Raw genomic sequence first — 115,343 nt, 5'->3', positions numbered from 1 at the left:
ATGGCTCTTTGATGCTCTCCTATTTGATCGAGTACAATGGCCCTGTTGAAGAAATTATTTGCAAGCTTAGGGTTGATTTGTGCTACTTGGTTATAATCTTCCAAAGCTCCTCGTTTATCCCCTAAGTCTGACTTTAAGTTTCCCCGGTTCAAGTAAGAATTGGTAAATTGGGGATCTATCTCGATAGCCCGTGTATAGTCTTCCATGGCTTCCTGGGGCTTCCCCAAGTTTGATTTTGCCAAGCCCCTGTTGTAATAGGCAGTTTGGCTATTGGGGTTTAAAGTTATGTACCGGTTATAGTCTTCCAGCGCTCCTTTATGGTCACCGGAGTCAAGTCTGTTCAGTCCCCTTTGGAAAAGGGTATTCAGATCTTCAGGGTTGTGCTCAAGAATCAAAGAGTAATCTTTCAACGCTCCCTGGGTGTCATTGAGAGAAGCTTTGATTTTTGCCCGGTGGAGATGGGCTTTTTGATGTTCCGGTTGGGCTTGAATGACCTGATTAAAATCTTCCAAAGCTCCTTGTTGGTCTTTCAGTTTTTGTTTTATCAGCCCCCGCTCGAAATATGCATCAATATTGTTGGGTTGGTGTTGGAGCACATAATTCAAATCCTGTAGAGCCTGAGAAAGTTGTCCGTTTTTTTTGTTGGCCATGCCTCTTTTGTAGTAGGTGTCTATATGGGATGGGTTTATGGATAACGCCCGGTTCAAATCCTGCAAGGCCTGGTGATCATAGCCTTGTTCAAGTAGAAATGTTGCCTTCCGGTAAAAGAATTCAAAATCTATCAATCCCAGACGATCTACCTGGTTAAAATCTTTGAACGCAAAATGAAACTTCTTGAGCTCGGCCCATATGAAGCCTCTTTGCATATATACCCAGGGATTGTTTGTTTTTAACCTAATTGCCTCGGACAAATCCTGTAGGGTATCAGATTGCCCTTCTGACATCTTTTTCACGATGCCGCGGTTACCATAAGCATTGGCATCTTCCGGGTTGAGTTGTATGGTGTGGCTGAAATCATTCAATGCACCGTTTCTGTCTCCTAAGGCAGCCTTTACATTTCCTCTGTTATAATACATTTTCCCTTCTTTGGGCTTGAGCCTAAGTGCTTTTGCAAACTCTTCCAGGGATTCTGTTTTATCACCTAAAGCAAAAAGGATAAGCCCCATGTTCAAATGTGCCTGGGATGTTCCGGAATATTGGGCGAATAATAGCTTATAATCCTGTAGGGCTCCTTCCACATCACCGGATAAAAACTTGGCCAAACCCCGGTTATGCAATGCGCTTTGGGTGGTTTGACGGGCTATAATTCTAGAAAAACAGTCTATTGCCAAAGTGTATTCTTTTTTTAAAAGCTGTTCAAGCCCTTGTAAATTTTCTTCTTTGTGGAGTGAAATGTCAAAATCAATGGCATAGGAAAAATTGTTGAGTTGCTTTGCCTGTTCCTTTAAAGGCGTTTCCAACAGACACGTATGGTAAAAAGGGAAATGACCATCCGGGTCAAGTTGGCGGCTATGGGTAAAGTCTTTTAAGGCAAGAGCAAAATCTCCTAAGGCATAGGCGGATTTCCCTCTGTGATAAAAAGCCGCTGCACAGTTGGACTTCCTCTCGATGACCAGGTGATAGTCTTCCATGGCCCATTCGTAATAGCCCAGTGCATTTTTTACTTTTCCCCTTTCCAGATAGGCGTATAAGTGTTTGGGATTGCTCCGTAGGCAATTGGAAAAAGAAGAAAAGGCTTTTTTCAATTGATTTTCATTTGCTTCAGCGAGTCCTTTGAGCAAATGAAAGGTTTCGGTTTTTAGTGTGTGTTTTTTGCTTTGATTGTACTCCTGTAAGGCTCTATTGTTGTCCCCGGTCAGCATATACAAGTGCCCCAGACAGACCGTTTGTGGCTCGGAAGAAAGTCTCCGGATGGTCTCCGTCAAGGATAGAATTTCATGTTGAGCCAGGTTCACTACTTGAGTAAAATTGTCCCAGCCTTGGAATTGACCGGCCGAGCAACTTACCTCGATACCTTTCAGTATATGATGTAAGGCTTGTTCTGTTTGATTCTCCCGGGCCAGGAGTAAAGCCAGGCGGAAATGCGTCTTCCAATGATCCGGATGTTCATCCAGCGCTTTTTCATAACAGGAGACTGCATACGAAATATCCTTTTCGTTTTCCAGTCCTTGTTGATAATGTTTATGAGCACTCTCCTGTCTGTGCTCTGAAGAGGATCGTTTGGTTTTAGCCGGGTTGATTTTCATTTCTTTGATACTGGATTAATATTTTATGCTAATGGTAAAAATAGCATCCGGCAAACCTTGCAGGCCTCCGGTTCATTTTCAAAAATACGTTCCGTTCTCCCATGAATGGAAACGTGAAATATTTCCTTTGTTGGGAAATAGAGGTTGCTTCCCAAATTTATTCAGGGGCTGTATTATTTCACAAGTTCGTTGCTTTGCTTACAAATATGTTGATTTTTTTAGTTTTCCTCTATGATTCAATTACGAAATCAATGCTTTATAGTTTGCTCTAATTTTAAGGAAATGCTTGTAATCTACTAGTGAGCCCCTCTTTATGAATACCTTAACGCCGGGTACCGGAAAACTTTGAGATGACAGAGGACACCAGGTTCTTATTCTATGACGAGTTTGCTTAGCGATATCTTGGCTGATCAGTCATATGTAAAGCTCCGGTTTTTCCATACGGGATTTGGTATGACGACTTGGTGGTTACAGCGGCTTCGATAAGTGCCAATTCTGTGCAGGTGAGTCCGTTCGAGTGACGCAATGGCTGTGGTAGCAGATGAAATTAAAAACAGAGTATGAAGGCAAGGGTATTTTGCTTTCTTTTAAATGAGTTGAGAAGCAGATTTTTTTCCAAAACTCATCTTAGTAATGTGGTTATTAATAAGGACTCGTATTTAGGAGTATACGGACAAATTTTCCCGCAAGAAGTTCAGTGCTTTGGTGAGGTGGTTTTTGACGGTTTTTTCGGATATCAATAAAGCGGATGAAATTTCCCGGGTGTTCATGCCCTTTTCCCTGCTGAGTTTATACACCTTTTTGCATTGGCAGGGAAGCCTATCCACCAATTCATTCACTTGGCGGGAAGCATCGTTGTAATAGACTTCGTTCTCGATGCACAATTGATGATCGCAAAGCTCTGTTAAGTTGTGTCCCAACAATTCTTCTTTTTGGCTCTTTTGACGATAAAAATCGATCACTTTTAATTTTGCCGCCCTCACCAAATAGTGTTCAATAGGTCCGGAGATTTCTAAAGAATTCCTACGTTCCCATAAGGAGCAAAAAATGTCTTGTACCATTTCCTGGGCGGCTTCCGTGTTTTTTGTATGTGCATAACAAACCCCATAGACTTTCTTCCAATAAAGTGTATAGACTTTTTCAAAGGTTTTTAAATCCTGTAGGTGTAATGGAGCGCTTTGCATACCCTCTATTTCGAATCGTATTTTTTAGAATGGTTTTAAAGAGGGGCAAACATACTGAGGAATCTATATTTGGGCAAGTTTATTTAGAATGATTTTAAATAAAGCAAAGCGAATCCTTGGCTCTTGTGAGGAAAAACCCTTCTTCTCTTTATTTTTATTAAAAGTATCCCATCCTTTCTTCCGAAGATTCCATTAATCCGGCTTCTTGGTCAACTGATAACAATTTTTAGCCTCTCTTAAAATTTCCTTATTTATCTACCAAAATATTATTAGTTTATTGAGCAGTTTTAACTTTTCATTCGGCCTATAATGACCAATAAATAAACTATACTATGAGAGTTTTATCATTTATATGCTTTTTAAGCTGTTTCATTCTTTTGGAAATTCCTGAGGTCAAGGCCCAGGTAAATGCTCGGATGTTACGGCATCCGGATGTGTCGCAAACGCAGATTTGTTTTGTATATGCCGGGGATATTTGGGTAGTTCCCAAAGAGGGAGGAACGGCCGTAAAATTGAGTTCTCCCAAAGGAGAGGAGTCTTTCCCCCGTTTTTCTCCCGATGGCTCTCAGATTGCCTTCAGTGGGAATTACAATGGCAATACCGATGTTTTTGTCGTCTCTTCTACCGGTGGACTGGCTAAGCGGGTAACTTATCATGGAAGTACTGACCGGATGGTTGACTGGCATCCGGAGGGTGAACGGATCCTGTTTGCTTCCACCCGGAGAAGTGGACGCCAACGTTTTAGTCAGTTCTACCTGATCAGTCCGGCCGGAGGAATGGCCGAGCGCCTCCCTATAGCATATGCTGAGTTCGGCAGTTTTTCTCCTGATGGCAAGCAAATTGCCTTTACCGATCGTTCCCGGGTGTTCCGGACCTGGAAGCGATACCGGGGTGGTTGGGCCGCAGATATTCTTCTCTTTAATTTGGAAGATTATTCATCCAGTAAAATTACATCCAAAGCGAGTAATGACGAACTCCCCATGTGGCATGGAAACAAGGTGTACTTTTTGTCCGACCAAGGCCCGGCACAACGCTATAATATTTGGGTACATGACCTCCATACCCAACAAACGAGTCAACTCACCCGGTTTAAAGATTTTGACGTTCATTTCCCTTCGATAGGGCCGGAAGAATTGGTATTTGAAGCCGGAGGCAATTTGTATTTGATGAATCTGGCTTCACAGGAATACAAAGAAGTGAAAATCAATGTAGTGACTGATCAACAGTTCTTAGTGCCCCGGACCGAATCGGTAGAAAAATATGTTCAAAATATGAATATTTCCCCGGACGGAAAGCGGGCATTGGTAGAAGCCCGGGGCGAAATATTTTCCCTGCCTGCTGAAGAGGGATATGTAAAAAACCTGACCCATTCCAGTGGTACAGCCGAGCGTTTTCCCGCCTGGTCGCCTGACGGAAAATTCATTGCTTATTGGAGCGATGCTTCCGGAGAATATGAGTTGACAATCATGGATGTACAAAAGAATGAGTCCGTCAGCAAGGTGACATCTTTGGGACCGGGCTTTCGCTATCATCTGTTTTGGTCGCCTGATAGTAAGAAGCTGGCTTTTGTGGATCAAACCAGCCGTATCAAAATTTTTGACCGGGAAAAGAACCGCATTCAGGAAGTAGACCAAGGCTTGTGGATGATGTATGGCGGGCAGTATGACTTTTCTGCCAGTTGGTCGGCAGACAGTCGTTGGCTTGCGTATGCACGAGGTTTGGATAACCAACACAATGGCATTTTTCTTTACGATGTACAAAACCAAAGCCGGCATCAGGTAACTTCCGGGTTTTACAATGCGAATAACCCTGTTTTTGATCCCGAAGGCAACTACCTGTATGTGACTACCGATAATCATCTGAATCCAATATATGGTAATTTTGATTATTCGTTTGTCTATCCGAATTCGACTCATTTGGCGGCTATTTGCCTTCGCAAAGAGGTGCTTTCTCCCTTGGCACCTAAAAATGATGAAGTAAGGGTGGAAAAAGAAGAGGAAAATGACAAGGAGGAAAAGAAAGAAGTCACGATTGATTTGGAGGGTTTGGAAGAACGTATGGTAATCTTGCCTCCCCAACCGGGCAATTACAGTAGGTTGAGAGCTGCTAAAGGAAAATTAACCTACCTTCATTTTCCTAATACCGGAGCAAGCGAAGAGAAATCTGCTCTGAAGTACTTCGATTTGGAAAAGCGAAAAGAGCAAACGGTAATTCAAGGTGTGGATGCTTATGAGTTGTCGGCCGATGGCAAAAAAGTATTGGTCTTCAAACAAGAGGACAACTCGGGAATCGTATCCTTGGAGGCAGGGCAGAAGCTGGAAAAACCATTGCCTTTACAGGAAATGAAAATGGTGGTAGACCCCAAAGCGGAGTGGAAGCAGATATTTACGGAGGGATGGCGTTTGGAAAGAGATTATTTTTATGATAAAAATATGCACGGGGTCGATTGGTCTGCCATGCGGGAACGTTATGGCAAGTTATTGGAGGATGCCGTTACCCGTTGGGATGTGAACTTTGTGTTGGGAGAGTTGATCGGAGAACTGAATGCCTCCCATACTTACCGGGGCGGAGGAGATACCGAACAAGCTTCAAAACAAAATGTAGGCTACCTGGGCATTGATTGGGATATTAGCGGTGAACATTACCGGATTGGGAAAATTATCAAAGGTGCGGCTTGGGATGCCGAAGTACGCTCGCCTTTGGCGATGCCGGGTGTAGATGTGAAGGAAGGAGATTATATCTTGGCTGTCAATGGCGTACCGCTTTCCATAGAGTTTGAACCTTATCATGCCTTTCAGGGATTAGGGGAAAAAGTAGTGGAATTATTGGTCAACGAGAAACCAGAGCTGGCTACGGCAAGGAAAGTAATTGTAAAAACTCTTAACTCCGAAACCCGCTTACGACACCTGGCTTGGATAGAAGCAAAACGACAAAAAGTAGAGGAGGCCAGTGGTGGAAAAATCGGATATATTTATGTAAGAAGTACCGGAATTGACGGGCAGAACGAATTGGTAAGGCAGTTTGCCGGACAACGGCATAAGGAAGGCCTGGTGATTGACGAGCGGTTTAATAACGGAGGGCAAATTCCCGACCGGTTTATTGAGTTGCTCAATCGCAAACCTTTGGCTTATTGGGCCGTACGGGATGGAAAGGATTGGGTTTGGCCTCCAACGGCTAATTTTGGCCCCAAAGCCATGTTGATCAATGGATGGAGCGGTTCCGGGGGCGATGCCTTCCCGGATTACTTCCGGAAAGCCGGATTAGGGCCATTGATCGGTAGTCGTACCTGGGGTGGTTTGATCGGGATATCCGGAGCCCCTTCATTGATTGACGGAGGAAGTGTTACGGTGCCCACTTTCCGTATGTACAATCCGGATGGTACTTGGTTTAAAGAAGGCCATGGAGTGGAACCGGATATCGAGGTGCCGGAAGATCCTACCCAATTGGCTCTAGGAAACGATCTTCAGTTGGAAAAAGCGATTGATTATATAATGGAAAAGCTGAATGGAAATGAATATAAATCGCCCAAGCACTCTTCTTATGAAGCAAGGTAGGTTGAGCAGTTGATTTATTCAGCCGGCATACAAAAGTGCGTGTTGTTTTCATTTGGATAACAACACGCACTTTATAATATATCAAGATTATAAATAAGCCAAATCTACCGGACCGTTAGCACATTATAGTCAATAGCGTTATTTATGATTGAGTGAACTAGTGAGTAGAGTACTTGACTTTGCTAATGTTTTGTACTCATTTGTAAGTGATGAAATTTTTTCGGGGGAATGAATATACGCTTAATCATATGCAAGTCGAGCCGCCAAACCATTTTTGCTTTGCTCCAAAATGTCCGTTTGGGGGGGACGATGTCCATCCGTTTTTTTTCGGGGTAGTGCACCATTACATTGATAGGTCCCAAGCCTTCACAATTCTCGCATCGTTGTTCGGGAATCATGCCTTTTACTTCGCCTAAGATCTGGTAAAAACCATCTGTTATCAACAAGTATTCTTTGTGGGGAATGGAGTTTTTTAACAAGCGATGAGCGAGGATCACGTCTTCTCCGGAAATTTTTGTGAAGTGGCGGATTTTGTTAAAAACAGCCCTTCCATGATGCATGATGATTTTTAACTTTAGCTGACCTACTTTGGCACAGGCTTCACAAGAACATACTCTGCAATCACTGATCAATTCCCCTTCTTTTTTGCGAAAGCCTTCAAAAAATTGCTGGGCTTGCCGGTAGATATCTTGCGCCATGGCTTGGCTACCGTCCGATTCGGCATAAAATACCACCGCGTCACCTTCCAATTCATGTAAAACCAAAGGCGTTGAGGATTCTTTGATCACGCTTTCCAATAGTTCGCTGATGATTTCTTCGGCATGGAGCAGGCTGATTTTATGTAACTTGATGAATTCGGTGTAGCCACTAATATCAGCTAAGACCAAAAAGATTTTTTTCATTTCCATAAGGCATATCCCGTACACCGGTGGTTTGTTGAATAATCTATACAATTTACTAAAAATTTGAAGAAGGTGTTGTATAGATGGGGAGGTTTCACAAGTAATATTCCCGGGCTAAGAAGAAGTTTGTATCCCTCTAAATGATGTTATGTCCCCAGAAAACAAGCATTTTGGTAAGCTGAAAAATATTTTCTTTATTCGTGAGCAAAACCACTTACTATACACCCAAATGAATCCAGCAAATCTGTTAACTATTGAGAGTCTTCCGGCCAAATGGATGGACAAAGACGAAGTGATGTTGCACGCTTGTTTTCAATTATTGGTAGACTGTATTGAAAAAGAGGAAATTCATAAATACACCGATTGGAGCCACACCGAACTTCATAGAAATGTCAAAGAGGAAATGGATGTTTTATACAAATGGTGGAAAGAGCGCAGCAAAATGGAGCATATAGAAGTAGACGAAAAACAACAGGAAGCCGACAACGAAAAGTTGATCCGCTTGATAAAAATCAGAAAGTACCTGTGGACTTAGGACAGCAAATGGCATTGAAGAGAGGGGAATTGAAAGACTGATTTCGCCTTCGGAGAAACCAGTGCTCTTGTGTTAATTGAATTGGTCAAAAAAGTTGTCAAAATCATCGATGCCCAACATGAGTTGATCTGTTTCATCCTTGACCGTCCGGATCTTTTCTTGATAAGAAGAATGAATTTTTTCTTCTACTCCGGAGGGGGCTTGTTTGGGTAAATGATTTTCAGGAACGATGCTTTCTTCGTTTTCCAAATCAGGCATTTTCTGTGAAATCAGCTTATTGGTTTTTTGCAATTTTTCTTCCAACAAAGACACCTTTTTCAAGCGGGCAAGCTTTTCCAAACGACTGAGTGTCTCGTGAATAATGGAGGTCATTTCCTCGATGAGCCGGTCGGTTTGATGGTCGATGACCTGATAGTTATGTTCCAGAATCTGCAAGTCTTTGCGCATGGCTTGCAGTTTGTTTTTATACATTAGGTTGGCATCCTGTAAGATGTTACGCGCATGCTCACGGGCCTGATGGATTTTGGCTTCGGCATGCATCCGGCCTCTCTTTACTTCCAGTTCGGCTTGCTTTTGGGCCTTTTCGATGATTTCTTTTTTGTGTTCTTGTGCCTCTTGTAAGGCAAATAACAGGCTTTTTTCCATCGCCCTTAACTCTGAAACCTCATTCTTCAATGAACTGACCTCTGTGTGCAGCTCCTCGTTGTTACTTTCTAAGGTTTGGATACGGGTTTGATATTTATCAATATGTTCTGTTACCTGTTTCTTGTTGTAGCCAAATAATGATTTGTTGAAGGTTTTGTTTGTAGAAGCTTTGTCTAGTGCCATGTTTGTGTTCAGTTGTAGGTCTGGGCTCAAAATTAGTTGGAAAATACATATTTATAAAAATAAATAAAACCTCAGAGCCAATTTTTTCAGAATTGTTAAAGAAGCCCGGAGAGTTTCTCAGGTAGAAATAAAAAAAAGAGAATACAAGTTGTATTCCCTTTTTCACCTTAAATATGAAAATGAAGTTTTTTTTATTTGCTGATTTCAAATGTTTCTGTGAATGTTTTATCTCCTAAGTTCACTACATAAGAATAAGCACCATTCTTTAATTTCGTCAAATTGTACACTTTCAAAATTTTATCTTCGTCTTGTATTTCTTCGAAGTACACCAGGTTGTTGTTGATATCGTACAATTGTACTCCTAAGTCGTGACGGTTGTTATTTTTAATGAATACTTTCAACTTGTTGTTTTGAAAGTATACATGTCCCGAATAGTTTTCTCCATCGTTTTGTCCGGAAGCTGAGATGGCAAGACGACCATCATTTACATCCAGTAATTTTTCAATTTGCTTGCCTGCAACAAATACTTCCACTTTATAGGTTCCTTTTTCCAGGCTTCCCAAATCGTACAATACATTGTACTGTTCTTTATTTTTGAAAAACTTCGCATAAAGCGTGTTTCCTTCGAGGTCTTTGATTTTTACGGCTACTTTTTTACCTTCCAGGTTGTCTAAGCTAAGTTTGGCTTTGCTTTTACCGATACCTGTAAGTTCAATGTTTGCTGAGTTGTTGTCTGATTCACCGTCAGCAAATGCTACGGTGCTTAGGAATGAGGCTACTACTACTAAAAAAGTAAATCTTACACTGAAAGTTTTTACAATACTCATAGCTGAAATAATTCTAGGTGAAATAGTTGATTTCAGTGCAAACATAGAATTCAGCGAAGCTTGTATTGTGAAGGAATTATGAACTTAAGATGAATTAAAAATTACTCACAATACTTTGATATTAATTTAAAGTTAAATTTACTACCTTGTAACTTTCCCGTAATCAGTATAATATTTTGCTTTTTTTTAATATTTCAGAATATTATACTGAATGTTTGAAAAGTGTATAGGGATGTTTGTCATTTGTGGAAAAGACTAAAGTTTAAGGAGTCTTTACAAATACCGAAATATTAACAAAATTTGCTTATGCGCATATATAAAATGTAAAATCGCAGCAGCGAATAAGTTATACTGTAGGCGAATATTCGCTTACTTTGAATAGCCAAAAATATGTTGAGGTGTGCCAATTTTGATCTTGTGAGAATGTCGTACAAAAAACTTGAAGCCTTTTGGCAAAGTAAAGAGTTAAATAAAGTAGCGATGTGGAAATTTTATTCAATTGCTACAAGCAGAGGAGATTGAATGATATATTTGTAGCGTAAACCCTGTCAGTCCTTATGGAAACATTGTTAATACCCGAAATTCACGAACACCTGCCAAAACCTATCAGAGATCAAGTGCGCCTGCTTCCCAAAGAAGTACAACTGGAAGTTTTTCGCAGGTTTAATAGCCGGAAGAAGACTCTTGGCTGGGCGTATTTGACCCACTTTCTTATGGGAAGTTCTTATGCCTATCAGGAGAAGTGGATCAAACAGGTACTTTTTTGGCTGACAGGTTTGGGGTTCGGTATCGGTTGGGTGATTAATTTGGTTCGCATGCCTTCCATGATCAAAGGGGTCAATAAGAAAATAGCCAGGAAGATTTTGGAAGAAGTATGTGAAAGTTTTGTCTATGTGAAAAGGTATCCTCAACTTACTGCTATCCGGAAGAGTTTGTACAACCAAAGCCATGATTTTCAGCCGGCAAATAAGTTGCAGCCCCGGCCTGTACAAAGAGAAATTGAAGATCCTTTGAATGTTTCTCTGGAACATTTGAGCACCGGATTTATCCTGGATTACCAAACTCAAACTTGGTCGGTGGTTCATGAGAGTCAATTCGATTTGAACCAAGGCTTGACAGAGCGAATGTTTAAACTGACCTCCAGTTTGGAATCAGTGTTTATCCTGATCAGGCAAGATACCGGTCAACAACAAATTATAGATTTCAGCTTGACCAATATTCACGCGTTGGATCCTGATTTACAAGTTGAAATTATCAAAGTGGGGCAGCCAAGGAATGTATTGCACTACCAAGAAGGTATTTATTATAAAGAGCATTATCGCAAAGGGCATTCTTATGATATTACGGATAAGTTGCCCGGCAAATGGACGGAAGTTTGGGAGTATTTGAACGGTGAACGCTCACAGATTATCCGGATTGAGAAATATGCCAATCAACAGTTTAAAACCTATATTGGAAAACCGGTTTCTTCTTTAGCCTTTTCGGAAATTTTACCAAGTATGAAATAGCTTGTTTCATTTACTTCTACAACCCTTCAATCCTTCAGCTCTTCAACTCTTCAATCCTTCTCCCTTTCTTAGGAAGGAGGGCTGTATTTTCTGCGGATCTCAACTTTTTGCAATTGCCGTTGGATGATTAAGTTCGCCAAGTTTTCAGCGATATTTCCGGCCTGTAATCCCGACAAAATTTCCTTTACTTTTTCTTCCTTCAAGTCGATTATATAACAAATTGACATCAGGCGTTCAAAGTCATGATCGAGCAAATAGCCAATCTTTTGACTCAGTAGTTTGTGCAAATGCCGGAAGGCATCCTCGGGGTTGTCAGGCAATCGGATTTCATCCATTTCAAAATCCTTACTTAGCAATAGAGAAGAAGCACGTAAATCAGTAATCTCAAGCATACGTAGATTAATTAAAGTAAAAACCGAAATGCTATTTTAATTTGCCGGTTTAAGCATGGTTAGTTTAAGGGAAAGTGTTTACAGTCAGGGAGTGGGGGTATGCATTTTCAACCATAGAATTCCGATCAGGGTTTTGGCATCCTGGATTTCACCTTGCAAATAAGCTTGCCAAACTTCCTCCATAGACCATTCGATGAGTTGAATGTCTTCGTTTTCGGTATCCAAGCCACCGCCGTTATATGTGTTTTCTTCTTCCGTTACCTCTATATAGAACAAAAACATGCGCTCTGAGCTTCCTCCGGGAGAGGAATAAAATTGATGAAGCAACCGGGCTTGCCGGGCTTTGTAGCCTAATTCTTCCTCTACTTCCCGTAAGATACAGGCTTGAGGGTCTTCTCCGCTTTCCATAGAGCCCGCTACTAATTCCACCAACCAGCCTGGCCCTTTTTCAAACGTAGGATAACGGAATTGTTTGGTGAATAGAAGCTTCTGCCGGGTTTTGTGCCATACAATTGCGGTTACTGAATCTCCCCGCTCGCCCTTTAAAAAACGCACTTCCGGGCTCATACTGCCATCAAACCGTTCAAATTGAAGTTTTCCTTCCTTGATTTTCAGAAAATCATCAAACAATATGTTCTCTTCTTTAATAGTTACTTTCATGCTTTTTATTCAACAATGATTGGAAAATATCATCCAAATCGCCCGGCAACAAATTAGCTTATGGCATTTACAAGGCTTGAGATACAAAGTAAATTATAAATTTTAAAACCGAAGAAGTTTTACTTCCTCCTGAGCCGTGTTTTCCATTATAAATAGGATAAAAAATTCCATTCTGTTAATCACTTACCCTGGGAGTTAGTAATTCTGAGAGTTCTCATTATATCAGTCGTTGAAAACCGCTAAAATTTGCTGTCGGATATGGATTGGGTGCCCAAAACCTGCGCTTTTTGCTGAAAGTTAAGCACTTACTTTACCCCTCAAAATCATTACTCTTTCGAAAGGCAAAATAAGAAACAGGAAGCAAGAAGTAAAAGACTCTGTATGAAGAATCTGTGAAATCTTCCTTCTTGGCAGGGAGCTGCGCTTATTAGTAAAAAATAACTACCTTTGCAAATTCTATGGTCTTCAAGTGGGAGGGATAAAGCAGAGATGAGGGCTGTAAGAAGTGTTGGCCTTCCTTTGGCTCGAACAGAGGGGGAAGAATTTTCAGATGTAAAGCAGAATTATCATACAGAGATAACTTTGTATAGTTCAGTATCATAAATGTATCTACAGAAAAATGAAGTTTAAAGAGTACAAACAGTTAGACTTGACGAAAGTTGGAGAGGAAGTACTGGATTATTGGAAAACCAATAAAGTATTCGAAAAATCCATCTCAACCCGGGAAGGAAAACCGACTTTTACTTTTTATGAAGGGCCGCCATCAGCAAACGGTGCACCTGGGATTCACCACGTGATGGCACGGACTATTAAAGATATTTTTTGTAGATATAAAACGCTTAAGGGGTTTCAGGTAAAACGCAAGGGCGGATGGGATACTCATGGCCTTCCCGTAGAACTGAAGGTAGAGAAAGACTTGGGCATCACCAAGGATGATATCGGAAAGACAATCAGTGTAGAAGAGTACAATCAAAAGTGCCGGGAGGCGGTGATGAAGTTCAAATCCCAATGGGACGAACTGACCGAAAAAGTAGGCTATTGGGTAGACTTGGATAATCCTTATATCACTTTTGAAAAGGCATATATTGAGTCTCTTTGGGCTTTGTTGAAAGAGTTATACAACAAAGACCTCTTGTACAAGGGGTATACCGTACAACCTTATTCTCCGGCAGCAGGTACCGGTTTGAGTTCGCACGAATTGAATATGCCCGGTTGCTATAGAAGTGTGAAAGATACTTCGGTGGTTGGACAATTCAAGGTAGTGAAAAATGAGGCTTCGGAGAGGTTGTTTGACGAAGAGGAAGAGGAAGTATTTTTCCTGGCTTGGACCACTACTCCTTGGACCTTACCGTCCAACTGTGCGTTGGCCGTAGGAGAAAAAATCACCTATCTGAAAGTAAAAACCTATAACCCGTACACTTTTAAACCGATCAGTGTCATTTTGGCGAAAGATATTTTCGGAAGGTTCTTTTCCGAGAAAGATAAAGAGCTGAAATTGGAAAGCTATCAGGGAAAAGAGAAAGAAAAAATTCCTTATAAGGTAGTAGGGGAACACAAAGGGATAGACCTGGTGGGGATGGCCTATGAGCAACTAATGCCTTATGTACAACCGGAAGGAAAGGCTTTTGTCGTGATTCCCGGTGACTTTGTGAATACGGAAGAAGGTACCGGAATCGTACATACGGCTTCCGTCTTTGGTGCGGATGACTTCCGGGTTTGTCAACAAAACGGTATTTCTTCCGTCTTGGTAGAAGATGAGAATGGAAAGCCCTCTCCGTTGGTAGACAAACAAGGACGTTTCGTTAAAGAGGTGACTGACTTTGCCGGAAAGTATGTAAAACCGGAGTACGAAGATGCCGGTGTACAGGCAGACCCGAAGTTTAAACCTACGGATGTTCTGATCGCCATTAAACTGAAGGAAGAGAACCGGGCCTTTAGGGTTGAAAAATACGAACACAACTATCCGCATTGCTGGCGTACTGACAAGCCAGTATTGTACTATCCCTTGGATAGCTGGTTTATCCGTACAACTGCCGTGAAAGACCGAATGGTAGAGTTGAACAATACCATTAACTGGAAGCCTCAAGCTACCGGAACCGGTCGGTTTGGCAACTGGTTGGAAAACCTGGTGGATTGGAATTTGTCCCGTTCAAGATATTGGGGGACGCCTTTACCGATCTGGAGAACGGAAGATGGCAATGAGGAAAAATGCATAGGTTCTATTGCCGAATTGCAGGCAGAAGTGGAAAAGGCGGTGGAAGCAGGAGTAATGCCTGCCGATTCCAAATATACAAAAGGGGGAGTCTTGGTAGAAGAGTTTGACTTGCACCGCCCGTATGTAGATGAAATCATCTTGGTGAGTGCCAATGGAGAAGCGATGAAGCGGGAGGAGGACTTGATTGATGTATGGTTTGACAGCGGGGCCATGCCATATGCGCAATGGCATTACCCGTTTGAAAATGAGGAGATCTTCGAGCAAAGTTTTCCCGCTGATTTCATTTCGGAAGGGGTGGACCAAACCCGTGGCTGGTTCTTTACCTTGCACGCTTTGGGAGTCATGCTGAAAGACAGTGTGGCATTTAAGAATGTGGTTTCTACAGGGTTGTTGCTGGATAAAACAGGTAACAAAATGTCCAAACGTCTGGGCAATGTCATCGACCCGTTTGAAACCATCGGGAAGTACAGTGCTGATGTAGTGAGATGGTACATAGTGGAAAATGCTCCGCCTTGGGATAACTTAAAATTCAGCATCAACGGTGTGCAAGAAACACAAAGGAAGTTTTTTGGTACTTTATATAATACCTATTCTTTCTTTGCACTTTATGCTAATTTGGATGCATTTACGTATGCAGAGGAAGAGGTACCATTGGCTGAGCGTACGGAAAGCGATCGCTGGATTATCTCCAGGCTGAATTCTTTGATAAAAGAGGTGGATACTGCTTTGAATGAGTACGAACCGACTAAAGCTGCCCGGGCGATTCAAGGATTTACCATCGATGACTTGAGTAACTGGTATGTGCGCTTGAATAGAAAACGCTTTTGGAAAGGTGAATATAACCAAGACAAACGCGCTGCTTATCAAACGTTATACACCTGTCTCCGTACGATTGCCAAATTGATGAGTCCGGTGGCACCATTCTATGCAGAACGATTGTATCAGGATTTGAATGCTACGACTCAGCAAGACCATGAGGAGTCAGTACACTTGTGTTCTTTCCCGGCTTGTGATGAAGCTGCAATCAACATCGATTTGGAAGAGAAAATGAGCTTGGCTCAACGGATTTCTTCTCTCGTACATTCATTGCGTAGAAAGGACAAAATCAAGGTGCGTCAGCCTTTGTCCAAAATCATGATCCCGGATATCAATGCCAAGGTTACTACCCAGATCAAAGCCGTGGAAGAGATCATAAAGTCAGAGGTAAATATCAAGGAAGTGGAGTTTATCGATGACTCATCGGGAGTATTGGTGAAGAAAATTAAGCCTAATTTCAGAAAGTTAGGTCAACAGTATGGAAAGTTGATGAAAGGTATTTCCGCTGCGATTAACCAGTTTACCAAAGAAGATATCAGTCAACTGGAACGCGAAAATAGTTTTGCTTTACAGATAGGAGATGAAGCAATCAACCTGACACTGGAAGATGTGGAAATCTCTTCGGAGGATATTCCGGGGTGGTCTGTGGCCAGCGACAACGGTGTGACTGTCGCTTTGGACATCACCATCACCGATGCATTACGGGAAGAAGGGATCGCAAGGGAAATAGTGAACCGGGTACAAAATATCCGGAAAGATATGGGACTTGAGGTACAAGATAAAATCAAAATCAAAGTGAAAGACGAAGAAGCCTTGGTGACGGCAGCACTGAATGCTCACAAAGAGTATGTGTGTTTGGAAACACAAGCTTTGGCACTGGACTTTGTAAATGATTTGACCTCTCCAAGAGAGTTGGATCTGGATGATGTAAAAGTCGTATTGGAAGTAATTGTATAAATTATTGAAAGCGAAAGAATGAGGTTCTCTGATTCTTTCGCTTTAGAGCATGTTCGAAATTCGTAGTGGGAGATGCTCCTTCGGGAGACCGCCCCACGGCGGTAAAATAGGGTTCTCAAAATACTGTACTGAGGCTTCTGAAATGGGTGTTTTAACCCGAAGGGTGAAATTAAAACATGCTCTTATCTATTTTATAAAAAGAAAAGTCCGGTGAGTACTCACCGGACTTTTTTGATGCTATGGCTAAGCTCTTTAAGTGTATTTTATGAACTAGGCTAGTTGTCTTTTTGGGCGAGTTGACCTTGTTTCTTTCCTTTTTCTTCTGTTTTCACCAGGTCTCCGTTTTTTAAGAGTTTGGAAACCTGTAAATAAGGGCCACTCACCACTTCTTCTCCGTCTTCAACTCCTTCCAGAATTTCGATGTTTTCAAAATCACTAATGCCGGTTTTTACTTCGCGTAATTTTACAGTACCGTCTTTGGAATTATGAACAAACACCACTTCTACGATATCATCGTCTTTAGACGTTGCACTTGCATGGCTCGCGTTGGGTTTGTTTTGGGTGCTGTCTTTTTGCAAAAGGTCTTTGCGTGAACGGGTCGTGACAGCAGAAAGAGGTACTGAAAGAATATTGCTTTTTCTTTCGGTAATGATATCCACACTGGCCGTCATGCCCGGGCGGAAAGGCGATGCCTGAGGCTTTTTGTCTAACAAATGTTTGTAAGAGGTTTTTAACAATTGGATTTTGACCTCAAACTCCGTGACCGCTTCTGCGCTGATTCCCTGAGTCTGATTGGCGGAGTTGGCAATTGCCGTGACCAAGCCTTTAAACTTTTCACCGGTATACGAATAAGAGTCTACATCTATAATTGCCGTATCATACATACTGATCCGGATAATATCATTTTCATTGACATCCACACGTACTTCCATCTCATCTAAGTTGGCAATACTGAGCATTTCCGTTCCGGCCATTTGTTTGGTTCCGACCACACGCTCTCCTTTTTCTACATCCAGCCGGGTCACAATCCCGGCCATGGGTGCATAAATGCTGGTAAGGGCCAAGTTTTCACGCGCCTCCGTTACCGATGCTTCGGAGCTTATTACCGTATATTCCGAAGCTTTCACCCCTTGTTCTGCGGCTTCTAGATTGGCTTTGGCCACCAAGTAGCTGGCTTTACTGGTTTCAAAATCCTTTGCAGAAATTACTTTTTGCTCAAAGAGGTCTTTGTTCCGTGTATAATCGAGTTCTGTTTTGACAAACTCCGCTTTGACTTGGGCCAGTTGTGCTTTGGTTCGTGCCAGGTTTGCCTTTTGTGTATTCAAATTGGCTACTGTTTGGTCCAAGATGGATTTCAAATTATCGGGGCGAATTTTTAAAAGTAACTGGTTTGCATGTACCGAATCACCCTCTTCAATAAAAATTTCCCGGATCTCTCCGGATACTTCAGGGCTGATTTTCACTTCTTCCACAGGTTGGATTTTACCAGAGGCACTTACTTGCTCCACAATGGTAGCAGGTTTGGCCTTTGCCAGCTCTACCGTTTGGGCGGCTTGTTTACCAATCCAGCCTTGCTGTTTGCCAATTATCCCCACAATTACGATTACCCCAATGATAAGCATAAGGAAGATAAATAAGGGTTTATTGCTTTTCTTTTTTCGAGCCATAAATATTGCTTTGATTTGCCTGTGAATGAGTTTTTTTGAAAATATACGTGGAATTTGGGCAGAACAGAAAACGATCTTATATCAGTGGATAAAAACTTATTTATATGGAGGGTAGAGGAGGGCAACGAGGAAAAGCAGATGTATACAAAAAGATTGGTGCAAAAATTACTTCACTCCAGCAGAAAGGAGTGAAGTAATTTCAACCAGCCAATCGAAGCCAGTTAAACCTTTTCGATCACTAAGGCTGAGGCTCCGCCACCTCCGTTACAAATAGCGGCCAATCCTTTACTACCGGATTTGGCTTGGAGTACATTACTCAAAGTAGTGACAATACGGGCTCCGGATGCGCCTAAAGGATGACCTAAGGAGACGGCTCCCCCTAACACATTCATTTTTGCCGGGTCGATTTCCAATACTTTTCCAAAGGCCAAAGCTACTACCGCAAAAGCTTCATTGACTTCAAAGTAATCGATATCGTCCAACTTCAAACCTGCGCGTTGTACGGCTTTGGGTGCGGCCATTGTGGGAGCTACGGTAAACCATTCCGGTTCGCGGGCGGCATCGGCAAAGGCTAAAATTTTGGCGATGGGCTTGAGGTTAAGTTCTTTGACTTTTTCCGCACTAGCCAAAATGAGGGCAGAAGCTCCGTCATTAATGGTACTGGCATTGGCTGCGGTGACGGTTCCGTCTTTCGAAAAAACGGGTTTTAGTTGAGGGATCTTTTCAAATTTTACTTTTTTAAATTCTTCATCCTCTTCAATGACCAATGGGTCGCCTTTTCGTTGAGGCACCTCCACAGAGACAATTTCTTGTTTGAAAAGGCCTTTTTGGGTACTTTCAGCCGAGCGTTTATAGGAGTTAATGGCATATTCGTCCTGTTCCTCCCGGGTAATAGCATATTCTTTCGCGGTTTTGTCGGCACAAGTTCCCATGGCTGCATGGCTGTAGGCATCGGAAAGCCCGTCTTTTGCCAGTCCATCCACTAATTCTCCGTTTCCATAGCCGTATCCAAAGCGGGCTTTAGGCAGGTAAAAGGGAATGTTTGACATACTTTCCATGCCGCCGGCCACGACAAGGTCGTTGATACCCAACATGATGGACTGAGCTCCGAACATGATAGATTTCATTCCGGAAGCACAAACTTTATTCACCGTAGTACAAGGGACTTCATAGCCAATACCTGCGTGAATTGCCGCTTGCCGGGCAGGTGCTTGCCCCAAATTGGCAGACACTACATTTCCCATAAAGACTTCATTGATCCAGTTAGGGTCTACTTGCGCTTTGGTCAATGCGCCCTTGATCGCTATGGCTCCCAATTGGGTTGCCGGTAAGTTGGCAAATTGGCCCCCAAAACTTCCAATAGGCGTTCGCACTGCTGATACAATAAATACCTCTTTCATTTTATGTGTTGCTTTCAAATTGGTGAGAATAATAATGTATGAACCTGAGCTTTTGAAAAGCCTCAAAAAGTTCAAGTGAAAATTTATCAAGTATAATCAGAATAATCAAATGAATGAGGAAGTTATTATATATTGACTATTGGGTGGTAATCCTTGAAAAGAGGAGACTTTTTCACTGTTTTTGATAAGAAACCCTCCCTACTACGGCCAAAAGCCAAAAATTTTTTCGAATAGATTTTTTTTCACTGTATTTCAATTTAAGTTTAACCTTTCAAACAAAACTTTTTGACCTAGTACACTATGGATGCATTTATTGACATTTTAAAAATCACCTTACCTGCGGTGATTGTTCTTTATGCTGTTTACTTGATAGTAAAATCTTTCCTACAAAAACAATTTGAAATTACGCTGAATAATCTGAAAAGAGATTCTAATAAAGAAGTGCTCCCTTTGCGTTTACAGGCGTATGAGAGGATGGCAATTTTTTTGGAGCGTATTACTCCCAATAACTTAATTACCCGTCTGAATGATGGTTCGTATAATGTAAGTCAGTTTCAAAATATTCTTACCCATGAAATTCGCCAAGAGTATAACCATAACTTATCTCAACAGATTTATATGAGTGACGAAGCCTGGGAGCTGATCCGGAAAGCGAAAGAAGATATGATTTCCATTGTAAATAACTCGGCCCGAGAATGTAAACCCGAAGGACCTTCTGTGGAGTTGGCCAAAAAAATCTTTGAACTGGTATTGGAGCAAGAAAGGGATTCTCCAAGCGAGGCGTTAAATTATATCAAGAAAGAGATACGAGATATATTTTAGTTGTTGATACTCTTTAAGAGCATTACAGGGTTTAGCATACAGGGATGCCGATATGTTAAACCCTGTTTTTTTGATGATGACCTAATAGGGAAGACGGCAAACTGTTGGGCTGGTTGGAAGGTAGAAAAAAATCCCTGTTCAATGAAACAGGGATTGAAATAGCTATGAAGACTCGCTTGGAACGGATTAAAACCCTCTTTCCAAAATAATGTCTGCTTTATAAGTGCTGCTGACATTGCCAGCTTTGTCTTTAAAACGCACGTAAATGGACTTATATCCATCTTCCTCTCCATCGAGTCGCCAGTTGGGGATGCGTTCCTGGTAAAGTCGCCAGCGTCCTCCTTTAAAGCTTGAGTGATTGCTGATAATCATTTGTTGGGCATCACTGGCAAGTAATTTCAGTTCAACCATTTTGTCGAGGTGATGGGTTTTAGGAGCTCCATTGTCAATAACAACCATACAGTTGGAAGGAGGAGTCGTGTCTAAAACAATTTCGTCTGAAGCGGTTTCAGACTCATTTCCTACTTTATCTTTAAATTTTACATAGATAATTTGGGGCCCTTGGTCACCTGTTAACGTCCATGCCTTTTGCGTTTGGTAGATTTCCCAGGTAGCTTCTCCGAATTGTTTCTCTTGGCTTACCATCATTGAATCGGCATTTCTGGCCGAAATACTCAATTCCACCATTCTGTTTTGTTGAATGGTAAATTCCGCACCCTGGTCTATAACAACCTTTCCCATGACAGGCGCTTCGGTGTCGATGAGAATTTGGTCGGAAATGACATCTGTTTCATTTCCTGCCACATCTCTGAATTTGACATATACACCATGGTAGCCATCGTTCCCTTTTTCCAACTGCCAACCTTGTATGGCTTCCTGGTACAACCTCCATTTTTTGCCGATAAAAGTATTTTGGTTGCTGATCATAAAATACTTGGCATCAGTGGCTTGTAAAGATACATCTACAACATGAGAGGGATCGTTAGTGGCTTTTCCGGGCACTTCGATACTTACCAAGGGGTTTTGAGGAGGGGTTAAATCCAATAGGATGTTATCCGACACAACTTTTGATTCCTGGTAGTTTTCATCTCTGAATTTTATATAAACGGCTCTGTCTCCGTCCACCGCATCCAGGGCCCAGTTGAGTATTTTCTTTTGATAAGCCACCCATTTTGCACCGCTAAAATCTTGTTGGTTGCTAATGAGCATTTGGTAAGCATGGTCGCAATGGATGCTTAAATCCACACTTGTAGAGTTTGTATACTTATTTCCATCTGCGACAATAATTTCTGGGTTTTTGCACATAGATTGTGCATGTATCCAACCAGGAAACATTAAAAATAGAAGGCAAACAGGTAAAAATTGCTTCATTTGTGGTTCGAATCAGGTTCGTTATATCTTTTATACAGTTTATATCTATTAGTAAGAAAGTGAGTACAATCATATTATTGTCTGAAGAAAGACTACTGTTTCAGGGAATGTTAACAACAGCTAAAAGACCGAAGGAATAGATTGTACTATCTAAAAAATTAGGCGTTAGTAAGTTACGGTTTTCTCTTACTGGTAGAATCGTAATCGGAGCGGAATTTGTTAAGAGTACATTTAGGAGTGTCCAACAAGCAGTCAATTTTTTTATGATGAAAAGAATTATTTCCGTAGTAATATTTTTTCTAATCTCATTTTATGCGGCAGGCCAACAACCTGAAATCAACTCTACTTATACACTGGATATGTTGTCTCAGGAGCCTGTATCGCTCATTAGCCGCCCAGCACCCAGTGCCCCCAAAGAAGCAGGAGATACCACCTTTACCATATATGAAGGCAGTAGTGTAGCCTTGAAAACTTATTTTGTAAATGGGGAACAATACGATAATATTTTTAATCCGAATCCTACAGGTATTTATATCAATAACCAACATTACTCTTTTTACTGTAGTATGGAGCAAACTATCCGGCAAAATTTCAGTAATATTTTAGAGGTAAAGGAATTTTCCTATCTGGGGAAAACCTATCTTATGTTGATTAATTACCGGGAAGATTGTTTGGGAGAAGGTTGCCGGTATCGTTGTTATAATATTTTTGATATAAGTGATGCTAAACATATTTATCAAGTATCCTTTTCAAGTTTATTTGAGGGAGTTGCTTCTTTTGGTGAATTTAACATGGATGGCGTCTTGGATTTTGTAAGAGTGGTTCCCAAAGCTTCACCGACTCAGGAAGAGGGAAAAGAACATTACCTGCTCACTGTTTATACCATAAAAAAAGGCAATGTCCGGCAGTTGAAAAACGCTGAAGGCATGCCTTATTATCTATATGTTGAGGCTGATAAAAATGTAAAAAGTTTTAAGGTTTTACAGGCGGACTGGTTCTTCTCTATCAAAGATACCACGGGAAATGCAGCCGAAGCCACTCCTTATTTTGCTCCTTATATTTCGTTTGATCCAATGTATCGGTATTTATATAGCCCGGATGGGATTCGAATTGAAAAAAACAGATGGTCCGTACATGTAAAAGACCTGAAAGATTTGGAAGCTGCTCAAACTTATTGCCGAAGAATGCAGAAAAAAGGCTTTGAGGATGTGTATATCATGATCGACCAATACGGGGGGGAGATTACCTATCAGATTTTCATGGGAAATTTTATTAGTAAAGACATGGCCGTACACCATCAGGTAAAGTTGAGAAGTGTGGCCATTGAAGGTAAGTTAGCCGACTTACGGAATATGTATTAATAGGTGTTTAGAAGGAAGATGAAGATTTTTTAGTAAAAAAGCCTATTTTTCGATAGTGAAGAGTTCACAATCAAAATAGGCTTTTTTCGTTATCGTTTTGATCCAATTTTTTTAGGAACCTATTCTACTTTTTAAGTTATAACTTTTTGTATACCTGTTTTATCAAATAATCCATTTAAAATGAGACGATATCAATATCTCTTATGCCTAGCCATTTGCCTTACTTTTACACTACCGGTATTTGCTCAACAGGGAGAAGCTGAGTTGATGAATAGTGTAGAGTTTTTAATGCAAAATAACAGGTATGAAGAGGCAAGCGATAATTTAGATAAGGTAATTGCCAAAAATCCAAAAAACTTTAAGGCCCACTTCAAAAAGGCATCTTGTATGATTGGGCTGGGTAAATTTAAATCAGCCATTAAAGCACTGGAAAAATCAGTTGAAGCCAAACCGGATTTTTATCAAGCTTATGAGATGTTAGGAAATTTATACTCTCAATTTAGAAATGCCGAAAGGTCTGTAGTTAACTTTGAGAAGGCTTATGAGTTTGATGAAAACATTGAAAACCGTCTGTTATATAAGTTGGAAATCATAAACATCTTGTACTTAGTAAATCGCCATCGTTTTGCTTTTAAACATATTCAAGATGCCAAATCCATCATAGGGGAAGACAACTTTGATTTGAACTTCTTAGAGGCAGTGTATTACAATCAAGTTGATCAATATGAAAAAACCTTGGAGATCATGGAAAAATTGATCAAAGAGGTACCCACTACTCGCGGTAATGAAAAATACTTTTTTGAGTTAGGGTATGCATATCACAATTTGGGTAAATATGATAAGGCAAAAGAAGTATTGAAAAATGCTGACGGTGGCGAATATAAAACCAAACTTTTCCAGTTTACTCCTGAGTATTATTATAGCCTGGCGAATGCATATTTCCGGGTTTATGAGTTTGGAGAAAGCGAAAAAAATCTATTGGTTACGCTAAAACTGGATCCTTCGTTTTCCAAAGCCTATGATTTGCAAAAGAAACTGGCTGCTATAAAAGTGAAAAAGTCCAGTGTGATTGAAACCCAAAAGAAAGCTGTCGAGTCAGAGAAAAATGAAGAGGCCCTATATGGAAAATTGATAGAGCTGGCCAACTTACAATATCAAAACGGTGATTATGAAGAGGGGATAGCAACTTTAGACCGCTACTTGGAATTGGTGCCTAAGGATGTATCTATGATCTTCTTGAAAGCCGCATGCGAATATAAATTGCAACAACTAGGTGAGGCCACTGAGGACATCTCTAAACTCGTTCACAACCCCAAATTAGCTGCGGACCTGAAAGTACAATGTTTCTTTTTGTTAGGCTTGAGTTATAAAAATGCCGATCAATTGGATAAAGCTCAGGAAATGTTAAAAAATGCGTACAAAGGGCAGTTTAAATTTGCTTCGGTTTACGAATACAATTTGGTAGAGAAAATTAGAAATGCCCGCGAAGAACTGGAAAAGTAATAGGTTAATTGGAGATATAAACAGTCATTCATAAAAAAGCTCTGCATAAAGAAATGCAGAGCTTTTTTATGAATGTATTTTGCTCTGCTAATGGTCTTTATATACCCGGAACACTCTTTCCAGAATCCACATTTTTAATAAAGTAGGCAAAATTCTACCTAACTTTACACAGCCTTTATTGACCGCGCCGGGAATAATAATCGTTTTTCCTCTGAACATTTTCCGGATGGCGTATTCTGCTACATAATCGGGCATCTTGACGATGATTTTAGCTTTGGCCCCTTGTGAATTTATCCGTTTTAGCCCCTCCTCATTCGTAACCACTGGCCCCGGACAAAGTACACTTACTTGAATGTTATGGGATTTTAATTCCTCTCGTAAGGCCAAAGAAAAGCTGTAAATGAAATTCTTTGTACCTGCATAGACACTTTTGTAAGGAAGGGGCAAGGCCGCTTCTAAACTACTGGTATTTAAAATAAAGGCTTTAGAATGTTTTTTGAGCTCAGGAATAAAGTGATAGGTCATGCCTACCAGCGCTTGATTGTTGAGCTTAATCATTTTGTTGTAAAATGTTAAATCAAGGTTCTCAAATATCCCGCCGGTTCCAATTCCTGCATTATTGATGAGTATATTTATGGAAAGGCTTTCTTGTTTGCACCACTCGTATGTACTTTTCGGAGCATTTTCATCCGTTAAATCCACACCAAAATACCGTACATCCACGGAATATTTTTCCTGTAGTTCCTTACTCTGCTCTTTTAATTCAGGACCTGGCAACGCTACCAGGATAAGATTATGCTTTTTTTCGGCAAATACCCTGGCCATTTCTTTACCGATACCATGACTGGCACCGGTAATCAATGTGTATTTTTTAGTTTCGATGATCGTAGATGTTTTATTTGACTCGAATAAAAAACCGGGCAAATTTATTGACAAAAAACTTTCCCCCAAACTGCCCGGTTCACATTCTTGTAGAAAAGCAAGAAGATCATGTTAAAGCAATAGACTCTGTCTGTACTTACCGACCTAAAACTTTTTTCAGATCTGCAGGAGAGTAATTGATAGATTTTAAGGTTTTGTTGTCGGACTTACGGTAAACAAGGTAATGTCCGTCCGTTTGGGTGTAATAACAGTCCGTGTCTTTCTTTTCCTTGTAATATTGGACTGTTGCTTCCGCTTCTTCCTGCGTTTGACAGCTTTTACTCATATTGGACCGTTGTACTTCGTCAAATAATTCTTTGAATTTTTCACCTAGTCCAAATTCCAATACCGCTCCCGAAAGGACGTATTGAATATCACACAAAGCATCTGCAACTTCTGTAAGATCTTTTTGCCGAATGGCTTCTTGTAATTCTTTTAACTCTTCGGCAATTAAGGAGACCCTCAGTTCACAGCGCTCGGGCGAAGGGATGATGGGTTGTTCTTCTATAGGATGTTTGAAGGTTTTATGAAATTCTGCCACTTGGTTTAAGGCATCAATGGGTTCCATTATTATGATAACTGTTAAGGTTAAACTAAAATTAAGGCTGTGAAATTAGGACAAATTCCACTGATTAGAAAAATTCCTTTTTCAATAGAAGCTTCAACTCGGCATACCTCTCAAGAATGAGGCCTTAAGGAATGGGAAATTTATGAGTTCTTTTCGCATAACTCCATCAATACGCCTTGAGTCGACTTGGGATGTAAAAAGGCAATATCCAATCCCTCAGCACCTTTACGGGGAGTTCTATCAATAAGTTGCACTCCCCTTGATTCTACTTTTTTAAGTTTATCTTCAATATCCGATACGGCAAATGCGATATGATGAATGCCTTCTCCTTTTTTTGAAATAAATTTTGAGATGGGGCCCTCCGGGTCTGTAGATTCCAAAAGTTCAATTTTGGTTTGGCCCACTTGAAAAAAGGCTGTTCTTACTTTTTGCTCTTTTACTTCCTCTATGGCATAACAGGTAAGGCCAAAGACTTGCTCGTAAAATCGAATACTTTCTTCTAAATTGTTGACGGCAATGCCAAGGTGTTCTATATAATTTGGGATCATCACAATATTGTTTAAAAATGAATTTAAAAAATCGGTCTCGGCTCTAAATTTAAACAATAAAGAAGGAAGTAAACACTTGAGCTTCATTTCACTAAAATTGTCAATTTTATTTAGAAATATTTAATGAAAATTCTATTTTGCGACTTTGTTAAAAAATTGTGACTACACTTAAACACAGCTTATGCAGGAACTTAACGAAATTTTAAAAACCATTGATAGCTTAATCGGTGGATCACAATGGTTTGTGCTTCTCCTTTTAGGTACTGGATTGTTTTTTACTTTTTACCTTAAATTCCCCCAGATTCGTTACTTCCGCCATGCCTTACGAGTTGTCAGGGGAAAATACGATAAAGATGAGGATGTAGGGGATACCTCTCATTTTCAAGCTTTGGCCACTGCCCTTTCCGGAACAGTTGGTACCGGTAACATTGCCGGAGTGGCATTGGCCGTACATTTAGGTGGGCCCGCAGCCTTGTTTTGGATGATCATGACAGCTTTCTTAGGGATGACCACCAAATTTGTAGAGGTAACTCTTTCACATAAGTACCGGGAGCAGGCCAAAGATGGAAGTATTGCCGGAGGGCCCATGTACTATATGAAAAATGCTTTGAACCTGAAATGGTTGGCGGCCATCTTTGCCGTAGCTACCATCATCTCTTCCTTTGGTACGGGAAATATGCCTCAGATTAATAGTATCGCGAACTCTCTGGAAAGTACATTTGGCTTTGATAAAATGTTTACCGGAGCGGTATTGGCGATTATTCTGGGCTTTGTCATCATTGGGGGAATTAAACGGATTGCAAAGGTTACGGAAAAGTTAGTGCCTTTTATGGCGGTTGTTTACTTCATCGGAGCACTGGCAGTCATTTTATACAATATCGAAAACATCGTTCCTTCCATTATTTCAATCTTTGCGGATGTATTTTCAGGGACAGCCGCTACCGGAGGCTTTTTGGGGGCTTCTCTGGCTTTTGCGTTTAATCGAGGGGTAAACCGGGGCTTGTTCTCCAACGAGGCCGGTCAAGGTTCGGCCCCAATTGCCCACGCTGCGGCTCGTGCACATGAGCCCGTTTCCGAAGGTTTGGTAGCAATTCTCGAACCTTTTATCGATACCATTTTGATTTGTACGCTTACCGGGCTGGTACTATTGTCCTCGGGAGTTTGGCAAGAAAAAATTGAAAATAAATTCCAGGAAGCCGACATTGTTTTATTGGACGGGGCATATGATGATGCCAATCCGGAAGATAAAGTGAAGCTGGGAGATCATTTAAATCAAGAATCGCAATTACCTCTGTTCAATGGGGACCTTACCGTAACCGAGGGGCGTATTCAAGACGCTGTTACGGTTATTCATGCCCGGTCTGTGGCGGAAGATGTACATGTGCAAATCTCCAAGCAACCTTACACTGGTAAAGTGCATGTTGAAGACGGAATGTTGAAAACGGGTGATAAGGAAATCGTACTCTATGGCAAATCGCTTATGCACAGTGCGCCTTTGACTGCCGAAGCCTTCAAACGCAGCTTTTTAGGGGACTACGGACAGTATATTATTTCCATCGGTTTGTTACTTTTTGCCTTTTCCACAGCTATTTCCTGGTCGTATTATGGAGGAAGGGCAGTGACGTACCTCTTTGGCAGCGATGCCGTAAAATATTACCGGGTGGTTTATGTATTAGGATTTTTCTTGGCTGCTTTTACGGATACAACTATTATATGGACACTTTCCGGAGTAGCCATTGCCTTGATGACCATTCCTAACTTGGTGGGTATCCTGATGTTGAGTAAAGAAATGAAACAAACCAATCAAGAATATTGGGAGCAGTTCCGTTCGGAATGGCCGGATGAAAAAACTCCTGAGCCTGGTGCTAAGTTAAAAAGCAATGCATAATTCTTTCTCTTAAGCACTCTTTTGACTTTTATGACAGCCTGGTGGGGTATTTTCCATCAGGCTGCCATAAAATATAAGCAGTGAGAATAAGCCTGCTCATTCATCAGGGGTTTATCCGCGCTCCTTTCTATTTTTGCCTACCTTTCCTAAACAACCTCCTGTTTGCAGATGCAATTTTATTGCTTTCGAATGAATGTAAGCTGCATTCAATCTGTGATTTCTTTGTACTTTTGTTTGAGTCCTACTTTAATAAATGATTTACATGAGCAAAAACATCTATTTAACTCCCGGCCCGAGTGAACTGTATTTTACGGTTCAGGATCATCTGAAAACTGCTATACAAGAAGACGTGTGCTCGATTTCCCATCGCAGCCAGGCTTTTATGGATATTTACCAGAATACAGCAGCCCGTGTGAAAGAATTGTTAGGAGTGCCGGAAGAGTATTATCTGGTGTTTACCAATACGGCAACGGAAGTTTGGGAGCGGTTGATTCAAAATTGTGCCGAAAAGCAGACCTACCATTTGGTAAACGGTTCTTTTTCAAAACGCTTTTACGAGTTTTCCGGTCTTTTAGGACGAAAAGCGACAAAGTTAGATGTGCCTTTCGGAGAGGGGTTTGATATCGATCAAGTAGTAGTGCCGGAAGAAGCCGAAATGATTTGTGTCACACAAAATGAAACCAGTTCGGGGGCAGCCCTTCCCGTTGACGCTATTTATCAATTGAGAGAGAAGTATCCAGATCAGCTCATTGCGGTGGATGCAGTATCTTCGGTGCCATACCTGAATATCGATTATCGTAAAATTGATTCGCTCTTTTTTTCCGTACAAAAGGGAATGGGATTACCTGCCGGATTGGGGGTTTGGATTTTCAATCAACGCTGTGTAGAAAAAGCAAACAGCCTGGAGGCAAAAGGGCTGTCTATCGGAACCTACCATTCGATACCTTCCTTGTTGGAGAAAGCCGTGAAGCATCAAACTCCGGCAACCCCTAATGTTTTGGGAATTTACTTACTGGGCAAAGTATGTGAAGATATGTTGAGAAGAGGGGTGGAGCAAATCCGCCAGGAGGTGGAACACAAAGCGGCATTGACATATAACTTTTTTGAGGCCCATCCGAATTTTGAGTGTTTTGTTCAGAAAAAGGAGCACCAATCCCAAACCGTATTGGTTGCCAATCTGGTTAATTGTACTTTTCAACAAGTGAGCGAGTACCTTAAGCCTCACCTCTTACAAGTAGGGAGCGGTTATGGCAAGTGGAAAACCTCGCAAATCAGAATTGCGAACTTCCCGACACACTCCAAAGAAACCTTTTTTAAACTTTTGGATCTGTTGCAAGAATTCAAAGCGTAAATCCATAGAGAAAAACCAACGCCTTTCAAAGTTATACCTGACCGTTAACCTTTGGAAGGCGCTTCATCAAAATAGAGGTCAATGCCTAAGTGGCAAAAAAATTGTGTCAATCTATTAAAAAAATGTGAAATGCTGGTGAAAGAAGCAAGGCGTACAGAAGTTTTGGCGCTTGATGAAGGAAATCCTCTTTTCCCTTTTGGCCGCATTTAGCAGAAATTGAACAGGGGTTTCAGACGATTGCTTGGGGAATCTCCGGGCCTGTTTGTTGAAAATAACCATCGAAAGCACTGATACAATAGGGTCATTGCGAATTTGGTGAAAGATTTTTTTGAAGTTTACGAGACTTCTTTTAGTAGAATAGAGACAGGCTTCGTATGTTGCATACTTTTACAGCCGGTTTTTATATTGATAAAAAACTAAACTTGATAAATGAATAGAATGCACCGCCTCTTCCTAGTCCTTTTATTAATAGGTTTTGCTCATGCAAAAAGCTGGGGGCAAAATACCTTGACCGAAGTTCATGAGGACCTGCATTACCGCAATGGCCTGGAATTTTTTGAAAAGAAAAAATATGCGGCATCCCAGCATAGTTTTGAAAGGTACCTTGCCTTAGGATATACCGATGACCGGGCGATTCAAGCGGAATATTATGTGGGTTTATGTGCTTTGAAATTACGCAACCCTAACTTCGAGTCGTTGATTCTGGCCTTTGTGGAAAAGCACCCTACCCATCACCTGACGAGGGAAGCGTACATTGACTTGGGTAGCTATTATTTTGATAAAGGACAGTTTTTGCCGGCACAAGAGTATCTTGAGAAAGCCCGTATAGAAAACCTGGTAACGGAAAGGGACATTGAGGCGAGCTATAAATTGGCATATGCCTATTTTGAATTGGGCAAGAACCGGGAAGCCAAAAAAATCTTTAAAGTGATCAAAGGGGGGAGCCATCCTTATGCAGCCCACTCCAGCTATTACTACGGGTATTTATCCTACCTGGATGGAGAATACGAAGAGGCAATCCAAAATCTTGAAAGGGCTAGCCAGCATCCTGATCTTCGCAAAGATTCCTATGTTTTACTCCCTAGCATTTATTACAAACAGCGTAAGTTCGATAAAGTGTTGGCGTATGCCCAGGAAATCGAAGCAAGAGGGGAAGAAGTGCCCTTGGAGTTACAACTATTAGTTGGAGACGTCTATTACGAACAAGAAGATTATACACAGGCAGCAAAATATTTAGAGGAATATATGCAATCCAACCAGGCGGAAGTGGACCGGGGAGAGTATTACCGGGTAGGGTATGCTAATTTTAAAACCGGGAATAAACATGCCGCGGCAAAATACCTAAGCAATGCGGCAGACGGACAAGATACGTTGGCGCAAGTAGCCGCTTACCATCTGGGAATTTGCTATTTGAGTTTGGATGAAAAAGAAATGGCGGTAGCCGCTTTTGATAAGGTGCGCCGATTGGAACACGATGAACAAATCCAAGAATTGGGAGCCTATTATTTTGCCAAAGCAAGTTTTGATGTGGCAGACTTCCGGACGGCTGTGGAAGCAGGAAAATTTTATATCGATAATTTTCCTGACGGCACGCATACACAAGAAGTTTTTTCCATTGCCAGTGAGGCCTTCCTGCACTCGGGAGATTATGAAGAGGCCTTACGATATATTGCCAATGTGAAAAGTGACGACCCGCGCTTTCAGGCCGCCTATCAACAAATTGCCTTTAATAAAGCTGTTCAGGATTACAATGACGAAAATTACGGAGAAGCAGTGCGGACTTTGAAAATGTCTTTGCGGTATCCGATGAACCAAGAGGTAACTCATGCGACTAATTATTGGCTAGGGGAAATCTATTCTTTCGGAAATAAATACGACACGGCCCTGGTCTATTTTCAGCGGGTACCTACAAGCTCCTCATACAACCAAAAGGCACAGTACGGAAGAGGATATGCCCTTTACAACACCAAAAAATATGAGCAGGCATTGTACCAGTTTAGCAATTATATCCAGCATTCTTCGGATGCCGACAAGAATAAAAAGGTGGACGCTTTGATGCGGCTGGGAGATTGCTACTATGTCACCAAAAATTATGAAAATGCACTAAGAGTTTACCAAGTAGCGCTGGACAACGGAAGTGTGGATATGGATTATATCCATTTTCAAATGGGCATGACCTATAAACAATACGGAAGGTTTAACGATGCCAACCGTAGTTTTGACAAAGTCATCTATGAGCATAACCAATCCAAATACCGGGAAGAAGCTTATTACCAAAAAGCGATGGTGTTTTTTGAAAATGCCCGTAGAGCGGAAGCCGTCAGTTGGTTCTCCAAAATTCTGGCGGAATACCCCAACAGTGTCTTGGTACCCTATGTATATTCCAAAAGAGCATTGTCCTATAAGTTGCAGAATAATTTAGCGCAAGCGGCTAATGATTATAAAAAAATTATTGACCTGTATCCGCGGCATAAAGTAGCGGAAAGTGCTATCCAATCATTACAGGAAATCAACTCACAAGGATATGCCGTACAGGATTTGGCTTTGTATATTCAAAAGTTTACCCGGGCAAACCCGGAAAGCGATGTAACTCTGTTGGCAGCTTACGAAGCCGCAAAACGCCCGTTTGACAATGGCAATTACCGGGAAGCGGTGGTGTCATTAGGAAACTTTATCAAATCAACACAGCGGTCCAGATACACGGGAGATGCATATTATTATTTGGGATACAGTTATAACTTGTTGGATAATCAGAACCTGGCGTTGAAAAGTTATAAAGAAGTAGAGGGCTCTTTGAGAGTGAGGGCCGTCAGGGAAATCGCGGAATTGGAATTTCAAAATGAAAATTATTCCGAAGCCTTGCAATACTATCTGGAGTTGCAAAAACTGGCAGACAAAAAACGCTATACGGAGCAAGCACTGTCAGGCTTGGTTCGCTGTTATTTTGAGTTGAATGATTTTGAGGCGACCAATATTTATGCAAAACAAATTTTGGATGAAAAAATCAGTCGCTACCAAACCTTGGCCCTGTTGTATTTGGGAAAAGTGCAATTGGCACAAGGGGCTTATATTCAGGCAGTCAAGCAATTTCAGTTGACCACTACTTCGGCCGAAGACAAATATGCTGCGGAGGCACAATACTTGATCGGCATGGCCTTGCGCAAACAAGGAAATCTGGAAGAAAGTACCCAAGCGTTGATCGATGTGCGGAACAAATTTGATTCCTATCCGGAGTGGATTTATGAAGCATATTTGCTGATTGCCGAGAATTATATAGACTTAGGGAACAAGTTTCAAGCAAAAGCTACTTTAAATTCCATTGTAGAAAACAGTAAAGATCCAGTGTACCAAGAACGGGCAAAAAACCGTTTGGCCGAACTGGAAATCTAACAGGTCATACAAGAACCGGAAGCGGGGGAAGAAAGCCTGGAGTTCCTTTTAAATACATTACAAACTAACACATAACACAGAATGAAATTCCATCGAATTCTCTATAAATGCTTGGCCCTTTCAGTAGTGGCATTGTTGCCATTCGGAGCATTGGCACAACAAGATAAATTTGTGAAGGAAAGTACGGATCTGAAAGATGCCGAATTCCGGGTGGAGAAAGAATCCGTGTTAGAGTTGCCTGTTGCCGGACGGATATATTCGAAAATGGATAAAATCGAGCAATTAAAACCGGATACCCGGCAAACCTATGAATTGCAATTGGTGGATTACGAGTTGCCATTGTTGGAACCGCAAATTCATGCGGCCAAAATGGAGCGCCCCTATCCGGAAATCTTAACCGGTAATTATGTAAAAGGAGGGGTAGGTTCATACATTACCCCGTATTTTGAAGGAGTGCATAGTTCTTTGCGCAGTGAAAAAATAAATTACTCGGTGCATGCCAAGCATTTATCTTCCGTATGGGGTCCGGTGGATAAAGAATTCAGCGGTACCAGTCATAACCTTTTGGAAGGGAATGCGAAGTTTTTTACCCCTACGGGCGATGTCAGTACGTACCTGGGCTATGACCGGAGAATGGTTCATTTTTACGGGTACGATACCTTGGCCGATAACCTGGAAGCCAAAGACCTTAAACAACTGTATCATACAGTGAAAGGTGGGCTGGAGTTTGTTCAAAATACACAAAGTTATACACCGTTTCAATTCCGTTCCGGATTGGACTTTCATCATTTACAGGACCGTTTGGGGGCAAGAGAGAACAACCTCCAATTGCATTTCCGGTCCAAATACGAACTGAATGACGAAGCATTTATCAAGGCTGATTTGGAATTATTGTTTTCAAACCGGAAAGACGAAGGGGTAAACAATACCCGGAACTTGTTCTACTTGAGCCCTTCTTACAATATGGAGGTGGACAAATTAAAAGTACAGGCCGGAGTCCGGATTGTCTATAATTCGGATTCAACCATGGACGCGAAGTCTTTGTATTTCTACCCGGACATTCAGGCCACGTATCAGGTGGTGGAAGATGTATTGGAAGCATATGGTAAAATCACCGGTAATTTGCACCAACGCACACTACTGGATTTTGCCCGTGAAAATCCCTACTTGAACAGTCGTGTTCCTTTGGCTCATGCCAATGAAAAATTGAGGTTTGAGGCGGGAGTGAATGCCTCTCCTACCCGGAAGTTAGGTTTGAGAGCCGGGTTTTCCTTCAATGCCGTGGAAAATTTACACTTTTATGTGAATGACACATTGAACAGAGCCAAATTCAATATCCTGTACGATGAAGGCAATACGAATGTATTGAATTTCTTTGCAGAACTTTCAGCTGATTTCAACCCACTAAAAGGAGTGTTGAAGTATCAGTTTTACAATTATAATACAAAAGACCTGGCAGAGGCCTGGCATCGCCCTTCTTCCGAGTTTGATTTGATGATGCAGTATAACCATCAGGATTTCTTGACTATCAAGGCAAGCGCTTATGCTTTGAGTGGGATCAAGGCGATGGAAATAAATGCGGAACGAAGTACCACTACTTTGGATCCGATATTTGATTTGAACTTACAAGGAGAATACAAGGTATTTGAGAACCTGTCGGCATTTTTGGCGATTAATAATATCTTTTCCCAAAAATATCAGAGATATTTGTATTATAATTCCAAAGGAATCCATGCCCTTATCGGAGCCATGTATACATTCTAATCAGGGGAACAATATGGCCCCGGAGTAGATTCTTTTCGTATCTGAGAATTAGCACCAGTGAAACCATGATTGAAGAATATTTCAAAAGAGCGCTTGCGCAATATGAAAAAGTATTGATACCCGGCTTGGGGACTTTTACCAGTTATCCTACCGGAGCTAAATTTGACGAAGAAGATAAGATCATATCCCCTCCGGATGTGGCTATCGACTTTAGTCCGGATACCTTGGCCCTGGGGGCTAAATCATTAACCGATTTTATTGCGGAGTCTTCCGAAGATGCCGACTATACCAATATCGAATCCCATATTGCAGATTTTGTTTTTCAAGTAAAAGAAGCCTTGGATGCCGAAGGATATTATGAAGTGGAAGGCTTGGGTTTGTTGAAGAAAACCGTGGAAGGGGATATTCGCTTTGACAAAGATGAAGATGTGAACCTGAATGTGGAAAGCTATGGTTTACCCAAATTGACCGCAGAGCCGGTGTATGAAACACAGATAACGGCCAATACTTCCCAGGTGAAAAAAGCTCCTTCCGATTTGGTGCTTTTGCTGATCCTTATTCCTTTGTTGGTTATCACCGTCTTTGCCATTTATTTTATCATTAATCCGAGTGCTTATGATAAACTGGTGGATGTCTTTACGAAAGAAGAAGCGATAGAGTTGGCTTCCAATTCTACAAAAGGGGAAGCCGATAATAATCCTGGTAAAACGACTCCTGTAGGGCAGAAAGAGTCAGAGAGTAAACCAGTGAGCCCCACTTCGGAGAAAGAGAAAGGTGTCTCGCCTGCCGGGCAAGACACAAAGAACCCTCAAAAAAATACAAAACCTTCAACGCCTTCACCTTCGGGAAGTATTATTACTTCCAAAACGGGCCGGTATTATGTAATCATCGGAAGCTATAGCACGGTAAAGAATGCACAAGTTGCAGTGAAAGGAGCCAATGAGAAAGGATATTCCAACGCTAAAATTTTACAGTCGGGTACCAGTTATCGGGTTTCTATAGACGACCGGGCCGGCAAAGGCGATGGAAGTAAAGCGGCACAAGATGCAAAAAAAGATTACTCAGGAGCCTGGTTATTACACTATTAACCTTTAACTTTCTCTGCAATCCGGGCCGAATAACATAAAAGAGGGCGCAGTACAAAGCTGTGTAAACGGCAACATCAAAGAACAAGAAGTATTCTTTTTAGTTAAGATATTTTTTTGCAAGACACAGGGAGCGATTGAACAGATCAAGTACTGTTTTTGCTGTTTAGTTTATTTTTTATAATTATACCAACTGAAACATTTAAACCTAAACAAATATGACGTTACTGCTTTTCCAGGAGGTTTTGGACACTTTGAACGTAACAGAAGGACTCACTAGCCCCGAATTGGTCGAAGAAATTAGACTTTGGGAATTGATCCAAAAAGGAGGACTGACTATGCTTGTCTTATTTCTTCTGTTTTCATTTTCGGTATATGTATTCGTAGAGCGGATTAATATTCTTAGAAAAGCGAAACAAGAGCCAGGTACTCTTTTGAATAAAGTGAAAGAGGCGGTACTGGCCGGAGACGTCAACCGGGCTAAAGTAGCCTGTGACCAACATCAGACTCCGATGGCTAAAATGTTGATTTCCGGACTGAGCCATATCGGTTCTTCCTTGAAGAATATCGAGGCTGCCATTGAGAATGTAGGCAGGCTGGAAATCTACAAACTGGAAAAAAACATTTCCGTATTAGGGACAATTTCCGGAGCAGCACCGATGATCGGCTTTTTCGGAACGGTGATCGGAATGATCAAAGCGTTTATTGCAATTTCTCAAAACGAAGGATCGGTCAGCCCTAAATTACTTTCTTCGGGGATTTACGAGGCCATGATTACCACAGCCGGAGGACTCTTTGTCGGAATCCTCGCTTATGTGGCATACAATTACCTGGTACGGCAAGTTTCGGATGTGGTTCACAACATGGAGGTGACCACGATTGAATTTATCGACTTATTACAACGCCCTAACTAAATCAAGACAGCCTGTTGCTGGCAGGCACACGGTCTTTGCGGATAAGTTACTTGTCATAAAATTGTGAATTGCCCGTATTACGCACCGGCATATATTCCTTGTTAATTGATAACTGCACATTGAAATATGGCTTTAAGCTCAAAAAATAAAGTAGACCCCAGTTTCAACATGTCTTCGATGACAGATATGATCTTTTTGTTATTGGTCTTTTTTATGCTTACTTCCAACTTTGTGACCCCTTCGGGGTTACCTATCAAAGTGCCTACCAGTAAGGCTTCATCCAAAGTGATGCCTAAGGTAAATGTGGGCATTACCAAAGATCTTAAGTATTATGTGAATGAGGTGGAGGTACCGTATAATTTTCTGGAAGACGAACTGAAGTCCATTTTACCTGTGAAGGAAGAAGGGGTGGTTGTATTGCAGGTGGATAAAGATGTACCGGTTCAATACTTGGTGAATGTAGCGGGGATTGCTGCAAAATTAAAAGCAAAAGTATCCATTGCTACCCGGCCTGAGTAATACAAACGCATTACTCACTCCACACAAACCTCTTTTACACATTCTTTAAGTTAGAGCATTTATGGAGGAAGAAAATAAGAAAAAACGGCAGCGTACGGCTTTACTCATTACCTTATTGGTGGATGCGGCAGTCATTGCCGTACTTATATTTGTAGTTGCCTGGAGAGCGCCTGACCCTCCAATTCCGCAATATGGAATTGAAGTAAACTTCGGAACCATGGACTTTGGCTCCGGTGATATTCAAAACCAAACGACTCCCAATAATAATGAGAGCATGGATAAAGCCAAGCCGGATGTGGAAACTCCCCCTACGGAAGAGCCCACTGAAGATCCGGTGCAAGAGCCTCAACCCTCTCCGGATCCTGTAACAGAGGATCCGACTCCGGAAGAAACTCCTACGGAAGTGCCTCCGGTGGCAGACGAAAGTGAAGAGTCGGTAGAAACGGTAGAAGAAATGCCTGAACCCGATCCGGTGCCGGATAAACCGAAGGAAGAAAAACCGAAAGTAAATCAGGAAACCGTGTTGAAGCCGGTTCCCGGTTCGAAAGACAACAATACGGGTACGGCAAATGAAAACCAGGCAAATAACAATGGCAACCAAAATAAAACGGGCGATCAAGGAAAGAAAGAGGGAAACCTGAATGCGGATGCCTTGTTAGGTTCCACCGGAAGTGGGGGCGCAGCCTTGGACATGCCCGGTTGGAATTGGGACGAAATGCCAAACGTAGTGGACAACTCCAGAGAAACGGGGTATGTAGAGTTTGAAATTAAAATTGATGACGAAGGAGAAGTTATTTCGGTGAAAACACTGAAGCGATCGGTGACCTCGACCGTAGCCAATGTATATAAAAAAGAAGTGGAAAACCTTACTTTTTCACCGGTTACCGGAGATAATCCTCCTGCCTTTACGGTGGGAAGAATCCGCTTTACCATTACTTCCAGATAGTATATTGAGTCAAAACCAAAAGCAGGGAGATTTTCCTAGCGGACTGCTTAATAAAGAACCTGAATTGAACGGACGATTGCCATACCGCAATCGTCCGTTCCTTTTTAGCTAAAAGGGAAAATTAACCTGTACAAAGGCATACTTTCTATCAGCATTCCTTTGTAATATTGCCTTTCAAACCTTATAGCTATAGGGTTTGGTTGCTAGATACTTTATAAATAAAACGTAATACCTTGAACTTCCAGGAAACACTCAATTATATGTATGAGCGCCTGCCCATGTATCAACGGGTAGGAAATACGGCATTTAAAAAAGACTTGGGGAATATACAAATTCTTTGTGAACGTTTAGGCAATCCTCAAGAAGCTTTTCAGTCGGTCCATATTGCAGGCACCAATGGCAAAGGAAGTTCTTCGCATATGCTTGCAGCCATACTGCAATCGGCTGGGTATACCACCGGGCTGTATACTTCCCCTCACTTGCGGAGCTTTACGGAAAGAGTAAAGGTAGACGGGCAAGAGATAGAAGAGGAGTTTGTGATTCACTTCATTGAAGAACTTCGGGACATTATTGAGGAAATACAACCTTCGTTTTTTGAAATTACGGTGGCTTTGGCCTTTGCCTATTTTCAATCGAAAAAGGTTGAGGTGGCAGTGATCGAAGTAGGACTGGGAGGAAGGTTTGACTCTACCAACATCATTCAACCCCTGGCCTGTTTGATTACCAATATCAGTTTTGACCATGTGGACATGCTAGGCGATACCCTGGAGAAAATCGCTTTTGAAAAGGCCGGTATTATCAAACCGGGAGTTCCGGTAGTCGTGAGCCAAAGGCAAGCCGGGGTGGATCAGGTATTTCAACAAAAAAGTGAGGAGGTAAATGCCGCTTTGAGTTTTGCCTCGGATGCATTGCAGGTCGTTCCATCGGAAAAGGGTAAAATCACCGTTGTGCACAAAGAGCAACCCAATAGGGAATTTATGCCATCTCTTTTGGGAAAACATCAACACCTTAATATTTGCGGGGTCTTACAAATGATAGAGGTACTCAATACTCAAGGGCGGTTAAAGATCCCCGAAGGCGCTGTTAAAACAGGCATCGAATCCTCCCAACAGCTAACCGGGATCAAAGGCAGGTGGCAACAGTTAGGTGAAGCACCGTATATCTTTTGTGATATCGGCCACAATGAGGAGGGCCTGGCGACTGTGGTGGAGCAAATTTCCCGCTATCCCTATGATCAATTGCATATAGTATTGGGGATGGTCAAAGACAAAGAGGTAGGTAAACTGTTACAGCTCTTGCCCCAAAAAGCCCGTTATTATTTTTGTAAGCCACAAGTTCCCAGAGGCTTGGATGCGGGAATTTTGTATGAAAAAGCTTTGCACATAGGACTCCGAGGCGAACTGGCCAAAAGTGTTGCGGAAGCCATCAACAAGGCCAAAGCAGCGGCTAGTCCCCGTGATTTTATCTTTATCGGAGGAAGTACCTTCGTAGTCGCTGAGGTTGAAGGTTTATAGATTAGTTTTGAATACATTAAAACCCCTTCGATTTTGGAAGTGAGACGCTTCTCTTTGAAGGGGTTTCTCTTTCGGAAATAGAAAGAATTACTTTTTAAATAATGCTTTATAAATTGCATTCCGCGGCAGCTCTTTTACCTCACCCGGTTGTAAGTTGCCAAGAGAAAGGTTTTCTATCCGGGCACGGATCAGGCGAAGGGTAGGAAAGCCTGCTTTGGCTGTCATTTTCCGCACTTGCCTGTTTTTCCCTTCCATCAATTGCAACTTTAACCATGAGGTAGGGACTGTTTTCCGGTAACGGATAGGCGGATTACGGGGAGGAAGATTTTCCGGCTCTTCCATCGCAAAGGCTTGAGCAGGCAGTGTTTTGTAAGTCTTTTTGTTGACTTTTATCTCAAGCCCCTTTTTTAATTGATTCAGCGCCTCTTGGTGGATTGCTCCTTCTACTTGTGCCCAGTATTCCCGTTGGTGTTTGTGCTTGGGATGTAGCAAACGCTGATTGAGCTGTACATCATTGGTCAAAATAAGCAAGCCTTCGCTGTCTAAGTCCAACCTGCCCACAGGGTACACATCTTTTGGAAACGGGCCTAGGTCTTTCAATGTAGGCCGTCCTTGCTCATCCATAAACTGTGTCAACATGCCATAAGGCTTGTAAATAATATAATAGTTAAATAGATCTCCTCTCACAAGTGCAAAATTATTGTCAATGATTGCATTAAATTGTCCCAAAAATACAACAATCTTATCGAAGCTAGGTAGAGAGTGTAAATCTGCAATTCTTTCCTGCTTCTACTTTTAGCGTTTTATCAGGATTTTGATAAATTACTTGCCAACTTAAACCAATCGTTTTTATGAACACCGTTCACCTGAAGGCATTCGGCATTCTGTTATTAACCGTATTATCGTCTTGTTATAAAAATTACTCTTCTTTTCAGGGAAGTATTAATGATATTCCTTTACCTGATGAAAAGGAAGAAGAGGTGCAATTGTTTTTCGGAAACGAATTTCCCCAAAACAAGCCGTTTATAAAAATTGCTTATTTGGAAGTAAGGGGTAGTAAAAAAGAAGAGTACGATGATTTGTTAAGTAAGGTAAAAGCCAAAGCGCAGCAGATAGGGTATGATGCCGTAATCTACATTACCCCCCAAACCAAAGTAACGGAAAATAACTCGTGGATCCGTCAATTACTAAATGGAGAGCAAGAAAACGAAGTGCTCCCGGTAACTGCCTTAACCGGTGTAGGGGTCAAATACATTGAAAACCTGGAGCATTTGACCCGCATTCCTCAAAATCAGAAAATTTATTTGGATACTTCCATTATAAAACAACCCGGTAACCTTATAGCGGAAATTAGCTTTGACTATTGGGGGCAGTTTCGACAATCCGAATACCACCTGCGAAGGTATGCCCACTACTATTCCAATTATATCAGGCCGTTTTCACTGTTTTTCTTATTGAAGGATGAGAAACCCTGGAAGTATAAAACGGATAAATCCGGACGAATCAAAAAACGGAAACTAATTTCAACCTTGGGTGAGGAGTGGGTTTGCCGCTTCCATTATAATTCAGAGGGAAATATAGCGAAACTGTACTTGCAGGAAGCCTTGCGTTCCAAAAGATTTGCGATTGAATTAAACTATCAAAATGACCGGATTATAGAAGAAGTCGTCCGGAAAGACGGAAAGCCTTATATGAAAATTTTTGTGGAGTACGATGAGAGAGGACGTATTCGTACAACAAAACATTGGGTGCATCAGCAAGTTTACATTCCTTTGTTAGAGACCGAATACGAATACTACTCTTTGGATGATTTGAGAAAACGTGCGGAAGAACAAACAGGCATGTAAAAGGCCGCAACTGAGCGACCTTTTGAAATAGCAATTACGTGAAGAGTGATTCGTCCCTTTCCAATAATAAAATGGATTGTTGGGGGACAATAAAATATTTTTCTTCCTCATAAACGACTTCGTAAGCACCTTTTTGTAAGAAGATGGCCAAATCCCCCTCTCGGGCTTGTAACGGGATATATTTAACTTTTTCATCTACTTCTTTCCAAGGCTCTTCATAGTCGTCAGAAGGCATAGGAAGCGGGTAACCCGGACCTACCTTCATCACATAGCCCGATTGGATCTTTTCTTTTTCTTGTACACCTGGAGGTAAAAACAAACCGCTCTTCGTCTTCTCTTCCGGAGATTTGGGTTTGATCAGGATGCGGTCTCCGACTACAATTAAGTTTTTAAGTTTATTTCCTGTTGTCACAGCCATTCTGTTTTATACATATTAAATTAGTAGTTTCGGTTTACTATGGGTGCTATCGAGAGCATTCGGCAAAGTTAATATCCTTTTAAATGTTTCTCACTATATCCCCCTCCCGTACATAGGAATAACATAATTCTCGGACAAGAGGGCCTGTTTCGTTGTGGTAAATGGCTACTATTTGAAAATCAAAGATTTAAGCCTCTTCGACAGATTTAGTAAAAAAATGGATAAATTTGCTTTCTTATAATTTTTCGATTTTGAACTGCAATTTTCTGTATTAACCAACGAATTTCAAAAAGCCAATCAGGGAAATATAATGCTCATAGGGTTGTGCTATGAGAAGGGTAACCTGTGGTGTTGATAAAATCTTGAAAAGATGTCAAGAAGGAAATTAAAGAAATTTGCGCAGAATGAGGAGCGCAAAAATATTTTAGAGCCGGGTAAACCATTGTACCAGAACTTAAAGGGGAATTGGAATGAATTGATTTTTAAAAATTCCAATGAGATCGTACTGGAGCTAGCCTGTGGCCGGGGAGAATACTCTACCGGCTTGGCTGAAAAGTTTCCCGATAAGAATTTTATTGGGATCGACTTGAAAGGAGACCGCTTGTGGTATGGCAGTAATGTGGCATTGGAAAAGCAATTGGACAATGTGGCTTTTTTACGCTGCCAAATTCAACATTTGAATTACTTTTTTGAAAAACATGAGGTCGCTGAAATTTGGATTGTATTTCCGGACCCTCGTCCTAAAAAAGGCGATGCAAAGAGGCGGCTTACCCATCCGCGTTTTTTGAAGATCTATCATGAGATACTCAAACCGGGAGGATGGGTAAATTTCAAAACGGATAACAAACAGTTGTTTGAATATAGCGTTGAAACTTTAGAGACCTTGGAATTAACGTTAGAAGCGCTTACCCGTGATTTATACAATTCTCCCTTTTTGGAAGAACACTATGGCATCACTACCCGTTATGAGCGAAAGTTCAGTGCCCAAGGATTGACAATCAATTATTTAAAATTCAAATACAAAGAAGGTTTTTCGGCGGACCACTTACTCGATAAGTCCTTTGTGGAAATGTATTCGCCTTTTGAAGGGAAATTATCAAGAGAAATGGAGTGCTGATCAATGATAGCTAAAGTGGGCCTGGTTGAATATTTTTATTTGGTTTTCTAAAGAATGAAGTATAAAACTATTATTATCGATTTGCACTATCTGCCTTGTGTGGAATATTTTGTCCCCTTTTTATACACAGACAAGATACAAATTGAAGCAAATGATAATTTTCAGAAACAAAGCTATCGAAATCGCTGTTACATATTGACCGCAAATAGGGTGGAGCGACTGACAGTACCGGTATTGAAAGCTAACAAAGGCCTGCCTTACCGGGAAATTGAAATTGACGATAAGCAAAAGTGGCAAAACCAACATTGGAGGGCTCTTACCACGGCTTATGCCAAGGCGCCTTACTTTGAAATATATGCCGATATATTTCGGGAAGTGATTTATCAAGACCACCAATTTGTGTATGAGCTCAATCTGGACCTTCTGACAGGATGTCTGAAAGCTTTGGGTATCCCTACTAAGCTGAGCCAAACTGACAGCTATCATCAGGAATATACAGACGATGTGTTGGATTTAAGGGGGCAATTGCACCCTAAAAGGGAATGTGGTATTGTTCGTGCAGAGGAATATATACAAGTATTCCATCAGAGTTTTGTCAAGAACCTTAGCATTTTGGATGTGGTATTTTGTGAAGGGCCGAATGCGAGAAATATCTTAAAAAACACAACTCTGAAATATTTGTGAAAAACCGGAAACGGCCGAAAAGCTAGCTGAGGATATATGCGCGATAATTTTTGCATTCCTTTTATTTTTCGAGCCATTGGTGTAACTTTAGATGTAAAATTAAATATTCAATCTCCCATAGCTTATGGAAGCAAAATTCTCGAATAGGGTAAAAGAGGTAATATCACTTAGCAGAGAGGAGGCTCTGAGGTTAGGGCATGACTACATTGGAACGGAACATTTACTATTGGGAATGATCCGGGAAGGGGAGGGAATTGCTGTTGCTTTACTGAAAAAACTGGGAATCGAACTCGATGAACTTAGAGAAACTATAGAGCAAGCAACCAAAGGGACTGCCAGTCATAATGTTAAGAATCTTGCTAATATTCCTCTTACCCGGCAATCAGAAAAAGTTTTAAAAATAACTTATCTGGAAGCGAAAATTTTTAAAGCTCAACTCATAGGTACTGAGCACTTGTTGCTTTCTATCCTCCGGGATGAAGACAACCTGGCTACGCAAATTTTACACAAATTTGAAGTGACCTATGAAGTCATCAAAGAGCTTTTGGAATACCATACCGATAATCCGATTTCTGCTTCTTCAGATACGGACGAAGGTGATGATGAGCCATCCCGTATCTTTGGTGGGGGATCACGTGAGTCAAAAGGCAGCGAAAAATCAAAAACTCCGGTTTTGGATAATTTCGGTAGAGACCTTACCAAATATGCTGAAGAAGACAAGCTCGATCCCATCGTGGGAAGAGAGCGTGAAATTGAACGGGTCGCTCAAATCCTTAGCCGTAGAAAGAAGAACAACCCGATCTTGATCGGAGAGCCGGGCGTAGGTAAAACTGCCATCGCAGAAGGATTGGCACTTCGAATCGTACAAAAGAAAGTATCCCGCGTGTTGTTTGGCAAACGGGTTGTAACCTTGGATTTGGCTTCCTTGGTTGCAGGTACTAAATACAGAGGTCAGTTTGAAGAGCGGATGAAGGCCGTAATGAACGAGTTGGAAAAAGCACCGGAAGTCATCTTGTTTATCGACGAGATCCACACCATAGTTGGTGCCGGAGGAGCTTCCGGATCCTTGGACGCCTCTAACATGTTTAAACCTGCGTTAGCCCGGGGAGATATACAATGTATTGGTGCTACCACTCTGGATGAATACCGTCAATATATTGAAAAAGACGGGGCATTGGCCAGAAGGTTTCAAATGGTAATGGTAGATGCTACCACTCCTGAAGAAACGGTAGAAATTCTGAACAATATCAAAAGCCGGTACGAAGATCACCACCGGGTAAACTATACCGATGAAGCCATTGATGCCTGTGTGAAGTTATCAGATCGCTATATTAGTGACCGTTTCTTACCGGATAAGGCAATTGATGTATTGGATGAGGCAGGAGCCAGAGTTCATATTAACAATATCCATGTGCCGGATGATATCGTCAAACTGGAAGAACAGATTGAAAATATCAAGAAGGAAAAAAACAGGGTTGTCAAAAGCCAAAAATACGAGGAAGCTGCCCAACTACGTGACAAAGAGAAAAAACTCTTGGAGCAATTAGAACAGGCAAAGCTTCGCTGGGAAAGAGAAACTAACGAAAAAATATATCCGGTCAGTGAAGAAAGTGTGGCGGAAGTCATTGCCATGATGACCGGAATCCCTACCAGTAGAGTAGCTCAGAATGAAAGTAAGAAGTTATTGGGTATGTCCGGTGAATTACAAAAGAATGTCATTGGGCAAAATGAAGCTATTGTCAAACTGGTTAAAGCGATTCAAAGAACCCGTGTAGGATTGAAAGATCCCAAAAAACCAATCGGTTCCTTTATCTTTTTAGGCCCTACGGGAGTCGGTAAAACGGAATTAGCCAAAGTATTGGCCACTTATCTGTTTGACAAAGAAGATGCACTGGTGAGAATCGATATGAGTGAGTACATGGAAAAATTCTCTGTCTCTCGCTTGGTAGGAGCGCCTCCGGGGTATGTAGGGTATGAAGAAGGTGGACAACTGACCGAAAAAATCAGAAGAAAACCTTATAGTGTGGTATTGTTGGATGAAATCGAAAAAGCGCATCCGGATGTTTTCAACCTTTTATTACAAGTGCTGGATGATGGAATCTTGACAGACGGCTTGGGTAGAAGAGTGGATTTCAGAAACACTATCATCATCATGACATCCAACATTGGGGTAAGAGATCTGAAAGATTTTGGTGCGGGTATAGGATTTGCCACCAGCTCCAAAGCTCAAACTCAGGACGAAATTATGAAAGGTACTATTCAAAATGCCTTGAAGAAAGCTTTCTCTCCCGAGTTCTTGAATAGATTGGATGATGTAATTGTATTCAATTCTCTGGAAAGAGAACATATTCATAAAATCATTGATCTTTCTCTTGAAAAATTATACTCTAGAGTGAGAGCCCTGGGGTATGAACTGGAACTGACCGAAAAAGCCAAAGATTTTCTGTCGGAGAAAGGGTACGATCCGCAATATGGTGCACGTCCATTGAACCGGGCCATTCAGAAGTACCTGGAAGACCCCGTAGCTGAAGAATTATTGAAAAATGATATTAACGAAGGTGATATCATAGAAGCCAATCACGATGGGAAATCGGATGAGCTGGAGTTGAAGATCAAAAAAAAATCCTCGGCGGCAACAAAGATGAAGGATGAAAATTAAACGAAAGAAAGGGGGCTTTAAAAACCCCCTTTTTATTTTAGCTTTCAATATTCCTGGCTACAATAGTCTATCCCTTCTGCCTACAAATTCAAAAGAAGTATCCCATCAGTGAAGCTCTGCTTTAGTTTCCTATCTTTTTTTATTATTTCCCTATTCCTCCCTGATTCATATCTATTCTATTATAGAAAAATATACTGATAGAGAATAGGTGTTTTTTACTTAAAATGCTAATAACCAAATGATTTACTTTGAGTAGTGTTTGAATATATCCGAGAGGGTACATGTAAAAAATGATTGTTAACAATTATTCACCTCCTTGCAAAACTAATTAGCGCTAACTTTACTTTTCTAATAGAGTAATGGTGGAGAGTATTGCTAAATATATTACATACGTAATTTTAAGTATTATTTTATTAGCTAACAAGCGTATCCAACAAGCTATTTTTACTATAAAACAGAAATCCTATGCACTTGGATGAAAATATGACACAAAACGATGTACTTGCTACTTTTGCAAAGTTACCTGAAAAGTATAAGCTATTGCTTACCAGAACTGAAATTAGCGTGATCATTCAGAAAATGAATGAGTATTTGGAAAAATCAGCAAACAATCATCTGAATGAAACTACTTTTATGAGTTTGGTTCAATATGTAAAACGGGAGTTTGACATCAAAGGTAAGGCGATGTCCAAAGAAGCAATAAAAGCTGTGATTGAAGCGAAAAACCTAGAAGATTGGCCCGATGAATTTTAGTAATGTAGAAATAATGGTTTAAAAGGGTTTATCTTTGAAAAGCGGAGATAAACCCTTTTTAAATTGTACCCCATCTAGAAATTATTTTACCCTTTTCAAACAGGTTATCCCGGTCATACACTTTGCCTCCCTTCATAATTTGCCGGATTGTTTAGTCGGCTTCTTCCAATTCATTAGTAAATTGCCGGGCATTTAAACCAATTCAAAAAATCATGAAGATTCATTACAACGCACCGGTCGTACTGACTTATACTTTTATTTGTGTGCTAGTGTTAGGTGCAAATTTGCTTTTGGGAGGAACACTAACCCCTTTTTTTTCAGCACCGGCTATATTTCACCCTCTTTATGTAGTTGACTATTTTCGCTTGTTTTCCCACGGTATGGGGCATGCTAACTGGGCACATCTACTGAGTAATTTTACTTTTATTTTATTGATCGGGCCGGTTTTGGAAGAAAAATACGGGTCCAAGCGCTTATTGCAGATGATTGGGGTTACTGTATTGGTGACAGGAGTTCTCAATGCGGTGTTGTTCGATACCAGTCTGATGGGGGCGAGTGGAATTGTTTTTATGTTAATATTGCTCGGTTCTATTGTAAATGCCCGTCAAGGCAGAATTCCTCTGACCTTTATATTGGTCGTATTGCTTTTTTTAGGCCAGGAAGTTTTGGATATATTTAAAAGTGATAATGTATCGCAGTTTGCGCATATCATAGGTGGGGTATGTGGAGCCGCCTTTGGCTTTGCTTTTAAAAAGGGAAGACGTTAAGATTTTCAGAAAAAAAACCTGAATAAAAAAGCCTTCCTGCTAGCAGGAAGGCTTCTATATATACCTCAGTTGATGAATTACATCATCCCTGGCATGCCACCGCCCATTCCTGGAGCCGGCATTGGAGCTGCACCTTCTTTTTCAGGCTCCTCCGCTACTACACATTCGGTAGTAAGCAATAATGAAGCGATAGAAGCTGCATTTTCAAGTGCCAAACGGGTCACTTTGGTAGGGTCGATTACACCAGAAGCAATCAAGTTTTCATATACTTCTGTTCTGGCATTGTAACCGAAGTCACCTTCACCTTCTTTTACTTTTTGTACAATAACCGAAGCCTCTTGACCTGCGTTTTCTACGATGGTTCTCAAAGGAGCTTCCAGTGCAGTACGGATGATGCTTACACCGGTCTCTTCGTCATCGTTTAGCGTATCTACTTTATCCAATACATCTAATGCGCGGATGAAAGCAATACCGCCACCCACAACAACACCTTCTTCTACAGCCGCTCTGGTTGCATGTAAGGCATCATCTACACGGTCTTTCTTTTCTTTCATTTCTACTTCCGTAGCAGCACCTACGTACAAGATTGCTACCCCGCCAGAAAGTTTAGCAAGTCTTTCTTGCAACTTCTCTCTGTCATAGTCAGAAGTAGTATTATCGATTTGTTGTTTAATTTGATTAACGCGTGCTGTGATCTCCTCTTCTTTACCACTGCCATTGACAATCGTTGTGTTGTCTTTGTCGATGATGATTTTTTCAGCAGTACCTAAGTTATCGATAGTCGCGTTTTCTAATTTGTAACCTCTTTCTTCTGAGATTACGGTACCACCGGTAAGCACCGCAATGTCTTCCAACATCGCTTTTCTTCGGTCACCAAAACCAGGCGCTTTTACCGCTGCGATTTTTAAGGCACCTCTGATTTTGTTCACGACCAAAGTAGCTAAAGCTTCTCCGTCTACATCTTCGGCAATGATCAACAAAGGTTTGCCTGTTTGAGCTACTTGCTCCAATACAGGTAACAAGTCTTTCATCGCAGAAACTTTCTTGTCATAGATCAAGATGTAAGGGCTCTCTAACTCCGCTTCCATTTTGTCGGTGTTTGTCACAAAGTAAGGAGACAAGTAACCTCTGTCAAACTGCATACCTTCTACAGTTTTCACTTCGGTTTCGGTTCCTTTTGCCTCTTCTACCGTGATCACCCCGTCTTTCCCTACTTTTTCCATTGCTTCGGCAATCATTTGACCGATTTCAGCATCGTTGTTTGCCGAAATCGTACCTACCTGGGCAATTTCTTTTGCATCACTAACTTGTTTTGAACTTGCTTTTAATTCCTCAACAATTGCTAATACCGCTTTGTCGATTCCTCTTTTCAAATCCATTGGGTTTGCTCCGGCAGTGACGTTTTTGATCCCTGCGGTGTAGATTGCCTGTGTTAAAACCGTAGCAGTAGTCGTTCCGTCTCCTGCTGAGTCTGCCGTTTTAGAAGCGACTTCTTTTACTAATTGCGCACCCATGTTTTCGGTGGCATCTTTCAATTCGATTTCTTTTGCAACAGAAACACCGTCTTTCGTTACAGAAGGAGCACCGAATTTTTTATCGATAATTACATTTCTTCCTTTTGGACCTAAGGTAACTTTTACCGCATTTGCCAAGGTGTCAACACCTTTCTTTAGCTTTTCTCTGGCTTCGCTCTCAAAAAATAAATCCTTTGCCATGTTGATTTGTGATTTATCGTTTTAAAAATTTGTTTAAAAGAGTTGAGATTAAAAAGTGGGATGAAACCGTAATTAAAGAATTGCAATAATATCAGTCTCTCTCATAATAAGATACTCAGTACCTTCCACAGTGATTTTCTCATTTCCTGCGAACTTGCCGTAAAGTACTTCGTCCCCAACTTTTACAGTCAAAGGCTCATCTTTTTTACCTGGGCCCACTGCTACGATTGTGCCACGTTGGGGCTTTTCTTTTGCAGTCTCAGGGATGATAATGCCTGAAGCTGTTTTTTCTTCTGCTGCCGCAGGCTCTACCAGAACTCGGTCAGCTAAGGGTTTGATGTTTACTTGTGACATTTTCTTACTCTGATTTTTTAGTTTTTTAGCAATTAAAAATTCGAGATCGTATTTACCCTTCGATCTAGCATTTCCTATGCCAGTAGTTTTATATGCCAATTTGTATGAATTATTGCTGACAGATTTGCACTTTTTCTGTCAACTTGCTGTTTTGGCAAGTGCTCTTATTCAGCGTTTCATCCTTTTCTTTGTGTGAAGGGCTTTGAAAATGAAGAATTAACTGATTGATTTTCAATTTAATTACTCTGGATGAACTCCGGAAGAATTCTAGGGATTTTCTTACCTTTGCCGTAAAGTTTTGCAGACGGATGACAGAGTTTTTACTCAAAATTGTCTTCAATGTTAAATAATTACTAGTTTTACATTTCAAATTGGAGATTAAACGCTTTTGCAATGAATACGCTTTTAGATTTCGAAAAACCTATAGTGGATTTGGAAGAGAAGTTGGCTGATATGAAAGCACTCGCTGAGCAAAATAATGTAGATGTCAGTAGTGCCATTAAAGATCTGGAAGATAAAATCCGCATGTTGAAGGAAAATACATATAAAAACCTGACAAGATGGCAGAAGGTGCAGCTTGCACGCCACCCGGATAGGCCTTATACATTGGATTATATTTACGATATAACCGATGACTTTATCGAATTACATGGCGACCGATATGTAAAAGATGATAAAGCTATGGTAGGGGGATTTGGCTCCATTAATGGAAAAAGCTTTATGCTGATAGGCCAACAAAAAGGGCGAAATACCAAACAGCGGCAAATGCGCAATTTTGGTATGGCCAATCCTTCCGGGTATAGAAAGGCATTGCGCTTGATGAAAATCGCAGAGAAGTTTAACAAGCCTATCATCACATTTATCGACACAATAGGGGCTTACCCAGGGTTAGAAGCGGAAGAAAGAGGGCAAGCCGAAGCCATTGCCAAAAACCTGAAAGAAATGGTGATGCTTAAGGTTCCGGTGATTTGTATTATTATCGGAGAAGGAGCATCGGGAGGAGCGATTGGCATTGGGCTGGGGGATAAAGTGTTTATGTTGGAAAACTCCTGGTACTCGGTGATTTCACCGGAGTCCTGTTCTTCCATCCTGTGGAGAAGTTGGGAATACAAAGAGCAAGCCGCAGAGGCTTTAAAGCTGACTGCTGAGGATATGCTTGAGTTTAAATTAATTGATGGAATCATAGAGGAACCCTTGGGAGGAGCACACAAAGATATTCCGTTTATCGCAGAGAAAATCAAGTCCGTAATTTTGGAAGAAACGGCAAAATTGGAACAAATGGGTGAACGGGAGCGAATCAACGACCGGATTGAGAAATTTTCTAAAATGGGGCATTTTGAGGAATAGTACCTTCGGAAATCTGTTTCTTTAAACCGGGTGGCTTGGAACAGAGCCCCACCATTTGTAAGAACTATATGTTTATGAAAAACAAGACATCTGATGATTTCCCGGATGTCTTGTTTTGTATGAAACAGGTTGATAAATACATGCCCGGAAAGGGTATGCTTTAACTTGTAGAAAAGAAAGTAAGTTGATTATGGCAGAGTCGTATAACTTTCATTTTAATCAGGGCTTGGAACATTGCAAGCTGGAAAAGTACGAAGAGGCAATTGGATGTTTTGACCGTTCACTCTTGATGGAACCCCAGCATTTACCTTCCCTGTACAACCGGGGACTGGCAAAATTTAAATTGGAGCACTATGCAATGGCCATTGCCGACTTTGACGCGGCTATCATTATCGCTCCAAACAATGCCGATATCTATTGTGATAGAGGTGTAGCCAAGCATATGGCAGGAAAAAGTGAAGAGGCTGTCATTGATTTTAATCAAGCAGTCGAGTTGGAACCTGAAAACCCCTTTCGCTATTCCAGCAGGGCTTTTGTCCGGGCGCATATGGGAGATGTGTTTGGAGCTTTGGAAGATTATAAAAAAGCGATTGAACTGGATCCGGAAGATGCAGTTGCTTACAATAATCTGGGGTTGCTTGAGCAACAGATCGGTTATCAACAGGAGGCTAAGCAGCATTTTGAAAAAGCAGATAAGTTGACCGATGATGAGAAAAAGAAATTCGAAAAACCGGATATTAAGGAAAGGCTAAAGAAAAGCCAACAAAAGAAAAATCAGAAAAAGGAAGCCCCGGAAGCTATTCAACTTACGGTTCCGCAAAAGGTGCAACCTGAGGTTTCCGAGCAAGCACCTGAGCCTATCTCCAAACCCAATACAAAAGACTATCTGAAAGTAATAAAATCAGTGTTTACCCATAAGGATACCTTTAAGGAGTTTTTGAAATTTTCTAAAAACCTCTTTAAAAAGAAATCTTAACTCGGAGAAGGGCAAAGACTTGGGCATGATAGCCTGTTAGTTCAGGTAGTAACCTTAGCCCATACAGTATAAAAAAATACCGAATAAACCCCAATCATTAGATTTATTCGGTATTTTTTGGCAAATTGAAATGCTAAATCAAATCTAATTATTCAAATGTACAAATTATGAAATTTCAACTTACCTTACTCTTGTCAATCCTCGGGTTGATAAGTGCATCTTGTTCGATGCAAGAAAACTCTAATACTAAGGAACAAGCAACTGAATTAACGAAAATACATATTAAAGGCACCGTTCAAAATTCCAATGATGGGAAAATCAAACTTTATCATAGAGATGAAGTGACAGGGGAAAAAATTGACTTGGCCGAAGTAGAGCCGGATAGTACTGGGCAATTTGCCACTCAATTTGAAGTGCCTGAAACTCATTTTGCCACACTAAGTTTTGGCCGAAATGGGATAGTGCTTTATATGGAGGCCGGAGATACCCTTCAATTTACAGTAGATGGTGCAGACTTTATCAACACCTTAAGTTTTGAAGGAGATAAGTCTGCTGAAAATAACTACCTGGTTAAAAAAACTCAAGCCCTCATCGCTTTTCATAAAAATGAACAACAATCATTATTTTCATTGCCTGTGAATGAATTTCAACCCCAAGCAGACTCTATAGAAAATGCTTGGAAGAATGTATTTGAACAAGCAAAAACGAAGCAGAAATTTACCGGAAGTTTTACAAATCATGAAGCGATTGAACTGAGTAGTTATTGGGTGGCGTTTAAGGCCAGGTACCCAATGTATTATAACTATTATGCAGGGCAAGGAAATCCTGACTTTGAAGAGCAAGTTTTATCGGAAGATTATTATACGTTTTTCCAAGCTTTGCCTTTAAACAACCCCCAAGCGCTAGCTTCTGCAGAATTTAAAAAGGCCTTGGATAGCTATGTCGGGTATAAGTTCGAACAACAACTTAGTGAGGATGAAAAATCAAACTTAAAATGGGAAGATCAAGTAACACAAACGTACGCTTTTGTAAAAAAGGAACAGCTAGATTCTTCCGTAATGGCATTTGTATTGGCCAAAAACTTGTCGAACCGGATCAATTATTTCGGAACGGAATCCGTTGAAGAAGATCTTAACGATTTCAAAAACGTATTTGGACAATCTGCGTATTTGCCATCGGTAAACTCGGTATATGAAAAGTGGTTAAAGTTAGCCAAAGGGCAAGTCGCCCCCGGGTTTGCTTACAAAGACATTGACGGAAATGAAATTGCTTTGAGTGATTTTAAAGGGAAGGTAGTTTATGTAGATGTATGGGCGACATGGTGTGGACCTTGCCGTGGCGAAATCCCACATGCAAAAAAGCTTAAGGAGCACTACAAAGGGAATGAAGACGTGATCTTTTTATATGTTTCGGTAGATACGGATATTCAAGCCTGGGAGAAAATGTTAGCAAATGATAAAGACTTTGCTGATGCGGTACATGTAGTTTCTGAGTCCGGTTGGGATACGAAAGTAACCAAAGATTATATGATCAAAGGAATCCCAAGATATATTTTGGTTGACCGGAATGGTAATATTGGCAATGCCCAAGCTCCACGACCTTCTTCAGGAGAAGAGATTATTGCAGCCATTGACGATTTGTTAGCACAAGAATCGGTTTCAATGAATTAGTGGATAAGCTTTGTTTTGCTACAAAAAAGCCCGTCTCTTTAAAGAAACGGGCTTTTTTATTAGGTTGTATTAGCTCTAGCTTTTTTAGAGTATGTTTAAAATTCGTTGTGGGGATGCTCCTTCGAAAGGCTGGCCATTCAAAGTACTGCATTGAGGTTCCTAAAATAGGAGTTTTTAACCCGAAGGATGAAATTTAAACAGGCTCTTAAATATTTTTGAAAATATTTACTATCGCTATTATCTATTGGATACAAAAAAAGAGATCATTCATGATAAGAAGAGTGATCTCTGAGATAGGGCATTTTCTCGAATGCCGGTTGTATTAATTGTATTGTTGGATAACTTTCTTAGGCGCTTCTTTTTTAGCATAGGTTGGGCACGTTTTGTAAGCACAAGACGATAATCCGATTAAGAAAGCTGCAACAACTAGTAATGTCTTAATTTTCATCGTATTAAATTTTTATTGAAACCATTAAAGTAAAGATTGTTAGATTATTTATCTCAAAACTAGCAGTTCTTTGAGAGATATACTCTTAACAAAACTTAAATTTAATTTTATTAAGAATTAATTGACTTATAGTAAGTGTTGTTAATGATTGGTTCCTTCATTTTCTCATTGCACCAGCAAGTTGCACCCTCGAAGGTCCGAATTATCAAACCTTCCGATGACTTTGAATTGCCCCTGACTACCGACTAGTTCTCCCAAATCTTTAGTTTCAAGGAAGCAACAACTATCAATATTGGCCAGGTCGATGATATTAATTCCTCCGTTTTTGTGTTTCAGGCCAATATCAAAAGGATCGTTAACGTCCCTTAGCAAGATTTTGGTCCAAGCCGGGCCTTCAAATATTTCTTCCCCTTTTGAATAAAATTGTGAAAGTAGCTCGGTCATACCATATTCCGAATGAATTTGCTTTACAGCCCACCGGCTTTTCAAAAACTGATGTACCTCCGTGCGGGTCATTTCTTTTCTTCGCCCTTTCATTCCACCGGTTTCCATCACAACAACTCCCTCTAAGTCAATTGGAAATTCCTCTGCTAACTCTAAAAGCGCAAAAGTAACACCAAAGAGAAGTACCTTTTTGCCTGCTTTTTGTAAATTCTTTATTTTGTCAATTAATTCCTTCTTATTGTGCAAATAGAAACCGGAATCTTTCTGGGTTTTACTTAGGAAGTGTTCGATCATATAAATCAGCGAGGAACCTGTTCTTTCCAGATAAGAGGGGAGGAGGGCTAATAAAGTGAACTCGGAAAGGTTGCCATAAAATGCTTCGAAAATATGCGTTGAAATTTGACGGTAAAATTCCATGTCTGCTACCAAATGCCGGCTGGTCACCGAGCCGGTAGTCCCACTGCTGGTAAAGGTAGATACAGGGGCAAAGGTCCCGCTTTTGATCGTTTGTGTTTTAAAAAACTCAATTGGCAAAAATGGGATCCTTTCAACTGCGCTTACTTTTGTCGGATCTACCGACAAATACTCCAGGTAACTGCGGTACACGGGGTTTTCTTGGGCCTGATAACGGAAGGCTTGCAAAGCGGCTTTTTCAAAGTCCCTGGCTTGAAGCTGGACTAACTGTTGTTTAAATGTATCTTTAAAATGCATGATAATTCCAACTTTGCTCTGTGTTGAACGGTCTTTCTACTAAGAGGTGAAGGTGCAAACTTACCTTACACAAAGAATGCTTCAAAATAAATAGAAAATGTATTTCGGGGATATACCCTTTCAATAGTTCGATGCGCCTGATTCTGGAATAGCAAACTTTGAAGTGGTTTCAACTTATCGTTTTTGACCGAAGATGGAATCAAAATCGGCTCATCAAGGCACTTTTTGAAGAGAATAGCCAAAGCTATTGTTGAAAAAAGCAACACGGAGGAGGCGTTTTTGAAACATTTTTCAGGAAAAAGAAAAAGTTTAATTCACTTCTTTATAAAGAAATAAGGAAACTCTTTAGCAACAAGATAATTTTATTAATTTAGTTGAATATTGTAAGTATTACCTAGCTTTCTTTCCTACTATGAAACAAGTTCTCATAAAATATTTCCCTTTTGCGCTTATCATTCTTTTGCTAGGCAGTTGTATTGTGGATCCGGATTTTGCAGACGAGCCGGTGATTGGCTATGAGAGCATCGATAACAAACCTTTGTATCCGGGCACGCCTACCGGAGGGGATTCGGTTATTTTTGTCGTTTCTTATAAAGACGGTGACGGAGATTTGGGTTTGAATGAACAGCACAAAGAAGAATTTAAAGGCCAAACAGTTACGGTAAATGGCGAAGAGTTCAGTCTGGAGCTTAACTTCCACATTATTGTTAAAAAGAAAAATGCTAATGGGCAATATGAAAGAATTGCTTTTAAAGATGATGCGCCGTTTGGTGGTGCCTTTGCCCCTTTAAAAGATAAAGATGATATAGATATTAAATCTCCCTTGGAAGGTGAAATTCGGTATGTGGGCTTGATTGACCTGATATTGGCTACAGACAATGAAATTCAAGTAGGGGATGAACTCATATTTGATATATTCATTATTGACAGGGCACGGCATGTAAGCAATGTCATCACTACCGATCCGGTGATCGTAGGCCAATTTGATTGATTCACTCCCAAGAAATAGGATAAGAGGCTTGTACCGGTAATAAAATTAAAAGGCAGGGAAAGTAAACGTATGGCTTTCCCTGCCTTTTGTCGTATATTCGCACCATTATCAACTTATCTTCAACACGTTTGTAAGAAAATAGCTGTATCCAAATGAAAACGCATCAAAACCTTAAAGGCGCTTCCTCTTCAACCACAAGCCTAACCCCTATGGTTTTTATGTATTATTATTACTATTAATTTCTAAATCTAATTTGCCTTTAGGGTAAGCAAAGAAATTAATCAGGTTCTGATTCATTCGGATATTTTCAGGAAATGTCCCTTTTACCGGACTCCTGCCTTACAAACCATTTCTTATTGTTAGCATCAAAAAAACAGAGTGATATAGTCATGAAAGATTTTGTAGAAGAATTATCCTGGCGGGGTATGATTCACGACATCATGCCGGGTACCCAGGAGCAACTCCAAAAAGAACTGACCGCAGCGTATGTCGGTATTGATCCTACCGCTGACTCCTTGCATATTGGTCACCTGGTATCGGTAATGATGTTGAAGCACTTGCAAGAAGCCGGTCATAAACCGATGGCTTTGGTAGGTGGTGCTACCGGCATGATTGGTGATCCTTCCGGAAAATCGCAAGAACGGAACTTATTGGATGAAGAAGCATTGCGTCATAATCAGGAGTGCATCAAAAAACAATTGGCGAAGTTTCTGGATTTTGAATCGGATGCGCCAAATGCGGCTGAGTTGGTTAATAATTACGATTGGATGAAGGAGTTTTCCTTTTTGGACTTTATCCGGGACGTAGGGAAGTATATTACGGTCAACTACATGATGGCGAAAGACTCGGTGAAAAAACGCTTGTCTTCCGAATCAAAGGAAGGCATGTCTTTTACGGAGTTTACATACCAATTGGTCCAAGGCTACGATTTCTTTCATTTGAACCAAACCAAAAATTGCAAATTGCAAATGGGGGGATCGGATCAGTGGGGAAACATTGTGACCGGAACGGAATTGATCCGGAAAAAATCAGGGGGAGAAGCTTTTGCTTTGACTTGTCCTTTGATCACCAAGGCAGACGGAACCAAGTTTGGTAAAACGGAAAGCGGAAATGTATGGTTGGATCCGGAGAAAACATCTCCTTACAAGTTCTACCAATTCTGGATCAACCAATCGGATGAGGATACGAAAAAGTACATCAAGATTTTTACTTTGCTTTCAAAAGAGAAAATTGATGCCTTGATCGAAGAGCATGACAAAGCGCCTCACGAGCGACTTTTACAAAAAACGTTGGCGGAAGATATCACGGTAAGAGTACACAGCCGGGAAGACCTGGACATGGCTATTAAAGCTTCTAAAATTTTATTTGGAAAGTCTGTGACCGAAGAGTTGAAAGCCATTAACGAAAATACTTTATTGTCGGTGTTTGAGGGGGTTCCTCAAGTGGAAATCAGCAAAGAAAACCTGAAGAGTACGGAGACAGTGACGGATTTGCTGTCTACCGTGACGGATGGAAAAGTATTTGCATCCAAGGGAGAAGCCAAAAGGTTGATCAAAGGTGGAGGAGTGAGTATCAATAAAGAGAAGCTAAATGATCCGGACCAACCTGTAGCGTTTGAATTACTTCAAGGAAAATACTTGCTTGCACAAAAGGGAAAGAAAAACTATTACCTGATCAAGGTAGTATAGTTTTACATAGAAGTGGTTTACACGTATAGTTTTTGACCGAAGATGGAATCAAAATCGGCTCATCAAGGCACTTTTTGAAGAGAATAGCCAAAGGCTATTGTTGAAAAAAGTAACACGGAAGAGGCGTTTTTAAAACATTTTTCAGGAAAAAGAAAAAGTTTAACTCACTTCATAGTTAATTATGATGACTATGAGGCTGTCCGAAGAGGGCAGCCTTTTCTTTTATGTGGCAGATGAAAAGGCAATTGGGTTCCGGGCTTTTCGGACTGCTTCATTTTTTGTATTGAATTTTTGGAATACAATTGAAGTTTCCTCTTGTGGTTTTATGGCCTGGCTTGGTAAGGCCGGGAAGTTTTTTGGTGTACTGTTAATTTCTGAGTAATTTTCCTGATACATCTCATATCTAAACCAAACAACATTCCATGGTATTAAACTATATCTGGGCCGGCTTTTTTCTGATTGCCTTTGTCTTTGCTCTGTTTCAATTGATTGTTACCGGAGATCACGAAATTTTTTCCAAATTAGTCAATTCGACATTTGAAATGTCAAAAACCGGCTTTGAAATCGCCCTGTTTCTGACCGGGATCCTTTCATTATGGATGGGCCTGTTGAAAGTAGGAGAAAAAGCCGGGGCCATAGACCAATTAGCCAAGTTGGTTAGCCCGTTTTTTACCCGTATTTTTCCCGGAATCCCTAAAAATCACCCGGCCATGGGCTCGATGATTATGAACTTTTCAGCAAATATGCTGGGAATTGACAATGCGGCTACGCCTATGGGTTTGCGGGCCATGGAGCAGATGCAATCTTTAAACCCTAAGAAAGACACAGCCTCCAATGCCCAAATTATGTTTTTGGTATTGAATACTTCCGGGTTGACCTTGATTCCCTTTTCCATCATGGTGTACCGTGCCGAGATGGGGGCTGCCAACCCTTCCGATATTTTTATTCCCATATTGTTGGCAACAGGTATTTCCACCATTTCAGGGCTAATCATTGTTTCCATTTATCAGAAAATTAATTTACTTGACAGAGTTGTTATGCTTTACTTGGGCTGTCTGGTAGCTTTGATTGCCGGAGCTATTTTTGTCTTTAGCCAAATGGAGCAATCACAGGTGGAAAAGGTTTCCTTGGTATTGAGTAATGTGATTTTGTTCAGTGTGATCGTCCTGTTTATCGGGATGGCAATGTACAGAAAAGTCAATGCCTATGAGGCTTTTATCGAGGGGGCAAAGGGCGGTTTTGAGATTGCCGTGAAGATTATTCCGTATTTGGTGGCGATATTGGTGGCGATTGGTGTATTCCGGGCTTCCGGAGCCATGGAGGCCTTATTGGGATTTATCGCCTCCGGTTTTCATTATATTGGTTGGGATGCGGAATTTGTGAAAGCATTGCCTACCGGCTTGATGCGCCCGTTGAGCGGGAGTGGCGCACGGGGACTTATGCTGGAAGCCATGGATACTTATGGTGCGGACTCTCTGGCCGGGCGAATGGTGAGTGTAATGCAAGGTGCTACCGATACAACTTTGTATGTAGTAGCCGTGTACTTTGGCTCGGTCAATATTCGTAAAACCCGTTATGCAATTACATGCGGACTCTTTGCCGATTTTGTAGGGGTGATTGCTGCTGTTTTTATTAGTTATTTATTTTTTGGTTGATAAGTTTAAAAAGTAATTCGGGTGGATGTTTATCCATTAAATCATTAATAAAGAAAGGCAAAAGGACAGGGCTATCAGCCCTGTCACAATTTTCATCAATTTAGCTCGCCTGGCTGCTTCCTCCTCTTCTTCGGAAGTATCTGAGGTAGGATGCTCCAATAGCAGGTAAGTTCCCTTTTGATTTTCATCCCGGACAACTTTTCCTACAAATTGGGTTCCGTCCCATGCTTCTGTTTGGGTAGCCATTAATTCGGTCAAGTCCCATGCGGATTCTTCCGGTACTGGAGGTTTGAAGCTTAAAAGCCATTTGACAGTCAGCGCAAAAAAGCCAAAGACCAATACGATGGCGACTATACCGGTAACTTCCGGGTGCCCCGTTATTTGCGCAAAGCTGATACTGACTAAAGACATAACCAGGAAAAACGCTAAACCGGTAATAGTTTTCATGGATTTTGAGGTTAGGTGAATAATTTCCTTGTCTTTCCTACTCTTTTAAAAGCCTCTTTTTTCTTTACATTCGGCTTTCTTCCAAATAGATATTACAAAGAAAAGCTCTCACTCCGTACCCTATTTACGGGCATAAAACTACCTGTGAAAAATCTTGAATTTTTAGATGATTTATGTTCGTTTGCCTTTGGCATATATTCTTGTAGTTGGGCTTAATGTATTGTTATTCAGTATTTTAGTGTTTTAATAGGGGCGTTTTGGGAAGTGTGGGTATATCGGTGTTACATTTTCTTTTCTGAGAATATTTTGTAAATTTCAAATACAACCTAATTTCCAATCAATGAAAACAACACAAACCATAACACTGAGTGACGCACAGAAAAAATTTTTAAGTCAATTAGCCAATCCCTCCCGGTTTAAGCTTTTCTTATTGAGCCAGGTACCTATGGCATTTTTGGCCGGAGTCGGCCTGAAAGAACTAAATGGTGAACAGGCCCGGATCTCGGTGCCTTACCGTTGGCTTAACAAAAACCCTTTTCGTAGTATGTACTTTGCCGTCATGAGTATGGCTGCCGAAATCTCCACCGGAACATTGGCTTTGTTGGCAGCACATGGGCACCGGCCCAAAGTAGCCGGAATTGTGACAGGTATGGAGGCTTCCTTTACTAAAAAAGCCACAAAGCTGACTACTTTTGTATGTCAGGATGGAGAATTGTTGAGAGAGGCAGTGGAAAAATGCATGCAAACCCAAGAACCTGTTAAAGTCAGGGCAAAAACCATTGGGACCATGAAGGATGGTACCGAAGTCGCTACATTTTACTTTGAATGGTCTTTTAAACAGAAAGAAAAACGATAATCAGATGATAGCACTCTGACTTCACTGAAGCTTATTACTTATTGTGTAGTGTTAACAGATTCATATTTATGTCAAAGAAGAGAGCAGAGGTAGCGTGTATGTCTTACGGGCAGTATACGAATTGGGACAAAGAGTCCAAAGACTTACCTGAGTTGGTAGAAATTACCGATACCATTGAGGCCCGTTTGGGTGTGGAGTTTGGTTATATCCTTGAAATCCGTAAAGGAAAAGGAAAGACCCTTCAATTCCGGATTGAGCACCCGCCTTTTAAAGACGATGAAGGTAAGGTACGACCACCTTTTGAGGGGGAATATTTTATTAATTCCAATCCGCATCAGTTTTATTTGGGCGATTGTATTTGGGCACCTGTGGAAGATAAAACGGGAATTTGGCGTATGATTACGTACCTGGATGGGCAAATAGTGGCGGATAGGTCTTTTAAGTTAATAGCCCCTGTTCAAGAAAACCTGGAAGAGGATATTCAATAAAGATACCCGCTTCTCATAAGAAGAAATTCAGTCTTAAAAATCCGTTTGTATAAATTTACTTTTAAACCATGTCGACTATGAAACTAACCGTTTATCTTTCCGGAGAAATCCACACGGATTGGCGAAAAGAAATCGAATATGTGTCCCGGCAAAAGAGCCTGGATATCCGGTATCTTTCACCCGTGACCGACCATGATGCCAGCGACAATGTAGGGGTGGAGATTTTGGGAGAAGAGGAAAAGGACTTCTGGAAGGATCACAAAGCCGCTAAAATCAATGCCATGCGGATCAAAAAAGGTATTGAAGTGGCTGATATTGTGATTGTCAAGTTCGGTGATAAATACCGGCAATGGAATGCGGCATTTGATGTAGGATATGCCGTAGCCAAGGGAAAATCCGTGATTGTCATCCATCCGGCGGATTTTACCCATGCCCTGAAGGAAGTAGATGCTCAGGCTATGGCTGTAACACATACTACCGAACAAGCGATCCAAATATTGGAATACCTGACAAAATGATGAGCCATAGTAGCACAGGCTTTAGTACGAATACATCAAAGAAAACCCCCAGGCTATATTAAATAGCTTTGGGGGTAAAAGATGGCTAATAGAAACTTTTTTATATACGGTTATGCCACTTGCTTCTGACAGTATTAACTTTCCTGAATGCCTAAGTTTTGCAAAGCTCTTTTATACAACAGTTCCGCATATTTTTCATCTTCAATGACATAGCGAGCGCCTATGTACTTTACCGGTTTTTGATTGCTATCCAGTACGGGGGTTATTACTGCATCCACCCAATAGATAGAGTTATCTTTGGCTCTGTTTTTCAATACGGTTCTGAAAGATTTCCCATTTTTAATGGTTTCCCACATTTTTGCAAAAACTTCTTTAGGCATATCCGGGTGCCTGAATATTTTATGTGGTTTTCCGATTAGTTCGTCCCGCGAGTATTTCGATACCTCACAAAGTTTGTCATTCACAAATGTAATGGTGCCATAAATGTCGGACTCGGAAAGAATAGTGCTCATTTCAAATGCTTGAGTCCGGGCAATTAATTCTGCTTTTGATTTTTGAATACTGGTAATATCCGAAGAGATCAGGATGATTTTTTTAACTTCGCCATTGGTATCAAGTACCGGGGTATAATGTTCTTTGAGCCAAAACGTTTGATGTGGTAAAACCACTTCGGATTCTATTTCAACATGTTGTCCCTGGTTTAGGTTTTCCCATAATCGGGTATAGGCTTGCGGATCACTTTTGGCTAAAGCATTGAAGCGGCGACTGTTTTCTCCTCGTATTTCATCAAGGCTGATTCGAAAGAGTTTTTCAAAGTTTTTATTGATGAATAAAATTTCTCCATCAGGGGCAAATTCCGCTTTATAACTTGCATGATTGATAGCTTCCAATATCCCTTTGAGCTCCCTTTCTTTTTGTGTAAGTTCTACCTGAGCTTCTTTCATCTCCAACATGCTCTCTTTCAGTACCTCTTGTTGTGCACGTAATTCCAGTTCTTGTTCTTTCTGCTTTTCCACTTTTTTTTCCAACTCTTCCTTCAATTGTAGCAGTTCATTTTGGTTGCGCATCATCTCCTCCTGGGTAGCTTCCAGCTCTTCCGCATTTTGCCGCATTTCTTCTTCTTGTGCCCGGAGTTGTTCGGTCTGCATCTGGCTTTCTTTGAGCAGTGTTTCTGTCCGTTCTTTACTTTGTACCGAGTTGAATGTAGCAGCAATATTTTCACAGACTTTTTCCAAAAATTCAATATGGAAGTTATTGAATTCATAGAAAGAGGCCAGTTCTAAGACTCCAAAGATCTTTTCATCAATTTTGATCGGGACAAACAAAAGAGACCCCGGAGTGGCTTCTCCTAACCCTGAAGTAATATTGATATAATCGCTAGGAATATCCGTCAGGTGGGTGGTAATTCCTTCCAAATATACTTGGCCCACCAAGCCTTCCCCGGCATAGATTTTTTGCTCGAAATGCTTTTTACGTTGATAGGCATAACAGGCCAGCATTTCCAGGTAGGTTTGATCTTGTTGGTAGGCATCTGCCTGAGCGATAAAAATACAGCCTTGGTTGGCATTTAAGTATTTGACCAAAAAAGCCAATAAGCGGTCTGCAACTTCTGTGATACTGGCGTAATCTTTTCTGAGTAGTTCACTTAATTCCGCAACGCCTTCCGTAATCCAGTTGCGTTGTTTTTTTTGTTCTTCAATACTGGCAAACTGGTATTGCATTTCCTTGAGTGCATTTCCCAGTTCATTTTGGCATATGTCTTCTGTAGCGAGTGAATCGAAGTTTCCGTCCTGGATATTTTGGATCAGTTGAGAGGCTTCTTGAATTTGCTTTTTAAGAAGGCGGTTTTCATTTTCAACCTGGCGTATGCGCTCTTTGTTTACGACTCCGTATTTCAACATGTTTGTTCAAAAATCAATGTATCACAAAATTCTATCTAATGTTTAAAAAGTAGTTTTCGGAGCAATTTGTTTTATAATTGTTAATTATGTCTTTTAAATACAATGCGAAATTTGATCAATTTAGTATATCCAAAGAAAGTTAATCGTACACAGTATTACATTCTGGTTTTCGACCAGCGAGAAAAAGTAACTACCCGGAAACATTAAAATACTTCATGTATGATGGGGATGTCCGGATTTTGTTTGCCTTAAACAAGGTATTGTTGTATGATGTAATATGTGTGTGTTTTTTTACGGTTTATTCGTAATTTACTGCTACCTGTAAAATTACTTCTGTTGATGTGAAATCCTGTTTCATGAATGTAATGTAGGTATTTGCGCCTGTTTATGGGAAAAATCCGAGTATCAAGCCCATGAGGTGAGTTTATAAAAAAATAAGAGATTTTCCGGAGAGTCACCTTCCCTTCCTATATCTTTGATACCATAGTAAGCCAGAGAAAAACAGTTTAGGATTATAACGATATGAGTAGAATTATTTTAATGAAATATGTTGGGTGGGTATTGCTGTTAACCGGTATACAACCGAGCCTGATGGGGCAGGAGGTAATTCAAGCTGTAACTATAGCCGATTCCAAATACCACTCTCAACATTATGCAGAGGCAGGTATGTTTTATGTGAGGGTTTTTGAACAGGAAAAATATGAAAATCCGCTTTTTTATATAAAGGCAGCACAATGTTATGCCTTGGATCAAAATCTGGACAGTGCCTTTTACTGTTTGCATAAAGGAGGAAAAGCAGGCTTCAGGGATTTGGACTATTTGCACCAGAATGAGGACTTTGAGGCATTGAAAGAGCATCGAAAGTGGAAGAAAGTACTCAAACTCGTGGAAGACAACCGTACGGCCTATCACGATCCTGAAAAAGCGAAGGTCATTACTTCGGACATCCAGCGGTTTTGGAAGTGCTTTGATAAAATTGATGAGCGAAATAGCCGGGATATTTTTGAAAAAGAATACCTGAACCCCGGCTCTTTGGGCTTGAAAGAGTTTTTCCGGACCAGAGTGTTAAGTTTACAAGGCTTTTTGTTTAAAGTAAAAAGTCGTAAAACCTATTTTTCGGACATACGGGAGGCTACCAAGAGTATAAAAAAAATTGATCCGGAAATCAAGCGTAGTTTTCAACGCCTGCATAAGCTTTATCCGGAAGCGGTATTTCCGGATATCTATTTGGTGATCGGGAGTATGACGGCCCGGAGTACGCCTACCTCTGTAGGACTATTGGTGGGAGTAGAGTTATATAGTAAAACGGATAGCACTTCTACGGAAGAACTGAATGCCCGGGAGAAAGCCATTTCCCGTACAGTGGATAAGTTGCCGGCTTTGATTGCGCATGATTTGGTGCATTATCAGCAATCATATGAAGAAGCTCCGACCTTACTGGCTGCCTGTATCAGGGAAGGGGTGGCCGAGTTTATCAGTGTGTTGATTACCGGACAAAATGCCCACGATGAACTCTATCAATACGGCAAAGCCCACGAAAAGGAAATCTGGGACACCTTCTATCGGGAAATGTATGGAAAAAGCTATCAAAAGTGGTTGTTCAATGAAAGTACTGTTGAGGATAAACCTGTAAATCTGGGATTTTGGATTGGATATAAAATATGCGAGAGCTACTATGCAAAAGCTCCTGATAAACAGAAGGCGATTCAAGAAATGCTTCATATTCGCGACTTCCAAGCATTTTTTGATCAAAGTGGCTATGGACACTGGGCAATGAACAGTCAGGCAGAGTAGAGATTTTCTCTGCGCATTTTGATTATTTCAAAATAAAAGTATCTTGAATGAAAATTATTCAGCACCTAAAAGTACAACTATGGAAAGCTTAGCACTATTGGAGAACCTCGCCAGTCCACTTAGCCTATTGGTATTGTATGTTGTGATTTTTTTATTGGCAAAGTGGATTAAAAATTTTTTACTCCCCTATAAACTTGACGAAGAACTTACCGAAAAAGACAACCTGGCCCAAGGTGTGAGTCTGGGAGGGTACTTCATCGGGGTTACGGCGATCTTTGTAGGCGTTGTGGATGGCCCCTCTTATGGCTGGGTATACGATTTGGTAATAACAGCGGCTTATTCATTAGCAGGCATTGTTGTGTTGAATTTCTCCCGCTTGATAAATGATAAATTCGTTTTACGGCATTTTTCAACAACCAAGGAAATCGTTGAAGATAAAAATGTAGGTACGGGTGTGGTAGAATGTGCTTCATACATAGCTTCCGGCTTGGTGATTGCCGGTGCCGTCCATGGAGAAGGTGGCAGTTGGGTGACAGCCCTCGTTTTTTACCTGATCGGGCAAGTTGCCTTAATTCTGTTTAGCTTTTTATATGATTTGGTGACTCCTTATAAGGTTCATGAAGAAATAGAGAAGGACAATGTAGCGGCCGGGTTAGGTTTTGCCGGAGGGCTGATTGCTATTGGAATTATCGTTATGAGGGCCGTCTCCGGTGATTTTGAAAGTTGGGCAGTGAATTTACAAGAGTTAGTATTGGATATCATTTTAGTATTTGTATTCCTGGTTGTGGTACGTTTGGTATTTGACAAATGGATTTTACTAAAAGCCGATTTGAATAAAGAAATCACCCAAGACCGCAATCTGGCTGCCGGTATTTTGGAATTTACCGTAGCCGTTAGTTTTTCCACCGTATTGTTTTTTACCATTTGAGAAAAGAATAAAGCGCAGTGCAACTGCTTTAAGATCAGAGTATATCAATGTGTTTTCTTTACTTTTTAGACAGAAATATGTATTTTCAATATGACTGTCATTCAATACTGATATACTCATGAGTAACTATGCTTTTGTTGAGCGGAACGATGTAGAATACCCCCACACAGCTTTGAAAGAGGTGAGTTTTGAAAATAAATGGCTGTTGATTCGCCCGGACGGTTACATCAAAGTTAAAGGAAGTCACGGGCAGGGGTATGCCTGGGACGGTTGTTCTCCGAAGTATTATTGTTGGGATATTTTACTAGGGACTCCGGATGGCGTGGTAGATTGCGAAACCGGAAAACCAGTCACATATTATGCTTCGTTGGTGCACGATGCCTTGTACCAATTTCGGGAGGGGTATAAAGATAAAATTACTCAGAAAAAGGTGGATGAGTTATTTTTTACCGAATTAAACAAAGCCAACTTTAAACTGGGCTTGTTGTATTACCTTATGGCCCGTCTGTTCGGAGGATTGTACTGGAACGATTATATGAAAAGGAATAAAAAGTTGAAATACATCTATCCGCTGTTGGCGGGGTTTCTTGTCTGGAAAATTTGTAGAAAAGTCACATCTGTATTCTGCCGGTAGTTGTATTCATTGGGTATATTCTCAATAATATGATGAAGAATAATTGATACAATGAATTTTTGAAAGGAAGAGTATGCCCCAACCCCCCTCATTCCTTCAACCTCCTCATTCCTTCAATCCCTCAACCCCTCACTCCTTCCATCCTTGATAAACCAAGTGAATGCTGTACTTTTGCAGAAACCTAAAGTCAGACACGTTGAAAATATTAGTGATAGGAGGGGGAGCAGCAGGCTTTTTTGCTGCCATTAACTGTGCCGAAGCATATCCTCAACATCAAGTAGATCTTTTTGAAAAATCAGGAAAAGTACTTTCCAAAGTCCGTATTTCAGGAGGAGGACGCTGCAATGTGACCCATCATTGCTTTCAAATCTCTACCATGGCCAAAAATTACCCCCGGGGAGAGAAGTTTTTGAAAAAAGCCTTCCACCGGTTTTTTACAAAAGATACCCTTGATTGGTTTGAAAAAAGAAGAGTGAAGTTAAAAGCCGAAGAGGATGGCAGGATGTTTCCGGTGACTGATACTTCCCAAACGATTGTGGATTGCCTTGGTGGAGCGGCCCGTAAAGCGGGTGTACAGGTTGTGTTAGGCATGGCTGTGAGCAAGTTAATACCTTTGGACAATGGCAAGTTTCAAGTGGAGGTTGCAAAGAAGGAAGAAAGGCTCATATATGACAAGGTCATAGTGGCTACGGGAGGTTCTCCCAAATTAGAAGGCTTACAATGGTTGAAGACATTGGGACATCAGATTGAGTCTCCGGTACCGTCTTTATTTACATTCAATATTCCCGATAAAAAACTCACACAACTGTTGGGCATTGCCGTACCGGAAGCTACCGTAAGTATTTCAACTACTCGCTTGAGTGAAACGGGTCCTTTATTGATCACCCATTGGGGGTTAAGTGGCCCGGCCGTGCTAAAACTTTCTGCTTGGGGAGCCCGTGAATTGTATGAGCAACAGTATCAGTTTGCCGCCCGGGTGAGTTGGTTGAGCGGTGTTCATGAAGAAAGTTTACGGGCAGAATGCCAAACCATCAAAGAAGAATACCGGGCCCGTAAAGTCAGTAACCATAACCCTTTTCATTTACCGAAAAGGCTATGGGCTTACCTCCTTGAGAAAAGTGCTATCCCCCAAGAAAAAAAATGGGGAGAACTATCCAAAAAAGAACTTAATCGCCTGATAAACCACTTGATTAACGATACTTACCCCGTAAAGGGCAAAACTACTTTCAAAGAGGAATTTGTCACTTGTGGAGGTGTAAGTTTGAAGGACATCGATGTGAAAACTATGGAAAGTAAGGCTTGCCCGGGCTTGTATTTTGCCGGGGAAGTCTTGAATATCGATGGCATCACCGGAGGGTTTAATTTTCAGGCGGCATGGACTACAGGTTATATAGCCGGGCTTAATGCCGGAAAATAAAGCCATAGCCCATGGAAATGTTTTATGCTTTCACATGTTGTCCGAATTCGTGTGCCCATTTCTTTTCCCGGGTAAAAATGAGATCTACCACTAAGTCCGGATAGGTAGTATGAAGCGATCGATACAAATCTTCCCGAATTTGATCTTGGCGGGACGAGTTTTCCAGGTCCGTCTGCTGTTGGGTGATAATATGAATGTTCAAATAATAAGCTCTGCCTACTTTTGCCATCCGTAGGTATAGTTGATCGGCTGTAATAAAGTGCAGGTGCTTCCTTACCTGCTCCTTAATTTGGTGACTGACTTTTTTGACGGGAGCGGCAAAGAGCAGTTCCCGGCTGTTTTCACGAATGATTTGCCAGGGAATATGCAAAGTAGAGAGGATTAATAAAATCACAATAACCGGGTCTACAAAAGCAAGGTACTCTGCCAATTGATTTTGAAATAAATAAACAAAAATAAAAGCTACGGCTACCCCACTACTAATCAACCCGTCAATGATCCAGTTGTTATAGTCTACTTGCACCATTGAGGAGTCGGATTGTTTGTACATTTTCCGCAAATAAAGGGCTGTGCCAAAGCAACCTGTAGCAGCGATTAGGGCATAATAGATCGCTAATCCCGTTTCGATGGGCCTTCCCCCGCCAATGATGGCAGAGGTAGCAGAATACAAGGCAAACAAGGAAATAAAAGCAATTAATAAACCTTTGGATAAGTTTAAGAGAGGTTCGAAAGAAGCGTATCCGAATTGAAAATGTTCATCGTCAGGCAGGTTCAATAACTTGGCCACCCTCAGGGTAAATAGACCCATAGTAAAACTTACTAATGAAAACAAACCATCTATTAAAATCGCTTCGGAGTCGGTAAGGTAGGCAAAGATGATTCCTAATAAGGCCATAAAAAGAGTGCCTCCGATAGAGACCTTTATGGCCTTTTGTTCTATTTGTTGTTTCGTCATGGTTGTATATAATTGAAACTTAGGTTCAAACTGGATAAAGTGCAAAAGTATCGCATTAGGATTGTTTTGTAGAGACTCAGTTCATGTTAATTTGATTCGGCGATGATATATGTAAAAGTTTTTTTCTTGTTGTAGATCCCTTGTTGACTTAATCTTTTTCTTTCTTTGAAAGACTACCCATTAATTCTTATATTTATTATAGACTAACCTTTTTATTCCTGCTAGAGTCCTCGCATTTTATGAAAGTCGTACCTGAGATAGCGGAGTTACAACGAAGTTTCTTTAATGAAGGTAGTGATATTTTTGCGCTTTATGACCGGAACCTTCACTTGTTGGACATGAACAATGCCGGATTGAAACTTTTCCGTTTTGCCAGGGAGGATATCCTGGGGAAAAGTATTATTGAATTGTCACCGGATGTAGTGGAGTCGGGGAGGTATCAACAGTATCAGGAGGTGATCCGCACGGGAAAACCATTTGTGATAGATGATCTTGTGCCTCATCCTAGTTTGGGAAGTATGCACTTGTTTCTCAAAGCATTTAAGGTAGGAGAAGGCTTGGGGTTAGTGGCTACGGATATTACGCATATGCAAGAAGCCGTGGAAGAGTTGAATACCTTTATGTACAAGGCTTCCCACGATCTTCGAGGGCCTCTTTCTACTTTGATCGGCTTGATCAATCTGATGGAGCCGGAAATAAAAGAACCCGGCCTTGTTCATTATTTTCAAATGGTGTCTTATCAGGCGGAGCGCCTGGATAAAATCATTCATGAACTAATTGAACTTACCCAGATCCGGCAAGTACAAAGCCGGGCTTCTTTAATAGATTTTCCGGTAGTGTTGGAAGAAGTATTGTATTCACTTCAAAAGGTGGAGGGCTTTCAATACATTGCATTCCGGAGAGATATAGAGCTGAAAAGTCATTTTTATACAGACCGTTCATTGCTGGTTTTAGTCTTACAAAATCTTATAGAAAATGCAGTCAAGTACCGTAAAGACAATATCGATTATCCCTTTATTAAAATAATTGCCAAAGAAGAGGGGCATCTGTTGGTTATTCAGATTGAAGACAATGGGATTGGTATTCCGGAAGAGTTCCAAAATGATGTGTTTAAAATGTTTTTCAGAGCTACCGATCGCTCCAAAGGTTCCGGTTTGGGTTTATATACGGTGAAACAAACGATCAAAAAATTGGATGGTAGTATTAGCCTGTATAGCAACCCGCATCAGGGAAGTAAGTTTACCATTTTTCTACCTAATATGTTAACCTCGGTTATGGAATAATACAAAAAGGAGTTTGAATAAAACTAGCTGATAACCCCCGGAGCATATTTACTTGGGGCGTTATCAGCCATGCATATGGAATTTTCTTTTTGGGCTTATTCTACCACTTCTATTACTTCCTCCACTTCTTCCGTGGCATCCGTGGCTACTTCCTCCACGGCATCCGCTACCTTCGACACTGCCTCCATTTCTTCTACAGCATCCACCGGATCCACTATTTCCTCCGGTTGGGAAGAAGGCAAGGATTGAAGAATCGTTTTCAGGCTGTTTTCCTCTTTAGTTGTGAAATTCAATTCAAATTTTCCTTTGATGATGTTTTCTTCTTGAAACGCATAAAATGAAATATCTTCAAGGTTTTTCAACTTTTTAGAAGTTTGTTGATCAATCGTTCTACGGAACATTGGGTCCTCAGCTAGTTTTTTGAAATTTAAAAAGGCCGATACCGGATATTTTGATAACTCTTTCATTTGGTCAGATGAAGAAGTTTGTTCCCCCGAGTCCTCTAAAAAAGCAGGGTTGCTGCTGATAAAAAGACTTGCTTCATTTTGTTGTAAAAGCACAGGGAAGTTCAAGCCCTGTAATTGATAATTTTTAGGTTGGCTTTTTTTCAAGAGCCCAATGTCTGCCAAAGTGTTAAGAAAGTTGGTTAAAGGTGTGCCTGTACCTATTTCCAACAAGAGGTTGGGTTGACGTATCTTTTGTGTTTCTTTGACTTCAATTTTATTGAAATCATCATCATATTCATAACTTACCACTTCCTTGGTTTCTTCCGTACTTTGCAGACAGGCCAATGTCATATTGCCGTTTAAAGCTGAAAAAAAAGTTTCCTGTTCTAAGCCTGTGGCTTTGTTCAACTGCTGAAAATAGGTAGAGTCATACATCTGGGCCATCTCCAGAAGAGCTTCTTTCCGGTAATGAAAATTAAAGAAGCTTACCAATTGTGTATCATCCAAGCGGTTCCATATATCGAGGTTTGGTGAAAGGTCAGTTTTGGCTTTCAATAGTGGTTTTGCTTCCTTGAAGTGTTGTTCAAAATCTAACTTTAGTTGGCCCTCTTCAAAGTGAAACAATAGATTCAAGTAAGCCAAATCGTGTTTTTTTGAATCTATTTGTGTAAGAGTATCAAAGTCAGCCGACTTGGCAAACAGCAAAGCATCCGCCTCCCTTTGTTGTAGTTGAGCAAATTGTGGAAGGTGCATCAATGACTTCTCTACAGAAAGGGTCAACACCTCGTTTGTGCTGTTCTCCAATGAAGCGTGATTCTTTTTCTCCGTACCATTGATGAGTAGCACCTCTTCATTCCATGCTATGGCAAGGGGTACTTTTTCAAAAACAAGCAGTTTGTAATTTTCTTTTAAATAAAGATCATGCGGCACTGTAATTTTTTCTGTGAGGCTTTTCGACAGTTTTTCAACATTACTTACTTTTAATAATATTCCCCATTCCTGAGCCTGTACCCGGGTGTAAATATAACTGTCGGCAAGAAGGTTCAATCCACTATTCATAGGATCGGACAAAGCTTTAAGGATATCTTTCGCGGCCTGTTGGGTTTCCTTTTCTTTAATTAAAGGCAATAGCTTTTGGAGTTTAAGATCCGAAGTGTTTTCAAACAGCATTTTGGCCGCCAAATCCTGAGAGCGAAGAGCCATTACAGCGGATGCATCTTCAGGGAGATAGGTGTTGATTGGGCGCTCTTCTTTACAGCTTGAGAAAAACGTAACAAGTAGTATACACAGGCTTGAAAAATATGTAACGGGTGATCGCTTCATCTTGATTAATGGTTGGTAATGGAAAGTTAAAGTTGCATCAAAGCAATTCAGCCCACAATGGGTATTGCGGGCTGAATCGTATTTTCTATAAATGAAATAAGAAATTCATCAATTGGGTGAGTATTTTTAAGCTGTTTTGCTTATCGTTTTGCAATACAAGTTCGAAATTTGACGTCAACTTATTACCTTCAACTTTCACTCCAACCAAATTCATATTATCGGCTTCTTCCTTGAGTTTATTAATGACCGTTAATTCTTTCGAATTTGCTTTTTCTATTTTCTCAAGGTTTGTAAGGAGTCTGGGAATATCCAAGTAGAGGCTTTGAGCATTTTCCGTCATCAGTTCAGCTCTTTCTTTTTCCAGACGGTATTTCTTTTTCAACCCTTTCTTTAATACCTTTTTGTCTAACAAAGAGGTATTGTTTGTCAGGAGTATGATATCGTCCTGAATAGCCAAATAGAAAGCTATAGGCAATTCTTTCGCTCTGATTTCATAATACAAGCCGTCTTCCGTTGGTTGAAGAATTTTGGTCCGCAATAAAGCTCTTAAGATGATCTCAAAGTTTTCTTTATTGCCAATACCCATAAGCGCGGTAAACTCCGGAATAGCTTCCTTTTTGGTTTTCTTGATTTCTGTGTAGTTAAAGTCCTCATCATACTCATAGGAGGTGTATTCTCTTTCCACTTCCATCATAGCACTTATTGACAACACCAAGTCCCCTTTCATCAGGTTGTATAGTGCTTGTTCATCCAAGAGAAGTCCTAAGATTTCCATACTGGAATGAGCCATAGGGCCATACTCAGGGATGCTTTCTAAGAAAGGCTTGTATATGGTCCATGTCATGTTCACCAGCTTTTCTATATCGATGGCCATAGAGTAAAAGCCAATGAGATTATTTTTATCGATATACTTTAAGTATTCGGGATTGGGTCGTTTATCGTACATCCCTTCGGAAAGTTTAGCCAACTTTTCACTCAGGTATTGTTGTGTCTCAAGGGTGATTTTCCCGTTTTCAAAATTACCGTACATATGAAGGTAGTTGCCCCCCAACAAGGCATTGAGGCTTTCAAAAAGTTTTACTTGATCTATATTTCTCAGCTCTCTTACCTCTTTTAACCCTTGAATCAAATTTAATTGGAATACCTTCCAGTTACCCCATAAGCCTAAGTCAGGAGCTTTATCAATAAAGTTATTGAAATTAGCAGATTCTTTCATTAAGCTTTTCTTTGTCTCGGAAGCCTTCAAATGCTCAAGCCATTGTTTGGACAGCCAAGTGTCTCTTTCTTCTCTTAAAGCGTCAATTTTTTGATCATACTCCGGATCATCGTAGTCTACTTGGCTATAGATAGATTTCTTTTTTAGTGGAACCCCCCCGACAAACAAGGCATATTGCTCATCCCATCTGATTCCCAACGTTTTCGTAGAAAAGTAGCTTGTCTTTTCTTCTTGTGTCGGTGTGATACCATTAAGGAATGTTTGCGAAACAAAATTGTCAAAGTGGGCTTTGTCCGAAATACCAAACAAGAAATTCATGTAGAGCATGCTGTCGTTTGCCTGCATAAAATAGTAATATCCATCTTCCGCGTTGAGTCCGATGGACTGAGGGTCTGAGTAGATAGCTGAAAGCAATGCTTGATTATCGCTTTTGCTGAGTTCTTGCTCAATTTGCTGGATAAACTCCATTTCCATCAGCGACTCCATATCAGCCTTTTGCCGGACTTGCTCTGCGTTAATCGAAAATACTATTAACGCATCTTCGGGAATCTTTTGTGATAAATTTTGACCGTAACCTAAAGAGTAGGAGAATAATAATACTGTCAGTAAAATACTGGCTTTACGCATCAGTTCGAATTTGTACATTATTTTAATTATTGGTTTAGAATGATAGTGTTTTGAATTGTTTTTTGTTCGGATGCTATTTGGTACAGAGAATAGCGGAGCATACTGGCTTTTCCGGTTTTCGATACTTTTGCATCTTGGTTAGACTTACTTTTTATAGATTTAGGAAACCGGTAAATGGCAGTAAATATTGCCTCCTTTAATACATCTTTGTACTTTCCGGGTAATTTTTCAAATTCGGGTTTAGGGTTCAGGGGGAAATTCCGTTCGAAGCGTTGATTTTGAAAGACAAAATGATTTTTCTGAATGTCTGTTTTTTGGGGTGTTTGAATCAACGAGTTTAAGGTTTGATAAATCCCTTCGTCCAGTGCTTTCACATTTGCGAAATTACAAGTGATTTCAAATATATAATTCTCCGTATCCACTTGAGTTTTTGCATTGGAAATGCCCTGCATTTGATTGAGAATCCCTGCGGCTTTTTGTATTTCCGAACGGATACTGCGTTCGTTGGGTACTTTATGCCCGTCTATACTGTCTAAGGCCAATAGGGCCTTCATTTTGCTTTTGCTTTCGCTCAGGTTGAGTGTGAGGGTGTAGACACCACTACCATTTTCATTTAAATTGACTTCTTCTACAATTTGAAAACAACTTGAGCACAAAAAAAGTATACTTACAAAAAAGCAAGCTTTGCTGATAAAACTGTACATAATACAAGAATTCAGTGTGGACAAATACACAAGTAAATTAACCTATGAATATAATTAGACGCGCAATTATACTAATGGTTTTCATTTCTTGCATTTTTTCCTCATGTGGTAAAAAAAAGCAAAGTAAGAGAGAAAACTTGGAAAAGAACAAATCTGAGAGGATAGATATTTCTAAAAAGGCTTCGGAAGTACAAATAAGCCGTATGGGCAAGGCTTTACAAGGGGCTACCGTAGAAGCAAGATTAAATGCACTTTCGCAATTATTTGGGGAAGGGGATTTTTTAGTGCCCTATTCTGTATTCTTGCTGACAGGGGTTTCACCTTTTGCAAAACCGGAAGAGCCTCAGGATGTGGCCATTCAAAGATCTGTAATAGGAAAACTAGCGCGTATCTATAAATCCGGGGAGGGGTTTGTGATCCGGTTTCAAAAGCCTCACGAAGTTGTGACGGTACTTTTGCCGATTTTTAGAAAGAACGGGAATAAACGGGAAGTACAAGGCTCACTGGATTTGGAAATAGAAAATTTTTCCAAGATAGAACTCTTCCCTTCTGACAAAGGGGTAAAAGTGAAATTTGAAGGGATTAAAGTAGGCAAAGGTTGGTTGAAATTACCCTTGCCTTCTCTGGTGATCAAAGGAGATTGGGGCCATTTGATGGGGTTTAAATTTTACTTGGCCAGATGATAACTCTTATCCGTTGGTGAAGCCCGGTTTTGTAATTATTCACTTCTTTTTTGTAAAATAATGTAGGCTCTTCAAATCAAAGCGGATAGGCACTTGTTCCCCAAGGCTAAGGTTGATATTTGTACTGTTAACCCGCAATGAAAAGTCTTTACTCAGTTGTATTTGCACCTGAGTATATGCGCCCAAGTATTCCAAGCGCTTCACAATACCCGTCAGCAAAGCATCTCCCTCCGGGCAGATTTCGATTTCCTCTGCCCGTAAAAATGCCTCCTGGCCGTTTTGCGGAAGTACATCGACTGCTTGAGGTAATAATGCTGACAATGCGTTGATGGAAAATACATTGCTATTGGGAAAAAAGCGGGCTACGTATGGAGTGGCCGGATATTGATAAAGGGTTTGTGGGGTGGCTACTTGTACCAACTCCCCCTTTTTCATAATAATAATTTTATCAGAAAGCGACAGAGCATCCATCACATCATGGGTTACAAACACAGCTGCCGTACCCGTTTGGTGTACCAGGTCAGCGATCTGGTGTTTTAACCGGTTTTTCAACAAGGCGTCCAGATTGCTGAAGGGTTCGTCCATTAGAAGTAACTGCGGAGAGTTGGCCATTGCCCGGGCCAAGGCAATGCGTTGTTGCTCTCCTCCCGAAAGCTCCCGGGGGTATTTCTTCTCCGCGCCCAGAAGTCCGCACATGTCCAAGAGTTCCTGAATGCGCTCTTCCTGATACCACTTTTGATAACGTCTGAGAAAGTAAGAGATATTTTGGAAAACCGTTTGGTTGGGAAACAGGTCAAAATCCTGAAAAACCATTTCAATGCCGGGATGTCCCGGAAGCAGGTTTTGAGAAGGACCGGTCACTTTTTTGCCTTGGAAAAGCACTTGCCCTTCGTCCGCATCTTCTTTGCCATCAATAAGTTTCAGCAAGCTGGTCTTGCCACATCCGCTTTCACCCACCAAAGAGACAAATTCGCCTTTTTGCAAAGTAAAAGACACTGCGTTTACAGCTTTGCTGTCTTGATTAGGATATTTTTTTGTAACTTGTTGTACTTCCAGTAAGCTCATGGGGTTCTGTTTGCTGCAAAAATAGAATTATTCTTAATTATTCATGATATATACCCCATGAGTATCCATGTGGCAGAAGAACCAATGCATAAAATTGATACGGAAGGGCGCTTCGCCTACGATCAAGTTTATGTGTCGCTTCAACAAGGCGATGAACCCGATACACTATTCTCTTTGCTATGGACATTTACTTTAAAATTATCCCACCTATGGAAACTAAATATTTGGCTTACAGGCGATTTCATACGCAAGATGAAACCGAGGATGTAGTGGCAATTTTAAAAAAACATAAAATCCCCTATCAAATCAGTGATGAATCGCCAACTTTTGACATTACCTTTTTGCCGGATAACAGGCTTCAAAAAGAATATCAAATCAAACTCAAAAAAGAAGATTTTGAAAAGGTAAACGAGCTTTTAAAAAACGAAGCCCATATCAATTTGGAGGAAGTGCCAAAAGATTATTATTTGTTTCAGTTTTCGGATGATGAATTATGGGGGCTATTGCATAAACCTGACGAATGGAGTGCGTATGATTATCAAATCGCCTGGAAAGTATTACAAAGCCGGGGACACACTATCAGTGAAGAATTATTGGAACAGTTCAAACAGGAAAGGGTAAAAACCTTGGCACAACCCACTCGCGGACAAAGAAGCTGGATTGTAGCAGGGTATATTTTTAGCGTGTTAGGCGGAGTGGTCGGTTTGTTTATCGGTTGGCATTTAATGGTGTTCAAAAGAACATTACCAGATGGCAGACGGGTGTATGGTTACTCTGAGAAAAACCGGAAACATGGACGCACAATCTTTATTCTTTCGCTAATTATCGGATCTCTTTGGTTTTTAGCGGCAGTCGGCAACTCTTTCTTTTAAATTTGAGGAATAGTACACAGTGAAATACCTTGTGAATGCCTATGAATAGTAATGTATATTTATTGAAGTGAATTAACCTTTTTCTTTTTCCTGAAAAATGTTTCAAAAACGCCTCCTCTGTGTTACTTTTTTCAACAATAGCTTTGGCCATAGTGCCTTGATGAACCGATTTTGATTCCATGTTCGGTCAAAAACTATACGTGTAAACCTCTTCATTCCTAAAATAAGTACGATGTTTAAAAAACTAAAAGAATTGTTGTGGAAACAGCCTGGAAAAATTCCAACCCAATCAACAAGGGAGCCTGAGTGGTATTCCAATGAAAAAATCAATGCTTTGATGGAAACGGAACCGGGAATTGAAGCCGTAAAGGTGCCGGCACTAAACCCCGAAATGAAATATGTCATTTTGCAAAAATGGTATATCAAAGAGGGACAAAAGGTCGCTCAAGGAGAAGTCATTGCCGATCTGGAAACCGACAAAGCTGTCTTTGAAATAACAACGGAAACAGAAGGCTATATTTATGCTTTAGCGCCATCCGGAAAGCGAATCCATGTTGAAACCTTACTGGCAATTATTTCACAAAAACCATTGGATAGGAAAAAGTGGGCATGAATAGTTGAGATAGCTACTTAACTGTAAGAATATTTAAGGGGTCGCCAAAAAATAACCCTTCTGATGGCCTTTCCCAAAGGCCCTGGGGATTTAGGCAATAGACAATTCTGCTTCCTAAGAAAAATATCTCTAAATTTGCCCCGGCCAAAAGAAGAGCGAATCCATGGTGTCGTTTGGATACCTTTGGTAAAGCGACCCTTACTTTTGTGATTCGTATGCTCTCGTTGAACAGTTTGAGAAAATTCCTTTCGGCTAATTTGAACCATAGCGGGTAGATGTTAAAGAAAGCTATTAAATAGATCTATGTTTTTTTTGAAAGTATTGTCGCGGTTGCCATTACCAATTTTATACATTATTGGAGACTTCCTGTTTTTTATAGCGTATTATGTATTGAAATACCGTAGAGATGTGGTGGCTAAAAATTTAAAAGATTCCTTTCCGGAAAAGTCGCCCAAAGAGCTGGCACAAATAGAAAAAGAGTATTACAGGTACCTGTCAGATTTTCTCATCGAGATGATCAAGGAAATCACCTTTAGCAAAAAAGAGCTGCAAAAACGCTTTGTATGGAAACCTTGTGACGATTTAAAGCGGGTGATGGATGCCGGGGATTCGGTGATCTTGTTGGCTGCTCATTATATAAATTGGGAGTGGGGATTACTTTCCTTGAGTGTCAACCTGCCCTTTCCTTTAACCGTGATTTATCAAAAGCTGAGTAATAAAACCTTTGATAAGTTGGTGCTGGATATGCGAACCCGCTTCGGAGGGGAAGCCGTAGAAAAAGATACCTCCATGATGTCTATGTTACGATCTGCCAGAAAGCAGCGGGCTATTGTGATTAATGCGGACCAGTTACCCCAAAGAAGTGCGAAATCGGAACGGTACTGGAAAGATTTTTTACACCGGGAAACGGCCTTTTTTACCGGAGCCGACCGGATGGCCAAAATTTTAAAAACCCCTGTTTTTTTCTTGAATATCAAACGAACCCAAAGGGGGTATTACGAGATGCGTTCGGAGTTGTTAGCCGAACCTCCGTATACCAAAACCACTACGGTAATCATGGATAAATATGTGGAAGCTACCGAGCGGCAAATTTTAAGAGATCCCTCTCCTTGGTTATGGTCGCATAAGCGTTGGAAATATACCCGGGAGGAAGTAGAACCCGTGGATAATAACTGATAAATTTATGTACCGGAAAGAAATAGGGCAATTACCTCTTTATAGTTTCGAAAACCTCTCGGCCTTTCAAGGACTGAAACATTATGTCTCTACCCGGAAGGGTGGTTTTAGCAATGAGGGTACCTTCGGAAGTTTGAACCTGAGTTATAATTCCGGAGATGATCGTGAAACGGTAACTGCCAACCGGAAGAAGTTAACCCATGCTCTCGGAATCCCTTTAAGCCGCTTGATTGTTCCTAGACAAATGCATACGGATACGATTGCTTTGGTCAATGAAGAAGTATTACAGACATATGTACCGAACCATAGCTTGGAGGCTACGGACGGCTTGCTTACCAATCTTCCGGGGATCTGCTTGTCTGTGTTTTCAGCAGATTGTGTTCCCGTCTTGTTTTACGATCCGGTCAAGAGGGTGGTAGCCGCTGTACATGCCGGGTGGCGGGGTACAGTGCAGTTGATTGCCCAAAAAATGATCGGTCAAATGCAGTTGCATTTTGGTTGCCAGGCATCGGATATCCGGGTAGGTATAGGGCCCTCCATCTGTCAAGGGGTATATCAGGTAGGGCCGGAAGTCATTGAAGAAGTGAGAAATGCCTTGGGTACATGGGAGGGTTTGGTCAATCGAGTGGATCAAGAGGGTAAGGGATATTTGAATTTGTGGGAAGCGAATCGTTTACAACTGTTACAAGCCGGGGTGTTGCCAGAGCATATTGAAGTAGCTGAGATTTGTACATTTACACAATACCAAACATTTTTTTCTGCCCGGAAGCTGGGCATTCGAAGCGGGCGGTTTGCTGCCGGAGTTATGTTGGTAAATGAGTAAGTAGCGTAATATCCTGAATGCCCCAAGCCTGGTGGATGGAAAACCTCAGTATTTGCACTTGACAGAATATTCAAAAAAGCCTTCCGGAGCCCATGTTCCGGAAGGCTTTTTTGAATATATGATTCTTTTTATCTCTTTCATTGAAACACAATAGAATCCCTGCCTTCCGGTGTGTAGAGTGTGGCAGAGTATTATTGAGGACTCGGTAATTCATGAGGAAACAAAGGTCGCTTTCATCAAAAGATTTGCAAGAATTTCAACTGAAAAACCGGTATAAAAAAAGCCGCAGGTGAAAAGGTTTCCTGCGGCCCATAGTGTACTTATTTTAGGAATAATGGATTAATTCATTCGTAATTTTTTCAAATTTCCAAATAAAAGGAAGGTAGAGACTATTGCCACTGCGCCTAAGCCCAAGCCGGGATAAATATTTCCATAGACAAAGTTACCGATAGAGAAAAGGGAAGAATAGATGGCGGCACAACCTAAGAATACCAGCAAAATTTGCAAAGGCATTTCCCAGGCTTTTCCTTTTTCACTTCCTTCAATATCCAAACCTTCTGCTTTGGCCTCTTCAATGACTCTTTTCCAACCAGGTCCGCCAGGGTGACACACCTTGTAGAATTTACGCAATACCTCTTTATCCTCCGGTTTGGTGAGTAAGGCTGTTAATATCCAAGAAACCGTTACTACGGCTACAGTGATCAACAACTTCACGGTAAAACCATCCAAGACTGCGGTGGCCATTTCTTCATCTTCAATGCCTAATACCAACAAGAACGCCACTACGGTAGCGACAATCATGGCGACAATTTCGGTAAGAGCGTTGATTCTCCACCAGAACCATCTTAATAGGTAGATAGCTCCGGAGCCCGCACCGGATAATAATAGGATATTAAATGCCTGGGTGGCATTGTCCAGAATGGTGAGGGAAAGAGTACCGGCAAATACCATCAGAACGACAGTCGTGATCCGGCCCATGTTCACCAATTCTTTTTCGGAACTCTTTTGATTGATAAACCTTCTGTAAAAATCATTGACAAAATACGAAGATCCCCAGTTGAGGTGAGTACCGATGGTGGACATATAAGCGGCAATGATAGAGGCTACTACCAAACCTAACCATCCGGAACCTAACTTGGAGAGCATTACCGGGTAAGCAATATCATCTTTTAAGTATTCTTCTGCAATGTTAGGGAATTCAGCTTTGATGGAATCCAGGTCGGGATAGATAATCATTGAAGCCAAGGCTACGATGATCCACGGCCATGGTCTTAATGCATAGTGAGCAAAGTTAAAGAGTAAAGTGGCTCCGATCGCGTTCTTTTCATCCTTGGCCGAAAGCATCCTTTGAGCAATATATCCTCCCCCGCCAGGTTCGGCACCAGGGTACCATACAGACCACCATTGAACGGCTACAGGAATAATCAATAAAGGGATATATACGGAAGGGTTCCCGAAATCCGGGATAACATCCAGGCTGGCTTTTACCTTTTCATGTTCCAAGAGTGCCGTTAAACTTCCGATTTCCGGTTGGCTTATGGCTACATAGGCTGCGTACACCGCACCGAACATCGCAATGCCGTACTGAAAGAAATCGGCCCAGATCACACCTTTGATTCCTCCCAGCGCTGCATAGATCACGACCACAATAGAAGCGCCTACTACAACTACCCAAGGGGGAAGTCCCAACATCACGCCACCTATTTTAATAGCTGCCAGGGTCACGGTTCCCATAATCAGGCAGTTAAAAAAGATACCCAAATAAATCGCCCGGAAGCCTCTGAGGAAAGAAGCGAGTTTTCCTCCGTAGCGAAGTTCGTAAAATTCCAGGTCTGTCATAACATTCGACCTTCTCCACAAACGGGCATAAATAAATACGGTCACCATACCGGTGATCAGAAAGGCCCACCAGGCCCAGTTTTTGGCGACCCCGTTTTCCCGTACCATACCTGTTACCAGGTTAGGTGTGTCGGCTGAGAACGTACAAGCTACCATCGAAATACCCAATAGCCACCAAGGCATGCCCCGGCCTCCTAAAAAATATTCGGAGGTATCTTTTCCTGCGGTTTTGGATGCAATCCATCCAATACTCAGCACAATCACGAAGAAGATACCAATGATCGTCCAGTCGATTGCTTCTAAAATCATAATTACTATTTTATTGTAAGCTTTAGGAATGTGAAATTTTGAGCCTGAAGATATAACATAAATCCTAATATAGGGCAACGGGAGAAGGGTAAAATCAAAGAAGGCTTTGTAAGTATTTGATAGACAAGATTTTAATTTTTAAATTTATTAAAATTAAATTAATTCCTTGTTAAATTTTCAATATTCTTCAGGTTTTGTTGCGATGTTTATAATGCAAACCCAAAGGAATTGCAAGGGTCCTAGGGGTAAACCTGCAATCATATTGCAGGTTTTTGCAGGGTTTGCAGTGTTACGTCCTTTTTCTACTTGGAAGAAGCTTGGCAAATGACCCTGATGAAGCCGGCATTCAGTCTCCGAAATTCACCGGGATTGCCCCATGGTTACTTCTACATGGTGAGTGACGCCCCCGAGGGGAGGGTTCATTTTTTTGACGGTCACTTCTGCTTTGTGAATTTTGGGCAGTTCGTGCAACACTCCCTTTAGAATACGACTGGCTAACGTTTCCAATAACATGGTGGGTGTGCTCATTACTTTACTGATAATACGGTGGATCTCCTCATAATTTACCGTATAGTCCAAGTGGTTGTCTTCTTCAAAGACGGTAATATCTCCTACGGCCGCCCATACGGTCATATCCACTTCAAAGCGGTTGCCCATTTTCCGCTCTTCTTCATAAAAGCCGTGGTAGGCATAAAACTCTAATCCTTTTAAAGCTATCTTAATCATGTCTTTCTCAGGTTATGCAGCAGTACACAAGGCTTGCCCTTGATGCTTGCAAAGCTAAAAAAAAGCCTGCATACACTCGGTATACAGGCTTTTTATCTCTGAAAATGTTTGAATTATTTGCTGTTGAAGGCATCCAAATAGGCAATAGCCTGATTGAATACATTTTCTTTAGTATAGCCAAACTTCTCGTCCAGTACGGTATAAGGTGCCGAATAGCCGAAGTGATCCAAACCAATCACTTTACCGAAAGGCCCTACCAAACCTTGAAGGGTAACCGGTAATCCTGCCGTTAAGCCAAGAATCGGTAAGTTGCCAGGTAATACCTGCTCTTGGTACTCACGGCTTTGTGCTCTGAAAAGTCCTTCGGAAATAGCTGAAACCACGCGTACTTTTAAGCCTTTTTCTTCCGTAAGTTTTTGAGCGCCATCAATCAGAGTAGCTACTTCGGAACCATTAGCTACCAAAATGATATCCGCTTGTCCTTCTGTATCCTGTACAATATAGGCTCCTTTTTCCGCACCTTTGGCTTCTTCAAAGCGAGAGGCGGAGGCCGGGAGATCATTGATATTTTGTCTGGAAAGAATCAAACCGGTTGGTGTCTTCACATTATCCAAGGCCATTTTCCAGGCAATGGTAGTTTCTTGAGCATCAGCCGGACGCAAAGCTAAGAAACTGTTTTGTCCGGAGTGATTTTTCAAATGCTCCAACAGACGGATTTGTGCTTCTTGTTCCACGGGTTGGTGGGTAGGTCCATCCTCTCCAACGCGGAAAGCATCGTGTGTCCAGATGTATTTTACAGGAAGTTCCATCAAGGCAGCCAGTCGGATGGCAGGCTTCATATAGTCTGAGAAGGCAAAGAAAGTACCACAGACAGGAATGACTCCTCCATGCAAGGCCATTCCGTTACAAATGGCAGCCATGGTTAATTCAGATACACCGGATTGTAAGAAGGCTCCGGAGAAATCCCCTTTGGCAAAGGCTTTTGATTTTTTCAGGAAGCCATCGGTTTTGTCACTGTTACACAAGTCGGCAGAAGTGACAATCATATTTTCAACATTTTCCGCAAAGAAACCTAATACGGTAGCAGATGCGGCACGGGTAGCTATACCGGCCTTTTGCTCGATTTGGCTGTAGTCCAACTCAGGAGCCTCTCCGGAGAAGAATTTTGTCAATTTAGCGGCCAAAGCAGGGTTTTCTTTTTCCCACTGAGCTTGCTCCTCTTTACGTTGTGCAGCCGCTTTGGCTTTTTCCGCCAATACAGTTTCGTAATAGCTGGCTACATCTTCAAATACTTTGAAGGGGTCTTCCACATCTCCCCCCAAGTTTTTGATGGTTTCTGGGATTGAAGCTCCTGCCTTGCTCAAAGGCTGGCCGTGTGTAGATACCTTGCGCTCGAAAGATTCGCCGGATTCGGTGATGGCACCTTTACCCATGGTGGTTTTTCCGATGATCAACGTAGGTTTTTCCGTTTCGGCAATGGCTTCTTTCAGCGCAGCCCGGATTTCATGTTGGTCATTACCATTGATAGTAATGGTTTTCCACCCCCATGCCTCGTATTTTTTAGCAGTATCTTCTGTTGTGACTTCGTCTGTTTCCGTAGAAAGCTGAATGTCATTGGAGTCATAGAACATGACCAGGTTGCTCAGTCCTAAGAACCCGGCAATCCGTCCGGCTCCCTGAGAAATTTCCTCTTGGATTCCACCGTCAGAGATGAACGCGTAGGTTTTGTGAGCGGTCCATTCGCCAAAGCGTTCGGCCAAAAAGCGCTCGACAATTGCTGCTCCAACGGCAAAAGTATGACCTTGTCCCAAGGGTCCTGAAGTATTTTCCACCCCTCTGGCTTGGTCTATTTCAGGGTGTCCGGGAGTAGGGCTGCCCCACTGACGGAAGTTTTTCAAATCCTCTATGCTGTAATTGCCCGTAAGGAACAGCTGAGAGTACAACATAGGGGACATATGCCCGGGGTCAAGGAAAAATCGGTCGCGGAACGCCCATTTTGGATCTTTAGGGTCAAATTTCAGAAATTCTGTAAACAGAATATTGATGAAATCCGCACCACCCATCGCGCCTCCGGGATGTCCGGATTTGGCTTTTTCAACCATTGCTGCTGACAATATCCGGATGTTATCCGCAGCCCGTTCTACCACCTGTAAATCCTTCTCCGTAATAACAGAATCTTGCATTTTTTCTATGTTATGAAATAAAATCGCTGAGATGAATGAAGTTTGAATTCATTTTGAGGTGCAAATTAACAAAGTTCTTCCTACATAATTGTCATAATTATCCGATTTTTAGCTTTTTAGGTAGGAGCGCTTATGCTTTTTTGAGGTGGTTGTTGCTTGGTTATTAGGTGCTTGCCTTGCATTGTTATTTTCACTAAACTACCTGAATGCACTGATTGTTTGAGAACAGAACAATCGGCTTTGTATAAGGGCAAAGGTTGAAAACCGAGTTTCTGTCAAGCGTTCTTTACCCGTATTTCTTTTGGTGTGATGCATACGAGGTAAGCTCCTATTTTTTCTCTAAATTCGTCAAATAAACTTTCAGCTGTAGCCAAGAGTTGCAGATCCTCAGAAGGAGGGGTTTGTTGCAACACAAAAATCGAGAGCCCTTTAATTTGATGCGCAAATAAATATTCGGCAAAGTTGATATCAAATGTCATGAAGATTCCGTGCAATGATGCACAAATTTCCGCTATCTGATGGTCACTTGCTCCATAATGCCGCTCCCGTATGGCATACACCTCATAGTTTTTCCTGCGGAGTAATTCTATTGTCCGTTGATCAATATTTTCATCTACGATGATCATGAGGTACGGATCAATAATTCATTGGAAATGATTTCGGCACAATAGTTATAAGTGGCTTTGAGGTGTTCTTCGGTGATGTTGGGGTAGAGGGTTGAGATTTCTTCCGGGCTTAAACCGTCGGCCAGCTTTCGCAAAATCAACTCCACAGTTAGCCGGGTTCCTTTATAAATAGGTTTGCCCAACATAATTTTGGGATCGCGGATGATAAGGTCTTCTTGTTCCATGGCTGTATATGCTTCATCTCCATTTCTCCAAACCAATAGAGGTTTGACAAAATCTGTATCTGTAGAAATCGAAGTGAATTAACCTTTTTCTTTTTTCTAAAAAATGTTTCGAAAACGCCTCCTCTGTATTACTTTTTTCAACAATAGCATTGACTATTCTCTTTGAAAAGTGCCTTGATGAGCCGATTTTGATTTCATGTTCGGTCAAAAACTATACGTGTAAACCACTTCATTAAGATAATAAATTGATTGATAAAGAAGTGAATTAACCTTTTTCTTTTTTCTAAAAAATGTCTCCTCTGTGTTACTTTTTTCTAACAATAGCTTTGGCTATTCTCTTCAAAAAATGCCTTGATGAGCCGGTTTTGATTCCGTTTTCGGTCAAAAACTATACGTGTAAACCTCTTCAAAGGAAAAACTTGGAGTACTCTACCCCTCGTTAATTTTTCTTGCGGGGTGGAGCGATAAACAAACTTACACTGGCAAACATTCCGGCGGGTAGGTGAGAGTCAATGAGAATATTGCCCCGTTGAGCATGAGGTTGGCGGATATCAAAAGAAAAGCTTTTACGAAAGCCTGCCTGCACACTCAACCAAAGCATGGGTAAAATAGCCTGTTGTAAAGAGAGGCTGGTTTCCCATTGTAATAATTGTAAGGTGATAGGATTGGTACTGCCTTCTGCCAACTGAATTTCGGGTAAGTAATAGCGGTTCCCGGTCAGTTCGGAGGTCAACAATGCCAGGGTAGAAGAAGAAAAATTTCTGCGAAGGCTAGCTTTTTTAGGCAATAGTAACTCCACTCCCCACCTCTCATTGAAGGTATGATTGTACAAAAACAGAGGGTAGATGGAAAACCGGTTAAATTTTTTGCTTGCGTAAAGTCCAAAACCCATTTCGCGGGAATCACTCAAGCGCTTGCCTAATAGTAATGAGGCATTGAAAGTATAATATTCGCTCTCCTCGGGCAGCCAACCTTCAAAAAGCCCACTGGCACTGGCAGCCCCCCGAAACGCTAAGTAATGAGTTTCGGATAAGGAATGTACGGCTATCATGTTCATGCCAAGAGTTTTCAGGTGGCGGTCGTGTAGGTTTTGATGGGGCAGGTATGATAAATCCGAAGGTTTGTCAAACGTAAACTCTTCCCAACTGTAGCGAAAGCCCAGAAGCACTTTGTTTCTTTTCGTATTTAAGGCAGGGATGTACATTTTGAATTTGTTGTACGAATGCGAATTCACCTGACTTACCCCGTTACCTATCTGTGAGTTGGGTGAAATGGAACGCAACTGAAAACCGGGCGTACTTTTCCGTTCAAAAGAAATACCTCGGGAAGGACCGGAGTGGCAGACACCTGGTAAGGCCCAACGTTTTTTCATTTTCTTTTGGCAGAAGCCTTTGTTTAACACACAACAGAGCACCAAAATAGGCAACAAGAAATAAGATTTGTACTTAGAAACCAATGCTTGAAACTTTTGCATAAATTACTTCCCGGCTATTCCGAAAGATCTTGAATTTACTATATTAATAAAATTTGCTGTGATTTTAGTGGTTCATTAAGAGGTATTTGCACTCAATAGCTGGCTTGGTTGTAAGTGTGTTTGAACACATATTGATCCTCTTGTCTAACAGCAATCAGAACAAGAGGATTCTGTTCAATGTTATATAACATAAATTGAACCAGTATGTTAAAATTTTTCTTTTGGAGAGGCGTTTATGAAAATTTTAATAATTTGACGGGCTTTACTTCTACCTTGTCCCATACCTGTTGTTTTACGTATGGATCGTCTTTTAACCAATTTTCCAAGGTTTCTCGATCCGGAAAATTCAAATAAAGGGTAGAGCCGATCATTTTTCCCTGATCATCTAAAATAGCCCCTCCGTGAATCAAGTTTCCGGCTTCTTTCGCTTCCATAGCCCTTTGTAAATGGGCTTCGCGGGCGTTCAATCTTCTTTCCGGTGCTTGGGCATCCGTGCCATCGTAAGCAACAAGTAAAAATTCCATATGCTTTTTTCTTACAAATTGATAAAAAAATATTAATCAGGCAAACATAAGGAAAGTTGCCGTATGCATTATGAATTTTGGCCAAACAATGAGACCTCCGGCCAATGGGAAGCGGTGAATCGTAGTATACTATTCAAAACGACTTATAGCGGCATTGGATTTTTTTCTCTTTTTTGTCAACTATTATATACATATTGATGAACGGTTCCCTACTTATAATTAACATGCTCTTCATATGAATCAAACCGGAAAAGAGTAGACGAGTAGGTAACTTTACCCAAAAATAACCCTACTAAAAATGCAAAGAATCTTATCCTTGTTTATTCCCTTTTTACTTGGGATATTGTTAATGAATTGTAGCCCTTCCAAAGGACAGAAAGAAAATGAAGTCATCCAAGCAGAAGCCCCGGAGACTATGCGGATCGCCTTTGGCTCTTGTAGTGATGAAGACGAACGGCAACCTCTCTGGTCAGTCATTAATCAACACCATCCGGATGTGTGGATTTGGCTTGGCGATAATATTTATGGGGATACGGAAGACATGACGGTACTCAAGCAGAAATATACGCTGCAAAAATCCCATACGGAATATCAATACCTGATCAACCATGCACAGGTATTGGGCATATGGGACGATCACGATTATGGCGTCAATGATGGAGGAAAGGAGTATCCTATGAAGAAGGAAAGTAAACAGGCGATGTTGGAGTTTTTGGATGTCCCCCAAGAGAACCCGGTGTGGCAGAGAGAAGGTGCATATCAAAGTAAAGTATTGGGCGAAGGTGGGCAAAAGGTAAAGGTGATTTTGTTGGATTCCCGGTATTTCAGAGATGCATTAGCGCCTTCTTCCGACCCGGAGCAACGCTATGTCATCAATGAAGAGGGCGATATTTTAGGGGAGGCGCAATGGCAGTGGTTGGAGCAAGAACTTACCGGAAGCGATGCTGCCATTCACCTGATTGGTAACGGTATCCAAATTATTCCTGAAGAACAAGGTTTTGAAAAATGGGCAAATTTTCCCAAAGCCCGTAAACGGTTATTTGATTTGTTGGCCAAGGTAAAAGCGCAAAATGTCATTTTACTCAGTGGTGACCGGCATATGGCAGAAATTTCCAAAATGGAAGTGCCAGGCCTTGCGCAACCGGTTTATGAAATTACCTCCAGTGGTTTAACTCATACTTGGTCTGAAAAAAGAGATGAACCCAACCGCTACCGTGTGGGAGAGATGGTGGTTGAAAAGAATTTCGCATTATTGAAAATTGAATGGAGTGATGCGGGGCTCAGCGTTCAGACGGAAATCCGTGGAGAAAATGACAGCCTCTACCTCTCTCAAAAGATTATTTAAAAAAAGAGAGATAAATACCGGCCTTTTACAACGAAGTGAATTAACCTTTTTCTTTTTCCTAAAAAATGTTTCAAAAACCATAAGTGTAAACCACTTCAATATAAAACCAGGCCTGCTAAATTGATCTAACAGGCCTGGTTCATTGATATTAATAGAGAATTTCCCTATTAATATTTGTCCTTGTACTTGTTGTAAAGCGCAATGGCATTTGGCAGTTGCGCATTCAAGTTTTTGATACGTGTGTCATGCGAAGGGTGAGTCGATAAAAACTCAGGAGGGGCTTGTCCTCCGGCAGCTGCTTTCATCCTTTCCCAGAATTTAGGCGCATCCCGTGGATCATACCCTGCCATAGAAGAAAAAATCAACCCGATTTTATCCGCTTCGGACTCGTGTTGACGAGAAAAAGAAAGCATCCCCACTTGTGCTCCCACACCAAAAGCCGTTTGAAACGCTTGTTGGTAAACGGGTTTGGATTTCATCGTAGCCAATGAAACGCCTACTTCCAGCCCTTGGGCTATCAGTCCTTGGGACATTCGCTCAGAACCGTGTTCGGCAATCGCGTGTGCTACCTCATGCCCCATCACGATGGCAACCCCTTCTTCCGTTTTGCAGATCGGGAGAATTCCGGTATAAAATACAACCTTACCTCCTGGCATACACCAAGCGTTGGCAATGTCATCGTCTACCAAGTTGAATTCCCAAGCAAAGCCTTCCAGGTTAGACGAAAGGCCTTGTTCTGCCATATACGTTTCCACTGCTTTTTGAATGCGCCTTCCCACCCGCTTGATCATTTCTGCTTGCTTTGAGTTGGAGCTGACTTTATTTTCTTTTAAGAAACTGTCATATTGTGAATAGCTCATTGCCAGCATTTGTGAAGAAGGAATCAACCGTAATTGTTTCCGTCCTGTCACCGGAACGGTGGAGCAGCTAAAGATAAAGAAAGCCGTGAGAATGGTTACAAGAATATTTTTAAGCATAGTTATAGATTTTTTTATGAATTATGACCAAATTGAAAATCGCTTAAGCAAAGATATTTTATCGTATTAACAAATTAAATCTTCTTTTTTATGAAACCGGCAATGGAAAATTGAAGGCTGAGCAATTTTTAGTTAATATCTGATAACTCTTTTGTTTTTCTTCCCTTCATATCCATATTTCGAGTTACAACAACCCCTGTATGCCTTATCAACATCCTTGATGAAAAAGTATCAACCACGAGACCAGTACGGTAAATTGATTTTACAGGGTTGATGAAAACTCTAATGCAGAGTCAAATTTAAAAAATGAATACACATGGAGTATAGACAATCAACCGAAAGTGATAGACCGTTAGTAACCGGAAATGATCCATAAGTTGTTCACTTTTCTGATTTAATAAAACAAACCGAAAATACATAGGGGAAATACAGTCCAAAATTACCAAGCCTTACCTATAAGATCAAAATAATAATCTGAATAAACTAAACTAATCAAATACTTCATTATGGAAAATTTAGACGCATACACCAGTAAAGCCATAGAGCTTTTAATGACCTATGGTCCTAAATTGATTTTGGCCATTATCGTTTTACTCATCGGTTTGTGGGTGATCAACAAAGTAGTGAACTTGAGTAGCAAGATGATGGAGAAAAGAGGTATAGACCCCTCTTTACTACACTTTTTGAAAAGCCTTGCCAATATTCTATTAAAAGCCTTATTGTTGATCAGTGTGGCCAGTATGATCGGTATTGAAACCACCTCTTTTGTTGCCATGCTGGGTGCTGCGGGCTTGGCAGTAGGATTGGCTTTACAAGGTACTTTGGCCAATTTTGCCGGAGGTGTACTGATTCTTTTTTTCAAACCTTACAAAGTAGGGGACTTGATTCAAGCACAAGGACATTTAGGCCACGTCAAAGAAATTCAGGTTTTTGTTACCATTTTGCTGACTCCTGAGAATAAGACCGTGATTATTCCCAATGGGGCGATTTCCAACGGTGATATTACGAATTATACCACCCAAGGGCTTATCCGGGTAGATTTGGTGATGGGCATTTCTTATGCCGCAAACATCAAAGCCGCCCGTACCGCTTTGATGGAAGTGATGACCCAACATCCCAAAGTACTGGAAACACCCGCTCCCTTTGTCGGGGTCAAAGAATTGGGAAATAGCTCTGTTAATTTGGCCGTAAGGCCTTATTGTAATCCGGAGGATTATTGGGCAGTATATTTTGATATTTACGAACAAGGCAAAGAAGCTTTGGATGCGGCAGGGATCACCATCCCGTTCCCACAATTGGATTTGTATATCAAAGAAAAGCCATAGTGGCATAAGGCTTTCTTTCTCTGAAAGAAGTCGATGGATCCTATCAAAAGCACATATGGCCATTCAAACAAAATCATTTAGGGGGAAATGATGAAATTCTTTACTTTGTAAATGAATACAAATAATTATGAGAAAAATGCTAAAAAACACATTCGCTATTTTATGTATCCTTAGTGGACTGGTCAGCACTACCTATGCCCAAAACAATCAGATTGAATTTACCGAATTTGATTTGAAAAACGGGCTGCACGTTATCCTGCATCAGGATAATTCCACCCCGATTGTTGCCGTGGCGGTATCCTATCATGTAGGTTCTAAAAACGAAGATCCGGAGCGTACGGGTTTTGCCCATTTCTTCGAGCATTTGTTATTCGAAGGGTCGAAAAATATTAAACGAGGAGAGTTTGATAAATACATTACCAATGCCGGAGGAGCAAATAATGCCAATACCTGGCTGGACCGCACATACTATTATGAGTTGCTTCCGTCCAACCAATTGGAATTAGGCTTGTGGCTGGAATCAGAACGGATGTTACATGCCAATGTAGATCAGGTTGGAGTCGATACACAACGCGAGGTAGTAAAAGAGGAAAAGCGTCAGCGGATTGACAATCAACCTTATGGTTCTATTTTGATCGAAGTGCAAAAAAGAGCGTTTAAAAAACATCCCTACCGTTGGCCCACCATTGGTTCGATGGAGCACTTAAATGCCGCCAAGTTAGAGGAGTTCATGAAATTTTATGAGACATTTTATGTGCCCGAAAATGCGACTCTTTCCATTGCCGGAGACATCGATATTAAGCAGGCAAAGAAATTGGTAAAAAAATACTTTAACGGTATTCCTATGGGAGGGCATGAAATCCCAAGACCTACAGTGGTGGAACCGGAGCAAACCGAAGAAATCCGGGACCTTGTGTATGACAATATTCAATTGCCGGCAGTCGTACAAGCTTACCATATGCCTGCACAAGGCACCGAAGACTATTATGCCATCCATATGCTGACCACAATCTTGTCGCAAGGAGCCAGCTCCCGTTTGCAAAAGGCCCTGGTAGACGAACAACAAAAAGCCCTGGCCGTACAAGCCATTCCCTTGGCTGCCGAAGATCCCGGATTGTTTATTACGTTTGGCTTAGCCAATATGGGAATCACCCCGGAAGACTTGGAAGCCGCTATCGATAAAGAAGTGGATCGGATGAAAAAGGAATTGATAAGCGAAAGAGAGTTCCAAAAAATCCGCAATCAAATGGAAAATGACTTTATCAGTCAAAACTCAACCATAGCCGGAATTGCCGAAAGTTTGGCCGATTACCATATGTACTTTGGCGATGCCAACTTGATCAATACGGAGATCGAACGCTACATGAATGTCACCCGGGAAGATATTCAACGAGTTGCTCAAAAGTACTTGAAGAAAGACAATCGCGTAGTTTTATATTATTTGCCTAAGTCAGCTCAAAAAGAAAACTAACCCGGGCAGGTAAGATCCGGTATATCTAGGAGCATCGGGTGTCGGTACCGGGAAGAAGCGTATCGTATTCGCTTCTCTGTTATTTAGATTCGAAGTATAGTTATTTTAAGAAAAAACAAACATCTGAAATGAAGTATCTATTGATATATGTAAGCTTTTGTTTGGCTTTTACGGCTGAGGTAGTTGCCCAAAAGGTAGACCGGACACAAGCCCCGGAGCCAGGGCCCGCTCCGGAAATCAAAATCGGAAAGGCTGAACGTTTTGAATTGGAAAACGGCCTGAAAGTAATAGTGGTGGAGAATCACAAGTTACCCAGAGTTTCTTTTAATTTGAGTCTGGATCTTGACCCGGTATATGAAGGAAAGAATGCGGGGTATGTCGATTTAGCCGGGCAGTTGTTGATGCACGGAACACAAAACCGTAGCAAAAGCGAATTAGACGAAGAAGTAGATTTTATCGGAGCTTCTTTGGGCTCCTCTTCTACAGGCGTATACGGTTCGGCATTGACCAAACACACCGATAAACTTCTGGAATTGATGAGCGATGTACTGTTCAACCCTTCGTTTCCGGAAGCCGAATTGGACAAACTCAAAAAGCAGACAATATCCGGTATTCAGGCTGGTAAAGACGATCCTAATTCAATTGCTTCGAATGTACGTTCTGCCCTCGTATATGGCAAAGACCATCCTTATGGAGAAAATGCCACTGAAAAGACAGTGGAGAATGTAACCGTAGAAGCTTGTAAAAAATACTATACGACCTATTTCAAACCGGATGCCGCCTATTTGGTGGTGGTAGGAGATATTAACCGTTCGAAAGCCGAAGAGTTGGCCCGGAAATATTTTAGCAAATGGCCGGAAGGGGAGGTGCCCTCTCATCAATACGCTACCCCGAAAGCTCCTGCCGAAAGAATTGTAGCTTTAGTGGACCGGCCTACCTCAGTACAATCAGTGATCAATGTAACCTTTCCGGTAACTTTGAAAGTCGGAGATCCGGATGTGGTAAAAACTTCCGTATTGAATCAAATTTTAGGGGGAGGGTTTTCTTCCCGCTTGATGCAAAACCTGCGGGAAGATAAAGCATTTACTTATGGAGCCCGCTCTTCCCTTTCATCTGACCGGCTGATCGGTAGCTTTAATGCTTATGCCAGTGTGCGTAACCAAGTGACAGACAGTGCGGTCAATGAATTTTTGTATGAAATTGAGAAAATCGTAGAAGAGACCGTTACAGACAAAGAGCTTAAGGCTGCCAAAGCGTATTTGACCGGTAGTTTTGCCCGCTCTTTGGAAAGCCCGTCTACCATTGCCCGTTTTGCTTTGAATACCGCTTTGTACAAATTACCCGAAGATTATTATGCCACCTACTTGCAGCGATTGAATGCTGTTACGGTGGAAGACCTGAAAAGTGTAGCGAAAAAATACATTAGCCCGGAGCAAGCTTATGTCTTAATTGTCGGGAAGGCCGATGATTATGCGGATAAAGTAGCCCGTTTTGGCAAGGTTAACTATTTTGACATTTACGGTGATGCATATGAACCGGGAGTAAAAACGGAGTTGCCGGAGGGGTTGACTGCCCAACAGGTGATTAATTCCTACATTAAAGCGATCGGAGGCGAAGAGAATCTTAACAAAGTAGAAGATGTATATATTAAAATGAAAGCTTCCATGCAAGGCCGGGAGTTAGACATTGAAAATATTCGTAAAGCACCCAACAAGTCTTTTTCAACCATTTCTATGAACGGGATGGCAGTGTTTAAACAAGTGTATAACGGTTCGGATCTGGTAATGACGCAAATGGGGCAACCTATTGAGGTAGAAGAAGGGGATAAGAAAGATATTGTGTTCCAATCCATGATTTTCCCGGAGCTACATATGAATGAAATGGGAGTGAACTTGGAGTTAAAGGGTATTGAACAAATAGAAGATAAAGCGGCTTATGCCCTGGAAATGGAAATGCCTTCCGGGAAAAAATCCACTTTGTATTTTGACATTGCTTCCGGGCTAAAAGTACGGACCAGTATGGTGGTGGAAACGCCTCAAGGAGAAATAGCACAAGTAACGGATTTTGCCGATTACAAAGAATATAATGGAGTGAAATTTCCTCAGACCATTATTATGCCAATGGGCCCTATGAAGTTAGAAGCTAAAGCAGCCAGTATTCAAGTGAATAGTGGTATTTCAGATGATACTTTCAAGGTGCAGTAAATTGAACTTTGATGGTTAGTAGTTACTCCCGGAAAGTATCTTCCGGGAGTTTTCTTTTTTTAGGACACCTGAAATATGTATTTTTTTTGACCTTATTTGGGTATTGATTGTCTGTATTATATAGCACTTTAATTTATCAATCCTATGAAATACAGACTTTTATTCTTCGTACTGCTTCTTGCAATGAGTGGCTGTGTCTCTAACAAAGGGAAATATGTAGCCAAGGTGGATAACGATAGCCGGTTTATCTTAGATTATGATAGTAGACTTGCTCAACAAGCAATGAAAAAACACCGCTTTGAGTATGGCGCTTCTACGGTGGGAGCCGCTGCGGTAGAAGGAGCGGTTGAAGGGCTGGTTAGTGGAATTATCATTAGTACGGTTCCTTGTAAGGCTTGTGGCAGAAGGAAGTGTTGTTGTGATAATCCGCATATGAATGACGCGGATGTTCATACTGAAAAAATATACAGAACCCTTGTCTTGAAAAACACCGAAAAAGATACTGTCTATTTTGATTTGTTGACGGAGCAAAAAATAGATGAATCATTAAGTTGCAGTGTAAAAAAAGTTTATTTGCCTCCTCAAGAACGGATTACCTTATTATTGCCGTACTCTACGAAATACGAATTACAATACGGAAAGGAAGCGGAGGGAAAAAAGGAAAACTCCGAAATGCTTCTTACCACTATCACAAATAAAGTGTTTTTTAGAAATGGTCGCATTTTTCGAAAGTAATTGACGGTATTAATTACAAGTGAACAGGCCTTGTGGGTTTTTATAAGCCGCAAGGCCTTTTTCTTATTTCCTTCTTTATATTTTCGGCATTCTTTTTATACTTGTGTATTACTAAAACCGAATAAGTCGAACACATTATTCATGAGCCACTCCAATAACCTAGTACGTTATCTTAAAAGTTGTTACCAGGCAGATAATCGCGAATTGTCTCTGACCAATTTTTTTCAACAAAAAGTAGAACATCATTACCTCTTACAGGAAACCGAATTGTTTTCCGGAGAACTCTCCACACTGCCTGCAGATGAAGAATGGGCCGAAAGCGTTACCAAAACCTTATCGGTTTATTCCAAGGAAAAAGAACTGTACACCTGTGCGCTTTTTGTGATAGGCAAAGCGATGATCGGAGGCAAAGAGCAAAAAATTATCGCCCCTTTGTTGCTCAGCCCTACGACCATTGTGGAAGGAGAAATGCCTACGTTACAGCTTCCTGCACAAAATACTCAACTCAATACATTTTTGTTTAAGCTGCTTGAGGCACAAGACGATGACGATACGTCTTACACAGCCATCAATGAGCTTTCGACCATAGTCAACAGTAGTCATCTGGATTTCGAACAATGTGCCGCCATCAAAAACTTCTTTGATGAAAGGTTTGAGGGGATCGATACACAGGACTTACTCTTATATCCTCAATTATATGATAAAAAGAAAATCGACCGGAAGTTTAAAAAGCTGAAAGAGGGGTTTGCCATTCTTCCGGCAGCGGGTTTGGCCGTTCTCAAAAAATCCACGGCTACGTTAGGAGTGTTGAATGAGTTAAGTGAATTGGAAGCGTCTTCGGATTATTCCGCTCCCTTACGCGTATTTTTAGGTGCGGATGAGTCTGCCCCCTCAGTAAAAGAAGAAAGCAAACAAATTCTGGTACCTACCACCTTGAATGCGGCCCAACAGTCCGTCTTTCAATCGGTGAATGCCCATCATGCAACGCTGTTAGTAGGTCCTCCGGGTACCGGCAAGTCCTTTACCATCGCAGCTCTGACGGTGGACTATCTGGCTCGTGGCAAATCGGTGTTGATCGTGTCTTCCAATAACCAAGCGGTAGATGTAATTGCGGATAAAATTGAGAAGGACTTTGAATTAAAAGATGTTTGTATCCGGGGGGGCGGAATGCGCAATTACAAAACGACTCTAAGGCATCTATTGGGTAATATCATCAATGGAGTGGGAGTGAAGAATATTAAAAAAGAGGAAATAACGGCCTTAGAGAAAAAGCTGGAGCAATATTTAAAAAATATAGATAAACAGGAAAGGCTGTTTGCCAAACAAGAAAAACGCGAACTGGAGCGAGGTGGTCTTTTGGCACAAAGCTCTCTTAGCCTTTTACAAAAAATTAAGAAATGGTGGACGGGCGTCAGGCTCAACTTTAATTTGGAAGAGCCTTATTGGGAAATCTATCAAGGGATTTTGCGAGAGGTAAGACATAAAAACGAAACCATAAAAGAGTTGGTTGACAAGCAGTATCATTATAATCTATACCAAACCTTAGAACACCACCGGCAAGAACTGGTTAATTTTTATAATGCCATCCGTGCCCGGACAGGAAACCGGAAGGAAAGCTTGTTCGATGAAATCAATTTTGACCGTTTGAAAAAGACCTTGCCGGTATGGCTGGTCAGTATCGGAGAGATTAACAGCGTATTGCCCCTACGCAAAGAGTTGTTTGATTTGGTGATTATCGATGAGGCCAGTCAATGCGACTTGGCCAGTACGCTTCCGGTAATGCAACGGGGAAGGAAAGTCGTAGTGTCGGGTGACCCCAAACAATTGCGGCATGTATCCTTCCTTTCCCGGGAACGGCAACGCTACTTGGGCGAACAGGTCGACCTGACCGAATCCCAGGTGGAACAATATGCCTACCGGGACCGGAGTGTATTGGACGTTTTTAGCGATCAAGTGCAAAGTCAAAATCAAATTGCTTTTTTAAATGAACATTTCCGGAGTCTCCCGGGAATCATTAGTTTTAGCAACCGGGAGTTTTATGCCGATAAATTACGCATCATGACCTCCGACCCGAAACTTGCGCAGGTCCAGAGTTTATTTCATTTGCAAGTGGATGGCGAACGGGTCAAGCAAGGGTACAATACAGGTGAAGCGGAGTTTATTCTCAAGAAGGTAGAGGAGATGATGGAGGAGGAAAAGAATCTTGAAGTGTCTCTTTGCCAAAGTATAGGAATCTTATCTCCTTACCGGAATCAGGTGGACTATTTGAGGCAACAGGTTAGTAATCGCTTTGATTTAGAAAGTATGGAGCGGCATAATTTGCTGGTAGGAACGGCCCATTCTTTTCAAGGAGAGGAACGGGATGTGATGTTTTTGTCATTTGCCATTGATTCCGAAACACATCCTTCCGCTTTACAACATATCAACCGTACAGATGTGTTTAATGTTAGCATTACCCGGGCACGTTCCAATCAATACGTGGTTACATCGTTAAGTAAAAATCAGTTACCCACCACCTCTATGTTGGGTAAGTACCTTTCCTATATTGACAATCATTCGGAAAGTACCGACAAGCCCAATAGCTACCCGGTGACCTGGGATGAATTTTTGGAAGAGGTGCGACAAACGCTTACCGCTTGGGGAGTGGAAGAACTGCATGTCAAGTACCCCGTTGCCGGTTTGGAAATTGACTTGGTCATGGTTTATCAAGGGAAAACCTACTGTATTGATTTGATCGGTTATCCCGGAGAGTTTGAAGCTGCTTTTTCCCTGGAACATTATAAATTGTTTGTGCAACAACAAGCCGGATTCGGCGTCTTTCCTCTGCCATATAGCTTGTGGAAATTGCAAAGAGAAACAACCGAGCAGGCCTTGAAAAAATATTTGGGTATAGGAGAGATTGCCGGGATACAAAAGCCTTTGCCAGGTAAAAAAGAAAAGGCGATTTCAACGGGTATCTCTTGATTATTTTTGCGTAAAATGACCAAGAGAAATTCTATGAAAAAACAGAGGCTGCCCGAAAAATCCGGGCAGCCTTATAATGAAGTGAATTAACCTTTTACTTTTTCCTGAAGAATGTTTCAAAAAGGCCTCCTCTGTGTTACTTTTTTCACCAATAGCTTTGGCTATTCTCTTCAAAAAGTGCCTTGATGAGCCGGTTTTGATTCCATTTTCGGTCAAAAACTATACGTTTAAACCACTTCAATGTAAAAAAACTATGTATTTGCTTTCCAAGAGCCACTGTCTAGTATGTCTCCTTTTTCATCGAATTCTTTCCAGGAGCCATTCCCTTCAACATCCCATTGAATGTCATCCCTGGGCATTCCATCTTCGGAATATTGTTGTTTACCGGAGCCGTCCGATTGGACTTCCAAATCAAACTTTACCCATCCATCATCATACAAAAAGCGAATACTGCCATTATAATCGAGTAATTCAACAGTAATGGAGATGTTTTCACCTTCCAAAATAAAGGCCTTTCTGCCGTCTTTGGTTTGCCGGGCTTCAAAGAGTTTTACATAAGACCCATCATCTTCTTGAACAAAGGCTTCGAACAAATACTCATCGCCTTGTTTGGAAACTTGGCAGACGGTGACTTCACCGAACTTATTTGTCCACTTATACACTAAATACTCCCCTTCCCCCGGAGTGACAGGCGTAGTGGATTTTTCGGCATCCCCCGGAATGTCAAGATAAACAGTAAAGTAACTACTGTACTCGTATTTATAATCATTGATTCTGGTAACAAGCGTTTTTGCATACGTATTATAAGAGTCCTTTAAACCTTGGGGTAAAACGATTTCTTCCAGGCTTTTCAAAAAAACAAATTTTACATCTTCCAAACGTTCAGGCCATGATCCCTTGCCGGTTTCTTTGCCATCATAAGGGTTGAAGTCTTGCCAAGAGCCCTTGCCTTCTGCATCCCACTGAATAATGTAGAAAAGCTTGCCATCAAAAGAATTTGCCGTTTTGCCTGAAGCATCGGCATAAAAGTTCCATTCCTGTTTAGCGCCCGCAGGTCTTGTATGAGAAACATAAGTGCTTTCTTTTTCTCTTTTTTCCCAAAGGAAGGTAGCCCTTACCTGTTTTTCTTCCAAATCAAACTGTTTGAGTTGGAATTTTTTACCTGCTTTAGGTTGGCGGGCTTCGATAAACAACTGGTAAGGGGCATTATCTTTTTTCCTGATGAACACTTCCATCAAGTATTCATCTCCTTGTTGAGAGAGCTGTAAGGCAATGGACTTGTTATCTTCTTCCCATTTGTACACTATGTATTTTCCTTCCGAAGATGCAATGGGAGTATTGGATTTTTCCGCACCCTCCGGAATATCAAAGTAAGTAGTGAAATAAGCCCTGATCGCATTGGCTTCGTTGATGTCACTTATCGCTTGTTCTGCATGAATATTATCATAATCCTGTAACCCTTGAGGAGCAGTGAATTCTTCAAACTCATTTAATAGAGCAAATTTTACTTCCTCGAGTGAGGGTTCCGGTTGTGGAGCCTCATCATCGTCCTTCGAACAAGACGTGAAGAATAAAGAAGTAAGAAGTGTTGTAAGAATTACTAATTGAAATTTTTTCATGAATTTTCTATTTGTTAAGTGTGTGTAACTGATGAAATATAAGCCCTGCTTTCTCAGAAAACAGGGCTTATATTCATAACTAACTATTTATCGCTTATGCTTTTGACCAAGAGCCACTGTCTAGTATGTCTCCTTTTTCATCGAATTCTTTCCAAGTACCATTGCCTTCTGCATCACATTGGACAAAATATTCCCGTATCCCTTCTCTCGTGAAAAGTAGATTTCCCGACCCGTCTGCATGAACTTCATGTTCAAGTGAACCCTGATCATCTTCAAAAAGAAAGGAGGTACTGCCATCTTCTTTTTCTTCCCAAGTAGAGGTATAATCCACTTTGCCAAATTGAAATTCTATAACTTTTAATTTTTTTCCGTCTTTCGACTGCCGAGCTTCAAACTTTTTTTGAAAAGCCTCTCCCTCTTTCACAAAGACTTCCAATACATATTCCCCCTCTTGTTGTGACACTTGACAGGCAATCGTCTCATCCTCTTTGTTCCATTGATAAACCAAATATTCCCCTTCCGCCGGTACGACCGGTGTATTGGAGATCTCGGCATCTTCCGGTATGTCAAAGTAAGCCGTGATATAATCTCTGAAATTATAGAAGATTTCTTGATGAAATTTAGCCAGCCTTTGTGCATGTTCATCCTCTGAATCCAATACCCCTTGAGGTAAGGCAATTTCTTCAAAGCCGTCTATCAGAGCAAGTTTCACTTCTTCCAAAGGCTTTGGCCAAGAGCCGCTGTCCACTTTTTTTCCCTCTTCATCATATTCTTCCCAGAAGCCTTTCCCTTCTGCATCCCATTGAATGATGCTTTCCAACTTATTATTTTTAAACAATTGTTGTTTGCCAGAGCCATTTGCATGGAGAACCTGCTCAAACTTTTGATGATCTTTAAGGTAGACAATGTAAACCTCCCCGTTTTCAGCTCGCTCCCATTTGATAATAATATCAGTTGAGACTTCCTTTACCTGGACCTTTTTTCCATCTTTTGATTGATGAGCCTCAAGATATTTTTGAAAGTTTCCCCCTTCATCGGTTTTGATAAAAGCCTCCAATAAATATTCATCATTCTTCTTTGAAAGTTGATAGGCAAGGGTTCCATCCTCTGTAACCCACTGGTATACCAGATATTCTCCTTCGGCCGGGACAATCGGTGTATTCGACTTCACTGCATTAGCTGGGGGAGTAAAGTAATGAATGTAGTGGTTTTTATGGAAAAGTTGAATGAACTCATGGCGCTCAACCACTTGTTTTGCATGTTTATCCTCTGAATCCAATACCCCTTGAGGTAAGGCGATTTCTTCAAAGCCGTCTATCAGAGCAAATTTTACTTCCTCGAGTGAGGGTTCCGGTTGTGGAGCCTCATCATCGTCCTTGGAACAAGAGGTGAATAATAAGGATGTAAAGAGTGTTGTAAGAATTACTAATTGAAATTTTTTCATGGATTTTTTATTTGTTAAGTCATGTGTAACTGATTGAATCTGTTTATCGCCTCTTAGAGACAGAAGTTATATTCTGAGGATAATTGTTTGCCGTCAGGGTTGAAATTTATTTTTTTGACCAGGAGCCACTATCGTTTACAGTTGTTCCATCCTCCTCAAATTCTGTCCAAGTACCATTGCCTTGGGCGTCCCATTGGATGATGTTGCTTGGCTTATTATTTTTAAATAATGTTTGTTTACCAGAACCGTCCGGGTGAAGAACCTGCTCAAACTTTACTTCTTCATACTCAAAGGCAAAGTGGATGCTACCGTTCTTTTCTTCCCAAGTAGTAGTTCCTTCTTCTAAGTCTGCAACAGATTCTAAGAGATTGATTTGTAGTTTTTTACTGTCTTTGGCTTGATAAGCTTCAAAGAGCTTTAAATGAGCATCATTTTCTCCTTGAATAAATACTTCTAATAAATAGTTATTTTCTTGTTGAGAGACTTGGCAAAAGATGGTTTCCTGCTTATCATTCTTCCATTGGTATACCAAGTACTCGCCTTCTCCCGGAGTAATTGGTGTATTGGAGGTTTCCGCATCCTCAGGAATGGTAAGGTAAGTCGTGTAATAGCTTCTGTATTTCTTGGTGTAATCTATCCTGCGAAGGGCTATTCTGGCGTGTCCATCCTCCTCTTCGTTCAATAACCCTTGAGGTAAGATGATTTTCTCAAAGCCGTTTATCAGAGCAAATTTTACTTCTTCGAGTGAGGGTTCCGGTTGTGGAGCCTCATCATCGTCCTTCGAACAAGAAGTGAATAATAAAGAAGTAAGAAGTGTTGTAAGAATTACTAATTGAAATTTTTTCATGGATTTTTTATGAAGTACGTTGTAGTGAAAAAAATACCCGTTGGTAACTCGCTACCAACGGGAAATAGTTTGAATCACTGTTTTGTTTCCTTATACTGTCCAAGAGTCGCTTTCTACAACTTTTCCTTCAGAATAGTACTTCCAAGAGCCATTGCCTTGTGCATCCCATTCAACGAAGTAGTAAAGTTCACCTTCTATATAATACTGGACTTTCCCTGAAGCATCCGCATTGACTTCCAATTCATAAACTAAGGCATCATTACCAAAGTCGAATTTGAAATAAATACTACCATTATCTCTGTGTTCCCAAATATAGTTAGCAGTTACATCATCTAATTTGCCATTATCATCCAAATCATAAAAGTCAAAAACTTTCATGGAACCCTTTTTTCCATCTGTTGATTGACGTGCCTCAATATATTTTACTAAAGTTGATGAGCCCTCTCCATCGTTGATAAATGCTTCAAATACATATTCGTTTCCCTGTTGAGAGACTTGGTAAGCAATGGTCAAACCGTCATAACTCCATTTGTACACCAAGTATTCTCCACTGGTTACTCTCCCTCCGGCTGCATTAATAGGGGTATTGGATTTTTCTGCACCCTCTGGAATAGTAAAGAAATTCATATACGATTTAAATGAATTGGCTTGCTGAATATAGCCTAATACTTGTTGAGCATTCGGATCTTCAGATTTTTGTAAATTTTGGGGAGCAGTAATTTCCTCAAAATCCTCCTTCAAAGCAAACTTTACATCTTCCAGTTTGGCTGGTTGGGGATCGTCATCGTCTTTTGAACAAGAAGTAAGTAAAAGTGGTGTGATAAATAGCGCGTAAACAAAAAATTTAAGCTTTTGCATTAAGGTTAAGTTTAAATTGAACATAGTTACCAGATGTAATACACGCAAAAGCGATCGGTTAGATGTAACCGGACTTGGGTAATTAACACTTATTAACAAATTGTGTTATGCTTAACAATTTCAAAGAGGGTGCTAATAAAGTGGTTTATAAGGGGTTAGAGGTGTATAGGGCGAATCCGGTATTTTTTGCCTGCAAATATGTTAACAATCTTTTAGAAACTTGAAAGCTAGAGATAGTGAGGATAGGTTTGCAGTATTGTATCAGTTATAGAAACGTAAGGGTTGGTAAATCGTAAAGGTGCCTTCACAAATTGCCGGACTTATTCCCCTTTCCCCATCTTTTGCTATCTTTCCGCTTTGATGTAAAAACTATAAACGAATCAACTAAAAATGAAATTAACATCTTACACCTGGCTGTTGTTGACAGCGCTTTTTATGGCTTGCCAGGCGGACAAGAAGTCCGGGCAGGCAGATTCCCCGACTGCTGAGGAAGCTGACTTTATGCAGTATGTCGATCCTTTTATCGGTACGGACGGGATTGTGCATACCTTTCCCGGGGCCACCTATCCTTACGGAATGATCCAACTGAGCCCGGACGGGGACACCAAAGGGTGGAACTGGTGCTCCGGCTACCATTATTCCGATGAAAATATCAAAGGTTTCAGTCATACACACCTGAGCGGCACCGGTTGGTCCGATTTAGGGGATATCTTATTGATGCCAACCGTTGGAGAATTGAAACTGAATTCCGGCCCGAAAAATGATCCGGATGCAGGGTACCGTTCACGTATTTCTCATGATGACGAATCGGCTACCGCAGGTTATTATCAAGTAAAACTGCTGGATTATGATATCAATGCAGAGTTGACCACTACCCCAAGAGTCGGTTTTCACCGCTATACTTTTCCCGAATCGAAAGAGGCCCATGTCATCATCGATCCTACCAGTATCATTTTCGGAAAAACACAAGAAACACATGCCAAAATCACCGATGAACAAACCATTGAAGGCTATTGCCATAGCTCGGGATGGGGCGGAAATCGCTTTGTGTATTTTACGGCCCGTTTTTCAAAGCCTTTCCAAAAAGCAGGAGTCAGTCTGAAAGATGCGGTATTGGAAAATGAAAAAGAAGCCAAAGGGGCCGATGCCAAAGCATTTGCCAGTTTTGAAACTCAAGCCGGAGAAAGCATCGAAGTAAAAGTAGCCATTTCAGCCGTAAGCCTGGAAGGTGCCCGTAAAAACTTTGCAGCCGAAGGTAGCAATAAGAATTTTGACCAAGTGAAACAAGAAGCCGCACAAGCCTGGAGAACCGAACTGGCCAAAGTACAAGTGAAAGGAGGCTCGGAAGAACAAAAGAAAATTTTTTATACGGGAATGTACCATGCCATGATCGACCCCAACCTTTCGATGGATGTGGATGGGCAATATGTGGCGATTGATAAAACTCTGAAAGCGGAGGGCTTTAATAACTACAGTACGTTTTCCGTGTGGGATACTCACCGGGCCGTGCATCCGCTGCTTACCTTGATTGACCATCAGCGTACGGCTGACTTCGTCAACTCACTGGTCAGTCGCCATGCCGAAGGAGGACAGTTGCCCATATGGGAACTGTGTGGTTTTGACAATCGCTGTATGGTCGGTTATCCTTCCGTGTCCGTCATTGCCGATGCGATTATGAAAGAGGTACCGGGTATTGATGTGGAAAAAGCCTATGCCGCGATGCGGGCCATTGCCTTTCACCCGAAACCTACGGACCTGGGCGATCCGGGAGGGTTGGAAGAATATCTGGAATTAGGTTATGTATCGGCAGATGTACCACAGTCGGTGTCAAAGACTATGGAATTTTCGTATTACGACTGGTGCATTGGCAAAGTAGCCGAAAAGCTGGGCAAAGCCGAGGATGCAAAGTTGTTTTTTGAGAGGTCGAAAAACTTTATGAAACATTACCATCCCGAGCGCCAATTATACTGGCCGAAAGACCGGAACGGTAATTGGGTGGAAGGCATTTCCCTGACCGACTGGGAAGACCTGAAAGGACATTATGTATCGGGAAATATTTGGGCGTATAGTTATTACTACCCGCATGCTACCAACATGGCGATCGAGTTGATGGGAGGAAAAGAGGCTTTCGCTCAAAACCTGGACAAACTGTTTGCCGAACCTATGAATATGGAAGGCGAGCAACATGTGGATATTTCCGGCTTCATTGGGCACTATGGACACGGAGACGAGCCTGGCCATCAAATTACCTATTTGTACAATTACGTAGGCCAACCATGGAAAACCCAAGAGAGAGTAAGCGAGGTGATGAAAACCATGTATGCAGCCAAGCCTGACGGGATGCCAAACAACGATGATTGTGGGCAAATGTCCGTATGGTACAACTTTTCAGCCATTGGGTTTTACCCGGTGTGCCCGGGCGATTCGAACTATATATTAGGAGCGCCCAAGTTTGACGAGACGGTTTTCCAAGTAGCAACCGGCAAAACTTTCACGGTAAAAGCCGAAGGGTTAAGTGCGGAAAATGTCTATGTTCAAAGTGTAAAGTTGAATGGAAAAGAATATCCTAACACTTATATCACTCATCAAGATATTATGAATGGAGGAGAGTTGGTGTTTGTGATGGGCCAGGCTCCGTCTGAGTGGGGAACTTCCGCAGAAGCCAGTCCACTATCAGCATTGCAATAAATATGAGTAACTTATCATCTCTTATGAGTTTTTAAAAGAAATTTTCAAATATAAATTCATTGGGGAGAGTAGCTCTCAAAAGGCCATAGTGATATCTATCTTTCACTATGGCCTTTTTTGAATTAAAATTCGTCATTTGCGCTAGTCAGTTAAAATATTATAAAGCTGTAGCGTTGAAAACACATACAAATAGCTATTTAACACTCTTAAAAGAAACTGTACATGAATCCTGTACTAAACCAAAACCTGTTTTTTGTTAAAGAACATGTAGGCATGTTCAAAGCCGCTAACAATTTTGATATCTATGACCCGGAAAGTCAGGAAATGTTGATGAATTGCCGGGAAGACAATCTGGGCTTTTTCACCAAAATGCTCCGTTTTACCGACTACAAGCGGATGACTCCTTTCGAAATTGAAATCAAAACATCTTCCGGAGAAAAAGTATTAACTGTCAAAAGAGGAATTTCTTTGTTCTTATCTACCGTAGAGGTATATGACGATCAAAACCAATTGATGGGTAAGTTTAAACAAAAGTTCTTTTCCCTTGGAGGTAAGTTCAGTATCCTGGATGCCAACGACAATGAGTTGTGTATGCTGAAAGGAAAATGGACCGGTTGGGATTTTAAGTTTATCAAAGACAATATGGAGTTTGCCAGAGTAACTAAAAAGTGGAGTGGTATGGGCAAAGAGCTTTTCACTTCTGCCGACAATTATATTCTGCAAATTGAGGACTCCGTACCGGAAAATAACCGTTTGCGAATTCTTATCCTGGCAGCCGTGATGTGTATTGATATGGTGTTGAAGGAATAGTAATATTAAGCCTGTTGTCGTGTAAACGAACCTTCCGTCCAAGAAACTTTTATTCTTTTCTACTGTGTCTCTATGGTGGTTAACAAAAAATTGAACCACATAGAGCACAATAGAAAACACAGGCGTTTGAAAAAACAGGTGTCACCGGAGTTCCGTTCGGCCTTTACAAACCGCTTAATCAGCCTTTGATGAATTCATCCGAATGGTATTGTTCAGAGAACTGTTAACAGATCATTGAATGATTTCTTTCATCAAGGGTTTCAGCGAACCGGTTTCTGTTGCGTACTTTTGTAGAGATTTCTTTATATTTCCCCATTAACGAGGAAATTTCAATGTGAAAATGAGGAAGTACTTAATAGCAATTACGCTACTATTTATCTGGATAGTTACTCTCCCCGGTATTGCCCAACAGTACCATCATCAATACTATGATATTAATGAAGTTCTTTCCAAAGAATTGATCAAACAAGTGGTCAAAGACAAGGAAGGATATGTATGGGTGGCTACGGACGAAGGTATTTTGCGTTTTGATGGCGTTAATTCCCGCTTATTTTATAAAGAGCTTCCTTCTCCGTATACCAAGGCCTTTTGTGTTCGGAAAAACGGAAACTTACTGGTATTGCATGACAAAGGGGTGATGGAGATCCACAACCGGCCGGATACAACGGTGTTTAAATACCCAAAGGTACACGGCCGGCCCCTTACCGATACCTTATTTTATCCGAAGTCGATTTTTGAAGATAGTAAAGGCAATTTGTGGGTAGGAGAAAACCGGATTGTGGTCAAATTTGATCAAGAAGGAGTATCCCGGTACGATTTGGGAGCGGAAAACACTTCTGCGGACTATCATCGTAGTTATTCCTTTGCGGAGGATGCGTTTGGAAACCTCTGGATGGCATCTTATAAGGGGCAATTGTTTGTGTACAATGAAAATTACAAGCGCTTTGATCCGGTGGCTACTCAAGTCAAGCTCAAGGACCTGGCCGTATTGGAAAACTATAAAGGAGACTATCTGTTATTAGGTGGAAAAGAGGGCTTATTACAACTCAAAATCGATAGCGATCAACAGATTCTCAGTCAACAATTTTACCCGGAAATTAAAGAGGTGTTTTCATTGGTTTTTACTTCTGAAAATGAGCTGTTTATAGGTTCTTGGGATCAGGGGCTTTTTAAAGCAAAAATCAGCGAAGAGCACCTGGAATACTATCTGATAGAAGAGGTGCCTTTTACGGATATTATCAGCCTGCATTATGACCCGCTTGCAAAAGAATTATGGATAGGAGGCAGTGAAAATGTAGGAATATTGAAAGCGACTTTGGTGCATCCTGTTCTTCCTACCGTACCGTACCGGATTGAGTCTTTGGATATTAGCCCTGAAAAACAGGTGCACTATACCGTAGGAACGCATGTCTATGCCCTCTCCGGGAACCGCACTTATTGGGCAACTACCCAAAAAGTAAACTTGTCAGAATCGTATATTGATAGGTTGGTGGTAAAAGAAGACCATATGTGGATGGCTTCGGCTTTCGGACAAATCTTTAGAAAAGATCGTCAGACAGGACAAGTAGAGTTACTACTACACGATCCGGATTTTACGATTTTACATGTGTATGAAGATACGGAAGAGAATGCCTGGTTTACCGGAAGTCTGAAAGGGTTATTGAAAATCAAAGAGGGGCAAAAGCCTTGGTATTATCCTGAAGTAGTCAACTCTCAAGTAGTACGGCAATCGCCTTTCGGAGAAGTATTATGTGGCGGGAGCGGTAAAGAGGGGTACTTATATAAATATGATAAAATCGCAGACCGGTTTATGAATATCAGCCTTCCTTTGCCTTTTCCTTCCGAGGAACCCTTGTTAGTTAATGATTTGAGCTTTGGCGCTCAGGGCGATTTATGGTTGGCGACTTCCAAAGGATTGTTAAAGGCGGGCTATCGCAATGGTAAGTACCATAACTTGCAAAGAGTCCGGTTAGACGGCTTTAATGAAAATGAACCGGTACGGGCGGTATGGGTCAGTGAGCAGGGAATATGGTTGGCCAACTCGTATGGCTTGGTATATTACCACAATGAAAAGACCATGTTGTTTAACCGTGAGAACGGTTTGCCTTCAAAAATCCTGAAAGCCCGGGGGTTGGTAGGCGATGCCAAAGGGAATATCTGGGTAGCCACGGCCAAAGGAGTGGCGGAAGTACAAAGCCCGGATAGCCGGATTTTACGAAAAACTCCTCAGCCGATTTTGCAAAACCTTACGGTCAACGGGCAAAAATACAGCTTATCAGACACGGTGCAATTGATATTTCCATACAATGCCCGTTGGGAAGTGGAGTACATTTCTTTGTCGTATCCCGGCAATCAAATGGTATACCAAGCCCGTATTTTACAACTGGACAGCACCTGGTCCAAGGTATCCACCAATCGCAACATCTCCGTATTAGGAATGAGTGAGGGAGAGTATGTATTACAGGTGCGCAGTAGAAAGAATGCCATGTTATGGAGCGATCCTTTGGTCGTGCCTTTTACCATAGCCACCCCCTGGTTTAAAACCTGGTGGGCGTATCTTCTGTTTGCCTTCGCCTTTTGCGGTTTGATTTTACTGACCGTAAAAGTGTACAATTTTAATTTGATCCGGCAAAAGCAACGGCTAAGAGAGATTATCGATGCCAGAACGCAAGAAATTAACCGGCAGAAGAATGAACTGATCGAACAGCAAAAAAAGATTATTCAACAAAAAGAAGAACTCTTAGAGAAAAACGAAGCACTGTTTAAGTCGCAGAAAGCTTTATCCGAAGCAGATTTGAATTTTTTGCATTTGAAAGAAAAGCAATTGCACGAGCAGGTAGAATATAAAAACAAACAATTGACCACTCTTAACTTGCACTTAATCCAGAAAAACCAGTCGCTGAAAGAGATGCGAAGCAAACTGGAAGAGCTGATAAAATCGTCCAAAAGAGCCTCGCAAACGGATTTGAAACAATCGCTGAAAATGATTGATGAAAGTTTTCGGCTGGATAAGGATTGGGAAGAGTTTAAGCTCTATTTCGAACAGGTGTATACAGGCTTTTACGCCAAACTTAAAGTGAACTACCCCGAACTTACTTCCCAGGAGTTGCGGCATTGTGCCTTGATTCGCTTGAACCTCAATATTCAGACGGCCGCATCTATTTTAGGCATTTCTCCCGAAAGTATTAAAGTATCCCGTTCTCGCTTGCGTAAAAAGCTCAACCTACCTAATAATCAGAACCTGAATGATTTTATTTTAAACATTTAACAGGCTGTATCCATAAGCATGTACGGATGGCCTTCCTATCAAAATTCCTGTTGGGGTTGATACATCAAACCGTAACGGTTTAATGTGGATCGTCAAAGAGGTTTTTGAGGAGTGTATGTTCGATAATTTGATGGTAAATCCTGGTGGAAACTTGTCTTATACATTCTGTTTTTGCCATTGGGTACAGGTTAACAATCGGTAAACATTAGCAAATTTTCGCTGGAAATTTCTTCGGGTCAACAGAATGTTAATATTTCTTTGTTAACCAATTGTTAACCTCTCTTTTTAGAGGTTTCTAGCTTGTATAGCTGGTTTTTTGCTTTTTTAAGTAGTGCCCTTGATCCGTTTAATTCATCAGAGTCGCTAACTAATTGTATGCGGTTCTATTTGGTGGATCTGTAAAAGCTTTTGAATTTAAATGAAAATCTGACACTTGCGGATTGTATAATTGATGTCAGTTACAATTTAAAATTATCAAACTACTGGATAGGTTGATGGAATGTCATACTCAATTATCCAATACTATTTAAACTACTTGCGTAAATATGAAAAGTTACTACAGACTCATTTTAGTTGTCCTGTTATGCTTTGTATTAGCTGAGGGCAATTCGTTGTTTGCACAACAACTGGCAGTAAAAGGAACAGTAACGGATGCAACCGATGAGAGTCCTATTCCAGGGGTGAATATCCTGATTAAAGGAACCAGTACAGGCGCATTTTCTGATTTTGATGGAAAGTTTAACATCAAAGTAGAGAAAGGGCAAGTACTGGTTTTCTCATTTGTGGGATATGAAACGTTGGAAATGGAGATTACGAATCAAACCGTATTGAATGTGAAGTTGGATGCCAATATTCAACAATTGGACGAAATTGTAGTGGTGGGCTATGGAAGTTTGACCCAACGGGAAGTGACAGGGTCTATTGCCCGGGTGAAAGGTCAGGAGTTGGCAGAAGTGCCTACTCCAAGTTTTGAGGCCGCTTTGCAAGGGCAGGCTGCAGGGGTGCAAGTCATTCAAGGAAGTGGCTATGCCGGATCGGGTTCGGTAATCCGTATCCGGGGGGCGGCTTCGGTGAGTGCCTCCGGAGATCCTTTGTACGTAGTGGATGGGTTGCCTGTCACTAGCGATCAGTTTTTGACCGGAAATGAAGGTGCTTTTAATACGAATCCACTGGCTTCGCTGAACCCGAACGATATCGAAGATATCAAAATTCTGAAAGATGCCTCTGCGGTGGGGATTTACGGATCAAGAGCTGCCAATGGGGTGGTGTTTGTGACCACCAAGAGAGGAAAATCCGGAAAACCCAAGTTTACCTTCTCCACCCGGCACGGGGTTTCTCAACCGGTAGCCAAAGCCAAAATGCTGAATACCGCTCAGTACTTGCAGTTGCGTCAGGAAGCCTGGGAAAATGACGGGGGAACCGGTGCCGTGTACCTGCCTGGGTATACCTCAGCAACAGATGATGCGGCTACCCGTCTGGCGGCTTTTGAAAAAGCCAGCCAAGTAGATACCGATTGGTGGGACGAAACGACTAGGGTCGGATATAAACAGGACTACAACTTATCTATGTCCCAAGGAACAGACAAACTTAAAAGCTATGTAGGCGCTTCATATAGCAACAATGAAAGTTATTTGAAAGGCAACAAGCTGGAACGCTTCACCGCCAGAGCAAATTTGGATTATGCCTTGTTGTCCAACCTGGATATGAGCCTGGGTGCTTCTTTTGCACGGATGGTCAATCACCGGGTAGATGCCGCTTGGACAGGGGGACTGGGAGACGCCATGTCCGAAGCATTGCCTATTTATCCGGTGTACAACGATGACGGGTCGTTTTTCCTTCCTTCAAATAAAAAGAACCCTTTGTGGAGAGGGGCTAACAAGACTCTCAGAACCTATCAAACTACGGCCATGGGGAATTTGAACTTTACCTATAGGCCGGTTAAAAACCTGACGATCAAAGTAGGGGGGAATTATGAGTATTTAAACTTAAAGGATCATAAGTGGGAATCGGGAGAATTGTTAAACACAACCCATAAGGGAACTGCCGAGTTGGACCAGGATGAGATCAATAACTACAACTGGGTGGCTACGGCAGAATATAAATTTGATTTGGGAGCCGATCATACCTTCAAATGGTTGCTGGGGCACGAATACCAGCGCAGTGAAACCAAAGGTTTTGATGACCGGAAGATCACTGATGTAACGGCTCCTTGGTACGATGATCCTGAATATGAGGACACAAATTATGAAGGAGGAACTCCTTTTGAAGGAAAACTCTCGAAATTTATCAGCTACTTCGGCCGCTTGAACTACACTTTCAAAGACCGGTATACCTTTCAAGCAACCTTAAGGGCCGACGGTTCTTCAAAATTCGGAGATAACAAGCGCTTTGGAGTATTCCCCACCGCAGCAGTGGCCTGGATTGTTTCGGAAGAAGCGTTTTTGAAAAATAGCAAGATTATCAGCTTCTTGAAGCTTAAAAGTAGCTGGGGCTTGACGGGAAATTCGAATTTTGGTGAGAATAAATACCTTTCCAAATACGTAAATCAACCGGCTCCCGGGTACAATGGAAAACCTATTTTGTATCCTGAACAATTAGGAAATCCGGATTTGCAATGGGAACAAGCTGAAAATTATGATGCAGGGATTGAAATCGGATTGTTTAATGACCGGATTACTTCCGAAATCTCATATTACCGCAGGTATACAAGTAAAGTACTGATGGAAGTGACACTGGCTCCGCAAATTGGTTTTGAAGATAAACAATTTGACAATGTAGGAGAAATCCTGAATGAAGGAGTCGAGTTTTCTATCACCACACAAAACTTAACAGGGGCTTTCCAATGGAGTACTACCTTTAATATAGCCCACAATAATAATATCATTAAATCCATTGGTAAGTTTTCTCAAGAAGCCGTAAGTGGAGGGACCAATGACACCCGCGTGATCCCCGGTTACTCTGTGGGAACCAATTACTTGGTGCGTTTTTCACGGATTGATCCTGAAAACGGTAGGCCTATTTACTTGGATAAAGAGGGTTACGAAACCTATACATGGGACCCTGCAAACCGGGTAGCTGCCGGAAATATTATGCCGGATTTCACCGGATCGTTGAACAATACCTTTGCCTACAAAAACTTTGATATGCAGGTTTTATTTGTCTTTACCCGGGGAGGAGACATCTTTGATTCTTCTTCCAAAAGACAATTGGGAGTGGTGACTACCTGGAACATGCGGGAAGACTTGTTTGATCGTTGGAGGCAGCCGGGAGACCAAGCCCAATATCCCCGTTTGACTTTGGATACGGAAACTTATGGCTCGAACACTCCATGGATTAATACTGATCAGTGGCTTCATGACGGCTCGTATATGCGCTTAAGGCGTTTGTCGATTGGCTATACCTTTTCTTCCAACCTTTTGGAAAAACTCAAATTATCCAGCGCACGGGTAAGCCTGACCGGAACCAATTTGTTGACATTTACGGAGTTTCCCGGGTTGGATCCTGAAGTTGCCAGGGATTTTGAGCATGCTACCGACCGGAATCTCAGTCCGAACGTGACGTACCTGACCCCTCCGCAAGAGAGGACTTTTACACTGGGATTGAATGTCTCTTTTTAAAACCTGAATACTAAGAAATACTATGAAATTTTCTATAAAATATATCATTGCTTGGGTGGCTGCTTTACTATTTTTTACCACCTCTTGTGACGAACAA

Annotated in this window: 90 protein-coding genes (2 of these 90 cut by a window edge); 53 read left to right on the top strand and 37 right to left on the bottom strand. The window is 41.2% G+C overall.

Translation table 11 applies throughout. The annotated features are described in order from the left end of the window. Together AAG747_RS14745 and AAG747_RS14740 are read right to left on the bottom strand one after the other, a co-directional pair. On the bottom strand, positions 1-2,246 hold the 5' portion of the coding sequence (locus AAG747_RS14745; RefSeq protein ID WP_346821948.1) for a tetratricopeptide repeat protein. Its footprint begins 1,585 nt before the window's first position; only the first 2,246 of its 3,831 coding nucleotides appear in the window; the start codon lies at positions 2,244-2,246; its stop codon lies off the left edge, out of view. Positions 2,247-2,905: 659 nt separating this feature from the next. Beyond that, a complete protein-coding gene (locus tag AAG747_RS14740) occupies positions 2,906-3,430 on the bottom strand; it encodes an RNA polymerase sigma-70 factor (RefSeq protein WP_346821947.1) in 525 nt (174 codons plus the stop codon). 377 nt (positions 3,431-3,807) lie between these two features. On the opposite strand from AAG747_RS14740, the gene AAG747_RS14735 reads away from it, so the two are divergent. Beyond that, positions 3,808-6,984 carry a S41 family peptidase gene (locus AAG747_RS14735; RefSeq protein WP_346821946.1) on the top strand — a complete coding sequence of 1,059 codons (3,177 nt, stop codon included), beginning with the start codon at positions 3,808-3,810 and terminating at the stop codon, positions 6,982-6,984. Positions 6,985-7,166: 182 nt separating this feature from the next. On the opposite strand, the gene AAG747_RS14730 is transcribed toward AAG747_RS14735, so the two are convergent. Next, positions 7,167-7,892, bottom strand: a complete 726-nt coding sequence (locus AAG747_RS14730) for a DUF2652 domain-containing protein (protein ID WP_346821945.1) — start codon at positions 7,890-7,892, stop codon at positions 7,167-7,169. A gap of 223 nt (positions 7,893-8,115) precedes the next feature. Between AAG747_RS14730 and AAG747_RS14725 the strand changes: the two genes are divergently transcribed. Further along, a complete protein-coding gene (locus AAG747_RS14725) occupies positions 8,116-8,421 on the top strand; it encodes a hypothetical protein (RefSeq protein ID WP_346821944.1) in 306 nt (101 codons plus the stop codon). Between the two features lie 72 nt (positions 8,422-8,493). Here AAG747_RS14725 and AAG747_RS14720 read toward each other — a convergent pair whose 3' ends face one another. After that, positions 8,494-9,249, bottom strand: coding sequence for a DivIVA domain-containing protein (locus tag AAG747_RS14720; RefSeq protein ID WP_346821943.1), 756 nt, complete (start codon positions 9,247-9,249; stop codon positions 8,494-8,496). A gap of 191 nt (positions 9,250-9,440) precedes the next feature. Then, positions 9,441-10,076, bottom strand: coding sequence for a hypothetical protein (locus AAG747_RS14715; protein WP_346821942.1), 636 nt, complete (start codon positions 10,074-10,076; stop codon positions 9,441-9,443). Between the two features lie 557 nt (positions 10,077-10,633). Between AAG747_RS14715 and AAG747_RS14710 the strand changes: the two genes are divergently transcribed. Further along, positions 10,634-11,584 carry a DUF4178 domain-containing protein gene (locus tag AAG747_RS14710; RefSeq protein ID WP_346821941.1) on the top strand — a complete coding sequence of 317 codons (951 nt, stop codon included), beginning with the start codon at positions 10,634-10,636 and terminating at the stop codon, positions 11,582-11,584. Between the two features lie 68 nt (positions 11,585-11,652). On the opposite strand, the gene AAG747_RS14705 is transcribed toward AAG747_RS14710, so the two are convergent. Further along, complete coding sequence (locus AAG747_RS14705) at positions 11,653-11,976, bottom strand: hypothetical protein (protein ID WP_346821940.1); 324 nt, start codon at positions 11,974-11,976, stop codon at positions 11,653-11,655. Between the two features lie 84 nt (positions 11,977-12,060). Further along, positions 12,061-12,636: an NUDIX domain-containing protein gene (locus AAG747_RS14700; protein WP_346821939.1), complete on the bottom strand. Its 576-nt coding sequence runs from the start codon at positions 12,634-12,636 to the stop codon at positions 12,061-12,063. 619 nt (positions 12,637-13,255) lie between these two features. Here AAG747_RS14700 and ileS point away from each other — a divergent pair. Then, complete coding sequence (gene ileS / locus AAG747_RS14695; RefSeq protein WP_346821938.1) at positions 13,256-16,624, top strand: isoleucine--tRNA ligase; 3,369 nt, start codon at positions 13,256-13,258, stop codon at positions 16,622-16,624. Between the two features lie 275 nt (positions 16,625-16,899). Here the strand turns inward: ileS and AAG747_RS14690 are convergent, their stop codons facing one another. Together AAG747_RS14690 and AAG747_RS14685 are read right to left on the bottom strand one after the other, a co-directional pair. Beyond that, positions 16,900-18,291, bottom strand: coding sequence for an efflux RND transporter periplasmic adaptor subunit (locus AAG747_RS14690; RefSeq protein ID WP_346821937.1), 1,392 nt, complete (start codon positions 18,289-18,291; stop codon positions 16,900-16,902). A 221-nt stretch (positions 18,292-18,512) separates the two neighbouring features. Next, the gene (locus AAG747_RS14685) at positions 18,513-19,691 is read right to left on the bottom strand and encodes an acetyl-CoA C-acyltransferase (protein ID WP_346821936.1); all 1,179 of its coding nucleotides are present in this window, start codon (positions 19,689-19,691) and stop codon (positions 18,513-18,515) included. 300 nt (positions 19,692-19,991) lie between these two features. Here AAG747_RS14685 and AAG747_RS14680 point away from each other — a divergent pair, with 300 nt between their 5' ends. Further along, on the top strand, positions 19,992-20,513 hold the full coding sequence (locus tag AAG747_RS14680; protein ID WP_346821935.1) for a DUF7935 family protein: 522 nt from the start codon (positions 19,992-19,994) through the stop codon (positions 20,511-20,513). Between the two features lie 186 nt (positions 20,514-20,699). Here AAG747_RS14680 and AAG747_RS14675 read toward each other — a convergent pair whose 3' ends face one another. Continuing rightward, positions 20,700-21,818: a hypothetical protein gene (locus tag AAG747_RS14675; RefSeq protein ID WP_346821934.1), complete on the bottom strand. Its 1,119-nt coding sequence runs from the start codon at positions 21,816-21,818 to the stop codon at positions 20,700-20,702. A gap of 329 nt (positions 21,819-22,147) precedes the next feature. Here AAG747_RS14675 and AAG747_RS14670 point away from each other — a divergent pair, with 329 nt between their 5' ends. Both AAG747_RS14670 and AAG747_RS14665 read left to right on the top strand, forming a co-directional pair. Continuing rightward, complete coding sequence (locus tag AAG747_RS14670) at positions 22,148-23,245, top strand: hypothetical protein (protein ID WP_346821933.1); 1,098 nt, start codon at positions 22,148-22,150, stop codon at positions 23,243-23,245. A 180-nt stretch (positions 23,246-23,425) separates the two neighbouring features. Further along, positions 23,426-24,748 (top strand): tetratricopeptide repeat protein, encoded by a 1,323-nt coding sequence (locus AAG747_RS14665; RefSeq protein ID WP_346821932.1) that lies wholly within the window; start codon positions 23,426-23,428, stop codon positions 24,746-24,748. An 87-nt stretch (positions 24,749-24,835) separates the two neighbouring features. Here AAG747_RS14665 and AAG747_RS14660 read toward each other — a convergent pair whose 3' ends face one another. From AAG747_RS14660 to mce, 3 genes are all read right to left on the bottom strand, one after another. Then, positions 24,836-25,672, bottom strand: a complete 837-nt coding sequence (locus tag AAG747_RS14660) for an SDR family NAD(P)-dependent oxidoreductase (protein ID WP_346821931.1) — start codon at positions 25,670-25,672, stop codon at positions 24,836-24,838. 94 nt (positions 25,673-25,766) lie between these two features. Continuing rightward, positions 25,767-26,237, bottom strand: coding sequence for a pyrophosphohydrolase domain-containing protein (locus tag AAG747_RS14655; protein WP_346821930.1), 471 nt, complete (start codon positions 26,235-26,237; stop codon positions 25,767-25,769). A gap of 140 nt (positions 26,238-26,377) precedes the next feature. Beyond that, a complete protein-coding gene (gene mce, locus AAG747_RS14650; RefSeq protein ID WP_346821929.1) occupies positions 26,378-26,785 on the bottom strand; it encodes a methylmalonyl-CoA epimerase in 408 nt (135 codons plus the stop codon). Between the two features lie 181 nt (positions 26,786-26,966). On the opposite strand from mce, the gene AAG747_RS14645 reads away from it, so the two are divergent. From AAG747_RS14645 to AAG747_RS14600, 10 genes are all read left to right on the top strand, one after another. Then, on the top strand, positions 26,967-28,673 hold the full coding sequence (locus AAG747_RS14645; RefSeq protein ID WP_346821928.1) for an alanine/glycine:cation symporter family protein: 1,707 nt from the start codon (positions 26,967-26,969) through the stop codon (positions 28,671-28,673). 262 nt (positions 28,674-28,935) lie between these two features. Continuing rightward, complete coding sequence (locus AAG747_RS14640; protein WP_346821927.1) at positions 28,936-30,024, top strand: aminotransferase class V-fold PLP-dependent enzyme; 1,089 nt, start codon at positions 28,936-28,938, stop codon at positions 30,022-30,024. Positions 30,025-30,105: 81 nt separating this feature from the next. Then, the gene (locus tag AAG747_RS14635; protein ID WP_346821926.1) at positions 30,106-30,234 is read left to right on the top strand and encodes a hypothetical protein; all 129 of its coding nucleotides are present in this window, start codon (positions 30,106-30,108) and stop codon (positions 30,232-30,234) included. A gap of 219 nt (positions 30,235-30,453) precedes the next feature. After that, on the top strand, positions 30,454-33,414 hold the full coding sequence (locus tag AAG747_RS14630; protein WP_346821925.1) for a tetratricopeptide repeat protein: 2,961 nt from the start codon (positions 30,454-30,456) through the stop codon (positions 33,412-33,414). 81 nt (positions 33,415-33,495) lie between these two features. Then, positions 33,496-35,178 carry a TonB-dependent receptor gene (locus AAG747_RS14625; protein WP_346821924.1) on the top strand — a complete coding sequence of 561 codons (1,683 nt, stop codon included), beginning with the start codon at positions 33,496-33,498 and terminating at the stop codon, positions 35,176-35,178. Between the two features lie 65 nt (positions 35,179-35,243). Continuing rightward, on the top strand, positions 35,244-36,266 hold the full coding sequence (locus tag AAG747_RS14620; RefSeq protein ID WP_346821923.1) for an HU domain-containing protein: 1,023 nt from the start codon (positions 35,244-35,246) through the stop codon (positions 36,264-36,266). 215 nt (positions 36,267-36,481) lie between these two features. Continuing rightward, a complete protein-coding gene (locus AAG747_RS14615; protein WP_346821922.1) occupies positions 36,482-37,177 on the top strand; it encodes a MotA/TolQ/ExbB proton channel family protein in 696 nt (231 codons plus the stop codon). A 126-nt stretch (positions 37,178-37,303) separates the two neighbouring features. Then, on the top strand, positions 37,304-37,696 hold the full coding sequence (locus tag AAG747_RS14610; RefSeq protein ID WP_346821921.1) for an ExbD/TolR family protein: 393 nt from the start codon (positions 37,304-37,306) through the stop codon (positions 37,694-37,696). 61 nt (positions 37,697-37,757) lie between these two features. Then, positions 37,758-38,642, top strand: a complete 885-nt coding sequence (locus AAG747_RS14605) for a hypothetical protein (RefSeq protein WP_346821920.1) — start codon at positions 37,758-37,760, stop codon at positions 38,640-38,642. Between the two features lie 233 nt (positions 38,643-38,875). Beyond that, the gene (locus tag AAG747_RS14600; protein WP_346821919.1) at positions 38,876-40,156 is read left to right on the top strand and encodes a bifunctional folylpolyglutamate synthase/dihydrofolate synthase; all 1,281 of its coding nucleotides are present in this window, start codon (positions 38,876-38,878) and stop codon (positions 40,154-40,156) included. An 87-nt stretch (positions 40,157-40,243) separates the two neighbouring features. On the opposite strand, the gene AAG747_RS14595 is transcribed toward AAG747_RS14600, so the two are convergent. Continuing rightward, positions 40,244-40,885: a pseudouridine synthase gene (locus tag AAG747_RS14595; RefSeq protein ID WP_346821918.1), complete on the bottom strand. Its 642-nt coding sequence runs from the start codon at positions 40,883-40,885 to the stop codon at positions 40,244-40,246. Positions 40,886-41,007: 122 nt separating this feature from the next. On the opposite strand from AAG747_RS14595, the gene AAG747_RS14590 reads away from it, so the two are divergent. Then, positions 41,008-42,003 carry a hypothetical protein gene (locus AAG747_RS14590; protein ID WP_346821917.1) on the top strand — a complete coding sequence of 332 codons (996 nt, stop codon included), beginning with the start codon at positions 41,008-41,010 and terminating at the stop codon, positions 42,001-42,003. A 34-nt stretch (positions 42,004-42,037) separates the two neighbouring features. Here AAG747_RS14590 and AAG747_RS14585 read toward each other — a convergent pair whose 3' ends face one another. Then, positions 42,038-42,421, bottom strand: a complete 384-nt coding sequence (locus AAG747_RS14585; RefSeq protein ID WP_346821916.1) for a co-chaperone GroES — start codon at positions 42,419-42,421, stop codon at positions 42,038-42,040. Between the two features lie 370 nt (positions 42,422-42,791). Between AAG747_RS14585 and trmB the strand changes: the two genes are divergently transcribed. The 5 genes from trmB to AAG747_RS14560 all read left to right on the top strand — a co-directional run bounded on the left by trmB (position 42,792) and on the right by AAG747_RS14560 (position 48,401). Next, a complete protein-coding gene (gene trmB / locus AAG747_RS14580; RefSeq protein WP_346821915.1) occupies positions 42,792-43,538 on the top strand; it encodes a tRNA (guanosine(46)-N7)-methyltransferase TrmB in 747 nt (248 codons plus the stop codon). 54 nt (positions 43,539-43,592) lie between these two features. Then, a complete protein-coding gene (locus AAG747_RS14575; RefSeq protein ID WP_346821914.1) occupies positions 43,593-44,222 on the top strand; it encodes a WbqC family protein in 630 nt (209 codons plus the stop codon). Between the two features lie 124 nt (positions 44,223-44,346). Continuing rightward, positions 44,347-46,881 (top strand): ATP-dependent Clp protease ATP-binding subunit, encoded by a 2,535-nt coding sequence (locus AAG747_RS14570; protein ID WP_346821913.1) that lies wholly within the window; start codon positions 44,347-44,349, stop codon positions 46,879-46,881. A gap of 465 nt (positions 46,882-47,346) precedes the next feature. Continuing rightward, complete coding sequence (locus AAG747_RS14565) at positions 47,347-47,634, top strand: hypothetical protein (RefSeq protein ID WP_346821912.1); 288 nt, start codon at positions 47,347-47,349, stop codon at positions 47,632-47,634. A 212-nt stretch (positions 47,635-47,846) separates the two neighbouring features. Further along, entirely contained in the window at positions 47,847-48,401 is a 555-nt protein-coding gene (locus AAG747_RS14560) for a rhomboid family intramembrane serine protease (protein WP_346821911.1), read from the top strand. A 77-nt stretch (positions 48,402-48,478) separates the two neighbouring features. Here AAG747_RS14560 and groL read toward each other — a convergent pair whose 3' ends face one another. Beyond that, positions 48,479-50,116 carry a chaperonin GroEL gene (gene groL, locus AAG747_RS14555; RefSeq protein ID WP_346821910.1) on the bottom strand — a complete coding sequence of 546 codons (1,638 nt, stop codon included), beginning with the start codon at positions 50,114-50,116 and terminating at the stop codon, positions 48,479-48,481. 72 nt (positions 50,117-50,188) lie between these two features. Further along, positions 50,189-50,470 carry a co-chaperone GroES gene (locus AAG747_RS14550; protein ID WP_346821962.1) on the bottom strand — a complete coding sequence of 94 codons (282 nt, stop codon included), beginning with the start codon at positions 50,468-50,470 and terminating at the stop codon, positions 50,189-50,191. A gap of 393 nt (positions 50,471-50,863) precedes the next feature. Between AAG747_RS14550 and AAG747_RS14545 the strand changes: the two genes are divergently transcribed. The 3 genes from AAG747_RS14545 to AAG747_RS14535 all read left to right on the top strand — a co-directional run bounded on the left by AAG747_RS14545 (position 50,864) and on the right by AAG747_RS14535 (position 54,463). Further along, the gene (locus AAG747_RS14545; RefSeq protein WP_346821909.1) at positions 50,864-51,817 is read left to right on the top strand and encodes an acetyl-CoA carboxylase carboxyltransferase subunit alpha; all 954 of its coding nucleotides are present in this window, start codon (positions 50,864-50,866) and stop codon (positions 51,815-51,817) included. 190 nt (positions 51,818-52,007) lie between these two features. Then, positions 52,008-52,793, top strand: coding sequence for a tetratricopeptide repeat protein (locus AAG747_RS14540; protein WP_346821908.1), 786 nt, complete (start codon positions 52,008-52,010; stop codon positions 52,791-52,793). A gap of 167 nt (positions 52,794-52,960) precedes the next feature. Beyond that, positions 52,961-54,463 (top strand): redoxin family protein, encoded by a 1,503-nt coding sequence (locus AAG747_RS14535; protein WP_346821907.1) that lies wholly within the window; start codon positions 52,961-52,963, stop codon positions 54,461-54,463. Between the two features lie 613 nt (positions 54,464-55,076). Here the strand turns inward: AAG747_RS14535 and AAG747_RS14530 are convergent. Beyond that, on the bottom strand, positions 55,077-56,066 hold the full coding sequence (locus AAG747_RS14530) for a LuxE/PaaK family acyltransferase (RefSeq protein ID WP_346821906.1): 990 nt from the start codon (positions 56,064-56,066) through the stop codon (positions 55,077-55,079). Positions 56,067-56,478: 412 nt separating this feature from the next. Here AAG747_RS14530 and AAG747_RS14525 point away from each other — a divergent pair, with 412 nt between their 5' ends. The 3 genes from AAG747_RS14525 (at position 56,479) to AAG747_RS14515 (ending at position 60,400) form a co-directional block, all read left to right on the top strand. Continuing rightward, positions 56,479-57,057 (top strand): hypothetical protein, encoded by a 579-nt coding sequence (locus AAG747_RS14525; protein ID WP_346821905.1) that lies wholly within the window; start codon positions 56,479-56,481, stop codon positions 57,055-57,057. A 389-nt stretch (positions 57,058-57,446) separates the two neighbouring features. Then, on the top strand, positions 57,447-58,745 hold the full coding sequence (gene tyrS / locus AAG747_RS14520) for a tyrosine--tRNA ligase (protein WP_346821904.1): 1,299 nt from the start codon (positions 57,447-57,449) through the stop codon (positions 58,743-58,745). A gap of 422 nt (positions 58,746-59,167) precedes the next feature. Then, entirely contained in the window at positions 59,168-60,400 is a 1,233-nt protein-coding gene (locus tag AAG747_RS14515) for a nucleoside recognition domain-containing protein (RefSeq protein ID WP_346821903.1), read from the top strand. 36 nt (positions 60,401-60,436) lie between these two features. Here AAG747_RS14515 and AAG747_RS14510 read toward each other — a convergent pair whose 3' ends face one another. Then, the gene (locus AAG747_RS14510) at positions 60,437-60,847 is read right to left on the bottom strand and encodes a hypothetical protein (RefSeq protein ID WP_346821902.1); all 411 of its coding nucleotides are present in this window, start codon (positions 60,845-60,847) and stop codon (positions 60,437-60,439) included. A gap of 340 nt (positions 60,848-61,187) precedes the next feature. Here AAG747_RS14510 and AAG747_RS14505 point away from each other — a divergent pair, with 340 nt between their 5' ends. From AAG747_RS14505 to AAG747_RS14495, 3 genes are all read left to right on the top strand, one after another. After that, positions 61,188-61,703, top strand: coding sequence for a DUF4442 domain-containing protein (locus tag AAG747_RS14505; RefSeq protein ID WP_346821901.1), 516 nt, complete (start codon positions 61,188-61,190; stop codon positions 61,701-61,703). Positions 61,704-61,771: 68 nt separating this feature from the next. Then, a complete protein-coding gene (locus tag AAG747_RS14500; protein ID WP_346821900.1) occupies positions 61,772-62,191 on the top strand; it encodes a DUF3859 domain-containing protein in 420 nt (139 codons plus the stop codon). Positions 62,192-62,268: 77 nt separating this feature from the next. Then, complete coding sequence (locus tag AAG747_RS14495) at positions 62,269-62,709, top strand: YtoQ family protein (protein ID WP_346821899.1); 441 nt, start codon at positions 62,269-62,271, stop codon at positions 62,707-62,709. Between the two features lie 134 nt (positions 62,710-62,843). On the opposite strand, the gene AAG747_RS14490 is transcribed toward AAG747_RS14495, so the two are convergent. Beyond that, positions 62,844-64,610, bottom strand: a complete 1,767-nt coding sequence (locus AAG747_RS14490) for a PAS domain-containing protein (protein ID WP_346821898.1) — start codon at positions 64,608-64,610, stop codon at positions 62,844-62,846. 522 nt (positions 64,611-65,132) lie between these two features. Between AAG747_RS14490 and AAG747_RS14485 the strand changes: the two genes are divergently transcribed. From AAG747_RS14485 to AAG747_RS14470, 4 genes are all read left to right on the top strand, one after another. Continuing rightward, positions 65,133-66,404 (top strand): gliding motility protein GldB-related protein, encoded by a 1,272-nt coding sequence (locus AAG747_RS14485; protein WP_346821897.1) that lies wholly within the window; start codon positions 65,133-65,135, stop codon positions 66,402-66,404. Between the two features lie 79 nt (positions 66,405-66,483). Further along, complete coding sequence (locus AAG747_RS14480; RefSeq protein WP_346821896.1) at positions 66,484-67,332, top strand: DUF350 domain-containing protein; 849 nt, start codon at positions 66,484-66,486, stop codon at positions 67,330-67,332. Between the two features lie 118 nt (positions 67,333-67,450). Beyond that, complete coding sequence (locus AAG747_RS14475; protein WP_346821895.1) at positions 67,451-67,966, top strand: hypothetical protein; 516 nt, start codon at positions 67,451-67,453, stop codon at positions 67,964-67,966. Positions 67,967-68,162: 196 nt separating this feature from the next. Further along, a complete protein-coding gene (locus tag AAG747_RS14470) occupies positions 68,163-69,383 on the top strand; it encodes a BaiN/RdsA family NAD(P)/FAD-dependent oxidoreductase (protein WP_346821894.1) in 1,221 nt (406 codons plus the stop codon). A gap of 22 nt (positions 69,384-69,405) precedes the next feature. On the opposite strand, the gene AAG747_RS14465 is transcribed toward AAG747_RS14470, so the two are convergent. Then, positions 69,406-70,338, bottom strand: coding sequence for a cation diffusion facilitator family transporter (locus AAG747_RS14465; RefSeq protein WP_346821893.1), 933 nt, complete (start codon positions 70,336-70,338; stop codon positions 69,406-69,408). 239 nt (positions 70,339-70,577) lie between these two features. On the opposite strand from AAG747_RS14465, the gene AAG747_RS14460 reads away from it, so the two are divergent. After that, positions 70,578-71,621: a sensor histidine kinase gene (locus tag AAG747_RS14460; RefSeq protein ID WP_346821892.1), complete on the top strand. Its 1,044-nt coding sequence runs from the start codon at positions 70,578-70,580 to the stop codon at positions 71,619-71,621. Positions 71,622-71,716: 95 nt separating this feature from the next. Here AAG747_RS14460 and AAG747_RS14455 read toward each other — a convergent pair whose 3' ends face one another. From AAG747_RS14455 to AAG747_RS14445, 3 genes are all read right to left on the bottom strand, one after another. Continuing rightward, positions 71,717-73,390, bottom strand: a complete 1,674-nt coding sequence (locus AAG747_RS14455) for a DUF4836 family protein (protein ID WP_346821891.1) — start codon at positions 73,388-73,390, stop codon at positions 71,717-71,719. Between the two features lie 85 nt (positions 73,391-73,475). After that, positions 73,476-75,251 carry a DUF4836 family protein gene (locus tag AAG747_RS14450; protein ID WP_346821890.1) on the bottom strand — a complete coding sequence of 592 codons (1,776 nt, stop codon included), beginning with the start codon at positions 75,249-75,251 and terminating at the stop codon, positions 73,476-73,478. 8 nt (positions 75,252-75,259) lie between these two features. Continuing rightward, positions 75,260-75,787: a hypothetical protein gene (locus AAG747_RS14445; protein ID WP_346821889.1), complete on the bottom strand. Its 528-nt coding sequence runs from the start codon at positions 75,785-75,787 to the stop codon at positions 75,260-75,262. A gap of 287 nt (positions 75,788-76,074) precedes the next feature. On the opposite strand from AAG747_RS14445, the gene AAG747_RS14440 reads away from it, so the two are divergent. Next, positions 76,075-76,620 carry a hypothetical protein gene (locus AAG747_RS14440; protein ID WP_346821888.1) on the top strand — a complete coding sequence of 182 codons (546 nt, stop codon included), beginning with the start codon at positions 76,075-76,077 and terminating at the stop codon, positions 76,618-76,620. A 39-nt stretch (positions 76,621-76,659) separates the two neighbouring features. On the opposite strand, the gene AAG747_RS14435 is transcribed toward AAG747_RS14440, so the two are convergent. Next, on the bottom strand, positions 76,660-77,685 hold the full coding sequence (locus tag AAG747_RS14435) for an ABC transporter ATP-binding protein (protein WP_346821887.1): 1,026 nt from the start codon (positions 77,683-77,685) through the stop codon (positions 76,660-76,662). Between the two features lie 209 nt (positions 77,686-77,894). Here AAG747_RS14435 and AAG747_RS14430 point away from each other — a divergent pair, with 209 nt between their 5' ends. The 4 genes from AAG747_RS14430 (at position 77,895) to pgeF (ending at position 81,169) form a co-directional block, all read left to right on the top strand. Next, the gene (locus AAG747_RS14430) at positions 77,895-78,557 is read left to right on the top strand and encodes a hypothetical protein (protein WP_346821886.1); all 663 of its coding nucleotides are present in this window, start codon (positions 77,895-77,897) and stop codon (positions 78,555-78,557) included. A gap of 232 nt (positions 78,558-78,789) precedes the next feature. After that, positions 78,790-79,170: a lipoyl domain-containing protein gene (locus AAG747_RS14425; RefSeq protein WP_346821885.1), complete on the top strand. Its 381-nt coding sequence runs from the start codon at positions 78,790-78,792 to the stop codon at positions 79,168-79,170. Positions 79,171-79,473: 303 nt separating this feature from the next. Next, positions 79,474-80,346, top strand: a complete 873-nt coding sequence (locus AAG747_RS14420; protein ID WP_346821884.1) for a lysophospholipid acyltransferase family protein — start codon at positions 79,474-79,476, stop codon at positions 80,344-80,346. 7 nt (positions 80,347-80,353) lie between these two features. Beyond that, a complete protein-coding gene (gene pgeF / locus AAG747_RS14415) occupies positions 80,354-81,169 on the top strand; it encodes a peptidoglycan editing factor PgeF (protein ID WP_346821883.1) in 816 nt (271 codons plus the stop codon). Positions 81,170-81,508: 339 nt separating this feature from the next. Here pgeF and AAG747_RS14410 read toward each other — a convergent pair whose 3' ends face one another. From AAG747_RS14410 to AAG747_RS14380, 7 genes are all read right to left on the bottom strand, one after another. Further along, a complete protein-coding gene (locus AAG747_RS14410) occupies positions 81,509-83,317 on the bottom strand; it encodes a sodium:solute symporter family protein (RefSeq protein WP_346821882.1) in 1,809 nt (602 codons plus the stop codon). Between the two features lie 360 nt (positions 83,318-83,677). Beyond that, entirely contained in the window at positions 83,678-84,043 is a 366-nt protein-coding gene (gene folB / locus AAG747_RS14405) for a dihydroneopterin aldolase (protein ID WP_346821881.1), read from the bottom strand. A 113-nt stretch (positions 84,044-84,156) separates the two neighbouring features. Continuing rightward, positions 84,157-86,226, bottom strand: coding sequence for a transketolase family protein (locus tag AAG747_RS14400; protein WP_346821880.1), 2,070 nt, complete (start codon positions 86,224-86,226; stop codon positions 84,157-84,159). A gap of 275 nt (positions 86,227-86,501) precedes the next feature. Further along, positions 86,502-86,852, bottom strand: a complete 351-nt coding sequence (locus tag AAG747_RS14395) for a DUF5615 family PIN-like protein (protein WP_346821879.1) — start codon at positions 86,850-86,852, stop codon at positions 86,502-86,504. Next, a complete protein-coding gene (locus AAG747_RS14390; protein WP_346821878.1) occupies positions 86,849-87,076 on the bottom strand; it encodes a DUF433 domain-containing protein in 228 nt (75 codons plus the stop codon). The genes AAG747_RS14395 and AAG747_RS14390 overlap by 4 nt, the downstream gene beginning before the upstream one ends. A 439-nt stretch (positions 87,077-87,515) precedes the next feature. Further along, a complete protein-coding gene (locus AAG747_RS14385; RefSeq protein WP_346821877.1) occupies positions 87,516-88,448 on the bottom strand; it encodes a DUF6268 family outer membrane beta-barrel protein in 933 nt (310 codons plus the stop codon). A gap of 335 nt (positions 88,449-88,783) precedes the next feature. Beyond that, positions 88,784-89,074 carry a YciI family protein gene (locus AAG747_RS14380; RefSeq protein ID WP_346821876.1) on the bottom strand — a complete coding sequence of 97 codons (291 nt, stop codon included), beginning with the start codon at positions 89,072-89,074 and terminating at the stop codon, positions 88,784-88,786. Positions 89,075-89,372: 298 nt separating this feature from the next. Between AAG747_RS14380 and AAG747_RS14375 the strand changes: the two genes are divergently transcribed. Next, positions 89,373-90,419 carry an alkaline phosphatase D family protein gene (locus AAG747_RS14375; RefSeq protein ID WP_346821875.1) on the top strand — a complete coding sequence of 349 codons (1,047 nt, stop codon included), beginning with the start codon at positions 89,373-89,375 and terminating at the stop codon, positions 90,417-90,419. Positions 90,420-90,586: 167 nt separating this feature from the next. On the opposite strand, the gene AAG747_RS14370 is transcribed toward AAG747_RS14375, so the two are convergent. After that, entirely contained in the window at positions 90,587-91,396 is an 810-nt protein-coding gene (locus AAG747_RS14370; protein WP_346821874.1) for a M48 family metallopeptidase, read from the bottom strand. A gap of 506 nt (positions 91,397-91,902) precedes the next feature. On the opposite strand from AAG747_RS14370, the gene AAG747_RS14365 reads away from it, so the two are divergent. The 5 genes from AAG747_RS14365 to AAG747_RS14345 all read left to right on the top strand — a co-directional run bounded on the left by AAG747_RS14365 (position 91,903) and on the right by AAG747_RS14345 (position 100,095). Next, the gene (locus tag AAG747_RS14365) at positions 91,903-92,721 is read left to right on the top strand and encodes a mechanosensitive ion channel family protein (RefSeq protein WP_346821873.1); all 819 of its coding nucleotides are present in this window, start codon (positions 91,903-91,905) and stop codon (positions 92,719-92,721) included. A gap of 136 nt (positions 92,722-92,857) precedes the next feature. Continuing rightward, positions 92,858-94,192: a M16 family metallopeptidase gene (locus tag AAG747_RS14360; RefSeq protein WP_346821961.1), complete on the top strand. Its 1,335-nt coding sequence runs from the start codon at positions 92,858-92,860 to the stop codon at positions 94,190-94,192. A gap of 128 nt (positions 94,193-94,320) precedes the next feature. Next, entirely contained in the window at positions 94,321-96,396 is a 2,076-nt protein-coding gene (locus tag AAG747_RS14355; RefSeq protein ID WP_346821872.1) for a M16 family metallopeptidase, read from the top strand. A 144-nt stretch (positions 96,397-96,540) separates the two neighbouring features. After that, positions 96,541-97,131: a putative periplasmic lipoprotein gene (locus AAG747_RS14350; protein WP_346821871.1), complete on the top strand. Its 591-nt coding sequence runs from the start codon at positions 96,541-96,543 to the stop codon at positions 97,129-97,131. 141 nt (positions 97,132-97,272) lie between these two features. Further along, positions 97,273-100,095, top strand: coding sequence for a DEAD/DEAH box helicase (locus tag AAG747_RS14345; protein ID WP_346821870.1), 2,823 nt, complete (start codon positions 97,273-97,275; stop codon positions 100,093-100,095). A 251-nt stretch (positions 100,096-100,346) separates the two neighbouring features. On the opposite strand, the gene AAG747_RS14340 is transcribed toward AAG747_RS14345, so the two are convergent. The 4 genes from AAG747_RS14340 to AAG747_RS14325 form a co-directional block, all read right to left on the bottom strand. Continuing rightward, positions 100,347-101,714 (bottom strand): hypothetical protein, encoded by a 1,368-nt coding sequence (locus AAG747_RS14340; RefSeq protein ID WP_346821869.1) that lies wholly within the window; start codon positions 101,712-101,714, stop codon positions 100,347-100,349. A gap of 94 nt (positions 101,715-101,808) precedes the next feature. After that, positions 101,809-103,158, bottom strand: coding sequence for a hypothetical protein (locus AAG747_RS14335; RefSeq protein ID WP_346821868.1), 1,350 nt, complete (start codon positions 103,156-103,158; stop codon positions 101,809-101,811). A gap of 106 nt (positions 103,159-103,264) precedes the next feature. Then, a complete protein-coding gene (locus AAG747_RS14330) occupies positions 103,265-104,005 on the bottom strand; it encodes a hypothetical protein (RefSeq protein WP_346821867.1) in 741 nt (246 codons plus the stop codon). A gap of 90 nt (positions 104,006-104,095) precedes the next feature. Beyond that, positions 104,096-104,863 carry a hypothetical protein gene (locus AAG747_RS14325; RefSeq protein WP_346821866.1) on the bottom strand — a complete coding sequence of 256 codons (768 nt, stop codon included), beginning with the start codon at positions 104,861-104,863 and terminating at the stop codon, positions 104,096-104,098. A gap of 390 nt (positions 104,864-105,253) precedes the next feature. Here AAG747_RS14325 and AAG747_RS14320 point away from each other — a divergent pair, with 390 nt between their 5' ends. From AAG747_RS14320 to AAG747_RS14300, 5 genes are all read left to right on the top strand, one after another. Further along, positions 105,254-107,551, top strand: a complete 2,298-nt coding sequence (locus AAG747_RS14320; protein WP_346821865.1) for a GH92 family glycosyl hydrolase — start codon at positions 105,254-105,256, stop codon at positions 107,549-107,551. Between the two features lie 222 nt (positions 107,552-107,773). Next, complete coding sequence (locus AAG747_RS14315; RefSeq protein WP_346821864.1) at positions 107,774-108,361, top strand: LURP-one-related family protein; 588 nt, start codon at positions 107,774-107,776, stop codon at positions 108,359-108,361. Between the two features lie 340 nt (positions 108,362-108,701). Next, entirely contained in the window at positions 108,702-111,629 is a 2,928-nt protein-coding gene (locus AAG747_RS14310; protein ID WP_346821863.1) for a hypothetical protein, read from the top strand. Positions 111,630-112,174: 545 nt separating this feature from the next. After that, a complete protein-coding gene (locus tag AAG747_RS14305; protein ID WP_346821862.1) occupies positions 112,175-115,246 on the top strand; it encodes a SusC/RagA family TonB-linked outer membrane protein in 3,072 nt (1,023 codons plus the stop codon). Between the two features lie 22 nt (positions 115,247-115,268). Then, positions 115,269-115,343, top strand: partial view of a RagB/SusD family nutrient uptake outer membrane protein gene (locus tag AAG747_RS14300; RefSeq protein ID WP_346821861.1) — the 5' end (the start) only. It continues 1,320 nt past the right edge of the window; the window shows 75 of its 1,395 coding nt (coding positions 1-75); it begins with the start codon at positions 115,269-115,271; the stop codon falls past the right edge of the window.

This window comes from Rapidithrix thailandica (genome assembly GCF_039710355.1).
GTDB lineage: Bacteria > Bacteroidota > Bacteroidia > Cytophagales > Flammeovirgaceae > Rapidithrix > Rapidithrix thailandica.
This window is presented reverse-complemented; position numbering and strand designations above follow the sequence as displayed.

Excerpts from the sequence above, each read along its gene's own strand:
- AAG747_RS14575 (WP_346821914.1), top strand. The coding sequence starts at position 43,593 with ATGAAGTATAAAACTATTATTATCGATTTGCACTATCTGCCTTGTGTG.
- AAG747_RS14320 (WP_346821865.1), top strand. The coding sequence starts at position 105,254 with ATGAAATTAACATCTTACACCTGGCTGTTGTTGACAGCGCTTTTTATG.
- AAG747_RS14710 (WP_346821941.1), top strand. The coding sequence starts at position 10,634 with ATGGAAACATTGTTAATACCCGAAATTCACGAACACCTGCCAAAACCT.
- AAG747_RS14430 (WP_346821886.1), top strand. The coding sequence starts at position 77,895 with ATGGAAACTAAATATTTGGCTTACAGGCGATTTCATACGCAAGATGAA.
- AAG747_RS14610 (WP_346821921.1), top strand. The coding sequence starts at position 37,304 with ATGGCTTTAAGCTCAAAAAATAAAGTAGACCCCAGTTTCAACATGTCT.
- AAG747_RS14545 (WP_346821909.1), top strand. The coding sequence starts at position 50,864 with ATGAATACGCTTTTAGATTTCGAAAAACCTATAGTGGATTTGGAAGAG.
- AAG747_RS14365 (WP_346821873.1), top strand. The coding sequence starts at position 91,903 with ATGGAAAATTTAGACGCATACACCAGTAAAGCCATAGAGCTTTTAATG.
- AAG747_RS14495 (WP_346821899.1), top strand. The coding sequence starts at position 62,269 with ATGAAACTAACCGTTTATCTTTCCGGAGAAATCCACACGGATTGGCGA.
- AAG747_RS14375 (WP_346821875.1), top strand. The coding sequence starts at position 89,373 with ATGCAAAGAATCTTATCCTTGTTTATTCCCTTTTTACTTGGGATATTG.
- AAG747_RS14335 (WP_346821868.1), bottom strand. The coding sequence starts at position 103,158 with ATGAAAAAATTTCAATTAGTAATTCTTACAACACTCTTTACATCCTTA.
- AAG747_RS14395 (WP_346821879.1), bottom strand. The coding sequence starts at position 86,852 with ATGATCATCGTAGATGAAAATATTGATCAACGGACAATAGAATTACTC.
- AAG747_RS14315 (WP_346821864.1), top strand. The coding sequence starts at position 107,774 with ATGAATCCTGTACTAAACCAAAACCTGTTTTTTGTTAAAGAACATGTA.
- AAG747_RS14715 (WP_346821942.1), bottom strand. The coding sequence starts at position 10,076 with ATGAGTATTGTAAAAACTTTCAGTGTAAGATTTACTTTTTTAGTAGTA.
- AAG747_RS14530 (WP_346821906.1), bottom strand. The coding sequence starts at position 56,066 with ATGCATTTTAAAGATACATTTAAACAACAGTTAGTCCAGCTTCAAGCC.
- AAG747_RS14380 (WP_346821876.1), bottom strand. The coding sequence starts at position 89,074 with ATGGAATTTTTACTTGTTGCTTACGATGGCACGGATGCCCAAGCACCG.
- AAG747_RS14615 (WP_346821922.1), top strand. The coding sequence starts at position 36,482 with ATGACGTTACTGCTTTTCCAGGAGGTTTTGGACACTTTGAACGTAACA.
- AAG747_RS14475 (WP_346821895.1), top strand. The coding sequence starts at position 67,451 with ATGAGTAACTATGCTTTTGTTGAGCGGAACGATGTAGAATACCCCCAC.
- pgeF (WP_346821883.1), top strand. The coding sequence starts at position 80,354 with ATGTACCGGAAAGAAATAGGGCAATTACCTCTTTATAGTTTCGAAAAC.
- AAG747_RS14485 (WP_346821897.1), top strand. The coding sequence starts at position 65,133 with ATGAGTAGAATTATTTTAATGAAATATGTTGGGTGGGTATTGCTGTTA.
- AAG747_RS14540 (WP_346821908.1), top strand. The coding sequence starts at position 52,008 with ATGGCAGAGTCGTATAACTTTCATTTTAATCAGGGCTTGGAACATTGC.
- AAG747_RS14535 (WP_346821907.1), top strand. The coding sequence starts at position 52,961 with ATGAAATTTCAACTTACCTTACTCTTGTCAATCCTCGGGTTGATAAGT.
- AAG747_RS14670 (WP_346821933.1), top strand. The coding sequence starts at position 22,148 with ATGATGAAAAGAATTATTTCCGTAGTAATATTTTTTCTAATCTCATTT.
- ileS (WP_346821938.1), top strand. The coding sequence starts at position 13,256 with ATGAAGTTTAAAGAGTACAAACAGTTAGACTTGACGAAAGTTGGAGAG.
- AAG747_RS14505 (WP_346821901.1), top strand. The coding sequence starts at position 61,188 with ATGAAAACAACACAAACCATAACACTGAGTGACGCACAGAAAAAATTT.
- AAG747_RS14680 (WP_346821935.1), top strand. The coding sequence starts at position 19,992 with ATGGATGCATTTATTGACATTTTAAAAATCACCTTACCTGCGGTGATT.
- AAG747_RS14310 (WP_346821863.1), top strand. The coding sequence starts at position 108,702 with ATGAGGAAGTACTTAATAGCAATTACGCTACTATTTATCTGGATAGTT.
- AAG747_RS14450 (WP_346821890.1), bottom strand. The coding sequence starts at position 75,251 with ATGTACAAATTCGAACTGATGCGTAAAGCCAGTATTTTACTGACAGTA.
- AAG747_RS14635 (WP_346821926.1), top strand. The coding sequence starts at position 30,106 with ATGCCTAAGTGGCAAAAAAATTGTGTCAATCTATTAAAAAAATGTGAA.
- AAG747_RS14325 (WP_346821866.1), bottom strand. The coding sequence starts at position 104,863 with ATGCAAAAGCTTAAATTTTTTGTTTACGCGCTATTTATCACACCACTT.
- AAG747_RS14500 (WP_346821900.1), top strand. The coding sequence starts at position 61,772 with ATGTCAAAGAAGAGAGCAGAGGTAGCGTGTATGTCTTACGGGCAGTAT.
- AAG747_RS14570 (WP_346821913.1), top strand. The coding sequence starts at position 44,347 with ATGGAAGCAAAATTCTCGAATAGGGTAAAAGAGGTAATATCACTTAGC.
- AAG747_RS14620 (WP_346821923.1), top strand. The coding sequence starts at position 35,244 with ATGATTGAAGAATATTTCAAAAGAGCGCTTGCGCAATATGAAAAAGTA.
- AAG747_RS14665 (WP_346821932.1), top strand. The coding sequence starts at position 23,426 with ATGAGACGATATCAATATCTCTTATGCCTAGCCATTTGCCTTACTTTT.
- AAG747_RS14515 (WP_346821903.1), top strand. The coding sequence starts at position 59,168 with ATGGTATTAAACTATATCTGGGCCGGCTTTTTTCTGATTGCCTTTGTC.
- AAG747_RS14645 (WP_346821928.1), top strand. The coding sequence starts at position 26,967 with ATGCAGGAACTTAACGAAATTTTAAAAACCATTGATAGCTTAATCGGT.
- AAG747_RS14455 (WP_346821891.1), bottom strand. The coding sequence starts at position 73,390 with ATGAAGCGATCACCCGTTACATATTTTTCAAGCCTGTGTATACTACTT.
- AAG747_RS14445 (WP_346821889.1), bottom strand. The coding sequence starts at position 75,787 with ATGAAGGCCCTATTGGCCTTAGACAGTATAGACGGGCATAAAGTACCC.
- AAG747_RS14390 (WP_346821878.1), bottom strand. The coding sequence starts at position 87,076 with ATGGAACAAGAAGACCTTATCATCCGCGATCCCAAAATTATGTTGGGC.
- AAG747_RS14560 (WP_346821911.1), top strand. The coding sequence starts at position 47,847 with ATGAAGATTCATTACAACGCACCGGTCGTACTGACTTATACTTTTATT.
- AAG747_RS14700 (WP_346821939.1), bottom strand. The coding sequence starts at position 12,636 with ATGAAAGTAACTATTAAAGAAGAGAACATATTGTTTGATGATTTTCTG.
- mce (WP_346821929.1), bottom strand. The coding sequence starts at position 26,785 with ATGATCCCAAATTATATAGAACACCTTGGCATTGCCGTCAACAATTTA.
- AAG747_RS14730 (WP_346821945.1), bottom strand. The coding sequence starts at position 7,892 with ATGGAAATGAAAAAAATCTTTTTGGTCTTAGCTGATATTAGTGGCTAC.
- AAG747_RS14385 (WP_346821877.1), bottom strand. The coding sequence starts at position 88,448 with ATGAAAAAACGTTGGGCCTTACCAGGTGTCTGCCACTCCGGTCCTTCC.
- AAG747_RS14725 (WP_346821944.1), top strand. The coding sequence starts at position 8,116 with ATGAATCCAGCAAATCTGTTAACTATTGAGAGTCTTCCGGCCAAATGG.
- AAG747_RS14550 (WP_346821962.1), bottom strand. The coding sequence starts at position 50,470 with ATGTCACAAGTAAACATCAAACCCTTAGCTGACCGAGTTCTGGTAGAG.
- tyrS (WP_346821904.1), top strand. The coding sequence starts at position 57,447 with ATGAAAGATTTTGTAGAAGAATTATCCTGGCGGGGTATGATTCACGAC.
- AAG747_RS14705 (WP_346821940.1), bottom strand. The coding sequence starts at position 11,976 with ATGCTTGAGATTACTGATTTACGTGCTTCTTCTCTATTGCTAAGTAAG.
- AAG747_RS14630 (WP_346821925.1), top strand. The coding sequence starts at position 30,454 with ATGAATAGAATGCACCGCCTCTTCCTAGTCCTTTTATTAATAGGTTTT.
- AAG747_RS14685 (WP_346821936.1), bottom strand. The coding sequence starts at position 19,691 with ATGAAAGAGGTATTTATTGTATCAGCAGTGCGAACGCCTATTGGAAGT.
- AAG747_RS14350 (WP_346821871.1), top strand. The coding sequence starts at position 96,541 with ATGAAATACAGACTTTTATTCTTCGTACTGCTTCTTGCAATGAGTGGC.
- AAG747_RS14305 (WP_346821862.1), top strand. The coding sequence starts at position 112,175 with ATGAAAAGTTACTACAGACTCATTTTAGTTGTCCTGTTATGCTTTGTA.
- AAG747_RS14740 (WP_346821947.1), bottom strand. The coding sequence starts at position 3,430 with ATGCAAAGCGCTCCATTACACCTACAGGATTTAAAAACCTTTGAAAAA.
- AAG747_RS14420 (WP_346821884.1), top strand. The coding sequence starts at position 79,474 with ATGTTTTTTTTGAAAGTATTGTCGCGGTTGCCATTACCAATTTTATAC.
- AAG747_RS14640 (WP_346821927.1), top strand. The coding sequence starts at position 28,936 with ATGAGCAAAAACATCTATTTAACTCCCGGCCCGAGTGAACTGTATTTT.
- AAG747_RS14675 (WP_346821934.1), bottom strand. The coding sequence starts at position 21,818 with ATGTGCAAAAACCCAGAAATTATTGTCGCAGATGGAAATAAGTATACA.
- AAG747_RS14460 (WP_346821892.1), top strand. The coding sequence starts at position 70,578 with ATGAAAGTCGTACCTGAGATAGCGGAGTTACAACGAAGTTTCTTTAAT.
- trmB (WP_346821915.1), top strand. The coding sequence starts at position 42,792 with ATGTCAAGAAGGAAATTAAAGAAATTTGCGCAGAATGAGGAGCGCAAA.
- AAG747_RS14435 (WP_346821887.1), bottom strand. The coding sequence starts at position 77,685 with ATGAGCTTACTGGAAGTACAACAAGTTACAAAAAAATATCCTAATCAA.
- AAG747_RS14590 (WP_346821917.1), top strand. The coding sequence starts at position 41,008 with ATGAACACCGTTCACCTGAAGGCATTCGGCATTCTGTTATTAACCGTA.
- AAG747_RS14400 (WP_346821880.1), bottom strand. The coding sequence starts at position 86,226 with ATGCAAGATTCTGTTATTACGGAGAAGGATTTACAGGTGGTAGAACGG.
- AAG747_RS14355 (WP_346821872.1), top strand. The coding sequence starts at position 94,321 with ATGAAGTATCTATTGATATATGTAAGCTTTTGTTTGGCTTTTACGGCT.
- AAG747_RS14465 (WP_346821893.1), bottom strand. The coding sequence starts at position 70,338 with ATGACGAAACAACAAATAGAACAAAAGGCCATAAAGGTCTCTATCGGA.
- folB (WP_346821881.1), bottom strand. The coding sequence starts at position 84,043 with ATGATTAAGATAGCTTTAAAAGGATTAGAGTTTTATGCCTACCACGGC.
- AAG747_RS14480 (WP_346821896.1), top strand. The coding sequence starts at position 66,484 with ATGGAAAGCTTAGCACTATTGGAGAACCTCGCCAGTCCACTTAGCCTA.
- AAG747_RS14345 (WP_346821870.1), top strand. The coding sequence starts at position 97,273 with ATGAGCCACTCCAATAACCTAGTACGTTATCTTAAAAGTTGTTACCAG.
- AAG747_RS14330 (WP_346821867.1), bottom strand. The coding sequence starts at position 104,005 with ATGAAAAAATTTCAATTAGTAATTCTTACAACACTTCTTACTTCTTTA.
- AAG747_RS14340 (WP_346821869.1), bottom strand. The coding sequence starts at position 101,714 with ATGAAAAAATTTCAATTAGTAATTCTTACAACACTTCTTACTTCTTTA.
- AAG747_RS14510 (WP_346821902.1), bottom strand. The coding sequence starts at position 60,847 with ATGAAAACTATTACCGGTTTAGCGTTTTTCCTGGTTATGTCTTTAGTC.
- AAG747_RS14655 (WP_346821930.1), bottom strand. The coding sequence starts at position 26,237 with ATGGAACCCATTGATGCCTTAAACCAAGTGGCAGAATTTCATAAAACC.
- AAG747_RS14525 (WP_346821905.1), top strand. The coding sequence starts at position 56,479 with ATGAAACAAGTTCTCATAAAATATTTCCCTTTTGCGCTTATCATTCTT.
- AAG747_RS14370 (WP_346821874.1), bottom strand. The coding sequence starts at position 91,396 with ATGCTTAAAAATATTCTTGTAACCATTCTCACGGCTTTCTTTATCTTT.
- AAG747_RS14625 (WP_346821924.1), top strand. The coding sequence starts at position 33,496 with ATGAAATTCCATCGAATTCTCTATAAATGCTTGGCCCTTTCAGTAGTG.
- AAG747_RS14360 (WP_346821961.1), top strand. The coding sequence starts at position 92,858 with ATGCTAAAAAACACATTCGCTATTTTATGTATCCTTAGTGGACTGGTC.
- groL (WP_346821910.1), bottom strand. The coding sequence starts at position 50,116 with ATGGCAAAGGATTTATTTTTTGAGAGCGAAGCCAGAGAAAAGCTAAAG.
- AAG747_RS14565 (WP_346821912.1), top strand. The coding sequence starts at position 47,347 with ATGCACTTGGATGAAAATATGACACAAAACGATGTACTTGCTACTTTT.
- AAG747_RS14720 (WP_346821943.1), bottom strand. The coding sequence starts at position 9,249 with ATGGCACTAGACAAAGCTTCTACAAACAAAACCTTCAACAAATCATTA.
- AAG747_RS14410 (WP_346821882.1), bottom strand. The coding sequence starts at position 83,317 with ATGATTTTAGAAGCAATCGACTGGACGATCATTGGTATCTTCTTCGTG.
- AAG747_RS14425 (WP_346821885.1), top strand. The coding sequence starts at position 78,790 with ATGTTTAAAAAACTAAAAGAATTGTTGTGGAAACAGCCTGGAAAAATT.
- AAG747_RS14690 (WP_346821937.1), bottom strand. The coding sequence starts at position 18,291 with ATGGCTCGAAAAAAGAAAAGCAATAAACCCTTATTTATCTTCCTTATG.
- AAG747_RS14490 (WP_346821898.1), bottom strand. The coding sequence starts at position 64,610 with ATGTTGAAATACGGAGTCGTAAACAAAGAGCGCATACGCCAGGTTGAA.
- AAG747_RS14585 (WP_346821916.1), bottom strand. The coding sequence starts at position 42,421 with ATGGCTGTGACAACAGGAAATAAACTTAAAAACTTAATTGTAGTCGGA.
- AAG747_RS14605 (WP_346821920.1), top strand. The coding sequence starts at position 37,758 with ATGGAGGAAGAAAATAAGAAAAAACGGCAGCGTACGGCTTTACTCATT.